At 66.4% G+C, this 89,947-nt stretch carries 82 protein-coding genes, 1 other RNA gene and 1 pseudogene; 35 read left to right on the top strand and 49 right to left on the bottom strand.

Annotation, left to right across the window (positions count from 1 at the left end):
- The first annotated feature begins 321 nt into the window (after positions 1–321).
- The 3 genes from ssrA (at position 322) to KNW02_RS10085 (ending at position 2,364) form a co-directional block, all read left to right on the top strand.
- Positions 322–675: a transfer-messenger RNA gene (gene ssrA / locus KNW02_RS10095) on the top strand.
- Between the two features lie 167 nt (positions 676–842).
- Positions 843–1,328, top strand: a complete 486-nt coding sequence (locus tag KNW02_RS10090) for an SspB family protein (protein WP_216033143.1) — start codon at positions 843–845, stop codon at positions 1,326–1,328.
- A gap of 142 nt (positions 1,329–1,470) precedes the next feature.
- The gene (locus tag KNW02_RS10085; protein ID WP_216033142.1) at positions 1,471–2,364 is read left to right on the top strand and encodes a dihydrodipicolinate synthase family protein; all 894 of its coding nucleotides are present in this window, start codon (positions 1,471–1,473) and stop codon (positions 2,362–2,364) included.
- Positions 2,365–2,421: 57 nt separating this feature from the next.
- On the opposite strand, the gene aspS is transcribed toward KNW02_RS10085, so the two are convergent.
- The 5 genes from aspS to KNW02_RS10060 form a co-directional block, all read right to left on the bottom strand.
- Positions 2,422–4,296: an aspartate--tRNA ligase gene (aspS, locus tag KNW02_RS10080; protein WP_216033150.1), complete on the bottom strand. Its 1,875-nt coding sequence runs from the start codon at positions 4,294–4,296 to the stop codon at positions 2,422–2,424.
- 149 nt (positions 4,297–4,445) lie between these two features.
- Positions 4,446–4,802, bottom strand: coding sequence for a VOC family protein (locus KNW02_RS10075; RefSeq protein ID WP_216033141.1), 357 nt, complete (start codon positions 4,800–4,802; stop codon positions 4,446–4,448).
- Positions 4,803–4,811: 9 nt separating this feature from the next.
- Complete coding sequence (locus KNW02_RS10070; protein ID WP_348524709.1) at positions 4,812–5,447, bottom strand: CPBP family intramembrane glutamic endopeptidase; 636 nt, start codon at positions 5,445–5,447, stop codon at positions 4,812–4,814.
- Positions 5,444–6,241, bottom strand: coding sequence for a glycoside hydrolase family 25 protein (locus KNW02_RS10065; RefSeq protein ID WP_216033140.1), 798 nt, complete (start codon positions 6,239–6,241; stop codon positions 5,444–5,446). The genes KNW02_RS10070 and KNW02_RS10065 overlap by 4 nt, the downstream gene beginning before the upstream one ends.
- A 164-nt stretch (positions 6,242–6,405) precedes the next feature.
- Positions 6,406–7,785, bottom strand: a complete 1,380-nt coding sequence (locus KNW02_RS10060; RefSeq protein ID WP_216033139.1) for an FAD-binding oxidoreductase — start codon at positions 7,783–7,785, stop codon at positions 6,406–6,408.
- Between the two features lie 157 nt (positions 7,786–7,942).
- On the opposite strand from KNW02_RS10060, the gene KNW02_RS10055 reads away from it, so the two are divergent.
- The 3 genes from KNW02_RS10055 to KNW02_RS10045 are packed head-to-tail and all read left to right on the top strand — an operon-like array spanning position 7,943 to position 11,441.
- Positions 7,943–8,836: a glycosyltransferase gene (locus KNW02_RS10055; protein WP_216033138.1), complete on the top strand. Its 894-nt coding sequence runs from the start codon at positions 7,943–7,945 to the stop codon at positions 8,834–8,836.
- Entirely contained in the window at positions 8,836–9,669 is an 834-nt protein-coding gene (locus tag KNW02_RS10050) for an NAD-dependent epimerase/dehydratase family protein (protein WP_216033137.1), read from the top strand. The genes KNW02_RS10055 and KNW02_RS10050 overlap by 1 nt, the downstream gene beginning before the upstream one ends.
- A 35-nt stretch (positions 9,670–9,704) precedes the next feature.
- The gene (locus KNW02_RS10045) at positions 9,705–11,441 is read left to right on the top strand and encodes a chloride channel protein (protein WP_216033136.1); all 1,737 of its coding nucleotides are present in this window, start codon (positions 9,705–9,707) and stop codon (positions 11,439–11,441) included.
- Positions 11,442–11,517: 76 nt separating this feature from the next.
- On the opposite strand, the gene KNW02_RS10040 is transcribed toward KNW02_RS10045, so the two are convergent.
- Positions 11,518–12,786 (bottom strand): MFS transporter, encoded by a 1,269-nt coding sequence (locus KNW02_RS10040; protein ID WP_216033135.1) that lies wholly within the window; start codon positions 12,784–12,786, stop codon positions 11,518–11,520.
- A gap of 198 nt (positions 12,787–12,984) precedes the next feature.
- The gene (locus KNW02_RS10035; RefSeq protein WP_216033134.1) at positions 12,985–13,875 is read right to left on the bottom strand and encodes a LysR family transcriptional regulator; all 891 of its coding nucleotides are present in this window, start codon (positions 13,873–13,875) and stop codon (positions 12,985–12,987) included.
- 105 nt (positions 13,876–13,980) lie between these two features.
- On the opposite strand from KNW02_RS10035, the gene KNW02_RS10030 reads away from it, so the two are divergent.
- The 7 genes from KNW02_RS10030 to KNW02_RS10000 all read left to right on the top strand — a co-directional run bounded on the left by KNW02_RS10030 (position 13,981) and on the right by KNW02_RS10000 (position 19,924).
- A complete protein-coding gene (locus KNW02_RS10030; protein WP_216033133.1) occupies positions 13,981–14,340 on the top strand; it encodes a cupin domain-containing protein in 360 nt (119 codons plus the stop codon).
- A gap of 32 nt (positions 14,341–14,372) precedes the next feature.
- On the top strand, positions 14,373–15,767 hold the full coding sequence (locus KNW02_RS10025; protein WP_216033132.1) for an NAD(P)/FAD-dependent oxidoreductase: 1,395 nt from the start codon (positions 14,373–14,375) through the stop codon (positions 15,765–15,767).
- Positions 15,768–16,184: 417 nt separating this feature from the next.
- A complete protein-coding gene (locus tag KNW02_RS10020; protein WP_216033131.1) occupies positions 16,185–17,330 on the top strand; it encodes an acyl-CoA dehydrogenase family protein in 1,146 nt (381 codons plus the stop codon).
- A gap of 4 nt (positions 17,331–17,334) precedes the next feature.
- Positions 17,335–18,336: an enoyl-CoA hydratase/isomerase family protein gene (locus KNW02_RS10015; protein WP_216033130.1), complete on the top strand. Its 1,002-nt coding sequence runs from the start codon at positions 17,335–17,337 to the stop codon at positions 18,334–18,336.
- A 2-nt stretch (positions 18,337–18,338) separates the two neighbouring features.
- Positions 18,339–19,223, top strand: coding sequence for a 3-hydroxyisobutyrate dehydrogenase (mmsB, locus tag KNW02_RS10010; protein WP_216033129.1), 885 nt, complete (start codon positions 18,339–18,341; stop codon positions 19,221–19,223).
- 75 nt (positions 19,224–19,298) lie between these two features.
- Positions 19,299–19,607, top strand: a complete 309-nt coding sequence (locus KNW02_RS10005; RefSeq protein WP_216033128.1) for an RcnB family protein — start codon at positions 19,299–19,301, stop codon at positions 19,605–19,607.
- Positions 19,608–19,723: 116 nt separating this feature from the next.
- Entirely contained in the window at positions 19,724–19,924 is a 201-nt protein-coding gene (locus KNW02_RS10000; RefSeq protein WP_216033127.1) for a YgaP family membrane protein, read from the top strand.
- Here the strand turns inward: KNW02_RS10000 and recN are convergent.
- From recN to KNW02_RS09955, 9 genes are all read right to left on the bottom strand, one after another.
- Complete coding sequence (recN, locus tag KNW02_RS09995; protein WP_216033126.1) at positions 19,914–21,560, bottom strand: DNA repair protein RecN; 1,647 nt, start codon at positions 21,558–21,560, stop codon at positions 19,914–19,916. The genes KNW02_RS10000 and recN overlap by 11 nt on opposite strands.
- Before the next feature lie 40 nt (positions 21,561–21,600).
- Entirely contained in the window at positions 21,601–22,452 is an 852-nt protein-coding gene (locus tag KNW02_RS09990) for an outer membrane protein assembly factor BamD (protein WP_216033148.1), read from the bottom strand.
- Between the two features lie 165 nt (positions 22,453–22,617).
- Positions 22,618–23,550, bottom strand: a complete 933-nt coding sequence (lpxC, locus tag KNW02_RS09985; protein WP_216033125.1) for a UDP-3-O-acyl-N-acetylglucosamine deacetylase — start codon at positions 23,548–23,550, stop codon at positions 22,618–22,620.
- A gap of 228 nt (positions 23,551–23,778) precedes the next feature.
- The gene (gene ftsZ / locus KNW02_RS09980) at positions 23,779–25,377 is read right to left on the bottom strand and encodes a cell division protein FtsZ (RefSeq protein WP_216033124.1); all 1,599 of its coding nucleotides are present in this window, start codon (positions 25,375–25,377) and stop codon (positions 23,779–23,781) included.
- 219 nt (positions 25,378–25,596) lie between these two features.
- A complete protein-coding gene (gene ftsA / locus KNW02_RS09975; RefSeq protein ID WP_216033123.1) occupies positions 25,597–26,931 on the bottom strand; it encodes a cell division protein FtsA in 1,335 nt (444 codons plus the stop codon).
- A 4-nt stretch (positions 26,932–26,935) separates the two neighbouring features.
- Positions 26,936–27,889, bottom strand: a complete 954-nt coding sequence (locus tag KNW02_RS09970) for a cell division protein FtsQ/DivIB (protein ID WP_348524708.1) — start codon at positions 27,887–27,889, stop codon at positions 26,936–26,938.
- Positions 27,877–28,767, bottom strand: a complete 891-nt coding sequence (locus KNW02_RS09965; protein ID WP_252733649.1) for a D-alanine--D-alanine ligase — start codon at positions 28,765–28,767, stop codon at positions 27,877–27,879. Before KNW02_RS09965 ends, KNW02_RS09970 begins: the two co-directional genes overlap by 13 nt.
- A 192-nt stretch (positions 28,768–28,959) precedes the next feature.
- Complete coding sequence (gene murB / locus KNW02_RS09960) at positions 28,960–29,904, bottom strand: UDP-N-acetylmuramate dehydrogenase (RefSeq protein ID WP_216033121.1); 945 nt, start codon at positions 29,902–29,904, stop codon at positions 28,960–28,962.
- Between the two features lie 177 nt (positions 29,905–30,081).
- A complete protein-coding gene (locus KNW02_RS09955; RefSeq protein WP_216033120.1) occupies positions 30,082–30,393 on the bottom strand; it encodes an ETC complex I subunit in 312 nt (103 codons plus the stop codon).
- Between the two features lie 144 nt (positions 30,394–30,537).
- On the opposite strand from KNW02_RS09955, the gene KNW02_RS09950 reads away from it, so the two are divergent.
- Positions 30,538–30,810: an I78 family peptidase inhibitor gene (locus tag KNW02_RS09950; protein WP_216033119.1), complete on the top strand. Its 273-nt coding sequence runs from the start codon at positions 30,538–30,540 to the stop codon at positions 30,808–30,810.
- A gap of 26 nt (positions 30,811–30,836) precedes the next feature.
- On the opposite strand, the gene KNW02_RS09945 is transcribed toward KNW02_RS09950, so the two are convergent.
- The 11 genes from KNW02_RS09945 to coaBC form a co-directional block, all read right to left on the bottom strand.
- Positions 30,837–31,670, bottom strand: coding sequence for a 2OG-Fe(II) oxygenase (locus tag KNW02_RS09945; protein WP_216033118.1), 834 nt, complete (start codon positions 31,668–31,670; stop codon positions 30,837–30,839).
- 120 nt (positions 31,671–31,790) lie between these two features.
- On the bottom strand, positions 31,791–33,977 hold the full coding sequence (uvrB, locus tag KNW02_RS09940) for an excinuclease ABC subunit UvrB (RefSeq protein ID WP_216033117.1): 2,187 nt from the start codon (positions 33,975–33,977) through the stop codon (positions 31,791–31,793).
- A gap of 68 nt (positions 33,978–34,045) precedes the next feature.
- A complete protein-coding gene (locus tag KNW02_RS09935; RefSeq protein ID WP_216033116.1) occupies positions 34,046–35,260 on the bottom strand; it encodes an NAD(P)/FAD-dependent oxidoreductase in 1,215 nt (404 codons plus the stop codon).
- Positions 35,261–35,361: 101 nt separating this feature from the next.
- On the bottom strand, positions 35,362–36,573 hold the full coding sequence (locus KNW02_RS09930; RefSeq protein WP_216033115.1) for a cysteine desulfurase: 1,212 nt from the start codon (positions 36,571–36,573) through the stop codon (positions 35,362–35,364).
- Positions 36,570–37,160, bottom strand: a complete 591-nt coding sequence (locus tag KNW02_RS09925; RefSeq protein ID WP_216033114.1) for a Yip1 family protein — start codon at positions 37,158–37,160, stop codon at positions 36,570–36,572. The genes KNW02_RS09930 and KNW02_RS09925 overlap by 4 nt, the downstream gene beginning before the upstream one ends.
- Positions 37,157–37,645 (bottom strand): hypothetical protein, encoded by a 489-nt coding sequence (locus KNW02_RS09920; RefSeq protein WP_216033113.1) that lies wholly within the window; start codon positions 37,643–37,645, stop codon positions 37,157–37,159. The genes KNW02_RS09925 and KNW02_RS09920 overlap by 4 nt, the downstream gene beginning before the upstream one ends.
- On the bottom strand, positions 37,642–38,988 hold the full coding sequence (locus KNW02_RS09915; RefSeq protein WP_216033112.1) for a SufB/SufD family protein: 1,347 nt from the start codon (positions 38,986–38,988) through the stop codon (positions 37,642–37,644). The genes KNW02_RS09920 and KNW02_RS09915 overlap by 4 nt, the downstream gene beginning before the upstream one ends.
- Entirely contained in the window at positions 38,988–39,743 is a 756-nt protein-coding gene (gene sufC / locus KNW02_RS09910) for a Fe-S cluster assembly ATPase SufC (protein WP_216033111.1), read from the bottom strand. Before sufC ends, KNW02_RS09915 begins: the two co-directional genes overlap by 1 nt.
- Positions 39,744–39,821: 78 nt before the next feature.
- A complete protein-coding gene (sufB, locus tag KNW02_RS09905; protein WP_216033110.1) occupies positions 39,822–41,342 on the bottom strand; it encodes a Fe-S cluster assembly protein SufB in 1,521 nt (506 codons plus the stop codon).
- 30 nt (positions 41,343–41,372) lie between these two features.
- Positions 41,373–42,416 carry a cysteine desulfurase family protein gene (locus KNW02_RS09900; protein ID WP_216033109.1) on the bottom strand — a complete coding sequence of 348 codons (1,044 nt, stop codon included), beginning with the start codon at positions 42,414–42,416 and terminating at the stop codon, positions 41,373–41,375.
- Positions 42,413–43,657, bottom strand: a complete 1,245-nt coding sequence (gene coaBC / locus KNW02_RS09895) for a bifunctional phosphopantothenoylcysteine decarboxylase/phosphopantothenate--cysteine ligase CoaBC (protein ID WP_216033108.1) — start codon at positions 43,655–43,657, stop codon at positions 42,413–42,415. Before coaBC ends, KNW02_RS09900 begins: the two co-directional genes overlap by 4 nt.
- Before the next feature lie 124 nt (positions 43,658–43,781).
- Here coaBC and KNW02_RS09890 point away from each other — a divergent pair, with 124 nt between their 5' ends.
- Complete coding sequence (locus KNW02_RS09890; RefSeq protein ID WP_216033146.1) at positions 43,782–45,296, top strand: YifB family Mg chelatase-like AAA ATPase; 1,515 nt, start codon at positions 43,782–43,784, stop codon at positions 45,294–45,296.
- Between the two features lie 63 nt (positions 45,297–45,359).
- On the opposite strand, the gene gshB is transcribed toward KNW02_RS09890, so the two are convergent.
- The 3 genes from gshB to rsmI form a co-directional block, all read right to left on the bottom strand.
- Entirely contained in the window at positions 45,360–46,307 is a 948-nt protein-coding gene (gshB, locus tag KNW02_RS09885) for a glutathione synthase (protein ID WP_216033107.1), read from the bottom strand.
- Between the two features lie 63 nt (positions 46,308–46,370).
- On the bottom strand, positions 46,371–46,694 hold the full coding sequence (locus tag KNW02_RS09880) for a YraN family protein (RefSeq protein ID WP_252733660.1): 324 nt from the start codon (positions 46,692–46,694) through the stop codon (positions 46,371–46,373).
- Positions 46,695–46,858: 164 nt separating this feature from the next.
- The gene (rsmI, locus tag KNW02_RS09875) at positions 46,859–47,767 is read right to left on the bottom strand and encodes a 16S rRNA (cytidine(1402)-2'-O)-methyltransferase (protein ID WP_216033106.1); all 909 of its coding nucleotides are present in this window, start codon (positions 47,765–47,767) and stop codon (positions 46,859–46,861) included.
- A 110-nt stretch (positions 47,768–47,877) separates the two neighbouring features.
- Here rsmI and KNW02_RS09870 point away from each other — a divergent pair, with 110 nt between their 5' ends.
- The 3 genes from KNW02_RS09870 (at position 47,878) to murJ (ending at position 53,411) form a co-directional block, all read left to right on the top strand.
- Positions 47,878–49,086 carry a penicillin-binding protein activator gene (locus KNW02_RS09870; protein ID WP_216033105.1) on the top strand — a complete coding sequence of 403 codons (1,209 nt, stop codon included), beginning with the start codon at positions 47,878–47,880 and terminating at the stop codon, positions 49,084–49,086.
- A gap of 65 nt (positions 49,087–49,151) precedes the next feature.
- The gene (locus KNW02_RS09865; protein ID WP_252733648.1) at positions 49,152–51,872 is read left to right on the top strand and encodes a [protein-PII] uridylyltransferase; all 2,721 of its coding nucleotides are present in this window, start codon (positions 49,152–49,154) and stop codon (positions 51,870–51,872) included.
- 6 nt (positions 51,873–51,878) lie between these two features.
- Positions 51,879–53,411, top strand: coding sequence for a murein biosynthesis integral membrane protein MurJ (murJ, locus tag KNW02_RS09860; RefSeq protein WP_216033103.1), 1,533 nt, complete (start codon positions 51,879–51,881; stop codon positions 53,409–53,411).
- Between the two features lie 67 nt (positions 53,412–53,478).
- On the opposite strand, the gene KNW02_RS09855 is transcribed toward murJ, so the two are convergent.
- On the bottom strand, positions 53,479–54,180 hold the full coding sequence (locus KNW02_RS09855) for a rhomboid family intramembrane serine protease (protein ID WP_216033102.1): 702 nt from the start codon (positions 54,178–54,180) through the stop codon (positions 53,479–53,481).
- Between the two features lie 75 nt (positions 54,181–54,255).
- Here KNW02_RS09855 and trpS point away from each other — a divergent pair, with 75 nt between their 5' ends.
- Positions 54,256–55,290: a tryptophan--tRNA ligase gene (trpS, locus tag KNW02_RS09850; protein WP_216033101.1), complete on the top strand. Its 1,035-nt coding sequence runs from the start codon at positions 54,256–54,258 to the stop codon at positions 55,288–55,290.
- A 37-nt stretch (positions 55,291–55,327) separates the two neighbouring features.
- On the opposite strand, the gene KNW02_RS09845 is transcribed toward trpS, so the two are convergent.
- On the bottom strand, positions 55,328–55,642 hold the full coding sequence (locus KNW02_RS09845; RefSeq protein WP_252733646.1) for an antibiotic ABC transporter: 315 nt from the start codon (positions 55,640–55,642) through the stop codon (positions 55,328–55,330).
- A 143-nt stretch (positions 55,643–55,785) separates the two neighbouring features.
- Between KNW02_RS09845 and pyrC the strand changes: the two genes are divergently transcribed.
- The 10 genes from pyrC to KNW02_RS09795 all read left to right on the top strand — a co-directional run bounded on the left by pyrC (position 55,786) and on the right by KNW02_RS09795 (position 66,065).
- Positions 55,786–56,829, top strand: coding sequence for a dihydroorotase (pyrC, locus tag KNW02_RS09840; RefSeq protein ID WP_216033100.1), 1,044 nt, complete (start codon positions 55,786–55,788; stop codon positions 56,827–56,829).
- Entirely contained in the window at positions 56,826–57,497 is a 672-nt protein-coding gene (locus KNW02_RS09835; RefSeq protein ID WP_216033099.1) for an orotate phosphoribosyltransferase, read from the top strand. Before pyrC ends, KNW02_RS09835 begins: the two co-directional genes overlap by 4 nt.
- Before the next feature lie 191 nt (positions 57,498–57,688).
- On the top strand, positions 57,689–59,176 hold the full coding sequence (locus tag KNW02_RS09830; protein WP_216033098.1) for a replicative DNA helicase: 1,488 nt from the start codon (positions 57,689–57,691) through the stop codon (positions 59,174–59,176).
- A complete protein-coding gene (locus KNW02_RS09825) occupies positions 59,167–59,523 on the top strand; it encodes a DMT family protein (protein ID WP_216033097.1) in 357 nt (118 codons plus the stop codon). Before KNW02_RS09830 ends, KNW02_RS09825 begins: the two co-directional genes overlap by 10 nt.
- Before the next feature lie 16 nt (positions 59,524–59,539).
- Entirely contained in the window at positions 59,540–60,706 is a 1,167-nt protein-coding gene (locus KNW02_RS09820; RefSeq protein WP_252733644.1) for a multidrug effflux MFS transporter, read from the top strand.
- Between the two features lie 188 nt (positions 60,707–60,894).
- Positions 60,895–62,292, top strand: a complete 1,398-nt coding sequence (locus tag KNW02_RS09815) for a helix-turn-helix domain-containing protein (RefSeq protein ID WP_216033095.1) — start codon at positions 60,895–60,897, stop codon at positions 62,290–62,292.
- A 196-nt stretch (positions 62,293–62,488) separates the two neighbouring features.
- On the top strand, positions 62,489–63,778 hold the full coding sequence (locus KNW02_RS09810) for a M23 family metallopeptidase (protein WP_216033094.1): 1,290 nt from the start codon (positions 62,489–62,491) through the stop codon (positions 63,776–63,778).
- Positions 63,768–64,265, top strand: coding sequence for a bactofilin family protein (locus KNW02_RS09805; protein WP_216033093.1), 498 nt, complete (start codon positions 63,768–63,770; stop codon positions 64,263–64,265). Before KNW02_RS09810 ends, KNW02_RS09805 begins: the two co-directional genes overlap by 11 nt.
- Before the next feature lie 221 nt (positions 64,266–64,486).
- Positions 64,487–65,341 (top strand): fumarylacetoacetate hydrolase family protein, encoded by an 855-nt coding sequence (locus tag KNW02_RS09800; protein ID WP_216033092.1) that lies wholly within the window; start codon positions 64,487–64,489, stop codon positions 65,339–65,341.
- Between the two features lies 1 nt (position 65,342).
- Entirely contained in the window at positions 65,343–66,065 is a 723-nt protein-coding gene (locus tag KNW02_RS09795; protein ID WP_216033091.1) for an SDR family oxidoreductase, read from the top strand.
- A gap of 4 nt (positions 66,066–66,069) precedes the next feature.
- Here KNW02_RS09795 and KNW02_RS09790 read toward each other — a convergent pair whose 3' ends face one another.
- The 4 genes from KNW02_RS09790 to KNW02_RS09775 form a co-directional block, all read right to left on the bottom strand.
- A complete protein-coding gene (locus KNW02_RS09790; protein WP_216033090.1) occupies positions 66,070–66,909 on the bottom strand; it encodes a DUF2189 domain-containing protein in 840 nt (279 codons plus the stop codon).
- A 76-nt stretch (positions 66,910–66,985) separates the two neighbouring features.
- Positions 66,986–67,477, bottom strand: a complete 492-nt coding sequence (gene coaD / locus KNW02_RS09785) for a pantetheine-phosphate adenylyltransferase (protein ID WP_216033089.1) — start codon at positions 67,475–67,477, stop codon at positions 66,986–66,988.
- Positions 67,478–67,563: 86 nt separating this feature from the next.
- The gene (locus tag KNW02_RS09780) at positions 67,564–68,025 is read right to left on the bottom strand and encodes a CBS domain-containing protein (protein WP_216033088.1); all 462 of its coding nucleotides are present in this window, start codon (positions 68,023–68,025) and stop codon (positions 67,564–67,566) included.
- Between the two features lie 58 nt (positions 68,026–68,083).
- Positions 68,084–68,995: a LysR family transcriptional regulator gene (locus KNW02_RS09775; RefSeq protein WP_216033087.1), complete on the bottom strand. Its 912-nt coding sequence runs from the start codon at positions 68,993–68,995 to the stop codon at positions 68,084–68,086.
- A gap of 102 nt (positions 68,996–69,097) precedes the next feature.
- On the opposite strand from KNW02_RS09775, the gene KNW02_RS09770 reads away from it, so the two are divergent.
- The gene (locus KNW02_RS09770; RefSeq protein WP_216033086.1) at positions 69,098–70,600 is read left to right on the top strand and encodes a CoA-acylating methylmalonate-semialdehyde dehydrogenase; all 1,503 of its coding nucleotides are present in this window, start codon (positions 69,098–69,100) and stop codon (positions 70,598–70,600) included.
- A 111-nt stretch (positions 70,601–70,711) separates the two neighbouring features.
- Here KNW02_RS09770 and KNW02_RS09765 read toward each other — a convergent pair whose 3' ends face one another.
- From KNW02_RS09765 to KNW02_RS09750, 4 genes are read right to left on the bottom strand one after another with little or no spacing between them, the layout of a single operon-like run.
- Positions 70,712–72,871, bottom strand: a complete 2,160-nt coding sequence (locus KNW02_RS09765) for a TonB-dependent receptor (RefSeq protein WP_216033085.1) — start codon at positions 72,869–72,871, stop codon at positions 70,712–70,714.
- Positions 72,868–74,106, bottom strand: a complete 1,239-nt coding sequence (locus tag KNW02_RS09760; RefSeq protein ID WP_216033084.1) for an MFS transporter — start codon at positions 74,104–74,106, stop codon at positions 72,868–72,870. Before KNW02_RS09760 ends, KNW02_RS09765 begins: the two co-directional genes overlap by 4 nt.
- Positions 74,107–74,160: 54 nt before the next feature.
- Positions 74,161–75,513 (bottom strand): lysine N(6)-hydroxylase/L-ornithine N(5)-oxygenase family protein, encoded by a 1,353-nt coding sequence (locus KNW02_RS09755; RefSeq protein ID WP_216033083.1) that lies wholly within the window; start codon positions 75,511–75,513, stop codon positions 74,161–74,163.
- Positions 75,510–76,598, bottom strand: coding sequence for a hypothetical protein (locus tag KNW02_RS09750; protein WP_216033082.1), 1,089 nt, complete (start codon positions 76,596–76,598; stop codon positions 75,510–75,512). Before KNW02_RS09750 ends, KNW02_RS09755 begins: the two co-directional genes overlap by 4 nt.
- A gap of 96 nt (positions 76,599–76,694) precedes the next feature.
- Between KNW02_RS09750 and KNW02_RS09745 the strand changes: the two genes are divergently transcribed.
- From KNW02_RS09745 to KNW02_RS09735, 3 genes are read left to right on the top strand one after another with little or no spacing between them, the layout of a single operon-like run.
- Positions 76,695–78,308: an IucA/IucC family protein gene (locus KNW02_RS09745; RefSeq protein ID WP_216033081.1), complete on the top strand. Its 1,614-nt coding sequence runs from the start codon at positions 76,695–76,697 to the stop codon at positions 78,306–78,308.
- The gene (locus KNW02_RS09740) at positions 78,305–79,138 is read left to right on the top strand and encodes a GNAT family N-acetyltransferase (protein WP_216033080.1); all 834 of its coding nucleotides are present in this window, start codon (positions 78,305–78,307) and stop codon (positions 79,136–79,138) included. The genes KNW02_RS09745 and KNW02_RS09740 overlap by 4 nt, the downstream gene beginning before the upstream one ends.
- Positions 79,135–80,874 carry an IucA/IucC family protein gene (locus KNW02_RS09735; RefSeq protein WP_216033079.1) on the top strand — a complete coding sequence of 580 codons (1,740 nt, stop codon included), beginning with the start codon at positions 79,135–79,137 and terminating at the stop codon, positions 80,872–80,874. Before KNW02_RS09740 ends, KNW02_RS09735 begins: the two co-directional genes overlap by 4 nt.
- On the opposite strand, the gene KNW02_RS09730 is transcribed toward KNW02_RS09735, so the two are convergent.
- Both KNW02_RS09730 and KNW02_RS09725 read right to left on the bottom strand, forming a co-directional pair.
- A complete protein-coding gene (locus KNW02_RS09730; RefSeq protein ID WP_216033078.1) occupies positions 80,795–81,841 on the bottom strand; it encodes a siderophore-interacting protein in 1,047 nt (348 codons plus the stop codon). The two genes, KNW02_RS09735 and KNW02_RS09730, sit on opposite strands and share 80 nt — an antisense overlap.
- A gap of 180 nt (positions 81,842–82,021) precedes the next feature.
- Positions 82,022–82,861 carry a calcium-binding protein gene (locus KNW02_RS09725; protein WP_216033077.1) on the bottom strand — a complete coding sequence of 280 codons (840 nt, stop codon included), beginning with the start codon at positions 82,859–82,861 and terminating at the stop codon, positions 82,022–82,024.
- 312 nt (positions 82,862–83,173) lie between these two features.
- Here KNW02_RS09725 and KNW02_RS09720 point away from each other — a divergent pair, with 312 nt between their 5' ends.
- Positions 83,174–84,049 (top strand): 3-hydroxybutyryl-CoA dehydrogenase, encoded by an 876-nt coding sequence (locus tag KNW02_RS09720; protein ID WP_216033076.1) that lies wholly within the window; start codon positions 83,174–83,176, stop codon positions 84,047–84,049.
- Between the two features lie 59 nt (positions 84,050–84,108).
- On the opposite strand, the gene KNW02_RS09715 is transcribed toward KNW02_RS09720, so the two are convergent.
- From KNW02_RS09715 to KNW02_RS09690, 6 genes are all read right to left on the bottom strand, one after another.
- Positions 84,109–84,513, bottom strand: a complete 405-nt coding sequence (locus KNW02_RS09715) for a DUF2852 domain-containing protein (protein ID WP_216033075.1) — start codon at positions 84,511–84,513, stop codon at positions 84,109–84,111.
- A gap of 86 nt (positions 84,514–84,599) precedes the next feature.
- Positions 84,600–85,214: a TetR/AcrR family transcriptional regulator gene (locus KNW02_RS09710; RefSeq protein WP_216033074.1), complete on the bottom strand. Its 615-nt coding sequence runs from the start codon at positions 85,212–85,214 to the stop codon at positions 84,600–84,602.
- A 10-nt stretch (positions 85,215–85,224) separates the two neighbouring features.
- Positions 85,225–85,503, bottom strand: a complete 279-nt coding sequence (locus tag KNW02_RS09705) for an HPr family phosphocarrier protein (RefSeq protein ID WP_216033073.1) — start codon at positions 85,501–85,503, stop codon at positions 85,225–85,227.
- On the bottom strand, positions 85,500–85,925 hold the full coding sequence (locus KNW02_RS09700; protein ID WP_216033072.1) for a PTS sugar transporter subunit IIA: 426 nt from the start codon (positions 85,923–85,925) through the stop codon (positions 85,500–85,502). The genes KNW02_RS09705 and KNW02_RS09700 overlap by 4 nt, the downstream gene beginning before the upstream one ends.
- Positions 85,922–86,923 (bottom strand): RNase adapter RapZ, encoded by a 1,002-nt coding sequence (gene rapZ / locus KNW02_RS09695; protein ID WP_216033071.1) that lies wholly within the window; start codon positions 86,921–86,923, stop codon positions 85,922–85,924. Before rapZ ends, KNW02_RS09700 begins: the two co-directional genes overlap by 4 nt.
- A 35-nt stretch (positions 86,924–86,958) precedes the next feature.
- Positions 86,959–87,372: an HPr kinase/phosphorylase gene (locus tag KNW02_RS09690; RefSeq protein ID WP_216033070.1), complete on the bottom strand. Its 414-nt coding sequence runs from the start codon at positions 87,370–87,372 to the stop codon at positions 86,959–86,961.
- Between the two features lie 208 nt (positions 87,373–87,580).
- Between KNW02_RS09690 and KNW02_RS09685 the strand changes: the two genes are divergently transcribed.
- Entirely contained in the window at positions 87,581–89,176 is a 1,596-nt protein-coding gene (locus KNW02_RS09685) for a phosphoenolpyruvate carboxykinase (RefSeq protein WP_216033069.1), read from the top strand.
- Positions 89,177–89,518: 342 nt separating this feature from the next.
- On the opposite strand, the pseudogene KNW02_RS09680 reads toward KNW02_RS09685, so the two are convergent.
- Positions 89,519–89,821, bottom strand: a pseudogene (locus KNW02_RS09680) (transposase); the annotation flags it as partial.
- Positions 89,822–89,947: the final 126 nt, after the last annotated feature.

The raw sequence follows: 89,947 nt of genomic DNA, 5'->3' as shown, positions 1-89,947 counted from the left end.
TGATCTCCTCTCCCGGATTTGAAGCCATACCGCCTCTGGCGGCTTCAAATCCGGGAGAGGAGATCATCGACAAAAACGCTGAAGCGGACCGGCTGAAAGCCGGTGGTTTGTATCCGATACATGGAAAGTCAAATCATGACCTATTCACGGGAAGTTCCTCCTGCTTGGCTGAGCCAAGGCGTATTCCCCGCCCGATCAGCAAAGGAATACCAGCGGCAGGCGGGCACGAAGGCGTCGACCAGGGCGCGACTGATCAGCCGCACCATGCAAGGCAGGTCTTTCTCATCGCATCGGCGCGACCCTGCACCGGCCAGCCAGCCCCATCTTGCGACCCGGCGATACGGATCCTATATTCATTCTGTTCGGCGCAAGCCGGACTATGGACATAAACGCGCTCGTAATAAGCGGATCGGACCCGGGGGCGGTACCCGGCGGCTCCACCATCACCCTTCGTTGGGGGAACATGGGGCCGAAACAGGATCGACGAACGTCTAAAGGGGTTTGCTTTGTCCCGGTGAGCTACCACCGTTATCGGTGCGCAAAGTACAGTTGCCAACGACAACCGTGCTCCGGTCGCTCTGGCTGCGTAAGCAGCTCGGGTAACCGAAACCTAAGTCCTTATGCCTAGCAGCCTAAGGCGGGGCCCGCAGGAGCCTGGCAACAGAATCCTGCACCTTCCGCGCATGACGCCCCCGGCACCGCCCCGCGTCTGGGCGCCCGGCGATGCGGTGCCGGTATCCGCCGCCGTCCACGCGCCGGAAAATCGGCCCTCGGACCGGAACAGGCCTCTTTTCATCGTCCGCCATATGCCTATGCTGGCCCCAAGAAACAGGGGTAACCGGATGGCGCGATCGGAGATCGACTACGGCGGAATGATGCATCGGGCGATGCAGGGGCTGATCGCCAACGTGCTGGAGGATGTCGCACGGAACGGCCTGCCGGGCGAGCATCACTTCTTCATCACCTTCGACACCCGCGAAGACGGCGTCGAGATGGCCGACTGGCTGCGCGACCGCTATCCCGAGGAAATGACCATCGTCATCCAGCACTGGTTCGACAATCTGACTGTCGATGACGAGGGCTTCACCATCACCCTGAACTTCGGCAACTCGCCCGAGCCGCTGCGCATCCCCTTCGACGCGCTGCGCACCTTCGTCGACCCTTCGGTCGAATTCGGCCTGCGCTTCGAAACGCAGGACAGCGAGGATGACGACGAGGACGAAGCGGACGAGGATTTCGCCGGGGAAGACGGCGACGACGATCACAGCCCTGATGACGGACCGCCCGGCGGCGGCGAGGTCGTGCAACTGGACCGCTGGCGCAAGTAGCCCCCGGCCCCCTGCCGCCGACCTGACATCAGCCGGGTTTCCCGTCGTCCCGCCCGAAGTTGCGCCGTAGGGCCGGCCGGGTACGCTTGTCTTTCCGGGCGGTTCGGGATCATCTGGCGAATAAACCAATGGGGCTGCCATCATGTCCGTCTTCCGTGGTCTTTCGGCCTTTCCGATCACACCTGCCGATCCCATGGGTCGGGCAGATGCGGCCGCTTTGCGCACCCTGCTGCAGCGGCTGCGTATTGCGGGCGTTGATTCCGTCGGCCTTCTGGGCAGCACCGGAGGCTATGCCTATCTGAACCGCACCGAGCGTCAGCGCATCCTCGAGGTCGCCCTTGACGAGATCGGCGGGGCGGTGCCGGTCATCGTCGGGGTGGGCGCATTGCGCACCGATGAGGCGCAGGCCCTGGCCACCCATGCCGGAGGGGCGGGGGCCGCTGGGCTGCTGCTGGCGCCGGTCAGCTACACGCCCCTGACCGAGGATGAGGTCTACCAGCATTTTGCCGCAGTCACCGAAGCATCTGACCTGCCGATCTGCATCTACAACAACCCCTCGACCACCCATTTCAGCTTTTCGCTGCCGCTGCTGGAACGGCTGGCGCAACTGCCCGGGATCGGCGCGGTCAAGATGCCACTGCCGGCCGATGGCGATTTCGGCGCCGAGATCGCCCGGCTGCGCGACGCCCTTCCTGCCGGTTTCGTGATCGGTCACAGCGGCGACTGGGGCGCTGCGGCCTCGCTGCTGGCCGGGGCCGACGGCTTTTTCAGCGTCGCGGCCGGCCTGCTACCCGAGCCTTTCCTGCGATTGGGACGCGCCGCCATGGCCGGCGATGCCGCACAGACCGGGCGGCTGGACGCCGCCTTCGGGCCGCTTTGGGAACTGTTCCGGCAATTCGGCAGCCTGCGTGTCGTACATATGGCCACCGGGATCCTCGGGCTGACCGAGGCGCAGCCGCCGCGCCCGATCCTGCCGCTGCCGGAAACCGAGCGGGAGCGGGTTGTGGCCGCCCTCGCCGCCCTTGAGGCGATCTGACCAAGACCGTCACCCGCGGCGCGAACCCTGGTCGCCCGAGGCCCGCAGCCTGTCAGATCATTCCTTGGGCAGGACCCGCAGGCGCAATTCGCGCAACTGCTCATTGGTGGGCTCGGACGGCGCGCCCATCATCAGATCCTCGGCCCGCTGGTTCATCGGGAACATGATGACCTCGCGGATGTTCACCTCATCGGCCAGCAGCATGACGATCCGGTCGATGCCGGCCGCGCAGCCGCCATGCGGCGGCGCGCCATAGCGGAAGGCCTTGACCATGCCGCCGAACCGCTTCTCGACCTCGGAGGCCGGGTAGCCCGCCAGTTCGAACGCCTTGAACATGATCTCGGGCTTGTGGTTGCGGATCGCGCCCGAGACCAGTTCATAGCCGTTGCAGGCCAGATCGTACTGATAGCCCCGGACCGCCAGCGGATCACCCTCCAGCGCCGCCATCCCGCCCTGCGGCATCGAGAACGGGTTGTGGGAAAAGTCGATCTTGCCCTCGTCGGTCTTCTCATACATCGGGAAATCGACGATCCAGGCGAATTTGAACTGGTTCTCGTCGGTCAGGCCCAGTTCGCGGCCGATCTCGTTGCGGGCGCGTCCGGCGACGGCCTCGAAGGCCTCGGGCTTGCCGCCGAGGAAGAAGGCCGCGTCGCCTACTCCCAGTCCAAGCTGCTGGCGGATCGCCTCAGTGCGTTCGAGACCTATATTTTTGGCGATGGGGCCGGCGGCCTCGGTCTTAAAGCGCGCGATAGTCGGCTCAGAATCACCAAAAATATTGAAATTTGGATTCTTCCGCATTTCAGCATATTCGGCTTCTTCTTCGGCGATCTCATCAGCGGACTTTTCAACCTTGCGCCAAAAAATATACCCCATCCCCGGCAGCCCTTCCTTCTGCGCGAAGGCGTTCATGCGGTCGGCGAACTTGCGGCTGCCGCCGGTCGGCGCGGGAATGGCGCGGACTTCGGTGCCTTCCTGCTCCAAGAGCTTGGCGAAGATGGCAAAGCCCGAGTCGCGGAAATGGTCGCTGACCACCTGCATCTCGATCGGGTTGCGCAGGTCGGGCTTGTCGCTGCCGTATTTCAGCATGGCTTCGGCAAAGGGGATGCGCGGCCAGTCGGTATCGACGCGGCGGCCAGCCCCGAATTCCTCGAACAGGCCCTGAATGACCGGCTGGATGGCGGCAAAGACATCCTCCTGCTCGACAAAGCTCATCTCGACATCAAGCTGATAGAAATCCGTGGGCGAGCGGTCGGCGCGCGGATCCTCGTCGCGGAAACAGGGCGCGATCTGGAAATAGCGGTCGAAGCCCGCGACCATGATCAATTGCTTGAACTGCTGCGGCGCCTGTGGCAGCGCATAGAACTTGCCCGGATGCAGCCGCGAGGGCACCAGGAAGTCGCGCGCCCCCTCGGGGCTGGAGGCGGTGATGATCGGGGTCTGGAACTCGGTAAAGCCGGTATCCCACATGCGGTTGCGCAAGCTGCGGACCACCTTGCTGCGCAGCATGATGTTGTCATGCAGCGACTCGCGCCGCAGATCGAGGAAGCGATAGGCGAGACGGGTTTCCTCGGGATAGTCCAGATCGCCGAAAACCGGCAGCGGCAGTTCGTCCGCCGGGCCGAGGATTTCCAGATCGGTCGCATAGACCTCGATCTCGCCGGTCGGCAGCTTCGGGTTGACCAGCGCGGCATCGCGCAGCTTGACCCGGCCGTCGATGCGGATCACGGTTTCCGCCCGCAGCTTTTCCATGGCGGCAAAGGCGGGCGAGTCGCTGTCGGCCAGCACCTGCGTCATGCCGTAATGGTCGCGCAGATCGACGAACAGCACGCCGCCATGATCGCGCACGCGATGGACCCAGCCCGACAGACGGACAGTCTCGCCGGCATGGGCGGCGGTCAGATCGGCGCAGGTATGGCTGCGATAGGCGTGCATCATCGGCTCCTTGATCGGGTCGGGCCGATACAAACCGCCAAGCCCGCAAAGTCAAGGCGGCGCGGGCCTGTCTTGACAAGCCCGCCGCACCGTCGTGGCATCCGGGCAGCGGAGGTATCCCATGCTCGGTCCGATCCTGAGGGCAGCGCTCAGGCCCGCGGCTGCCACAGTTCGATCGGATTTCCTTCGGGATCGTGAATGCGGGCGAAGCGGCCGACCTCGCTGTCCCATTCGCCGGGCCGGGTCTCGACATGGATGCCCGCGGTCTGCAGCCTTGCGATCAGGCCGGCCAGATCCTCGACCCGCAGGTTCAGCATCCATTGCCGGTCGGCGGGAAAGTAGTCCGTATCGCCGTCGAATGGCGCGAAGACCGTCGGCCCGGCCGCCTGATGCCACGGCGCCCCGTCCCGAAAGCCGATCCCCAGATGCAGGTCATACCATTCGGCCAGCGCCTGCGGATCGCGGGCGCGAAAGAACAGGCCGCCGATTCCCGTCACTCCTGCCATACCGGCCTCCTAGAAGGGGCGCACCACATTGCCACTGTAGAAATAATAGCCCATTCCGACCGCAAACAGAATATTCCCGGCCACGGCATGCAGCATCCATGCGGCGGGGAATCCGTGGCGCAGATAGGCGCGGGCGAAGAACCAGCCGCCGACAAAGGTCATCGCCGACACCACCCATGACCAGTACATCAGATGCGCAAAGGAGAAGATCGCGGCATTGACGGCGATCGCCGCCTTGCCCGAGGGCATCAATGCGCCATAGCGGTGAAAGAACAGCGGCCGGAAGATCAGTTCCTGCGGCAACGCCGACAGAATCGGGTAGAAACACCAGATCAGCAGCAGGAATTCAGGCCGGGCGCGCAGCATCGCAAACAGCGCCTCGGGACGGCTCAGCGACAGGATGACCACACCCGCACCCAGAGTTGCGACGGCGATGCCCAGTACCTCCCACCAGGGCATCCGGCGGCCGCGAATCAGGTTGCGCCACTGAAAGCCGCCGGTCCGCCACAGCAGCAGCAGGCCGGCGATGCTGAACAGGAACAGCGCCGTGAACATGCGATGCGGGGGCAGCAGGAAGGCAATGGCCAGCGGCGCCCCGATATAGAGCGCCGCGAATTCGACCGCCAGCCAGGGACGCGGCCTCACCGCGTCAGGCGCATCGACAACCATCTTGCCCAATCCGCAGTCGTGCCGGCAAAGGCGTTCAGATCCACGTTCCCCTTGATGCCCGGCACCGTGCCGGTGCCGGTATATTGCCAGAAGGCCCAGCGTTGGCCCGGATAGGTCATGCGCGGGTGATCGGCGACCGAGCGCAGCCAGAATTCCGCCCGCATGTCGCCCAGCTGGTTCTCGCGGTAGAAATCGACCGTGGTGTAGATGATCGGGCGCTGACCGTAATGGCGCCCGACGATGTCGAGGAAGATGTTCGCCTCGCGCTTGATTTCGGCCGGGCCGGGGCGTCCGGGGCAGGTCCGCGAATTGGTCCATTCGAGATCCAGAACCGGGGGCAGCGCGCCGCGTTCGCGCGGGACGTTGCGGATGAACCAGCGCGCCTGTTCGGCCCCCGAGCGGCAGAAATAGTAATAGTGATAGGCGCCGCGCGGGACGCGGGCGGCAGCCGCCTCGCGCCAGTAGCGCGGGAAGGCCGGATCGCTGTGATCACCGCCTTCGGTTGCCTTGATGAAGGCAAAGCTGATCCCGGCGCCACGCACCCGGCCCCAGTCGATATCGCCCTGCCAGCGCGAGATATCGATGCCGTGGACCTGATGGTTATAGGGGTGCCCGTTGCGCCACTCATGCGGCTTGCTGTCGCCAAGCTGCGGCACGGTGCCGGACACATAGACCGGACCGGTGCCGACGGTTGCGCGCGGGGGCGTGCGCGAACAGGCGACCGCCAGAACCAGCATCAGCCCCAGGAGTATCTTGGTAAGATGGCGCATCCTGCCCTCATTTGCACAGCTGCTCTCTGCCGCGGTTCACGCGGTCTTTCGCGTCTTATCGCAAGGGCGTGAAAAAATGTCATCGCCCCGCGATGGTCAATTTAGCGTCAGGACCGCCGGAAAGCTCCTCTGCCGGTGCGACGACGCCCGCCCCCGTCGCGGCGTCAGTTCCGATCCGGCACCAGCTTGCCCGGATTGAGGATATTGCCCGGATCCAGCGCCGTCTTGATGGCGCCCATCACCTGCCAGGCTTCGCCATGCTCCGCCGCCATCAGCGGCCGCTTGCCGACGCCGATCCCATGTTCACCGGTGATCGTGCCGCCGACCTCAAGCGCGCGTTCGGCCATGCGGGTCGCGAGACGCTTGGCGGCAGCGATCTCGGACTCGCTTTCGGGATCGACCAGCAGCAGGGCATGGAAATTGCCGTCGCCGACATGGCCGACGATGGGGCCGATCAGCCCGGCCGCGGCAATATCGCCCGCCGCCTCGGCCACCGCCTGCGGCAGATGCGACATCGGCACGCAGACATCGGTGACGACGCCGCTGGCACCGGGTCGCAGCGCCTTGCAGGCGTGATAGGCGCCATGCCGCATGCGCCACAGCCGGGCACGATCCTCGGGCGTGGTCGCCCAGTCGAAGCCTCGCGCACCGAATTCGCGGGCCAGTTCCCCGAACCGCGCGGCATCCTCGCGTACCGTGACGGGCGAGCCGTGGAACTCGATCATCAGATGCGGCGTCTCGGGCAGGCTGCTGCCCGAATGAAGGTTGAAGGCGCGCGCCGTCAGGGCGTCCACGAATTCGATCCGCGCCATCGGGGTCCCCGACTGGATGGTGGCGCTGACGCATTCGACCGCGTGATCGAGACTGTCGAAGGCGCAGACCGCCGACGCCACCTCTTCGGGCTGGCCGTGCAGGCGCAGGGTCAGTTCGGTGATGATGCCCAGCGTGCCTTCCGAGCCGACGAACAAGCCGGTCAGGTCATAGCCGGCGCTGGATTTCGCCGCCCGCGTACCGGTGCGGATGATCCGGCCATCGGCCAGCACCACCTGCAACCCCAGCACATTGTCGCGCATGGTGCCATAGCGCACGGCGGTCGTCCCGCTGGCCCGCGTCGCCGCCATCCCGCCGAGGCTGGCATTGGCGCCCGGATCGACCGGGAAGAACAGCCCCGTCGCCCGCAATTCGGTATTCAGCGCCTCGCGCGTGACGCCGGGCTGAACGCTGGCCTGCATGTCGGCGGCGCGGACCTCCAGCACCCGGTCCATGCGCGACAGATCGAGCGTGACACCGCCGCGATAGGCCAGCGCATGGCCCTCCAGCGAGGTTCCGGTGCCCCAGGGAATCACCGCGACGCCCGCCCCGGCGCAGATGCGGACGATCTGCGCCACCTCGTCCGGCGCCTCGGGCCAGGCCACCGCATCGGGGGGCGGCGCGCGGTGAAAGCTTTCCGAGGCGGCATGGTGGTCACGATCCACGGCGGCCAGCGACAGGCGCGGGCCAAGCAGCGCGGACAGGCGCGCGGTCGTCTCTTCGGGCAGGGCCATCGGCAATCCTCCGCTTGTGTTCAGCAGGTTAGCGCGCAAATGAAACTTGGCAAAGCCGCCTGCGTTCTGTCATCAACTGGTCATCAAATCGCCATAGCGTGGCCCCGCAATGACCGCCGAGTCGATCCGCAGAGTTGAAGGCAGGACGCAGAACGACATGGACAAAAGCTGGATCTCACCGCCACGCCACCGGGTTCTGAAACAGGGGGTCGTGCCATTGTCCGAGGGGCTTGCCGCCGAAACCGCCGCCTCAGCCGACCACGCCTATGTCACGCTGGTCACCAACCCCGACTATCTGCCCGGCGCCGAGGCGCTGCTGCGCTCGTTGAAACTGACGGGAACGCGCGCCGATCTGGTGGTGATGCATCGCGGCCTGCAGCCCGCGCATCGGGCGCGGCTGCGCGCCCATGGCGCAAGACTGGTCGCGGCCGACCTCTTGCCGACCTCGGAACGGTTCGACCGCGCCCATGCCCGCGACGCATTGCATGCCCGCGCCGCCTTCACCCGCGGCGGCAAGCCCGACTTTCACACGCCACTGGACAATTTCGTCAAGCTGCGGCTGTGGCAGCTGGATTACGAGCGCTGCGTCTTCGTCGATGCCGATGCGGTGGTGCTGCGTTCGGTGGAAAAACTTTTCGAACTGCCGGAATTCTGCGCCGCGCCGAATGTCTATGACGGGCTGGACGGGTTCCACCGGATGAATTCGGGCGTCTTCACGGCCCGGCCCGACCCGCGCCGGTTCCGCGACATGCTGGCCCGGCTGGACCAGCCGGGGGTGTTCTGGCGGCGCACCGACCAGACCTTCCTGCAGGATTATTTCCCCGACTGGCACGGCCTGTCGATCCATCACAACATGCTGCAATATGTCTGGATCAACATGCCGGAACTGTGGAGCTGGGAAGACATCCGCATCCTGCATTTCCAGTATGAAAAGCCCTGGCAGGATCACGACAAGGCGCAGCTTCTGCGCCCGCTGATCGATCTGTGGCGGGCGATCGCCGCCGGCCAGCCGGTGCCCGACCTGGCCGCGCAGGTGCGCCCGGCCGCCTGATGCGCATTGCCCTGACCGGAGCCGGCGGCATCGTCGGCAGCCTGATCGCGCCGGCGCTGATCTCCGCCGGGCACCGGATCACCAGGCTGGAGCGGAACACCGGCTTCCACTTGGGCGACACGCCCGATCTGGCGGGCCATGATGCACTGATCCATTGCGCCTTCGCCCACAGCCCCGGCCGCTATCGCGGCGGCGAGGGCGACGATCCCGCCGCCTTTCGCAAGGCCAATCTGGACGGCTCGATCCGGCTGTTCGACGCGGCGGCATCGGGCGGGGTGCCGCGCATCCTGTTCCTGTCCTCGCGCGCGGTCCATGACGGCTGGCCGCAGGGCATGCTGCTGACCGACGATCTTCCCGCGAAGCCAGCCAATCTCTATGGCGAGGTAAAGGCCGGGGCCGAGGCGCATCTGGCCGGCCTCGCCGCCGCCGGGCTGCGTGCCACGGCAATCCGCGCGACCGGGATCTATGGCCCCGGACGCGCCCATAAATGGCGCGACCTCTTTGCCGATCATCTGGCGGGCAAGATGGCGGCGCCGCGCGTCGCAACCGAACTGCATGGCCTCGATCTGGCCAATGCGGTGCTGCGCCTTCTGGACCACCCTGCCCCGCCCCTGCTGGTCAATGCCAGCGACCTGATCCTTGACCGCCACGACCTGCTGGCCGCGGTCTCGAAACTGACCGGCTGCGCCACCCCGCTGCCCGAACGCGCCGACGCCGCCGCGCTGCGCCTGCCCGGCTGCACGGCACTGGCGCGGCTGGGCTGGCGCCCCGGCGGGATGGCCCGGCTGCAGGCCACGCTGCCCAAGCTGCTGGACCCCGGCGGGCATTTGTGATCCGCTTGCCCGCGGGCGAGAGAACGGTGAACAGCATGAAACTGGGTGGCGCCGCGAACCGCGGCGATGGCGGCAGGGCCAACCTTGACGGCGGCTGGCACAGGCGCCTCTGGCGCCGCCTACTGCGGCGCGGGCTGCGCGCCCTGCAGATCATGCGCAAGCACGGCCCGAACCAGGTCGAGTTCTGGCTGCTGGCCCTGCTGATCGGGATCGCCGCCGGTTTCGCCGCGCTCACCTTTCGTCTGGGCATCGGCGCGTTGCAGCGGCTGATCTATGGTGCCGACGACCTGTCGCTGGCCACGGTGGCCAGCAGCCTGCCCTGGTACTGGGTGCTGATCGTGCCGGTCTTCGGCGGGCTGGTCGTCGGGCTGATCCTCGACCGCTTTACCGGGGACGGGCGGGTCCGGGCGGTGGCGGACGTGATCGAGGACGCCGCACTCGAAGGCGGGCGGGTCGAGATCCGCGAGGGGCTGGCCTCCGCCGCGGCCTCGCTGATCACGCTGGGCACGGGCGGCAGCTCGGGGCGCGAGGGTCCGGTAGTGCACCTGGCCGGGGTCGTCTCGACCGCCGTCGCACGCCGCATCAAGGCCAGCCCGATCACCGGGCGCAGCCTGCTGGGCTGTGCCGTCGCCGGCGCGGTCGCGGCCAGCTTCAACGCCCCCATCGCCGGCGCCCTCTTCGCGCATGAGGTGGTGCTGCGGCATTTCGCGGCCCGGACATTCGCGCCCATCGCCATCGCCGCGGTCGCCGGCACGGTCATCAACCGGCTGGAATTCGGCGGGCTGACCGAATTCACCCTGCCGCAGCAGATCGATCTGGCCTTCTATGTCGAACTTCCGGCCTTCATGCTGCTGGGCCTGGTCTCGGCGCTGGTGGCGGTGGCGATGATGTCGGCCATCTTCCGCGCCGAGCGGGTGGGCGACCGCGTTCTGGCCCGGACCGGCCTGCCGCGCTGGCTGCGCCCGGCCCTCGCCGGGCTGTTGCTGGGCGCCATCGCCATCCCGTTCCCCCATATCATCGGCGTCGGCTACGAGACGACCGCCGCCGCCCTGTCCGGGCAGATCGGGCTGGCCGAGGCGATCATCTTCGCCGTGGTCAAGGCCGTGGCGGTGGCCATCACCTTCGGCGGGCGCATGGGCGGCGGGGTCTTCTCGCCCGCTCTGGTCATGGGCTCGCTGACCGGGCTTGCCTTCGGGATCATCGCCACGGCGGTTCTGCCGCAGGTGTCAGGCACGGTGAACCTCTATGCCTTTGCCGGCATGGGCGCGGTGGGGGCTGCGGTGCTGGGTGCGCCGATCTCGACCGCATTGATCGTCTTCGAGATGACCGGCGACTGGCAGACGGGGATCGCGGTGATGACCGCCGTATCGCTCAGTTCCGCGCTCGCCTCGCGGCTGGTGCATCGGTCCTTCTTCCTGACCCAGCTCGAGCATCGCGGCGTCAGCATCGCCGAGGGGCCACAGGTCTGGCTGCCGCAGAAGATGCGCATCTCGGCGCTGATCCGGGGCATGGATGCCGAGGATGCCCCCTCGCCCGATCTGGTCCGCAACCTCGCCGCCGCCGGGCAGGCGCTGACCGAGGGGATGAGGCTGGAAACGGCGCTGCGCGAGTTCGACCGCACCGGAGCCGCGTTCCTGCCGGTGATCCGCCCGCCCCGCTCCGGGGACGCCGAGATGACCGATCTGGAAGTCGTCGGAACCGTCTATCACGTGGACGCCCTGCGCGCCCTCAATCAGGCCCTGTCCGATACCGCCGCCGAAGAACATCGCTGACAGGTCGGGGCCGGACAGGAAAAACGGCAGGCCGACAAGGGTCGGCCTGCCGTGTCCTTGAAACTGATCCGCTGGATCAGGCTTCGGCTGTGCGGGCACGCCGGGTCACGGCCGGGATCAGGATCATCGGGATCAGCGCCAGCACCGTCATGGCAATGGCGATCCAGATCGCGCCGGTGAAATCCCCCTCCTCTCCGACAAAGACCGCGGCGAGGGCGGGACCGACGGCGGTGCCGACCAGATTGGTGAACTGACCGAAGGCCACCACGGTGCCGGAATGGTCCAGATCGGACTGGATGCTGAGGAAATACGGGAAGACGATGGCCCATGAGATCGTGAAGATCATCGTGCCCCAGATGTATCCGGCAGGGGTCTGGAAGGCCAGCATGATATAGACCGACAGCAACTGCCCGAAGATACCCCCGATCAGCGGGATGAAATGCCCCACCCGGTTACCCAGCCAGATCACGCCAAGCGCACAGATGCCGGCGATCACGTTCGCATAGGCGATGATGTCCCCGATGGCGAGGATATCGAGGCCCGCCAGCCGTCCGATCCCTTCCGAATAGGCCCAGACCGAGCCGTTCGAGGCACCGTAGATCATGATGCCGACGATGGACAGCGCCGCAGGCGCCCGCAGGATCAGCGCCCACTCCATCTGTTCCGATCCCGAGGCCGGATCCAGGTCCTTCAGATCGCTACGCAGACGGAAGGCTCCGGCGACGGAGGCGATCAGCATGGCGGCGGCGATCAGAAGCAACTGACCGTATTGCATGGCGTTGAAGCCCTGGGCGGAACTGTCCATCAGCCGCGGGAAGAAATAGGCGCCAAGACCGGGATAGACGAACTGGAAGCAGGTGAAGATCGCAAAGGCGCGCTCTGCCTGGCGGGTCCGCGACAGGGCCGCCGCGATTGCCGCCTGCGTCAGTCCGCCGCCAAAGCCGGCCAGAAGCGTCAGGGTGAACATGCTGGTCGAATCGTGCAGGAACAGGGTCAGCGCAGTGAAGACCAGCATCATCGCCATGCCGAAGACCGAGACCCGCGCCAGCGACCAGTGCTTGGTCCGGAACGAGACCAGAACCGTCGCCGCCGCAAGGCCGATCAGCGCAGCCGAGGCCACCCAGCCGGCGGTGTCGGGACCAAAGCCCAGATGCACGTCATAGGCATAGACCAGCACCGGCAGCAGCATCAGCGGCGAAAGGGCGATCGAGCCCACGAAACCGGCGAGGATCTGGGCGGTCCAGCCGTCGGCGTCGAACCTCGACAGATCCAGCGCCGAAGCTCTGGCCCCGGCTTCCGCCTGCCGATGGGGATGGGCGAGCAGCCTGTCCAGCCACCCGATCATGGCTGCACCTGCCGGCGTCGGCCCGAAATCCTTGCAGTTGTCTCTCCCGCCAGATCCGCGCACCCCTGCACGCCCTGACCCCAATGACCTCCACGCATCTCCTCCTCCTCGCATTTTGTGGGTGATGCTGGAAATTACCCGGGCGGGCCGCGCCGAAATATAACGGTGCGGAAACGGTCGGATTGACGGAGGCAAATGTTATTGCGCGGTGCCGAGCAGCAGCTTGCGCATCAGCGCCACGGCCCGCGGCATCCGACCGCCGCGGGTGACCATCTCGATCTGCGCCATGTAGTCGTCCTCGACGACAGGCAGACGCCGCAGGCGCCCCTCGCTGACCAGGCTGGCCGCATGGTGGCTGGGCAGAAGGCCGAGATAGGCGCCCGAGAGGACCATCAGAAGTTGCGCCTCGATGTCGAACACGATGCGGTCGGCATCAATACGCTGGAAGCTCAGCTGACGGCGGCCGCCCCAGTATCCGCGATGCACCCAGGGCTGGGCATAGCACAATTCGCGGTCGACGCGCTCGTCAGGCAGCGCAAACAGCGGGCTGTCGCTGCCGCAGTAGAGGCCGTGTTCTTCCTCATAGAGCAATTCGTAGGTCAGAACCCCCAGGCGTGAATCGAAGCCGCCGATGCCGATATCCAGCTCGTTCCGGGCCAGGGCGGTGCTGATATCCGCGGGGCGCATGATCGACAGGACGATCTCGATCATCGGTGCGTCAGCCGCGATCCGGCCAATGGTCGCGGGCAGCGGGCAACCGAGGTCGCTGGCCACGCAATCCACCACGCCGACGCGGACCCTTCCGGTCAGCGCGCCGCGCATTTCGCTCAGCCGGCGCGACTGCACGTCAAGACCGGACAGGACTTCGAGGGCGATCTCGTGGACCACCCGGCCCTTTTCGGTCAGGGCAAAGCCGCGCCGGCCACGCTCGCACAGCTTGACGCCCAGACGCTGCTCGAGCGCCGTCAGATGGTTCGAGATGGTGGGTTGCGACAGTGACAGTTCGACCTGCGCCGCCGACAGACCGTTGTTGCGCACGACGCTGTCGAAGACGCGCAACAGATGCAGGTCGGACCCCGAAAGCTTCATCCGACATTGATGCGACCAAATGTTTCGATTGGCAATCGCTCATTTAAGAAGCCGCGGGGCTCCGGCTATCTGGCGTCATCAACTCGGAACGACTTGGAGGACCACATGTCGGACATCATCAGGATCAACAGCAAGGGCATTTCCACCGAAGAACTGGCCCCCTGCTCGGCCGTTCCGGCCGAGGCCGTGCTGATCGGCGAGGCGCGGGAAACCGGCGCCCTCCATCTGGACGCGGGCAAGGTCACGATCGGCACCTGGGAATGCACCCCCTATGCCGAGATCCTCGCCCTGCCCGATGCCACCGAATACAGCACCATCCTGTCCGGTCGCGTGGCCATCACCGAAGCCGATGGCGGCGCGCAGGAATTCGGCCCCGGCGACAGCTATGTGCTGAAAAGCGGCTTCGAGGGGCGTTTCGAAGTGCTTGAGACGCTGCGGAAGATCTATGTCCTGATCGCGGATTGATCCCCCATCACCGGAACCATGAGGCCAGCACCATGCAGACCCGTGCCGAACTTGCACTGAACGACACCACCTTCTTTCCCTTCTGGCTGGACCGGCAGGACGCGCCCGCGCCGGCTGCGGCGCTGGTCGGCGCCACGCGGGCCGACCTGCTGGTGGTCGGAGGCGGGTACACCGGGCTCTGGGCGGCGATCCAGGCCAAGGAGGCCGATCCCGCGCGGGACGTGGTCCTGATCGAGGCGGACCGGATCGCCCATGGCGCCTCGGGACGCCCGGGCGGCATCGTCTCGACCTCGGTCATGCATGGGCTCAGCAATGCGCAGCGCATCTTTCCGGGCGACCTCGAGGCACTGGAGGCGCTTGGCCATGACAATATGGCCGGGTTCCAGTCGACCATCGAACGTCACGGCATCGAGGCCGATCTGGAATGGACCGGCGAAATGACCGTCGCCGTATCGAAGGACGGCCTGCCCGCGGTGCAGGCCGAATACGACCTGCACCACGCCCATGGCCATGACGTCGAACTGCTGGATGCGCAGCAGACCCGGGAACAGTTGAATTCGCCACTGTTCGAGGGCGCGATCTGGTCGCGCAAGGCCAGCGGCATCGTCCATCCGGCCCGGTTGGCCTGGGGGCTGCGCCGCGCCGCAATTGCCCTCGGGGTGCGGCTCTACGAATTGTCCCCAATGAAGGGCATCGAGGATCAGGGCGCGACCGTGCTGGTGCGGACGCGCGATGGCGTGATCCGCACGCCACGGGTCTTGCTGTGCACCAATGCCTTTGCCTCCGGTCACCGCCGGATCCGGTCACGGGTGGCGATGGTGCGCGACCGCATCCTGACGACCGAGCCGCTGACGACCGAACAGCGCACCGCCATCGGCTGGGCCAACCGTCAGGGCGTCTATGACACGCGCACGCAGCTGAACTACATGCGGCTGACGCCGGACGGGCGCATCCTGTTCGGCGGCCGGCTGGGCTATTTCATGAACAGCCCGCGCGACCCCGAAACGGACCGCACGCCCGAACCCTATACGCGATTGGCCGAGGCCTTCTTCACCACCTTCCCGCAACTGGAAGGGATCCGCTTCTCTCACGCCTGGAGCGGACCGATCGCCCTGACCACCCGCATGGCCGTCCATTTCCAGAGCTATCATGGCGGCAAGGCCATCTATGCCGGTGGCTATTCCGGCTTCGGGGTCTCGGCCAGCCGCTTCGGCGCAAGGGTCGGGCTTGCCAAGCTGATGGGCGAGGACCTGCCCGAAACCCGGATGGAATTCGCCGCGACCGAGCCGAACTGGATCCCGCCCGAGCCCTTCCGGGCCCTCGGCGCGAAGATCACCATGGCCGCGCTGGACGGCGCCGACAGCAAGGGCGGCTGGCGCAATGCCTGGCTGTCGCTGGTCACGCGCCTGGGCTTTCCGCTGTCCTAGTTTCCCGAAGCCTGGGTTCTCATCATGCGCGCCGGTTCTGCGGACCGGCGCGCTACCTTATTGATCCAGCTTGCCGAGGTGGGCGTGAGGCGCAGATGCCAGTACGGGTGATTTCGATCAGCCTGAACACCTTAAAGCCCCTCATGATTGCCGCGCTGGACGCGGAGGGAGACGGTCGGCCGGACTGCCCCAACCGGTTGAGCGTCTGAAAGTGCAAGACACCCCCGCCACGACAGCGTATCCGTGTAACACGAGTCGTGGGATCTGTCCGCGACATCAATCCATGCACTGACGGGTCCGGAATGATACACAGACACCAGCAGCCACGGGATCCCGGCTGCCACTTGTCATGCAGCCGCGGGTTCTGATAATTAAACACTCGTTCAATTGAAGGGATCAGAGGGGGGAGGACGCCAGATGGATTTCGCGCTGAGCGAAGAACAGCAGGCCATTTTCGACATGGCACGGGATTTCGGGCAGACCCGGATCGCACCTCATGCACGCCAATGGGAGGCCGATGGCACCATCCCGCGCGAGTTGTGGTCCGAGATTGCGCAACTGGGCTTTGGCGGCCTCTATGTCAGCGAGGAACATGGCGGCTCGGGTCTCAGCCGGCTGGATGCGACGCTGGTCTTCGAGGCGCTGGCCATGGCCTGCCCCGCCGTCGGCTCGTTCCTGTCGATCCACAACATGTGCGGCGGCATGATCGACAAGTTCGGCAGCCCCGAGGACAAGGCCCGCTGGCTGCCCCAGTTGTGCAGCATGGAAAAGGTTTTCAGCTATTGCCTGACCGAACCGGGCAGCGGCTCGGATGCGGCGGCCCTGCGGACCCGCGCCGACAAGACCAATGAAGGCTACCGGCTGAACGGCAGCAAGGCCTTCATCTCGGGCGGCAGCTATTCGGACGCCTATATCTGCATGGTGCGCACCGGCGAGGAAGGACCGAAGGGCATCAGCACGGTGATCGTCGAGGACGGCACGCCCGGCCTCAGCTTCGGGGCGCTGGAAGACAAGATGGGCTGGCGCGCCCAACCGACCTCGCAGGTGCAGTTCGACGATTGCCTCGTGCCGCTGGACAACCTGCTGGGCGAGGAGGGGCGCGGCTTTGCCTATGCCATGGCCGGGCTTGATGGCGGGCGGCTGAACATCTCGGCCGGCGCGCTTGGCGGGGCGCAGGGGGCGCTGGACGCGACCCTGACCTATATGGGCGAGCGCAAGGCCTTCGGCAAATCGCTGGACCAGTTCCAGGCACTGCAGTTCCGGCTGGCCGAGATGGAAACCGCGCTGCAATCGGCCCGCATCTTCCTGCGTCAGGCGGCCTGGAAACTTGACAGCGGCGCCCCGGATGCCACCAAGTTCTGCGCGATGGCCAAACTTTACGTCACCGACCGCGCCTTCGAGGTCGCCAACCAGTGCCTGCAACTGCATGGCGGCTATGGCTATCTGGCCGATTACGGGATCGAGAAGATCGTGCGCGACCTGCGCGTCCACCAGATCCTCGAAGGCACCAACGAGATCATGCGGCTGATCGTCGGTCGCGCGCTGCTGGCCGAACGGGAGTAGGACCTTGACCGACCTGAACATCCGCAAAACGGGCCGCGCCGGCCGGATCACCTTCGCCCGCCCCAAGGCACTGAACGCGCTGAGCCACCGGATGGCGCTGGATCTGCATGCCGCGCTGGACGACTGGCGCGACGATCCCGAGGTCGCGCTGGTCATCATCGACGCCGAGGGCGACCGCGCCTTCTGCGCCGGCGGCGATATCGCCGCGGTCTATCGCGCCGGGCTGGAGGGCAACCATCAGGTCGGGCGCGACTTCTTCCGCGACGAATACCTGATGAACGCCGCCATCGCGGATTATCCCAAGCCCATCGTGGCCCTCATGCAGGGTTTCGTGATGGGCGGCGGCGTCGGCGTGGGTGGCCATGCCAGCCACCGTATCGTCGGCGATACGACCCAGATCGCCATGCCCGAATCCGGCATCGGCCTGATCCCCGATGTCGGCGGCACCTGGCTTCTGGCCCGCGCGCCGGGGCGGATCGGTGAGTTCCTGGCGATGACCGCCGGCCGGATGGGGCCGGGCGACGCGATCCATGCCGGTTTCGCCGACAGCTATCTGCCCGAGGCGGAATGGCCCGCCCTGATCGCGCGGCTGGAGGAAACCGGCGATACCGCGCTCATCTACGGTGCCACGCCGCCGCCCGCCTCGCTGGCCACGCGCGATCTGTCGGCCTTCGGCAAGGACGGGCTCGAACAGATCGTCGCGGCGCTGGAAGCTGCGGGCGATGACGAGGCGCTGAAGCCGATCCGGCGCAACTCGCCCCTGTCGATGATGGCGGGGTTGGCAATGGTGCGGGCCGCGCGTGGTGATGCCCGGATGCAGGATTCGCTCAGCCGCGAATACCGTTTCACGCGGCGCGCGACCGAGGAGACCGATTTCATGGAAGGTGTCCGCGCGCAGGTCATCGACAAGGACCGCAATCCGCAATGGTCGGCGGATGCATCGGATGCGCATGTCCGCGCCTTGCTGTCGCCCTTGGGCGCGGATGAACTGGTTTGGGAGGAATAGTCATGAAGATCGGATTCATCGGCCTTGGCAATATGGGCGCCCCGATGGCGGCCAATCTGGCGAAGGCCGGCCACGAGGTCGCGGGCTTTGACACCGCCGCGCCGACGCCTGAGGGCGTGACGGCCGTGGCCAGCGCCGCCGAGGCCGCCGCGGGTGCCGACGTCGTCATCACCATGCTGCCGAACGGTCAGATCCTGCGCGCGGTCGCGGATCAGGTCGTGCCGGCGATGAAGCAGGGCGCGGTACTCTGCGACTGCTCGACCGTCGATGTGGACAGCGCCCGCGGCGTCGCCGAACAGGCCCGCACCGCCGGGCTGGGCAGCCTCGATGCGCCGGTTTCGGGCGGGATCGGCGGCGCGCAGGGCGGCACGCTGACCTTCATGGTCGGCGGCAGCGAGGCGGATTTCGGCACCGTCGGCCCGCTGTTCGACATCATGGGCCAGAAGGCGGTGCATTGCGGCGAGGCAGGCGCCGGACAGGCCGCCAAGATCTGCAACAACATGATCCTTGGCGTCACCATGATCGCCACCTGCGAGGCCTTCGCGCTGGCCGACAAGCTGGGGCTGGACCGGCAGAAGATGTTCGACGTGGTCTCAACCAGTTCGGGCTATAGCTGGAGCATGAATGCCTATTGCCCCGCCCCGGGCGTGGGTCCGAAATCGCCGGCAGACAATGATTACAAGCCGGGTTTCGCGGCCGAACTGATGCTGAAGGACCTGCGCCTGTCGCAATCGGCCGCCGACAGCGCGGATGCCGAAACCCCCATGGGCGCCCTGGCTACGCGGCTCTATGGCAGCTTTGTCGAGGATGAGGGCGGGCGCGGCCGCGACTTTTCGGCAATGCTGCCACACCTGGCCGGCAAAAACCGCACGCGGACCGGAAACTGAGGGAACCCGGGGCTTCGCAGGGAACAAACTTCACCCACTGCCGTTCCGTCATTGAAGCAGGACGGGACGGCGTGAATGGTTGCGAGCAGGCTTTTCAGATCGGCGGCCACGGGTCTCGCGATCGCACTGGCGGCGGGACCGGTTCTGCACCTGTTGCCGGGCGCCTCGATACCGGCCGCGCTGGCCGACGACAGCAAGCCGCAGGTCGGCGACCTGTTGCCGGAGGGCAGCTTTCACCCGATCAGCAATCCTGGCCTCTACGGGCTGGGCCCCGAGCCGCGGGGAAGTCGCTATGCGGTGGCTTCGGGCCTGTTGGTAAGGATCGATGTCGAGACCGGAAAGATCCTGTCCATTCTGCGCCAGCAGGACGAAATCCTCGACTGACCCGCGATCCGGCGCCGCACCGGGACGCTTTGCCGCATCCCTCCGCTGTCGCGCCTTCTTGACCCGCAGTCGTCCAATACACATTCTATACAAGGAATGTATATGGAGTGTTCGCCATGCCTCGGAATGTCGGCCGGATTGACCGCGCGCTGCGCATCGTGATCGGCCTCGCGCTGATCGCGGGCTATCTGCTGTTTCCCGAAATCAGCTATCGCTGGCTGCTGCTGATCGGTTTCGTGCCCCTGCTGACCGGGCTTCTGGGCACCTGCCCGCTTTACCGGATCCTGGGCATCAACTCCTGCCCGCTCAACCGCTGAGCAGCGCCCGGGCCGCCTCGGCGGCGGCTTCGGTCACCCTGTCACCCGACAGCATCCGGGCGATTTCGTCCACCCGCTGCGCCTCGTTCAGGGGCGCAACGGTCGAAGTCGTCATGCCGTCAGCCACCGATTTCGCCACGCGGAAGTGATGCGCCCCCTGCGCGGCGACCTGCGGCGAATGGGTGACGACCAGCACCTGCGCCCCTTCGGCCAGGCGCCGCAACCGCCGCCCCACCGCATCGGCCGTCGCCCCGCCCACGCCCCGGTCGATCTCATCGAAGATCAGCACCAGCGCATCGTTGCCGCGCGCCAGACAGACCTTCAGAGCCAGCAGAAAACGGGAAAGTTCCCCGCCCGAGGCGATCCTGTCCAAGGGGCCGGCCGGAGCGCCCGGGTTCGTGGCCACGGTGAAGGACACCGCGTCGCCGCCTTCCGGGCCGGACTCGGCTGGCAGCAGGCGGGTCTCGAAGACCGCGCGTTCCATCTTCAGCGGCGCCAGTTCGGCCGCAACGGCAATGTCCAGTCGTGCGGCAGCCCCGCGGCGGGCCTCGGTCAGTGCCGCCGCCGCCGCGGCATAGGCCGCATCGGCAGCCGCCGCCGCGGCGCGCAGATCGGCGATCGCGGCCTCTCCGGCGTCGATGCGGCCCAACCGGCCGCGCAGATCCTCTGCCAGCCCGGCCAGATCGTCAGGCAGAACCCCATGCTTGCGGGCCAGCCCGCGCAGGGCAAAAAGCCGCTCTTCCGCGGCCTCCAGGGCGCCCGGATCGAATTCCAGCGCGGCCAGCGTGACTTCGACGCCGCGATGCGCCTCGCCCAGTTCGATCAGGGCCCGGGACAGCGCCGCGATGGGCTCGTCCAGCCCCCCCTCGGCCCGGTCCGCCGCGCCTTCCAGCCAGCGCCCGGCATCCAGCATCGCACCCTCGGCCCCTTCAGGCCCCAGCATCTGCAAGGCGCGGGCAACGTCGCCGCGAATCCGCTCGGCCGCCTGCATGGCGCGCCGGCGTGTGTCCAGCGCAGCCTCTTCGCCGGTATCGGGCGACAGATCCTCCAGTTCCTTCACCGCGTGGCGCAGGAAATCCTCTTCCCCGCGCGCGGCGGTCAGGGCAGTCTCGGCCGCCTCGAGGCGCCGGGCGGCCTCGCGCCGGGCTGCCCAGCCCTTGCGGGTTTCGCCCGGATCCAGCGCGCCGAAGGCATCCAGCAGGGCCCGGTGACCGCGCGGGTTCAAAAGGCCCCGATCGTCGTGCTGGCCATGCAGTTCGACAAGCGCCGCCGAAAGCTGCCGCAGCACCTCGCCCGAGACCCGACGGTCGTTCACGAAACCGGTCTTGCGCCCGTCGCCGCCATTCACCCGGCGCAGGATCAACTCGTCATCCTCGATCCCGATTCCGGCATCGGCCAGAACCGCCCGCGCCGGGTGGTCGGCCGGCAGATCGAACACCGCCGTCACCTCGCCCTGCCCGGCCCCCTGCCGGACCAGATCGGCGCGCCCGCGCCAGCCCAGCACGAAGCCCAGGCAATCCAGCAGGATCGACTTGCCCGCCCCGGTCTCGCCGGTCAGCACGTTCAGGCCCGGACCAAAGCTCAGCTCCAGCCGGTCGATCAGCAGCATGTCGCGGATGGTCAGCGATCTCAGCATATCGGCGCCGCGGGCCGCGCCTAGCCGATACGGACGGGCATCACAGCCACTTCCCGGCGATCATCTGGCGATAGATATCGTTCAGCCAGCTGTCGCCGGTCGCCTCGACCGACAGGCCCCGGCCCCGCAACTGGGCATAGGCATCAAGATAGAATGGCGAGGACTGGAAGTTGTAGCCAAGGATCGCGCCCGCCGTCTGGGCCTCGTCATTGAGACCAAGCGCCAGATAGGCCTCGACCAGCCGCATCAGCGCCTCGGGCGTCTGCGTGGTGGTCTGGAAGTCCTCGACGACGACGCGGAAGCGGTTGATCGCGGCGGTGTAATGGCCGCGCTTCAGGTAATAGCGGCCGATCTCCATTTCCTTCGCCGCCAGATGGTCGAAGGCGAGGTCGAACTTCAGGATGGCGCTGCGCGCATATTCGCTGTCGGGATATTCCTCGATGACCGCGCGCATCGCCTGCAGCGCCTGGAAGGTCAGCCCCTGGTCGCGGCCAACCTCGTCGATCTGGTCGTAATAGGACAGCGCCAGCAGATATTGCGCGTAGGCCGCATCCTCATCGCCCGGATAGGTATCAAGAAAACGCTGCGCGGCGCCGCGCGCCTCCTCGTAGTTCTTGGCCTGATGGCTGGCATAGGCCTGCATGATCAGCGCCCGCTTGGCCCATTCGGAATAGGGGTAAAGCCGCTCGACCTCGCTGAAATAGAAGACGGCATCTTCGGGGTTGCGGCTGTTCTCCAGCTCGTATTCGCCCCGCTTGTAGATTTCCTGGGCGGTGAAGCGGTCGAGATTGCGCCGTTCGGCCTGACTTGAGCCCTGCGACCCGCAGCCCGCAAGCGTCATGCCGGCCAGCACCGCAGCCATCAAGGAAGCCGAGATTTTCGAGCGCGCCATCTTCACCCTGCCCTGCGATTCTGCCATCCGGCGGCCCGTTTCAACCGGACTGCCGGCACGTCCTAACACAGAACATCAGGGGGCGCAAAATGGCAATCCGTTGAATTTCGCGCGGATTTATCAATGCGCCGAAGCGGGTCGACCCACGCGGGAATCGCGGCCGGTTCAGACCGCGATCACCTCTGCGGCCAGATCGTCGCCATGGGCCATCACGCCGGCCCCGGGCAGCCGGTCTTCCAGCGCCGGCGAACAGGTTTCCCAGGCCCAGGCCGTCGGATCCGCGAACAGCGCCCGCAGCAGCCGGTTGGTCATCGCATGACCGGCGCGGTGGCCGGTATAGCGGGCCAGCAACGGCGCCCCGGCCAAGGCCAGATCGCCCATCGCATCCAGCATCTTGTGGCGCACGGCCTCATCGGCATGGCGCAGCCCGCCGGGCGACAGCACCTGCGCGCCATCGACGACCACCGCGTTGCTGTAGGTGCCGCCCAAAGCCAGACCGTTCCGGCGCATCGCCTCGACATCGGACTGCCGGCAGAAGGTGCGGCTGTCGGCCAGTTCGCGCAGGAAGGCACCATTGGCCATGTCCAGGCTCATTTCCTGATGACCGATGGCCGCGTCGGCAAAGTCGATCTGGAAATCGATTTCCAGATGATCGGCCGGCGACAGCCGGGCGAAAGCCTCACCCTCGCGCACCTCGACAGTCCGCAGCACGCGGATCGCGCGCAGCGGCGCCGGTTGCAGCCGGATGCCCGCGCGCAGGATAGCGCGCACGAAAGGCGCCGAGGAGCCGTCGAGAATCGGCACTTCCGGGCCATCGACGCGGATCAGCGCATTGTGGATGCCGGTGCCGGCAAGTGCGGCCATGATATGCTCAACCGTCGACAGCGTGACGCCGCGGCCATTGTCCAGCAGCGTGCACAGCTTGGATGGCGTCACATGGTCCCAACGGGCGGGGATTTCGACGGCGGGGGTCAGATCGGTGCGACGGAACACGATCCCGTAGCCTGCCGGCGCCGGGACGATTTCCAGCCGGGCGGGGGCGCCGGAATGCAGCCCCACCCCGTTGAATACCACCTTTGTTTTCAGCGTCGCCTGCATGATATGCCTGCCTTCATGTTCTTGGGCCAGAGTCCAATCGCTCTGGTACAGTGTCAGCTAAGACGATGCGACGGGGCGTTCAATTAACGAATTGTAACGGGGTGAAACAATCCGGCCCGGATACCCTACAACCCTGGGCTGCGGTTTCTCAAAACATTGATTTAAAATTGAAAAGGGCCGCTTCGCGCGGCCCTCAAGGTCGGAAAACCGACGGAATTCGTGATTGGCTCAGTTCGCCTGACGGCGCAGGAAAGCCGGGATTTCGACATTGTCCTGACCATGATCCGGATTTGCCAGATCGTCGAAATCGGTCTCCTGCTGGCGGGCGCGGGCGGCAACGCGGTCGCTGACGCGCTCGGCGATCGAAGCCGCTGCGGGCTTCTGCGCAACTACGTTGGGTTCGCCGTGCCCGGCCATCCGCTCCAGCATGCGGCCAAGGCCGCTCATCCGGCTGTGATTGCGATTTGCCTCGGCCTGCTGCGGCTGCGCGCCGCCCTGACGGGCCTCGCCATGGTTTTCCACCGCCCGGCGCAGACGCTCCATCACCTCGGGTCCGGGCTGACCGCGACCACCGGCAGGGGCGCGCGGGGCCATGAACACATCGGCGGGATCGTCGATCCGGGCGGTCGCCGGACGGGCCACGTCCCTTGCCGGCTGGTAGGCCGGCTTCGGCATCTCGTCCTCAAGATCAACCGCGGGCGCGGCGCGGGTTTCGGCGACCGGCGCGGGGTTGCGGCGCGGCGGCACCGGAAGATCCTCGTCCGCTTTTACCTCGGGTTCCTCCTTGCGGGTCACCACCGGGCTTTGGGTCAGCGGCTCGGCCATGCTGCGGCGCGGCGCGGGCACGTCGGCGACGGCGGCCGAGGCATCGATGCCGGTGGCCACGACCGAAACCCGGATCGCGCCTTCCATCTCGGGGTCGAGGGTCGAGCCGACGATGATATTGGCGTCGCTGTCGACCTTGTCGCGGATGACATTGGCGGCCTCGTCCAACTCGAACAGGGTCATGTCATAGCCGCCGGTGATGTTGATCAGCACACCCTTGGCGCCGTTCAGACTGATCTCGTCCAGAAGCGGGTTGGCGATGGCGCGTTCGGCGGCCTCTTGCGCCCGGTTCTCGCCATTGCCCTCGCCGGTGCCCATCATCGCCTTGCCCATCTCGTCCATCACGGCACGCACATCGGCGAAATCGAGGTTGATCAGGCCCGGGCGCACCATCAGGTCGGTCACGCCCTTGACGCCCTGATACAGCACGTCATCGGCCATGGCGAAGGCTTCGGTGAAGGTGGTCTTTTCGTTGGCCAGCCGGAACAGGTTCTGGTTGGGGATGATGATCAGCGTGTCGACGACCTTCTGCAGCGCCTCGACGCCCTCTTCGGCCTGACGCATCCGCTTGGTGCCCTCAAACTGGAAGGGCTTGGTCACGACGCCGACGGTCAGGATGCCCATCTCGCGCGCGGCCTGGGCGATGATCGGGGCGGCGCCGGTGCCGGTGCCGCCGCCCATGCCGGCGGTGATGAAGCACATATGCGCACCCATCAGGTGATCGACGATATCCTCGATGGTTTCCTCGGCGGCCTTGGCGCCGATCGAGGGCTTGGCGCCGGCGCCCAGCCCTTCGGTCACCTTCGGCCCCATCTGCACGCGGCTGGTGGCGCGCGACCCGGCCAGCGCCTGCGCATCGGTATTGGCGACCACGAACTCGACCCCGTCGAGCTTCTTCTCGATCATGTTGTTGACCGCGTTGCCGCCCGCGCCGCCCACACCGAATACGGTGATGCGGGGCTTCAGCTCGTCTTCATCGTTCATCATCAGATTGAGGTTCATGGTTTCCGCCTGTTTTTTCTGTTCTCGACGGGCCGGAGCGCCCGCCCGAATCCCCCGTATTAGCATCAATCGTAGCCTCTCGTGGCTTGCGCGTCACCCGAAAAACGGCGCAAAACCGCAAAATATGGCGGTTCGCGCAGCAAGAATCGGCGGCATCTTGCTGAGGCCGCAGAATATTGTGGGCACCGGCTGATGCCCCCATAGTCCGGGTTGTCCCGATCACCAGTTATTGCGGAACCAGCGATAGGCCCGCCGCAGGCTGCGCGCGGGATAGGCTTCGGCCGGCATCTCGAAATCCCACCATTCGTCCTGCGGATGCGCCGCGAACAGGGCGAGGCCAACGGCGCTGGAAAAGCCGGGATTGGTGAACTGATGCGCGAGGCCGTCGATCCGCAGCGGCCGGCCACAGCGGATATTCGGCCCGAGGATGCGGGCGGCCAGCCCGTCAAGACCGGGGATCTGGCTGCCGCCGCCGGTCAGCACGATCTGCTGGCTGGGCATGTAGTCGAAGCCCGCCGCATCAAGCATCTGCCTGACATTCTCAAGGATTTCCTCGATCCGCGGCCGCATCACGCCGATGATGTCGGCGCGGCTGACGGTGCGGCGGTCGGCCTCCCAGTCGCCGGTCTCGCCGCCGACCTCGATCATGTCGCGGTCGTCGCGCCCGGTGGCCTCGACCCCGCCATTCAGCGTCTTCAGCCGCTCGGCCACCGGCAGGGGCACCCGCAGCCCCTGCGCGATATCCTGCGTCACGAGGTTGCCGCCGATGCGGACATTGTCGGAAAAGATCATGTGTTTCCTGATGAAGATCGAAACACTGGTACCGCCGCCGCCCAGATCGACGCAGGCCGCCCCCAGTTCCTGCTCGTCCTCGACCAGGCTTGCGCGCGCCGAGGCATAGGAGGCCGAGGCGATGCCCGCCAGTTCCAGATCGCAGCGACGGATGCACTGGACCACATTGCCCAGCACATCGCCCTCGACGGTCAGGACATGCATGTCGCAGGCCAGCCGGTTGCCGGCATGATCACGCGGATCGGCCAGGCCGCTGCGGTTGTCCACCGCGAAGTTCACCGGCTGGGCGTGCAGCACCTCGCGCCCGCGCCCGAAATCCGGCACATCGCAGGCGGCCAGAACCGAGGCCACGTCATGTTCGGCAACCTTGCCCGATTGCAGCACGATCTCGCCCGCCAGCCCATAGGAGGCCGGACGCCCGCCCGCGAGACAGGCGATGACGTGGTCGATGCGCACGCCCGCCACCTTCTGCGCGGCGGCAACCACGGTGCGGATGGCGCGTTCGGTTTCGGCCATGGTCTCGATCTCGCCATGCCGCATCCCGCGCGAGCGGGTCGAGGCCGAACCGATGACGCGGAAATTGGCCTGCCCGGCCATCGGCCCGACGCCGTCAGTTTCGCGGAAGGTACCGGTGCCGTCGAATTTCAGCACCATGCAGGCAATCTTCGAGGTGCCGATATCGAGAATGCCGATCACGCCGCGTTGCAGGGCCGCACGCCGGATATTCCGCATCGCCCGCTGCATCTGGTACAGTTCCGCCATCGCCTCAGCCCCCTTTCCTGTCGTCTTCGAGAACGGTCCCGTCAGGCCCCAGCATCGGCAGGCCCCGGGCCGAACGGATCGTGTTGCGCGCGTCCACGCCCAGCCGCAGCACCGGCCGCGACGGGTCGCGCAGATCGACCACCTTCACATCGCGGCCCAGCATGTCCTCGGCCCGGTCGAGCGCGATCGCCGCCTCAAGCGCGATCACCGCACCGCTCTCGGGCAGCATGATCCGCTGGCCGTGGTCCAGCAGCAGGTCCCACCGCCGCTCGCCCCGGCGGATCAGCCCGCGCACGCGCGGCAGGATCGGCCCGGCGGCGTCCAGCAGTTCCAGCGCCTCGGCCGTCGCCAGATCGCCCCCCTCGCCCGCGATCAGCGGCAGGTCGGGGCGCACCTCGCGCGAGGTGACGCTGGCCACGCGATGCCCGCTTCGGTCGAGGATCTCGATCCCGCGCGCATGGCGCCACAGCAGCGCCGGCTGACGTTCGGTGACCACCGCCGACAGGATGCCGCCCGGCTTGATGCGCAGATCGATGGATTCGATCGCGTCCAGCTGCATCACCTGCAGCCGTAGCGCCGGCAGATCGATATCGAAACTGGAGGCCGGCAGATCGACCGGCAGCATGGCGCGCAGCGCCTTGTCGACGACGGGCGAGGCGCCCTCGACCGTCATCAAGCGAACCTGGAATGCCTCGCGGCTCTGGACCTTGTCGACCAGCCCGGCGATGCCGCCGGTCAGCGTCGCGCGCCGATCCTCGTCCGACAGCCAGATGCCCGCCGTCATCGCGATCAGGAAGGCCGGCCCCCCGACCCGAACGAGACGACGATAAAGCGGTCGCAGCCAGATCCGTTCCAGCCGGTATTTCAGCCGCGACGGCGCCGGATCGCGGCGCAGGCGCGGCTGTTCGGGCGTCTGCTGCGGCTGGCGGCCCGGACGATGATCGATCACGACCGACACAGTGCATCCTCCACCATCCAGCGCATCAGCGCGGGGAAGTCGATTCCGGCATGGGCCGCCTGTTCCGGGGCCAGCGAGGTCGGCGTCATGCCCGGCTGGGTGTTGATCTCGAGGATGATCAGCCCGTCCAGCCCGCGCGTCTCGTCCCAGCGGAAGTCGGTCCGGGTCAGGCCACGGCAGCCAAGGGCACGATGGGCCCTGACCGCATAATCAAGGCAGGCCTCGGTGATCTGTTCGGGAATCCCGGCCGGAACGACATGTCGCGATCCGCCGGTCTTGTATTTCGCGTCGTAATCATACCAGCCATCGGTGATGATCTCGGTCACGCCCAGCCCGCGATCGCCCAGCACGGCGGTAGTCAGTTCGCGCCCCGGCGCATAGGTCTCGACCATCACCCGTCCGGGCATGGTCGCGGCCAGTTGCGGCGGCTGGTTGGCACCGTCATGCACGATATAGACGCCGACCGACGAGCCCTCGTCATTCGGCTTGACCACATAGGGCGGCGCCATGACATGGCGGCGGCGCACCTCGTCGGCATCGGCGATCAGGCTTTCCAGCACCGGCAACCCAGCCTCGCGCAGCACCTGCTTCGAGACGGTCTTGTCCATCGCCATGGCCGAGGCCAGCACGCCCGAATGTGTATAGGGCAGGTCCAGCCATTCCAGCACGCCCTGCACGCAGCCATCCTCGCCCCAGCGGCCATGCAGGGCGTTGAAGACGACATCCGGCCGCATCCCGGCAAGCCGCGCGACGGCATCGCCGTCCCGGTCCGCCCCGAGTTCGACCTCGATTACCTCATAGCCCGCCACCCGCAGCGCTGCCGCGCATTCGCGCCCCGAGGACAGGGACACCTCGCGCTCGGCCGAGGGTCCGCCCATCAGAACGGCTACGGTGTGGGCTGTCCTGCTCGACCTGCCCGCCACGATTTCGCCTTTCGCGCCCGGTTGATCCGGGCTTCATGCCTTCTGCGCGGCCGGGTTCGCCCCGGTCCTGCACAATATTTTGCAAGAATAGCCGCAAAGGCCGAATCGCAAAAGAGCAATTCTCGCCAACCGGCTGAGAATATTGACTCAGCCCGATTTCCCGCCCTCGGGCAGCGGCTCGCCGACGCGGATCACCTCCCATTGCAGCTCATGCCCGCTGTCCTCCAGCACCCGGCGCCGGACCAGCTCGCCCAGGGCCTCCAGTTCGGCGGCACTGGCACCCCCGGTGTTCAGCAGGAAGTTCGGGTGCTTTTCCGACATCTGCGCCCCGCCCCAACTATGGCCGCGCAGACCCGCCCGGTCGATCAGCGACCACGCCTTCAGGTCGTGGCTGTCATCGGCGCGGCCGGTCGAGCTGAACCCCGCCGGGTTGCGGAAGGTCGAGCCGGCACTGCGTTCCTTCGTGGGCTGCGTCTCGTCACGTTTCGCCAGCTGCTGCGCCATCTTCTCATGCAGCGCATCGGGATCGCCACGTTCGGCCCGGAAGCTGGCTTCGGTAATGATCCAGCCGTCGGGCAGTTCAGAGTGACGATACCCGAATCGCAGATCCTGCGGCATCAGGACCACCTGTCTGCCGTCGCGTGTGACGGCGCGGACCTGGGTCAGATGATCGGCGACGTAGTACCCATAGCAGCCGGCATTCATCCGCACCGCCCCGCCGATGCTGCCCGGGATGGTGCGCAGGAAGCTGAGGTCGAGCCCCGCATCGCCGGCGCGTCGGGCGACATGGGCGTCCAGCGCGGCGGCACCACAAGTGACCGTGTCGCCGTCGATTTCGATGCCGTTGAACCCGCGCCCCAGCCGGATCACCAGACCGCGGATACCGCCATCGCGGATGATCAGGTTACTGCCGACGCCGATCGTAAAGACCGGCACGGCCGGGTCGAGCGCGGCGAGAAAACCGGCCAGATCGTCCACATCGGCAGGCTGGAACAGCCAGTCGGCGGGGCCACCGACGCGCAGCCATGTCAGCGCGTCGAGCGGTCGGTTCGGGGTCAGCACGCCGCGCGGCGTGGGTGGATCGAAGGTCATCGGATGCTGGTAGCCAGAGCCGCCCGGTGCGTCAATATCGTGGATGATGCGCCGCGGTCTCGGTCACATGTCAGCGCGCCAAGGGGCAGTGACGCGCGGGACCGAAAGGCAAGGGTCCTTCAAGGATCGCGGCATGTCAACGATCTGCACGAACAACCCGTCCGATGCCTCAAAAGGTCAGTGGGTCCACGGAGCGCGACGGTCGGTGGCGAAATTCTCGCCGTAGCCGCGCGGGCGGACATTGGCCGAACGTGCGTGCGGATCCTGCACGACATAGTCCAGCCCCTGCTCGCGCGCATAGGCCTCGGCCTGCTTACGGGTCTCGAAACGCAGCCGCACCTGGCTCTGGGTATCATCGCTGCTGGTCCAGCCCATCAGCGGATCGATCGCGCGCGGGTCGGCTGCAGGAAATTCCAGCACCCAGCCCTTGCTCCGCGCGGTGCCGGACTGCATGGCGTTGCGGGCTGGCTGGAAGATACGGACACGCATGGTCGGCCCCATTTGCTGACGATTCCGGGCAGTTTATCGCCAATCCGCCGGATCTGTGCAAGCCCTGCGGGAACGCGACCGGGCGGAAGGCGTTAGGCTGGCAGAGAAACTGCCGGCCGGCAGCATTACAGGGAAAGGCACATCATGTTCAGAATCACCCGCACCGCGCTTCCCCTTGTGGCACTCGCCGCGCTGACCGCCTGCGCCCCCGCCAAGACGACCGAGCGCCCGCCGTTCTGCAGCCCCGATGACAATCAGGCACTGGTCGGGCAGAATATCGGTGATGTCACCCTGCCCGAGGATCGCCCCGTCCGGGTCATCAGCCCCGGCCAGGCGGTCACGCAGGACTTCAGCCCGTTCAGGGTGAACGTCCATGTCGATGACAAGGGCTGGATCCAGCGCGTGGCCTGCGACTGAGCCGGACGGCGGGGCGTCCTGCCCCGTCAGAACCCCAGCCGGCGCAGCGGGCCGATCACCCGGCGATACATGACCGGCGGCAGAACGTCCTGCAGAATCTCGTTCCGCCGCGTTTCCCGATCAGCCTCATCGGCGGTGCCGGGGCGCGGCTTGAACAGGGTGGTATGGGATTTCTTGGTGCCATCCCAGGTCGCGGTATAATAATACAGCGCCATCGACATCCGCGGCTGACCTTCCGGGTGGTTCACCGTCGTCGGGTTGCCATGCCAGGTGGTCGAGCCGGTATTGAAGCAGACCATCCGGTTGAACTGCGGCACGAAACTGGCCACCTGTTCGGTCATCTCGTTGTTCCAGATCTCGAACGAGCCGCCATATTCCTCTTTCCAGTCCTTGTTCAGGTAGATCAGGACATTCAGGCGGCGTTCCAGATTGAGGATGGCGTTGTGGTTGAAATCGGCATGGATATCCAGATGCCCGCCATTGGCGACCATATGGATGCCACCGCCGGCGAAATAGGGATCCGGGATAAGCCCCTTGATGCCGGTCATGTTTTCAAGGAACTGCACGAAGGGCCTTGAGTTCAGCGTGTAGAACAGGTTCCGCGTATAGGGTGGCAGGCGTTCGGGAATATAGCTGGTCTTCAGCTTTTCCTGCGGCCGGTCAAAGCTGGTCTCGCTTTCGGGCAACTGCTTCAGATCCTCGCGCACCCGGTCCAGCACCTCTTCGGGCAGGAAATCGTCAAAGCCGCCATAGGGATAGGGCTTGCGGTTGCGATATTCGTCGGACGCGGCCTTGCCCGCCGCCTTGGCGACCTCGGCATCCATTTCCAGCGTTTCGGGATCAAGGGCGAGAACCGGCATGAGAACACCTCTACTGATGAAATTTCGGGACAAGTAATAGCCGTTCACAGGCAGATTCCAACAGGTTTTGTTGTGTTCTAACCATTCCGACAGATAGCGCCCTGACCTCGACCGCCGGCCCTAGCGACGCTTGCGCGACCGCTTGTTTCCCCCGCGCTGTCCCGCCCGTCCGGCGGTCGAACGGCCCGAGGATTTCACCGCCGCCTCGGCCGCCTCCTCGATGGCGGATTGCCGGGCCAGCGGATCGTCGGCAATGGCCAGATCGACCGCTTCCAGCCGCCTGACCTCGTCGCGCAGCCGCGCGGCCTCCTCGAATTCCAGGTTCTCGGCGGCCTTGCGCATCTGTACCCGCAGCGCATCCAGATGCGCGGCCAGATTTGCGCCGACCAGCGGCTTGTCCACCTTGGCGGTGATCCGCGACTGGTCGGTATCGCCCTGCCACAGCCCGGCCAGAACATCGTCGACATTCTTGCGCACCGTCTGCGGGGTGATGCCGTGCGCCTCGTTATAGGCCATCTGCTTGACGCGGCGACGTTCGGTTTCGGCCATGGCGCGTTCCATGCTGCCGGTGATGCTGTCGGCATACATGATGACCCGGCCGTCGACATTCCGCGCGGCCCGGCCAATGGTCTGGATCAGCGAGGTCTCGGACCGCAGGAAACCTTCCTTGTCGGCATCGAGGATCGCCACCAGCCCGCATTCGGGAATGTCCAGGCCCTCGCGCAGCAGGTTGATGCCGACCAGAACGTCGAAGGTGCCCAGCCGCAGGTCGCGCAGGATCTCGATCCGCTCGATCGTGTCGATATCGCTGTGCATGTAGCGCACGCGGATGCCCTGCTCGTGCAGATATTCGGTCAGATCCTCGGCCATGCGCTTGGTCAGGGTGGTGACCAGCGTGCGATAGCCGTTGGCGGCCACGCGCCGCACCTCGTCCAGTAGGTCGTCGACCTGCATCTCGACCGGCCGGATCTCGATCTGCGGGTCCAAGAGGCCGGTCGGACGGATGATCTGCTCGGTGAAGACGCCGCCGGTCTGGTCCAGTTCCCATTCCTTCGGGGTGGCGCTGACAAAGACCGATTGCGGGCGCATCGCGTCCCATTCCTCGAATTTCAGCGGTCGGTTGTCCATGCAGGACGGCAGCCGGAAACCATGCTCGGCCAGCGTGGACTTGCGCCGGAAGTCGCCGCGATACATGCCGCCGATCTGCGGCACCGAGACATGGGATTCGTCCGCAAAGACAATCGCATTGTCGGGGATGAACTCGAACAGCGTCGGCGGCGGCTCGCCCGGGGCGCGGCCGGTCAAGTAGCGGCTGTAATTCTCGATCCCGTTGCAGACGCCAGTGGCCTCCAGCATTTCCAGATCGAAATTCGTCCGCTGCTCCAGCCGCTGCGCTTCCAGCAGCCTGCCCTCGCCGGTCAGCTGCTTCAGCCGCTCGGCCAGTTCCTTACGGATGCCCTTGATCGCCTGCTGCATGGTCGGGCGCGGGGTGACGTAATGGCTGTTGGCATAGATGCGGATCTGCCGGAAATTGTCGGTCTTCCGTCCGGTCAGCGGATCGAATTCGGTGATCGTCTCCAACTCGTTGCCGAAGAAATCGAACCGCCAGGCCCGGTCTTCAAGGTGGGCGGGCCAGACCTCGACCACATCGCCGCGCACCCGGAAACCACCGCGCTGGAAAGCCGCATCGAGGCGCCGGTACTGCTGCGCCACCAACTGGCCCAGAAATTCGCGCTGGTCATAGCTGTCGCCCACGACCATGTCCTGTGTCATCGCCGAATAGGTCTCGACCGAGCCGATGCCGTAGATGCAGGACACCGAGGCCACGATGATCACGTCATCGCGTTCCAACAGCGCGCGGGTGGCCGAATGGCGCATCCGGTCGATGGCCTCGTTGATCTGGGATTCCTTCTCGATATAGGTGTCGCTGCGCGGCACATAGGCTTCCGGCTGGTAATAGTCGTAATAGCTGACGAAATATTCCACCGCGTTGTCGGGAAAGAAGCCCTTGAACTCGCCGTATAACTGCGCCGCCAGCGTCTTGTTCGGGGCGAGGATGATCGCCGGGCGCTGCGTCTCTTCGATCACCTTGGCCATGGTGTAGGTCTTGCCGGTGCCGGTGGCGCCCAGCAGCACCTGATCGCGTTCGCCGTCGCGCACGCCCTGCGCCAGTTCGGCAATCGCCGTGGGCTGGTCGCCCGCCGGCTGGAACTCGCTCTGCATGACGAAGCGTTTCCCGCCCTCCAGCTTGGGGCGGGTCACCTCGGGAAAGCGCGCGACCGGCGCGTTGGTGTTATTGTGGCCCATGGCCGTCAAGGTGGTCGCACGATGGCGAAAGTCAAGCCGGGCTGCTGACGGATTGCGTCAGCAGGCGGTCACCGCTTCAGCCGGCCCGGCTGAAGCTCGGCCCAGCCCTCGCCGCCATTCATCTCGTCGGCGAGGATCTCGGCGGTGACCGGGCCAAGGGTAAAGCCCTGATGGCCGTGGCCGAAATGCGCCCAGAGGTTCTGCTGGTCCGGCACGCGGCCCACCACGGGCAACATGTCGGGCATGCAGGGGCGGCGGCCGGTCCAGGGCTCGGCCTCGACCGGGGCGCCGATGCCGAACAATTCCTTCGCGGCCTTCTCGCCATGGCTCAGCTGCGGCGGCAGCAGGCGCGGATGGCTGGTCAGTTCCGCGGCGGTGGCGATGCGCAGGCCCCGCCGCATCGGGGAAAGCACCACCGAATTTGCGAAATCGGCGATGGGATGATGCGGCGGTACGTCCATGTGATAGTGGCGGTGATAGCCGCGCTTGTAGACCATCGGCACCTTCAGCCCATAGCGGGCCACCAGCATCGGCGACCAGGGCCCAAGCGCGACGACGGCATGTTCGCCCTCGCCCTCATCGGCCACCCAGGCCGCGCCCTTGCGGTGCAGGTCGCCCGCGTCGCCGTTGATGACCCGCCCGCCGCGCTTTTCGAACAGCGCCGCATAGCGCGCCACCAACCCGCCGGGATCCGAGCAGTTCCAGCTGTCGGACCAATGGGTCGCACCCTCGATCTCGATCTTGATCGACGGCTCCAGCGCGCGCAGTTCCTTGCCATTCAGCAGCGTCGCCTCGACGCCGAATTCCGTGCGGAAACGCTCGACCGCGGCCCGCCCCTTCTCCATCTTCGCGGGCGTCCGATGCAGTTCGATATAGCCGTCGCGGCGAATGATGTTGTCCGCCCCCGCCGCCTCGATCAGCGGCCCGTGGCGTTCGGTGGACTGGCGGATCAGCTTGCCCCAGGTTTTCGAGGCACGCTTATGTGCCGCAGGCAGCGAGTTCCGGGCATAGGTGAAGACCGCGCCCGCCTGCGACAGCAGGCCGGGAATGTTCCATTTCACGTCATAGCCACGACCCAGGGCGATCTGGATCAGCGCGCCCGGCGCCAGCGGCATGGCATAGGGTTCGACCGCCTCGGTCTGGATCAGCCCGGCATTGCCATAGCTGGTCTCGCGGCCCGGCGCGTTGCGGTCGACAATGGTGACGTCATGCCCCCGCGCCTGCAACGCCAGCGCCGTGCTGACACCGACCATCCCCGCGCCCAGAACCAGAATTTCGGACATGACTGTCTCCCTGCCGACTGACAGAGAGAGATGCAGAATCCGCCCGCTTGCGGCAAGAAATTTCGGGCATTCTTCGGCGAGTTACCAAAACTTTGCAAGATTCAGGCGAAAAGCTCGCGACAGAAGATCAATCCTTCGATCAAAGCATCGACTTCGCCGGTGGTGTTGTACATGGCGAAGGAGGCACGCGCGCTGGCGGTGATTCCGTAGAACTCCATCAGCGGCATGGCGCAATGGGTGCCGGCACGGACGGCGATGCCCTTCTTGTCGAGGATCGTGGACAGGTCATGCGCATGCGCCCCCTCCATCGTCATCGAAAAGATCGCCCCCTTGTCCGGCGCATCGCCCTGCACGTTCAGCCAGTTCAGCGCCCGCAGCCGGTCGCGGGCATGGTCGCGCAGCGCGCGTTCATGCGCGGCGACATTTTCCATGCCCAGATCCATCAGGTATTCCAGGGCCGCGCCAAGGCCGATCTGGTTGACGATGCCGGGCGTTCCCGCCTCGAAGCGCAAGGGCGGGTCGGCATAGTCGATACCCTCGCGAGTGACGGTGCGGATCATGTCGCCGCCGCCCATGAAGGGGCGCATCTCGGCCTGACGCTCGGCCCGGATCCAGATCGCGCCCGAGCCGGAGGGGCCGTAAAGCTTGTGCCCGGTGATGCAGTAGAAATCGCAGCCGATCGCCGCAACATCGACCGGCATATGCACCGACGCCTGAGAGCCGTCGACCAGCACCGGCACATGGGTACCCTGCGCGATCGCCGCGACATCGACCACGGTGCCGGTCACGTTCGACATATGGGTGACGGCGATCAGCCGGGTCTTCGGCCCCACCGCCGCCAGCAGTTTTTCGGGCGGCAGGCTGCCGTCGGGCTCGGGCTCGACCCATTTCAGCGCCACGCCCTGCCGTTCGCGCAGGAAATGCCAGGGCACGATATTGGCATGATGTTCCAGCACCGACAGCACGATCTCGTCGCCCGGCTGCAGGCGCGGCGCGGCCCAGCCATAGCTGACAAGGTTGATCCCCTCGGTCGAGCCGCTGGTGAAGATCAGCTCGTCCTCGCGCGGGGCGTTCAGAAAGCGGGCGATGATGGCGCGGACACGCTCGTAGTTGTCGGTGGCGAGATTGGACAGGAAATGCAGCCCGCGATGGACATTGGCATATTCGCCCTCATAGGCGCGGGTGATCGCGTCGATGACCTGACGCGGCTTCTGGGCGCTGGCGCCGCTGTCCAGATAGACCAGCGGCTTGCCGTTCACCTGCCGCGACAGGATCGGGAAATCGGCGCGGACCTTGTCGATGTCGAAACTCATTGCGAAATCTCCGGAAGCAGGCCGAAGGCCGCGGCAAGGACGGACAGGACGAAACCGGCAAGAAAGGCGGTCGCGACCAGACCCAGAAAGACCTTGGGGCCGCTGCGGAACCCGTGCAGCGCCTTGGTGAACTGCACCGTCAGCCACAAGAACAGCGCGATGGCCAGCATCCCGAGGATCCCCGCCAGCGGCGGCATGACCACCGACAGCAGCACCTGCGCCAGTTGCACGATCAGCAACACTGCCTCGATCCAGACGGTCAGCAGCAGCGCGTCCTCGAACCGCCCCTGCCCGCCGAACAGCCGCCCGACACCTGCCATCAGCGCGGCCGCCAGAACCACCGCGACAAGTTGCATCCCCGCCATCGCCATGGGCTGCGCGGTCAGCGACAGGATCGGGGCCTCGCCTTCGGGCAGCGGAAACATCTGCGCCGAGATCCAGGCCAGCATGGCCGAAACCGAGACCGCCAGCAGCAGCGCCATCCAGCGCGCCGTGATCGGCCAGCCCGCAGCGATCAGCGATTTCGCCGCCGCCTCGGGGTTACGGAATGTCAGGCCAACCAGCGCCTGTAGATCGTCGGAACTCATACTTTCCTCGCCAGTGCCGCGATACCGGCGGCCCAGATCACCACGAAACCGATGCCGACCAGGCCTTGCGTCAGGATTTGTGCCGCACCCGGCCCGACCAGCCCCGCGACCATGCCCCACAACAGCATCGCCGGCGCCACCGCCAGCAGCGCCCAGAACAGGGCCAGCCGCGAATCCTCGGGGCGCAGCCGCCACGGCGTCAGCCGCGACAACAGTGCCACCAGCGAGGCCAACCCATAGGCCAGAAGCGGCATGATGAAGATCACCGCCAGCAGCGCGCCGCCCATCCGCCCCTCAAGAGGGACGCTTGGATCCAACTGAGCCTCGCGGGCGTGCAGCGGCGCCTGCGCGATCAGGAAGATCAGCATGGCCGCCATCAGCAGGACCAGCTTGCCCGCCTCGGGCATGGCCGAAAGGCCCCGCACCACTTCGCGCGGAGCCCACCAGCTTTGCAGGATACGCGGCAGGATGCCGCCGCGTCTCACTGACTGTTGGCGCGTCGGGTCAGCCAAGCTTCCAACCGATCGTTGATCTGGCCGCGCAGCACCTCGTCCTCGATCTCTTCCAGCGCGTCGGCGAGGAAGGACAGGACCAGGAACACGATGGCGCGGTCCTTCGGCACCCCGCGCGAGCGCAGGTAGAACAGCGCCGTCTCGTCCAGCGCGCCGGTGGTCGATCCATGCGAGCATTTCACGTCATCGGCATAGATTTCCAGTTCGGGCTTGGCCAGGAACTGGCTGCGTTCGTCCAGCAGCAGCGCCTGGCTGATCTGGTAGCCATCGGTCTTCTGCGCACCCTGCTTCACCAGGATCTTGCCCTGAAACACGCCCTCGGCACCGTTCTTCAGCACCTTCTTGAAAACCTGCCGGCTTTCGCAATTCTCGGCGGCATGGGTGATGAAGACGGTATCGTCGTGATGGAACGGCCCCTTGTCGCCATCGCCCAGAACGGCGGCGGCGATATGGGCCACCGCGTCATCGCCGACGATCTCGATCACGCCCTCATGGCGCATCAGCGTACCATTGACCGACAGCGCAAAGCTTTTCAGCTGCGCCTCGGCCTCGACCCGCGCGAACAGATGCGAGATGCCCAGCTTCTGGTGGCCAGCCCGCTTGGCGGTGATGTGGTGCAGTTTCGCACCCTTCGCCAGATCGACCTCGAGCACACCGTTCGAGCGCGCGCCAACCATGCCGGTTTCCAGCAGGGTCAGTTCCGCGCCCTCTTCCACGCGGATGACGTGATGCCAGATGACATCGGCACTCTCCGAGGCGCGGCGATGCAGGATATGCACGGGCTTTGCCGGCTTTCCCGTCACCCGGATCAGCACACCGTCCCGCGCGGCCGCCGTATTCAGCGCCGCGAAGGGCCGGCTGACCGGCTTCTGGCCGGCGGTCTCCAAAGTGCCGTAAAGGCCCCTGGCCCAGTGATCGGGCTGCATATCGGCCTGCGCCAGCGTCCCGATCTCCAGCCCCGCCAGCGACAGGTCATCCGAGGCTGCCGCATCGAAAACGCCATCGACGAAGATCAGCACCAGCCGGTCAAGATCCGTGAACAGCGGCGAATCGGGCGATTTCGCGGCGATGGGAATGGGCTGCGGTTGCGCCGCGTTGAAGGGACGCGGGTCGGTATAGCGCCAGTATTCGTCGCGCGGCCCCGGCAGCCCCATGCCGCGCAGCCGGACCAACGCATCGGCGCGGGCGGCGGCGGTAAAGCCGCCCTTCGGCAGGGTCAGCGCGTCAAGCCGGGCCTGAAGCGCGTCAGCCGGTTTCGGCGCGCCGACGCTCTGCTGCGGCGTCGCATCCTTGGTCTGAACGGCAACCTGCGACATCAGCCGGCCTCCGACAGGATGTCGCCATAGCCCTCTTCCTCGACCTGCAGGGCCAGTTCCGGCCCGCCGGTCTTGATGATGCGGCCATTCGACAGGATATGGACCACATCCGGCTGGATATGGTTCAGCAGGCGCTGATAATGGGTGATGACCAGAAAGCTGCGATCGGCCGAGCGCAGCGCGTTCACCCCGTCGGCCACCAGCCGCATGGCATCGACATCAAGGCCCGAATCGGTCTCGTCCATGATGCACATGCGCGGCTCCAGCATGGCCATCTGCAGGATCTCGTTGCGTTTCTTCTCGCCGCCCGAGAATCCGACATTGACCGGACGCTTCAGCATGTCGGCGTCGATCTGCAGGTCCTTGGCCTTGGCCCGGACCAGTTTCAGGAACTCGCCCGAGGACAGTTCCTCCTCGCCGCGCGCCTTGCGCTGCGCGTTCACGGCGGTGCGCAGGAAGGTCATGTTGCCGACGCCCGGGATCTCGACCGGATACTGGAAGGCCAGGAACAGGCCCGCCGCCGCACGTTCCTCGGGCTCCATCGCCAGCAGGTCGCGGCCGTCCAGCGTGGCCCCGCCCTCGGTCACCTCATAGCCGTCGCGGCCCGACAGCACATAGGACAGCGTGGACTTGCCCGAGCCGTTCGGCCCCATGATCGCATGGACCTGGCCGGCCGGCACCTCAAGGCTGAGGCCATTGAGGATCTGCTTGTCTTCTTCCTCGAGCTTGACGTGCAGATTGTTGATCTTAAGCATTTTTACCTCATCAGATGGTGGCAGCGGTGCCGCAGCCCGGCACCATCATCATGTCATCCCGCGCCCGAGCCGGGCGCCTTAACCAACCGAGCCTTCCAGCGAAATCGCCACCAGCGACTGCGCCTCCATGGCAAATTCCATCGGCAGCGCCTGCAGCACCTCGCGGCAGAAGCCGTTGACGACCAGCGCCACCGCCTCTTCCTCGTCCATCCCGCGCGAGCGGCAATAGAACAGCTGGTCATCATCGACCTTGCTGGTCGTCGCCTCGTGCTCGACCCGGCTCGAGGTATTCTTGACCTCGATATAGGGCACGGTATGCGCGCCGCATTTATCGCCGATCAGCAGGCTGTCGCATTGCGTATAGTTGCGGCTGTTGGTCGCGCGCGGATGCATCGACACAAGCCCGCGATAGGTGTTCTGCGCCTGCCCGGCAGAAATCCCCTTGGACACGATGCGCGAGCGCGTGTTCCGGCCCAGATGGATCATCTTGGTCCCGGTATCGGCCTGCTGGAAGTTGTTGGCGATGGCGATCGAATAGAACTCGCCCTGCGCCTCTTCGCCGCGCAGGATGCAGGACGGGTATTTCCAGGTGATGGCGCTGCCGGTCTCGACCTGCGTCCACATCACCTTGGCGCGGGCCTCGCGGCAATCGGCGCGCTTGGTGACGAAGTTGTAGATGCCGCCCTTGCCTTCCTCGTCGCCCGGATACCAGTTCTGGACGGTCGAATACTTGACCTCGGCATCCTCCAGGATGACGATCTCGACCACTGCGGCATGCAGCTGATGCGTGTCGCGCTTGGGCGCGGTGCAGCCTTCCAGATAGCTGACGTAAGAGCCCTTGTCGGCGATGATCAGCGTACGCTCGAACTGGCCGGTATTTTCCGCGTTGATGCGGAAATAGGTCGACAGCTCCATCGGGCAGCGCACCCCCGGCGGCACATAGACGAAGCTGCCGTCGGAAAACACGGCGCTGTTCAGCGTGGCGAAGAAATTGTCCGATTGCGGCACGACGCTGCCCAGATATTTCTTCACCAGTTCCGGATGTTCGCGAATCGCCTCGGAAATCGGGCAGAAGATCACCCCGGCCTTGGCCAGTTCATCCTTGAACGTGGTGCCAAGGCTGACGCTGTCGAATACCGCGTCCACCGCCACCTTGCGGGCTTCGGCGGGGGTTTCCTCGGCGCCCTCGACGCCGGCCAGGATCATCTGCTCCTTCAGCGGGATGCCCAGCTTTTCATAGGTCGCCAGAAGCGTCGGATCCACCTCGTCCAAGGACTTGGGCTTCACTTCCATGCTCTTGGGACGAGCATAGTAATACTGGTCCTGATAGTCGATATCGGGATAGTTCAGCATCGCCCAACGCGGCTCGGACATGGTGACCCAGCGGCGATAGGCATCCAGCCGCCATTCGGTCATCCATTCCGGTTCCTCGTTCTTCTGCGAGATCAGACGGACAATATCCTCGTTCACCCCCTTCGGGGCGAAATCCATCTCGATCTCGGTATTCCAGCCATATTTATAGCTGCCCATGTTCTGCACGGTCTCGACCGTTTCACGGTCGACTCCGTCGCGAACGTCAAGATCGGTGATCTCCGTCATGTCTCGTCCTTCCTCGGGCCGGGCAATCGCCTAGCCATTCCTGTCGCGCCAGCGTGAATACGCCTTTTCCCATGCATCCGCAAATCGGTTCATCTGATCGTCGCCCAAAGCCGGGCTTATCGAAATGCGGATCGCCGATTGCGCCTGCTGATCGTCATAACCCATTGCCTGAAGCGCGCCACTGGCCCGAACCTTGCCCGACGAACAGGCCGAGCCTGCGGAAATCGCAAACCCCGCCAGATCCATCTGCATGACCTGCGTTTCGCCCTTCCACCCCGATGTAAGAAGGCAGGTCGTGTTCGGCAAGCGCCGGGCGCCCTTTCCGGCGATCACCGCCTCGGGCGCGGCGGCCAGCAGGCGGGCCTCAAGCCTGTCGCGCCGTTCGGCGACCTCGCCCCACAGCCCTGCCTCGAGATCGCGCTGCGCGGTCATGGCGGCGGCGGCAAAACCGGCAATCCCGATCAGGTTCTCGGTCCCGCCGCGGCGGCCCTGCTCTTGCCCGCCGCCGCGGATCAGCGCCTCGCTATCGGTGCCCTTGCGCAGCACCAGCGCGCCCACGCCCTTGGGGCCGCCCAGTTTGTGCGCCGAGACGAAACCGGCGGTGATCCCCAGCCAGTTGAAGGCAAAGGGCACCTTGCCGAAGGCCTGCGTCAGGTCGCTGGAGGCCAGGTCCTCGGGCAGCACCTGAATCACGCCCGTCTCGTTATTGGCCAGTTGCAGGCTGGCCCGCGCCGGGTCGGGCACGGTCACGATGCCATCGCCATCGACCGCCAGATCCTGCTGGCACCAGGCCTTGACCGCGCTGTGCTCGACCGGCGCGCAATGGATGCCCCGCCCGGCCAGCACCATCGCCGCCGCCTCGGTCGCGCCCGAGGTGAAGACCAGATCCGCGCCCTCGGCCCCCAACGCCACCGCCACCTGCTCGCGCGCTCGTTCCAGCAGCATCTTGGCGGCGCGGCCCTCGCTGTGGACCGAGGAGGGGTTGCCCGAAACCTCCATCGCCTCGACCATCGCGGCCCTTGCCTCCGCGCGCAGCGGCGTGGTGGCGTTCCAGTCCAGATACTGCCGGTTCATCCGATCGCCCCGGCAATCGCCTCGGCCAGACGCCGTGCCACCGCCTCCTTGCCCATGCGTGGCCAGTCCTCGGCCCCGTCCTCGCGGATCACGGTAACCGCATTCTCGGCCCCGCCCATGATCCCGGTTTCGGGGCTGACATCATTCGCCACGATCCAGTCGCAGCCCTTGCGCAGACGCTTGGCGGTCGCGTTCTCGATCACGTCATTGGTTTCGGCGGCAAAGCCCACGACCAGCCCGGGCCGGCGCTTCTTCAGCCCGCTGATCCAGGCCAGAATATCGGGGTTCTCGGTCATCTCGAGGGCCGGGGGTTTGCCCGAAGCGTCCTTCTTCATCTTCTTCTGGGCGGCGTTGGTCACCCGCCAGTCGGCTACTGCTGCCGCCATCACCGCCGCATCCGCCGGCAGCGCCGCATCGACGGCATCGCGCATCTCGCGCGCGGTCTCGACCCGGATCACCTCGACTCCATCGGGCGGCGGGACCGTTGCCGGGCCGGTGACGAAACTGACCCGCGCGCCCAGATCGCGCAGCGCCGCCGCAATCGCCGCCCCCTGCGCCCCCGAGGAACGATTGGCGATATAACGCACCGGATCAATCGGCTCATGCGTCGGCCCCGAGGTCACGATCACATGCCGCTCTGCCAGCGGCCCCTGCATCACCTTCGCCTCGGGCAGCAGCTTCAGCGGCTCGCCGACCGCGACCGGCAACAGCGCCGAACGAATGGCCCGCAGGATCGCCTCGGGCTCGGCCATGCGGCCCGGCCCGTATTCACCGCAGGCCATGTCGCCCTCATCCGGCCCGACCGTCAGGATGCCGTCGGCCCGCAGCTCCGCCAGATTGCGCTGCGTGGCGGGGTGCTGCCACATCCGCACATTCATCGCCGGCGCGATCAGCACCCGCTTGTCGGTGGCCAGAAGCAGGGTCGAGGCCAGATCGTCGGCCAGCCCGTGGGCCATCTTCGCCATCAGGTCGCCCGTGGCCGGGGCCACGACCACCAGATCGGCTGCACGCGACAGCTGGATATGACCGATCTCGGCTTCGGCGGCGATATCGAACAGCCCCTCATGCGCGGCCTCGCCAGCCAGAACCGAGACGGTCATCGCCGTCGTGAACTCGGCCCCTGCACGGGTCAGCACCGGCGTCACCGCCATGCCCTCGGCCCGGATCAGCCGGATCAGCTGCGGGATCTTGTAGGCGGCGATACCCCCGCCGATGATCAGTAGGATGCGCTTGCCGTTCATCTCGTCCCCCGGAAACTGACCGACAGATAGCCCTGCCGCCCTCGTGCCGCAAGGAAGCGGTCCGGTTAACCCTTCCTTAAACAGGGTCGCGCTAGACAGCGGCAGGGATATGACAGGGGACGCAATGGCCGCGATCGCCTATTCGGTCGCCTTCGAGGGCATCGAGGCACGGCTGGTCGAGGTGCAATGCGCGGCCTCGCCCGGCCTGCCGGGATTCGCCATCGTCGGCCTGCCCGACAAGGCGGTCAGCGAGGCGCGCGAGCGGGTGAAGGCGGCCTTCGCCGCACTGTCCATCGCCCTGCCGAACAAGCGCCTGACGGTCAACCTGTCGCCGGCCGATCTGCCGAAGGAGGGGTCGCATTTCGACCTGCCCATCGCGCTGGCGGTGCTGGCGGCGCTGGAGATCATCCCGGCCGAGGAACTGTCCCGCTGTGTCTGCCTGGGCGAACTGGCGCTTGACGGCCGGCTGGTCGCAGTCGCGGGCGGCCTGCCCGCCGCCATGGCCGCGGCCGAGGATGATCGCGCGCTGATCTGTCCGAAAGCCTGCGGACCCGAGGCGGCATGGGTCGATGCCGTTCCCGTCATCGCCCCGGCCAGCCTGCGCGAGGTGGTCGATCACCTGACCGACCGCAGCCCGCTCTCCCGCGCCGCGCCCGGCATGATCGGCGACGCGCCGGCCAGCGGTTGCCTGTCCGAGGTCAGGGGGCAGGAACGCGCCAAACGCGCCCTGGAAATCGCCGCGGCGGGCCGGCACCACCTGCTGATGGTCGGCCCGCCCGGCGCCGGCAAATCCATGCTGGCGGCGCGCCTGCCCGGGCTGATGCCGCCGCTGACTCCGGTCGAGGCGCTGGAAACCTCGATGATCCATTCGCTGGCCGGGACGCTGGAGGATGGCGGCATCTCGCGCCGCGCGCCCTTCTGCGAGCCGCATCACACCGCCTCGATGGCGGCCATCGTCGGCGGCGGGCGCGGCGCCAGACCCGGGCAGATCAGCCTTGCCCATAACGGCGTGCTGTTCATGGACGAGTTTCCCGAATTTCCCCGGCAGGTGCTGGAAACCCTGCGCCAGCCGATCGAGACGGGCGAGGTCGTGGTGGCCCGCGCCAATGCCCATATCCGCTATCCCTGCCGCTTCCTGCTGATCGCGGCGGCCAATCCCTGCCGCTGCGGCCATCTGGCCGACGCCGCGCAGGCCTGTTCCCGGGCACCGAATTGCGGCGCCGACTACATGGGCAGGATCTCGGGGCCGCTGATGGACCGGTTCGACCTGCGCCTCGAAGTGCCGGCGGTCAGCTTCACGGACCTTGAACTGCCGCCTGCGGGCGAAAGTTCGGCCCGGATCGCCGCCCGCGTCGCCGCAGCCCGCGAGATCCAGCGCCGCCGGTTCAGGGACACGCCCCGGATCCGCGCCAATGCCGATGCCTCCGGCAGCCTGCTGGACGAGATCGCAGCCCCCGACAGCGAGGGTCGCGCCCTGATCGTGAAGGCCGCCGATCGCCTCGGCCTGACGGCACGCGGCTATCACCGCATCCTGCGCACGGCGCGCAGCATCGCGGATCTGGAGGGGTCCGAGACCGTCCGCGTACCGCATCTGGCGGAAGCCATCAGCTATCGCCTGGCTTTCGTCTCTGGTGGCTGAAACCGCCTCGCGCACGTCCAATCTTGCATCGGGCCGGGCCGGCCCCCTGCCCGGCCGCGACGTTCAGCGCGTGGCAAGCCGCCGCTCGATCGCCTCCCAGATCAGCGCGGCAGCATTGATGCCGTCAAACCGCTCAAGCTCCTGAATTCCGGTCGGAGAGGTCACGTTGATCTCGGTCAGCCAGCCATCAATGACGTCGATGCCGGTGAAGATCAGCCCCTTCTCGCGCAGGGTCGGTCCGATCCTGCTGCAGATCTCATGCTCCCGCTCGGTCAGGCCGATCTTCTCGGCCCGCCCGCCGACATGCATGTTCGACCGCGCCTCGCCCAGTTGCGGCACCCGGTTGATCGCGCCGACGGGTTCGCCATCGACCAGGATGATGCGCTTGTCGCCCTGCGTGACGGCATGGATGTATTTCTGGGCGATCATCGGTTCGCGACTGATTCCTGAAAACATTTCCAGCAATGCGGACAGGTTCCGGTCGTCCGGATCCAGATGGAAGACCCCGGCCCCGCCATTGCCGTAAAGCGGCTTCAGGATGATATCGCCGTGCCGTTCGCGGAACCGGCGGATCGCGGCGGGATCGCGGGCGATCATGGTCGGCGGCGTCAGATCCGGAAAGTCCAGCACCATCAGCTTTTCCGGGCAGTTCCGCACCCAGAACGGGTCATTCACGACCAGCGTTTCAGGATGCACCCGGTCCAGCAGATGGGTCGAGGTGATATAGCCCATGTCGAAGGGCGGATCCTGCCGCAGCCAGACCACATCGAATTCGCGCAGCTCAACCTCGGCCCAGTCACCGAACGTGACATGCGCGCCCTGCTTGCGCCGCAGCGTGACCGGCCGGCCGCGCGCCACCACCCGGCCTTCGTCAAAGCGCAGATGATCGACGGTATATTGAAACAGCCTGTGCCCGCGCGCCTCGGCCTCCAATCCGATCCGAAAGGTGCTGTCGGCATCGATGGCGACATCTTCGATCGGGTCCATCTGCAAGGCGACGTGAAGGCTCATGGCGCGCTCCTGAATTGCGACGCCTGCTTGTCACCCGTCACCCTGCCGGATGCAAGGGCGCGCTCAGACCTCGGCAAAGGCGTTTTTCAGGACCTCGACCCGCCCCAGGGCATCGACCAGCGCGACATCAAAGCGCATCTCGTCCTGCGGGCCAGGGGGCTGCATCGCACAATATTCGGCGGCCGCGGCGCAGATCCGGTCCATCTGACGGCGCCCGAGACGCTGCCCGGCTTCGACATGGCTTGCAGCCTGCTTCACCTCGACAAAGACCGTGCAGTTCCCGTCGCGGCATATCAGATCAATCTCACCCGATACCCCGCGCCAGCGGCGTGCCACGACGGACATGCCCATTGCCTCAAGCCCCTGCGCAACGGCGTCTTCGGCCATGGCGCCCGACAGATTGGCAAGCCGGCCGCGCGCGCGCCGGGCGGCAGGCGTCCGGTCCCGGTCGTCCCCGCGCGATCCGGGTGCGGCAGACCACGATGAATTCCCAGACCTGCCGTCCATGATCGCCATCCCTTCGCTGCCCTCGTCGCGGTTGCCCCTGCGGATCAATCCTCGTCCGTGCGCGCCGCCGCCAGGGCAAGCGCCGCCTGATAGACATCCCGACGTGCAAGCCCCAGTTCCCGCGCCACCTCCCGCGCCGCGTCCTTGACCGTCATATCGTCCATCCGTGCCAGCAGCGCCTCGCGCAGATCCTCCTCGCCGGCGCGCGCGGGCGGGGCGCGATCCAGAAGCATCACCACTTCGCCTTTCAGGGCCGCCATGCGCGGATCTGCAGCAAGTTCGGCCGCGGTTCCACGAATCACCTCTTCGAATTTCTTGGTCAGTTCCCGCGCCACCACGGTAATCCGATTCGGATCAATCTCGCACAATTCATGCAATGTCTGGTTAACGCGCCTCGGGCTTTCGAACAGGATCACGGTCGCGTCCAGCCCCGACCATTGCCGCAGCCAGGCGGCCCGCGCCGCCCGGGTGGCCGGAGGAAAGCCCGCAAAGAGAAAACGGTCGCTTGGCAGGCCCGACAGGGTCAGCGCGGCCAGCGCTGCCGAGGCGCCGGGCACGGCGTGAATGCGATGCCCTTCCTGCGCTGCATCACGCGCCAGACGATAGCCGGGATCGGCGACCAGGGGCGTGCCGGCATCCGACGCATAGGCAAGGCTCGCCCCGCCGCCAAGCGCCGTCATCAGCGCCGGCCGGACGCGATCGGCATTGTGATCATGATAGGAGAGGATCCTGCGGCCGCGCAGCGGAATGCCATGAATGTCCATCAGGTGACGCATCACGCGGGTGTCCTCGGCCGCCAGCATGTCGGCCGAATTCAGCACGTCCAGGGCCCGCAGCGTGATGTCGCGCGCCGTTCCGATCGGCGTCGCGACCAGATAAAGGCCCGGGATCAGCCGGTCGGCCTCGACATGCGCGGACAGGCGCCGGGGCGGCTCGTTCTGTTGCTCGCTCATGGGCCTCCTTTTGCCTCAGGCGGGTCGTGCCGCCAATTGCCAATCGGGGCGGTTGCACATAGGCTGCCGCCAGTTCGCCGCCACAAGATCATATCGCAGGGAAGTTTCATATGTCCGCATTTGCCACAACCCGGCCCGGCCTTGGTCTGGGTCGCGTAATTGCCCGCGCCGGCGCCGTATTGTCGGCGTTTTTCCTTGCCGCCTGCGACCCGGTCGGGCTGGGCGAACAGGCCAGCGGCCCCAGCATCGGCCCCATGATCGAGCCGGGCCAGCCGGTGCGCGTGGCCTTGCTGGTGCCCGCCGGCAGCGGTTCGGAAAATCTGGAATGGCTGGCCCGCAGCCTGAAGAACGCCGCCCGCATGGCCGCCTCGGATGCACAGGGCGCCACCATCGACCTGCGGATCTACGATACCGCCGGCAGCACCGATCAGGCGGTCGCGCAGGCCAATGCCGCCGCCGATGCCGGGGCGCAGATCATCGTCGGCCCGCTGTTCGCCGAGGCCGCGAACGCCGTCGGCAACGCCATGCTGCCCCGGCAGGTGAACGTGCTGTCCTTCTCGAACAACGCCGAGATCGCGGGCGGCAATGTCTTCATCCTCGGCAACAGCTTCGCCAATGTTGCCGACCGTCTGGTCGGCTTCGGCGTCCGCAACGGCAAGCGCAACGTCTATATCGTCGCCGAGGATGACATCGCCGGACAGATCGGCGGGCGCGCCATCGAGACGGCCATCGCCCGCAACGGGGCACGGCTGGCAGGTCGGACCAACCACCCGGTCTCGGTCAGCGGCATCGACGCCGCCACACCTCAGATCGTGGCCGCGGCCCGGTCAGGCCAGGTCGATGCGATCTTCATGACCGCCAACAATCAGGCGGTGCTGCCCTATCTGACCGAAAAGCTGGCCGCGGCGGGCGTGACCTCGCCGGTGACCCAGTTCATGGGTCTGACCCGCTGGGACCAGCCCGGTGCCCGGCTGTCGCTGCCGCAACTGCAGAACGGCTGGTTCGCGATCCCCGATCAGGGGCTGAAGGCGCAGTTCGAGGCGCGCTATCAGGCCGCCTATGGCGAACGGCCGCACGAACTGGCGTCCCTGTCCTATGACGGGGTCGCGGCAATCGCCTCGCTGGTGCGCGCCGGCAAGCGCAACGCCCTGACCACGGCCGGACTGACCCAGCGTGCGGGTTTCGCGGGCGTCGACGGGGTGTTCCGGCTGCGCCCGGACGGCACCTCCCAACGCGGGCTGGCGGTGGCGGCGATCCGCAACAACCAGGTCGTCATCCTTGATCCCGCCCCCAGCGGCTTCGGTGGCTTCGGGTTCTGATCTTGACCCGATCGCCTGTCCGACCAACGATCCAGAGCGCCCCGGCCCTACCCGGGGCGCATCAGTTGTTCGACATCGGCAGTTTCCTGACCGCCCTCGACGCGCAGCTAGAGCCGCTGAGCGAGCCACGCGAAATTCGCAGCGCCGCCGTCGCCATGCTGGCCGAGGCTCGCAGCGATGCCATGGCCGATATCGTCGCCGGCTTCAACAGCCATCCCCGCGCCGCGCGCGAGACGGTGCGCGCCATCGCCACCCTGACCGATGGTGTCGTGATCGCGATCCATCACGTCGCCACCACCAGACTGCACCCGCAGCCCAACCCGTCCGAGGGCGAAAAACTGGCGGTGCTGGCCGTCGGCGGCTATGGCCGGGCCGAGATGGCCCCCGCCTCGGATGTCGACCTGCTGTTCCTCACGCCCTACAAGGTCACCGCATGGGCCGAGAGCGTGGTCGAATCCATGCTTTATATGATGTGGGACCTGAAGCTGAAGATCGGCCATTCGATCCGCAGTACCGACGACTGCCTGCGTCTCGGCGCCGCCGACATGACCATCCGCACCGCATTGGTGGAACATCGCCTCGTGACCGGCCATGCGCCGCTGGCCGAAGAGCTGCGGGACCGGCTGTGGTCCGAGCTTTTCGCAAAGACGGTGCCCGAATTCGTCGAGGCCAAGCTGGAGGAGCGCGCGACCCGGCACCAGCGTCAGGGCGGGCAGCGCTATGTGCTGGAACCCAATGTCAAGGAAGGCAAGGGCGGCCTGCGCGATCTCCAGACGCTCTACTGGATCGCCAAGTATATCCACCGCGTCGATCGCGCCGTCGAACTGGTCGATCTGGGCGTCTTCACCCGCGACGAGCATCTGGCCTTCTGGCAGGCCGAGGATTTCCTCTGGGCGGCCCGCTGCCACCTGCATCTGATCGCCGGCCGCCCGGTCGACGTGCTGTCCTTCGACATGCAGGTCGAGGTCGCCCGGCGCATGGGCTATCACGACACATCGGCCCGGCGCGGGGTCGAATATTTCATGCAGGACTATTTCCGCCACGCCACCCGCGTCGGCGAGCTGACCCGCGTCTTCCTGACCGTGCTCGAGGCGCAGCATGTCCGCAACGCCCCGATCCTCGGGCGCATCTTCCGCCGCCGCCGCAAGATGCGCCCGGGCTTCGCCGACCGGCACGGCCGTCTGACGATCCGGGACGATGCCCAGTTCCTACAGGATCCGCTGAACATCCTGCGGCTCTTCGAGGAGGCTCTGCGCACGGGCATCCTGATCCATCCCGACGCGATGCGCCTGGTCGCTGCCCATCTGGACCTGATCGACGACCATGTCCGCTCGGACCCCGAGGCGATCCGCATCTTCATGGATCTGCTGCTGAAGCACGGCAATCCGGAACGGGCGCTCAGGCGGATGAACGAACTGGGGGTGCTGGCCGCCTTCATCCCCGAATTCGAGCCCGTCGTCGCCATGATGCAGTTCAACCTGTATCACCATTACACCGTCGACGAACACTCGATCCAGTGCATCGCCGCCCTGGCCGAGATCGAGCGTGGCGAGCATCCCGAGGATCTGCCGCTCTCCAGCGAGATCTTGGAAGCCGGCATCAATCGCAGGGTGCTGTATCTGGCCACGCTGTTGCACGATGTCGGCAAGGGGCGGCCCGAGGATCATTCGATCCTCGGCGCCCGCATCGCCCGGCGCATCGCCCTGCGGTTCGGCTTTCCCAAGGAGGATGTCGAGACGGTCGAATGGCTGGTGCGCAACCACCTGCTGATGTCGGATGTGGCGCAAAAGCGCGACATTGCGGACCCACGCACCCTGCGCGACTTCGCCAAGGCAGTGAAGACCCGCAAGCGGCTGGACCTGCTGCTGGTGCTGACCGTCTGCGACATCCGCGGCGTCGGCCCCAGCACCTGGAACAACTGGAAGGCCGCCTTGCTGCGCAAGCTGCACGAACAGACCGCCGCGGTGCTGGAAAACGGCATGGAGGAACTGAACCGCGACAAGCGCCAGAACGAGGCCAGGCGCGGGCTGCGGCATCTGCTGATCGCCAAGGGCTGGGACGCCAGAGAGATCCGTGCCGAGATCGCCCGGCACTATGACAGCTACTGGCCCGGCCTTCCGACCGAGACGCAGGCGGTCTTCGCCGATCTGCTGCGTCAGGTCGGGCCCGAGGAAATCCGCAGCGACCTGCGCGCCGACAAGGATCGCGACGCGACCCGCGCCGCCTTCGTGCTGGCCGACCATCCGGGCATCTTCTCGCGCCTTGCCGGGGCGCTGACGCTGACCGGCGCCAATGTGGTGGACGCCCGCACCTACACGACCCGCGACGGCTATGCGACGGCGGTGTTCTGGGTGCAGGATGCCGAAGGCCACCCCTTCGCCGAGGACCGCCTGCCCCGCATCCGCCAGACCATCCTGCGGACGCTGAAGGGCGAGATCGTCGCCCGCGAGGCTTTCGCCAGCCGCGACAAGCCGAAAAAGCGCAACCGCGAATTTCGCTTTCCGACCCATATCACCTTCGATAACGAGGGCAGCGAGATCTATACCATCATCGAGGTGGACACGCGCGACCGGCCGGGGCTGCTCTACGACCTGACCCGGACCATGGCCGAGAACCATATCCAGATCGTCAGCGCTGTCATCGCCACCTTCGGGGCGCAGGTCGTGGACAGCTTCTATGTGAAGGACATGTTCGGCCTGAAACTTCACAGCGAGGCCAAGCGCAATATGCTCGAGAAGAAGCTGCGCCAGGCGATCGCCGACGGGGCGAAACGGGCAGAGGCATAAGACAAGATGAAAACCGGACTGGTGCGCGGATTCCTGTCGGTAGGGATCTGGACCTTGATTTCGCGCGTCTCGGGCTTCGTGCGCGACATCCTGATGGCCGCATGGCTGGGCACCGGACCGGTGGCCGAGGCTTTCCTGATCGCGCTGTCGCTGCCCAACATGTTCCGCCGGTTCTTCGCCGAGGGCGCCTTCAACACCGCCTTCGTGCCGATCTTCTCGAAAAAACTCGAGGACCGCGAGAACGCGGGGCGTTTCGCGGCCGAAGCCTTTTCCGGCCTGTTCATGACGGTTCTGATCCTGTCGGCCGTGGCGATGATCTTCATGCCGGCACTGGTCTGGCTGATGGCCTCGGGCTTTCAGGGGGATGAGCGTTTCGCGCTGGCGGTCGAATACGGCCGCATCACCTTTCCCTATATCCTGCTGATCTCGATGGCCTCGATGATCTCGGGCGTGCTGAACGCCAATGGCCGTTTTACCGCCGCCGCCGCGGCACCGGTGCTGCTGAACCTGCTGTTCATCGTCGCGATGGGGCTGGGGCGCTGGCGGGGCTGGGATCTGGGACTGACGCTGGCCTGGGCCACCCCTGTCACCGGCATCTCGCAGCTGGCGCTGGTCTGGTGGGACGCCCACCGCACCGGCTGGACCTTTAGGCCACGTCGCCCGCGGCTGTCGCCCGACATGCGCCACCTGCTGGCCGTGGCCCTGCCCGCCGCCTTCGCCGGTGGCGTCGTGCAGTTGAACCTGCTGATCGGCCGGCAGGTCGGATCGCGTTTCGAGGGCGCCATCGCCTGGCTCAGCTATTCCGACCGCCTCTACCAGCTGCCGCTCGGCGTGGTCGGTGCGGCCGTGGCGGTGGTGCTGCTGCCCGAACTGGCCCGCCGCCTGCGGGCCGAGGATCACGCCGGCGGCCAGTCGGCCTTCAGCCGCGCGACCGAGTTCGGGCTGTTCCTGACCCTGCCCTCGGCCTTCGGCATCGCGATCATCGCGGAACCGATCGTCTCGACGCTGTTCCAGCGCGGCGAGTTCACGGCCCATGACACGATCCAGACCGCCCGCGCCCTGGTCGTCTATGCGCTCGGCCTGCCCGCCTTCGTGCTTCAGAAGATCCTGCAGCCGCTCTATTTCGCGCGCGAGGACACGAAGACCCCGTTCCGCTATGCCGCGCATTCCATGGTGGTGAACGCCGCCGTCGCCTTCGGCCTGATGCCGCTGATTGGCTTTCTGGCCGCCGCCATCGGCACGACCGCCGCCGCCTGGATCATGGTTGCCCAGCTCTGGTGGGGGACGCGCGGCATGGGACCTGCCGCCCGCGCCGACCAGCGCCTGCGCCGCACCGCACCGCGCCTCGTGCTGGCGGCGGTCCTGATGGCCGTGGCCCTGTGGTTCCTGCGGGACTGGGTCGCCATTAGCGGCATCGCCCGCGTGCCCGGCCTCGCCATCCTCGTTTTTGGCGGCGCGGCGATCTATTTTGCCCTCAGCTTCGCCACCGGAGCCTATCGGCTGTCAGACCTGAAGGCGGCCGTCAGACGCTCGCGCTGACCGGTCCTGCCTCGCACTCTTGCCAAATACCTTGGGGGCGCGGGGGCAAAGCCCCCGCCTGCTGCCGCTATCGCTGCCGGACCTGGCGCAGGACCCGCGCCACCCCACCATCGACCAGCAGGAAGCTGAGGCCGAAGCCGGTGGCAAAGCCCGCGACCTCGGCGATCCACTCATGGCCGGCATTGCCGAAGACCAGTCCGAAGACCAGTTGGAACAGCAGCAGGATCCCGATCAGGCTGAAGGCCCGCATGCGGTTGGCATTGGCCGCCGCCAGCCGCGTCCACAACAGGAAGGTGAAGGCGCCAACCAGCCCGTAGACCGCCGGATAGCCCCCCATCAACGGTACCGGCCGGCCGGGCAGGAACGACACCGCGACCGTATAGACCAGCGCCCCGCCGATCGCCGAGCCCAGGTAGAGCGCGATCACCGCCCAGGGCCGGAATTCGCGCGCCACGAGGTTTCCCAGGGCCAGCGTGAAGGCCAGGACGAACAGCGCATGGGTCAGCGACATCTGCACGAAACTATAGCTCAGCAGCCGGTAAAGCTGATCCCAGTCGATCGCCCGAACCTGCCACATGCGCTGCAGCATCTCGGGCGCGAAGGCCGCCATCTGCAGCCCCGACAGCCGCAGCCCGATGCCCTCGGCGCCACCGATCAGGCCCAGCCTGCCCAGCCCGAACACCGCCTCGCTGGCGATGACCGGCAGGGCCAGCAGCCAGACGGCAACCGGCAGGGGGTTCAGCGGCGATTCGTTCAGGCCGTCACGCATGGGCTTTCCTTCGCGGTTGCTCTCGCTGCGACCAACAGCTAAGCCAGCGCCACGAAAATTCCAAGCAGGCCAGACATGAGCGAGACGACCAATCCGGGCTTCACGCCGCGCATCTTCTCGGGGATCCAGCCCTCGGGCGGGCTGACGCTGGGCAATTATCTGGGCGCGCTGAAGCGTTTTGCGGCACTTCAGGGCGATCAGGCCGAGACGATCTATTGCATCGTCGATCTGCACGCGATCACCGTCTGGCAGGATCCCGAAGAACTGCGCAGCCGCATCCGCGAGGCCACTGCGGCCTTCATGGCCTCGGGCGTCGATCCGCGCCAGTCGATCCTCTTCAACCAGAGCCAGGTCAGCGCCCATGCCGAACTGGCCTGGCTGTTCAATACCGTCGCGCGGGTGGGCTGGATGTACCGGATGACCCAGTTCAAGGACAAGGCGGGCAAGAACAGCGAGAATGCCAGCCTTGGCCTTCTGGCCTATCCGGCGCTGATGGCGGCCGACATCCTGGCCTATCAGGCCACCGCCGTGCCGGTGGGCGAGGACCAGAAGCAGCATCTGGAACTGACCCGCGACATCGCCGCCAAGTTCAACCATGATTACGGCGTCAACCATTTCCCGATCACCGAGCCGCTGATCGAGGGCGTGGCCACCCGCGTCATGTCCCTGCGCGACGGCAGCAGGAAGATGTCGAAATCCGACCCTTCGGATGCCAGCCGCATCAACCTGACCGACGACGCCGACGCCATCGCGCAGAAGATCCGCAAGGCGCGCACCGATGCCGAGCCGCTGCCGGGCAGTGTCGAGGGGCTGAAGGACCGCCCCGAGGCGCGGAACCTGGTCAATATCTACGCCGCGCTGGCCGACGAGACGCCCGATCAGGTTCTGGCCCGGTTCGAGGGCCAGGGCTTCGGCGCGTTCAAGCCGGCGCTGGCCGAGATCGCCGTGGACGCTCTGGCTCCGATCACCCGGAAGATGAGCGAATTCATGGCCGACCCGGCCGAGATCGACCGCATTCTCGGCGACGGTGCGGGCCGCGCCGAAGAGGTCGCGACCCCGATCCTCGAGCGGACGAAGGACATCATGGGCCTGCTGCGCTCACGCCCCTGAACCGGGCTTGGGCAGGGGCGGAAAATGCCGCCCGGCCTCAGCCCCTTCGCGTCAGCCGGCGCGAATTGGCGCGGGTCCGCTTGCTGTAGGGGCGCAGCGCCGCCGACACGACCCGATCGGCGGGCACGCCGCGGCTGGTCGCCTGGGCGACGGCAAACAGGGATTCGGAGGCCGCCGCCTGCTTTTCCGCGACCATGCGGAACGGCTCACCCGGGGACTGGGCCATCATGCCCATCATCCCGGCCATGCGAAGGCCGATGATCACCTGCGAATCCACGGCAATCCGTGTCATCTGCATCCAAATCCGATAGGGGGCCCAGACGCCCGACATCATGTTGTTTTTAGTCTTCATCTCAAATTCCTTGTGTCGCCGGCCGCGCCGACCACCCGATGTTGAGATGACTGAATATGTGAATGCAAGCCTGACATATGGATAACGCGGGCATTTCCATTTGCCGGCTTGGCAAGCGGGCCGGCCCTCTGTAGAGGCAGCCCATGACCGACAGCATCGTCCTTTGCCGCCCCGACGACTGGCATTTGCATCTGCGCGACGGCGCAATGCTTGCCGCCGTAACACCTTTTTCCGCCGGCTTCGGCCGGGCGATCATCATGCCGAACCTGGTGCCGCCCGTCGTCACCGGAGCCCAGGCTGCCGCCTATCGCGACCGGATCCGCGCCGCCCTGCCGGAAACTGCGGCGCTGGTGCCACAGATGACGCTTTATCTGACCGATTCGACCGATCCGGCCGATGTCACCGCCGCCCATGAGGCGGGAATCATCCGCGCCGTGAAGCTGTATCCGGCGGGGGCGACCACCAATTCGGCCAGCGGCGTGACCGATTTCGACCGCGTCCGCCCGGTGCTGGAAGCCATGGCCGGGGCCGGGATTCCGCTCTGCGTGCATGGCGAGGTGACCGATCCGGCGGTGGATATCTTCGACCGCGAGGCGGTGTTCATCGACCGCGTTCTGGACCCGATCCGCCGCAAGACACCGGGTCTGCGCGTGGTGATGGAGCACATCACCACCTCCGAAGGCGTGGCCTATGCCCGCAGCGGTGGCGATGATCTGGGCGCGACGATCACCACCCATCACCTTGTCATCAACCGCAACGCCATCCTCGCCGGCGGCATCCGGCCGCATTACTACTGCCTGCCGGTCGCCAAGCGCGAAACCCACCGGCTGGCGCTGCGCGAGGCCGCGACCTCGGGCGAGGCGCGTTTCTTCCTCGGCACCGACAGCGCGCCCCACCCCGACAGCGCCAAGCTGCAACCCTGCGGCTGCGCCGGCTGCTTCACCGCGCCGAACACCATGTCGATCCTCGCCCATGTCTTCGAGGACGAGGATGCACTGGACCGGCTGGAGGCCTTTGCCAGCCTCAATGGCGCGGCCTTCTACGGGCTGCCGCCGAACGAGGACCGGATCCGCCTGACGCGCCGCGAGACGCCCGCGGCCTATCCCGCGACCATCGCGGCGGGTGACGAGACGGTGACCGTCTTTGACCCCGGCTTCCCGCTTTACTGGCATCTGGAGGACGCATGAGCCTGCCCTACCCCACGCGCGAGGAAATCGCCCGCCTGACCGCCCGGATGCTTCTGGAAATCAAGGCGGTGGATTTCAACGCGGCAGAGCCCTTCACCTATGCCTCGGGGCTGAAGGGGCCGACCTATGTGGATTGCCGCCGGATCATCAGCTTTCCGCGCGTGCGCCAGACACTGATGGATTTCCTTGCCGCCACGGTGATGCGCGACGCCGGCTTCGAGGCCTTCGACAATGTCGCGGGCGGCGAAACCGCCGGCATCCCCTTCGCCGCCATGATGGCCGAGCGTCTGGGCCTGCCGATGACCTATGTGCGCAAGAAACCCAAGGGTTACGGCCGCAATGCCCGGATCGAGGGCGCGATGACCGAGGGCCAGCGGGTGCTGCTGGTCGAGGATCTGACCACCGATGGCGGCAGCAAGCTGAGCTTCGTCGACGCCATCCGCGACACCGGCGCAAGCTGCGCCCATACCGCCGTGATCTTCTATTACGGCATCTTCCCCGAGACGACGCAGCGCCTGGCCGATCACGGCGTCAGCCTGCACCATCTCTGCACCTGGTGGGACGTGCTGGACGAGGCCCATGCGCAGCAGGCCTTCGACGAGGCGACCCTGAACGAGGTCCGCACCTTCCTCAGCGATCCGCGCGGCTGGCAGGCGGCGAACGGCTGATCTCGGACACCGGAACCAGCCGTTTTCCGTGTCCCAGTTCCTCCGCCCGCGGCATCCGCAGGCAGGCGTTTGCGCCCAGCCTGCGGCCATGACGCGACTTATCCACAGCTTATCCACCGGATATCCAGATGGCCCTGCCGCGCGCGATATGAGATAACCGCCCGATAACAAGAATCGGCGGGGGCAGAGAGATGAGCGGCTTGCGGGTGATCGTTCCGGGGCAAGAGGCGGATGGCGAGGACAAACCCGCCATTCCCTTCTCGCTGGAGGCCGAACAGCAGCTTCTCGGCGCGCTGCTGACCAATAACGACGTCTTCGACCGGGTCAGCCAGATTCTCAGGCCCGAGCATTTCTATCACCCGGTCCACAGCCGCATCTTCGAGATCTGTTCCGAACGCATCCGCCGGAACGCGCTGGCCAGCCCGGTCACGATCAAGGCCTTTCTGGAACATGACGAGGGGCTGAAGGAACTGGGCGGCGCGCCCTATCTGGCGCGGCTGGCGGGGGCGGCGATCTCGGCCTATGCGGCGCGCGATTATGCGCAGATGATCCGCGAATTCGCCCTGCGCCGGGATCTCATCCAGCTGGGCCACGACATTTCCGCCCGCGCGGCCACGCACGAGGTCGGCGACGACGCCGAAGAGCAGATCAAGACCGCCGAACAGACGCTTTACAAGCTGGGCGAGCAGGGCGTGGCCGAACGCGGGTTCCAGAGCTTTCTGAAGGCCGTGACCGGCGCCGTCGAGGCCGCCAATGCCGCCTATCAGCGCGATGGCAAGCTGTCGGGCATTTCGACCGGGCTGGTCGATCTGGACGGCAAGATGGGGGGCCTGAACAATTCCGACCTGATCATCCTCGCCGGCCGCCCCTCGATGGGGAAAACCTCGCTGGCGACGAACATCGCCTTCAACATCGCCAAGGCGCACAAGGCGGGCGAGCGCGCGGATGGCACCACCGGGACGGTCGAGGGCGGCGTGGTCGGCTTCTTCAGCCTCGAAATGTCGGCCGAACAGCTGGCGGCGCGGATCCTGTCCGAAGCCGCCGAAGTGCCCAGCGAACGCATCCGCAGCGGCAATATGGACGAGGGTGAATTCCGCCGCTTCGTCGAGGCTGCCCATGCGCTGCAGAACTGCCCGCTCTATATCGACGACACGCCCGCCCTGCCGATCAACCAGCTGGCCGCGCGCGCGCGCAAGCTGAAGCGGACCCACGGCCTCGACGTGCTGATGGTGGACTATCTGCAACTGCTGAAGGCGGCATCGGCCAAGGACAGCCGCGTGAACGAGGTGTCCGAGATCACGCAGGGCCTGAAGGCCGTCGCCAAGGAACTGAACATCCCCGTCATCGCGCTGTCACAGCTGTCGCGTCAGGTCGAGAACCGCGAGGACAAGCGCCCGCAGCTGAGCGATCTGCGCGAATCGGGCAGCATCGAACAGGACGCCGATATCGTCATGTTCGTCTTCCGCGAGGAATATTACCGCGAACGCGAAAAGCCCTCGGACAGCGATCTGGACGCCATGGCCAAGTGGCAACAGATCATGGAGCAGGTGCATGGCAAGGCCGAGGTGATCCTCGGCAAGCAGCGCCACGGCCCCATCGGCACGGTAGAGCTGTCCTTCGAGGGTCAGTTCACCCGCTTTGGCAATCTTGCCAAGGACCGCCAGAGCCAATGGGATTGAGCCTGCCGGTCCCGGTCGTCACGATCGGGTTGCTGATCGCCTCGAACGTCTTCATGACCATCGCCTGGTATGGCCACCTGAAGTTCAAGACCGCGCCGCTGCTGACCGTCATTCTGATCAGCTGGGGAATCGCGCTGTTCGAATACATGATGCAGGTTCCTGCCAACCGCATCGGCCACGGCTATTTCAACGCCGCGCAGCTGAAGACCATTCAGGAGGTCATCAGCCTGTCGGTCTTTGCCATCTTCTCATGGCTCTATCTGGGCGAAAAGCTGAGCTGGCAGCATGGCGCGGGGTTCGCGCTGATCTGCCTCGGCGCCTGGTTCGTGTTCCATGACTGGGGCTAGGACCCCGCCGCACCCGATGACACTGGTGGCGCTGTCGGGGCTGGCGGCGCTGTCGATGAACGTGTTCCTGCCCTCGCTGCCCGGCATGGCGCGGGATTTCGGCGTCGATTACGCGATCATGCAGCTGTCGGTATCGGCCTATATCGGAGCCTGCGCGGTGCTGCAGCTGGTGGGCGGCCCGCTCAGCGACCAGTGGGGCCGGCGTCCCGTGGCTCTTGTGGGTCTGGGTGTCTTTGCGGTTGCGACGCTGGGCACGCTACTGGCCCCCGATGCCGCCACCTTCCTGCTGTTCCGGCTGGTTCAGGCGATGGTCGCAGTCTGCATGCTGGTCTCGCGCGCCGCAGTCCGCGACATGTACGAGGGCGAACGCGCCGCCTCGATGATCGGCTATGTCACCATGGGCATGGCGGTCGTGCCGATGATCGCCCCGGTCATCGGCGGGGTTCTGGACGAGGCCTTCGGCTGGCGCGCGAATTTCGCCGCGATGGGCCTGCTTGGACTGATCGTGCTGCTGGTCGTCTGGTGGGACATGGGCGAGACGGTGCGGGGCGGCGGCGTGCCGCTGCGCCAGCAGATGCGCAACTATCCGATCCTGGCCCGCTCGCACAGGTTCTGGGGCTATTGCCTTGCCGCCACCTTCTCGTCGGGCTGTTTCTTCGCCTATCTGGGCGGCGCGCCCTTCGTCGGTGAACAGGTCTTCGGCCTCAGCCCGGCGCAGGTCGGCTATTTCTTCGCCGCCCCCTCGATCGGGTTTCTGATCGGCAACTTCATGTCAGGCCGCTATACCGCCGTGATCGGACTGAACCGGATGGTTCTGATCGGATCCCTGGTTTGCCTCGTGGCGCTGTATCTCTCACTGTTGGCGGTGCTTCTCGGGTTGATCGAGCCGCTGGTCTTCTTCGGCGCGATCGGGGTCATGGGGCTGGGCAACGGCCTGGTGATGCCGAACGCCAATACCGGCATGATGAGCGTCCGCCCCGAACTTGCAGGAACCGCCAGCGGGCTGGGCGGCGCCATGGCCGTGGCCGGCGGCGCGGCCCTGTCGGCGCTGGCCGGCGCATTGCTGCGTCCCGGCTCGGGCGCCACGCCGCTGCTGGTCGTCATGTGCGCCTCGGCGACGGCCGCGCTGGCTTCGATCCTGTGGGTGCTGCGCCGCGAAAGGCAGATGTCGCGCGTCGGCTGACCGGCGCGCGATAGCCGGAAACCCGATCTTAACCTCTCTGCGTCACCTTGCGGACATGACGCACCCCGTTGCCCCCGCCCGACCCAAACCCACGGACCGGCCGCCCGCCGCGGCCCGGACGCCCGCGCCCCCTTGCCCGCCCCCCTTTGCAAAAGCTACAGCAGGATTTGCAAAGAACGGGTGGGATCATGGCCACACAGAAAATCTATGCCGGCTCTTCGCTGCGCGAGACACGCGCACGCGCCGGGCTGACGCAGCGGCGCTTTGCCGAGATGCTGGGCGTGTCGCTGCCCTACCTGTCGCAGATGGAGAACAACCATCGTCCGATCTCGGCCGGGGTGCTTCTGCGGCTGGCGCAGGAATTCGGGGTCGACCTGACCACGCTGGCGGCGGGCGATGCCGAACGCATGGTGATCGACATGCAGGAGGCGCTGGCCGATCCGCTGTTCGACGCCACGCCCCCGCTGGCCGATCTGCGGCTGGCGGCGACCAACGTCCCGGTTCTGGCGCGGGCGTTTCTGGATCTCTACCGCGCCCACCGGCAGGGCCAGGAACGTCTGGCCGCACTGGACGAGGCGATTGGCGCCGCGGGGCAGAACGCGCTCTCGACCCCGTGGGAGGAGGTCCGCGACTTCTTCCATTACTGCGACAATTACATCGACGCGGTGGATCGCGCCGCCGAACGCTTTGCCTGTCCGGATGGACAGCGCGGCGATCCCTGGCCGCTGGCGGTGGCGGCGCTGCGCGCCCGGGGTATCCGCGTCTCGCTGACCGAACTGCCGGCGATGGGCGTCTTTCGGCGCGATGGCGACGAATTGCAGGTCAATGCCGCCGCCGAAGGTCCGACCCGCCTGTTCCAGCTGCTGCATCTGGTGGCGCAGGAACGCTATTCCGACCTGCTGGACGCGACGCTGGATCTGGGCCGCTTCCGCAGCGAAACCGCGCGGCAGGTCGCCCGGTTGGGTCTGGCGAACTATTTCGCCGGCGCCGCCCTGATGCCCTATCGGGCCTTTCTGGCCGCCGCCCAGGCCGAACGGCACGATCTGGAGCGGCTGGCGCATCTGTTCGGCGCCTCGCTGGAGCAGGTCGCCCACCGCCTGTCCACCATGCAGCGGCCCGGCGCCAAGGGGCTGCCCTTCTTCTTCGTCCGCGTCGATCAGGCCGGCACGATCACCAAGCGCCATTCCGCAACCCGGCTGCAATTCGCCCGTTTCGGCGGTGCCTGCCCGCTGTGGAACGTCCATCAGGCATTCGAGCAGCCGGGCCGTTTCCTGCGCCAGTTGGCCGAAACCCCCGACGGCGTGCGCTATCTGCTGCTGTCGCGCGATGTCTCGAAACATGCCGGTGCCTTCAACGCGCCGGTGCGCCGCTTTGCCATCGGGCTGGGTTGCGAGGTCGCCCATGCCGAGGGACTGGTCTATGCCGACGGGCTGGATCTGAGCAAACCCCGCTCGTTCGAGCCGATCGGCATCTCGTGCCGGATCTGCCCCCGGCCCGATTGCCACCAGCGGTCGGTTCCGCCGATAGACCGCCCGCTTCGCGTCCCTGCCGACAGAAACGGACCTTTGCCCTATGAAATTGCGTGACGATTTCGCGAAGCACGCGAATGTTTCGGCGGATTTTCGCCCGCCGAGGCATGTATCCGCGCATCTGCAGAAAGTGCGACAGCTCGTCTGTTGCCAAGATGGCACAGCTCCTGTTTACCCCGGTGCGTGTGGAACCACTGTGCCCCGGCCGGAACGAGGGTGCGCCATCGGGGGACATGGATTGCCGCTGAACGTGATGAACCGATTGAACAGCTCGCTGGAACGTATCCTGCCCGAGCAACGACTCTTCCTGCGCTCGGACGACGCCACGCGCTTCATTCGCCTGCGTCCCGTCACGCAGCTGGTCGGTGTCAGCGGACTCACCGTCGTGTTCGGCTGGGCCCTCGTCGCCAGCGCGCTTCTGGTCATCGACTCGGTCAGTTCCGGTGCATCGCGCGACCAGGTGCGGCGTGCGCAAAGTGCCTTCGAGCAGCGGCTGGACCAGTTGTCGTCCGAACGCGATGCCCGCGCCGCCGAGGCCGTCGCCGCCCAGAACCGCTTTACGGTCGCGCTGGACCAGGTTTCCGAGATGCAGTCCAAGCTGCTCGCCTCCGAAGAGCGGCGGCGCGAGCTAGAGACCGGGCTGAACGTCGTGAAATCCACGCTGCGCGACACGATCAGCGAACGCAACGACGCGCAGCGTCTGGTCGATGCGGCGGGCACCGACGCACCTGTCGCCCCCGATCGTGCGCAGGAAGTTTCCGTCGCGCTGGACATCCTCACGGGTGAGCTTCGCACCGCCGCGGCCGAGCGCAGCGCCGCGCTGCAGCAGGCCGAGGAGGCCGAAACCGCCATCGCCGATCTGGAATTGCAGCGCGACGAGATCATCGCCCGTAACGACGAGATCCTGACCCAGCTGGAAAATGCCGTCACCGTCTCGGTCGGCCCGCTGGACGATGTCTTCCGCTCCGTCGGCATGAACCCCGAGGACGTGCTGGACACCATCCGCAGCGGCTATTCCGGCCAGGGCGGCCCGCTGACCCCGCTGGCGCATTCGACCCGTGGCGATGCCGCGCTGAGCCAGGGCGCATCGAAGGCCCGGCAGATCATCGTGACGCTGGACCAGATGAACACCTATCGCATCGCCATGGAAAAGCTGCCGCTGGCGATGCCCGTGGAAAAGTCGTTCCGCTATACCTCGGGCTATGGTCGCCGCTGGGGCAGGATGCATGAAGGCGTCGACATGGCCGGCCCGATCGGCACACCGATCCTCGCCCCCGGCGACGGCGTCGTGACCTTTGCCGGCCGCCAGAGCGGCTATGGCTATCTGATCAAGATCGAACATGAACTGGGTGTCGAGACCCGCTATGCACACCTGTCGAAAATCCGCGTGAAGCAGGGGCAAAGGGTGTCGCAAGGCGAGCAGATCGGTGATATGGGAAATACCGGACGCTCGACCGGGCCGCATCTGCATTACGAGGTACGGATGAATGGTCGGGCTGTAGACCCGATGACCTTCATCAAGGCAGCAAGCAATGTTTTCTAAGACCCGCGTGACCGAGAACCGCCCTCAGCAACCCGCATCTTCCGACAGCGAACCGGCACCCGCACCGGCGGCTCCGGCCGAACGCAGCAGCAGCGAGACCCTTCCGACCGCCCCGGCCCGCGCGCCCAGTGCGCCCTCGGTCCTGTCCTCGGATCTGAAGGTGACCGGCAATATCCGCACCGAAGGCGACATCCAGATCGAGGGAACGGTCGAAGGCGACATCCGTGCGCATCAGCTGGTGATCGGCAACAGCGCCACGATCAAGGGCGAGATCGTCGGAGACGAAGTCGTGGTGCATGGCCGCGTCGTCGGCCGGGTGCGCGGGCTGAAGGTCCGCCTGACCGCGACCGCCCGGGTCGAGGGCGACATCATCCACAAGACCATCGCGATCGAATCGGGCGCCCATTTCGAGGGTTCGGTCCAGCGTCAGGAAGACCCGCTGGCCTCGGCCGGCACCAAGAAACTGGCGCCTCCTTCCGCCGGCTGAACTGTCGTCGTCTTTCGGCCCGCATCGCCTCGACGGCCCGCCTGCGCGGGCCGTTTGCCGTTCTGGCCCCTAACCGCGCCCGCCCGGGCGAATTTCGGGTTGCGGAAGATACGCGTTCATGGATTTCTGAGGGGAAACCGGCCGGGCTGCGCCTGACGCAAGCCGCGCGGAAAACATCGACGTGGAACCCGTCTCGGGCATCAATATAAGCGGGGGAAGGCATGAAACTTGTTCGCCATGGCGCCGCCGGCGCGGAACGGCCCGGCCTGCTGGACAGCGCGGGGCGAGTTCGCGATCTGGGCGCGCATGTCGCGGATATCGCCAGAGAGGTTCTGAGACCCGAAGCCATGGCCGCCCTGGCGGCGCTGGATCCGGAAAGCCTGCCGCTGGTGGAGGGACACCCGCAACGGGATCTGCGCCTCGGCCCCTGTGTCGGCCATGTCGGCAAGTTCATCGGCGTGGGGCTGAACTATGCCGATCACGCGGCCGAAGCCGGAATGGACCTGCCCCAGGAACCCATCCTGTTCACCAAATGGACCAGTTCCATCGCCGGACCGGATGACCCGCTGAGCCTTCCTCCGGGCTCCACCGCCACCGATTGGGAGGTCGAACTGGGTATCGTGATCGGGGCCGGGGGCCGCGATATCGACATGGCCGACGCCCTGCGCCATGTCGCCGGCTATTGTGTCGTGAACGATATCAGCGAGCGGGACTGGCAGCTGCGCGGCGGCGGCACCTGGGACAAGGGCAAGGGCTATGACGGCTTTGGCCGGATCGGGCCCTGGCTGGTCAGCGCCGACGAGATCCCTGCCCCGCACGAGCTGCGCCTCTGGCTCGAGGTGGACGGGCACCGCTATCAGCAGGGCTCGACCGCGACGATGGTCTTTGGCCCGGCCGAACTGGTCGCCTATTGCTCGCGCTTCGCGACGCTTCACCCCGGCGACATCATCGCCACCGGCACGCCGCCCGGCGTCGGCATGGGCCAGAAGCCACCGGTCTATCTGCGTCCGGGCCAGATCATGCGGCTTGGCATCGACGGCCTTGGCGTGCAGACGCAACATGTGACGGGCGGCTAGCATGTCGGGTCCGCAGAGCATCCTGATCACCGGGGCCGGCAGCGGGATCGGCCGTGCCACCGCGCGGCGTTTTCTGGCCGAGGGCTGGCGCGTCGGCCTGATCGGACGGCGCGAGGCCCCATTGCACGAGACGGCGCAGGGATCGCCGGCGCTGATCCTGCCCTGCGACGTGACCGATGCGGCGGCCGTCGGCGACAGCTTCGATCGGGCAGTCGGCACCTGGGGCCGGATCGACGTCCTGTTCAACAATGCCGGCCTCGGCAGCGCCCCCGCCACCCCCGACGAGACCGACCCCGAAATCTTCAGACGGGTGATCGACGTCAATGTGACCGGCATGTTCCTCTGCGCCCGCGCGGCCTTCCGGCTGATGCGCCAACAGGCGCCGCAGGGCGGGCGAATCATCAACAACGGCTCGATCTCGGCCCATGCGCCACGACCGGGATCGATCGCCTACACCACCTCGAAACACGCAGTCACCGGCCTGACCCGCAGCCTGTCGCTGGACGGGCGCCCCTTCGGGATCGCCTGCGGCCAGATCGATATCGGCAATGCCGCAACCGAATTGCTGCTGCAGGTCAGCCAGTCCGCGCCCGCCCCCGAGCCGATGATGGATGTCTCGGTGGTGGCCGACGCGGTCCTGCACATGGCCAGTCTGCCCAAGGGCGCCAACATGCAGTTCCTGACCGTCATGGCCACCAACATGGCCTTCATCGGACGCGGCTGACCCGTCAGTCGTCGGGCATCAGCCGCCGGTAGACATGCCAGCTGGCATGGCCCAGCACCGGCAGCACGATGAACAGGCCCAGAAAGGCGGTCAGGATGCCCGAGAACAGCAGCACGGCGATCATCGCCGCCCAAACCGCCATGACCACCGGGTTCGCGGCCACCGCCCGCACCGAGGCGATGATCGCGCTGATGAAATCCACCTCGCGATCCAGCAGCACCGGCAGGCCGACGACGGTGAATGAAAACAGTACCGCGGCGAATCCAGCCCCAATCAGCGTCCCGACAAACACCATCGCCAGCCCTTTTCCATTCAGCAGCATCTCGAAGGAACTGGTGATGTTGGTCAGCGCCGAGGCCCCCATGAACAGCGCGAAGATGGTATGCGCGACAAAGACCCAGAACATGAACAACAGCAGGATCACCATCGCCATCGACGGCACCTGCCGGTCCTTCTGGGCAAAGACCACGCGCAGCACGCTGGGCCAGTCCAGCGGCTCCTCGGCCTCGATCCGGCGGCTGACCTCATAGAGCCCGACCGCGGCGAAAGGCGCGATCAGCGGAAAGCCGAGGACGAAGGGAATCAGCCACCATTCGCGCCCCGAGGCCGCCGCGACCATCACCATCACCCAGCCGCCGGCGACATAGAAGGCGGCAAACAGCAGCCCGAAGGCCGGCGCGCGGCGAAAGTCGTGCCAGCCCGCCGTCAGCGCCTCGGCAAGGTCGGGCAAACCGATTCGCGCCGGCTCGGGCAATTCGTCGGGCAGGTCCGGCGCCGGATCGGGCAGCGGCTCGGCGGGCGGTTCAGGTAAGGGGCGCGGATCTGTCGCGTCTGATCGGGTCAAGTCTTCCTCCAATCTTTCGCGCGTTCCGTCGAAAGACTAAGGGCGATTCTGCATCGGTGCAACGAAATCGGACGGATCAGCCCAGACGCTGCTTCAGGGCCTCGTTGACCGGCGGCGTGACGAATTTCGACACGTCCCCGCCCAGCCTGGCGATTTCCTTGACCAGCTTCGAGGCAATCGCCTGCCGCCGGGCGTCGGCCATCAGGAAAACCGTCTCGATGCTGGAATCCAGCGCACGGTTCATGCCGACCATCTGGAACTCATACTCGAAATCCGCCACCGCCCGCAGGCCGCGCACGATCACGCCGGCGCCGACATCGCGGGCGCAGTCGATCAGCAGGTTCTCGAAGGGGTGAACCAGGATCTCGCCGCCGGTCCGGGCGGCGACCTGGTCGCATTCCGCACGGACCATGGCGACGCGTTCTTCCAGGTTGAACAGAGGGCCCTTGTCGCGGTTGATGGCAACCCCGATCACCAGCCGATCGACCAGCACCATCGCCCGCTGGATAATATCGACATGCCCCAGGGTGATGGGATCAAAGGTGCCGGGATAGAGGCCAATTCGCATGGTCTGGCATCCTCGTGCTGGGTCGCGCCTTCAGGCAAACCCGATTTCTACACGAGATGCAAGCGCTTGAACGAACGGGCCACGCCTCAGCTGCCCATGATCATGCCGGTCAGCGCCTCTTTTTCGGCCGCCAGTTCCTTCAGCCGGCCGCTGACCGCATCACCGATCGAGACCACGCCCAGCATGTGGCCGTTCTCGTCCACCACCGGCAGGTGGCGGAAGCGGCCGGCCGTCATCCGCTCCAGAATGACCATCGCGTCATCGCCGGTCACGCAGGTCTGCACCTCCTTGGTCATCACATCCGAGACCGGCTGCGACAGGGCTTCGGCACCGCCATGCCCCAGTTTCCAAACCACATCGCGTTCGGACAGGATGCCGACCGGGGTCTTGCCGTCCTCGGAAACGACCACCGCGCCGATCCGCAATTCGGACAGCAGCTTTGCCGCTTCGGCCAGCGTCGCCTCGGGCTTGATGGTGATGATCGTGGCAGCCGCCATGCCCGGCTTGCCGGATGTTCCCTTCATCGACAGCAACTGATTGACCAGCATCGGCATATCCTCCTTCGCGGCGTGGTTGCGCTTATCTTTTTCCCGGAATCGCCCCGCGTCAAGTGCGACCGGTCGCAGCAGGGAGGACCATCGCCTCCAGCCGGCTGACTTCGGCCCTCAAGCCCTGAATAAGGGCATCTGCCAGCCGACTGAGCCGGCGCGAGCCGCGATCATCGGCATGCCGCAGCAGCCAGAAGCTGCGGCGCAGGGCGATATGCCCGGGCAGCACGATCCGCAAGCCCGGCACGAAGGGGATGGCGAAGTCATGCACGATGCCCAGCCCCGCCCCCGACCGCATGGCCTGCATCTGCACCGAGATCGAATTCGAGCTGATCGTGGCGGTCTCGACGCCGGTTTCCGACAGGTAGTCCAGTTCCCGGTCGAAGATCATGTCCGGGATATAGCCGATCATCCTGTGTTGCCGCAGGTCTTCGGGGGCACGAATCGGCGGATGGCGGTCCAGGTAATCGGCATGTGCGGCAAGATGCAGATGATAGTCGCTCAGCCGCTGCACGGTCAGCCGTCCCGTGTCCGGCGGCGAGACGGTGATCGCCATATCCGCCTCGCGCTTGGACAGGTTGACCACGCGCGGCAGGGCGACGATCTGGATTTCCAGCCCCGGATGCGCCTCGCACATGGATCGCGCGACCTGTGGCAGCAGATAGTTCGCACAGCCGTCCGGGGCGCCGATCCGCAGCAGGCCGCTGATGCCGGCTTCGCCGCGGGTCGCCTCGGCGGCGGCGGCGGCGGCCTGTTCAGCCGCCTCGGCCGGCCCCACCAGCCGCGCGCCCTCGGCCGTCAGGGAATAGCCCTGGGGGGTCTTGGCGAACAGCACCGCCTCCACGGCCTGTTCCAGCCGCGCGATGCGCCGCCCCACGGTCGAGGCATCCATCGCCAGCCGCCGGCCCGCGCCGGACAGGCTTTCGGCCCGCGCCACCGCCAGAAATATCCGCAGATCGTCCCAGTCCATCGCCGCCGCCTTTGCATTTACGCAAAACCTTTTTGGCAACCTGCCCCTTTCCGCAGCATTTCCGCAAGACTATGGTCGTCACAACCACGCTAGGAGGGTGCGATGAAAGAGATTCCACACTGGATCGACGGCAAGGAAGTCAACGGCACGTCCGGGCGCTTCAGCGATATCTACAATCCGGCCACGGGCGAGATTCAGGCCCGCGTCGCGCTGGCCAGCCCGGCCGAGCTGAACGCCGCCATCGCCAGCGCCGCGAAGGCGCAGGTCGGATGGGCCGCAACCAACCCGCAGCGCCGCGCCCGGGTGATGATGCGCTTTGGCCAGCTGATCCTCGACAACATGGACCAGCTGGCGGAACTGGTCAGCCTCGAACATGGCAAGACCCTGCCCGATGCCCGCGGCGACGTGCAGCGCGGCCTCGAGGTGATCGAGATCTGCATGGGCGCACCGGCGCTGCTGAAGGGCGAATACACCGACAATGCCGGCCCCGCCATCGACATCTACTCGATGCGCCAGCCGCTTGGCGTCGTCGCCGGCATCACGCCCTTCAACTTCCCGGCGATGATCCCGCTGTGGAAGATGGGCCCGGCGCTGGCCGCCGGCAACGCCATGATCCTGAAGCCGTCCGAGCGCGTTCCCTCGACCTCGATCGCGCTGGCGAAGCTGGCGCAGGAGGCCGGCCTGCCCGATGGCGTGCTGCAGGTGGTCAATGGCGACAAGGAGGCCGTGGACGGCATCCTCGATCACCCCGAGATTCAGGCGGTGGGCTTTGTCGGCTCGACCCCGATCGCGCAATACATCTATGGCCGCGCGGCGGCGAACGGCAAGCGCGCCCAGTGCTTCGGCGGCGCCAAGAACCACATGCTGATCATGCCCGACGCCGATCTGGACAAGGCGGCGGACGCGCTGGTCGGCGCCGGTTTCGGGGCGGCGGGCGAACGCTGCATGGCGATCTCGGTCGCGGTGCCGGTGGGCGACAAGACCGCCGACGCGCTGATCGAACGGCTGGTGCCGCGGATCGAGAAACTGAAGGTCGGCCCCTACACGGCCGGCGACGACGTGGATTTCGGCCCGGTCATCACCAAGGCGGCACAGGACCGCATCAACCGGCTGATCGCCTCGGGCGTCGATGCGGGCGCGAATCTGGTGGTCGATGGCCGCGACCTGAAGATCCAGGGCTACGAGAACGGCTTTTTCTGCGGCCCGTCGCTGTTCGACAATGTCACCCGCGACATGGACATCTACAAGGAAGAGATCTTCGGCCCGGTGCTGTCGACCGTCCGCGCCAAGACCTATGACGAGGCGTTGAGCCTGGTCATGGACAACGATTACGGCAACGGCACCTCGATCTACACCGCCGACGGCGACACCGCCCGCGACTTCGCCAGCCGGGTGAATGTCGGCATGGTCGGCGTCAACTTCCCGATCCCGGTGCCGCTCAGCTACTACACCTTCGGCGGCTGGAAGAAATCGGCCTTCGGCGACCTGAACCAGTATGGCCCCGATGCCTTCCGCTTCTACACCAAGACCAAGACCGTGACCGCGCGCTGGTTCTCGGGCCTGAAGGACGAGGGTGTCAGCCTGAACTTCAAGGCGCTGGACTGATCTGACCCTGTCCGGTGAAAACGATACGGCGGGCCGCAAACCGGCCCGCCGTTGACGTTTCGGATGCGCCCGCCCGCAGTTATGCGGTGGCAGGCGCCCGCCGGGTTCGCCTCAGAAGCTCACGCCATAGCCCAGATAGAGGCGCCGTCCCTCGTCAGCCACGCGGATGGCGTCGCCGGTCAGCGGGTTCTCGCGAACCGAGCTTGCGGTGCTGTTCTCCTGCTGGCGATCAAACAGGTTGCTGACGCCATAATAGAACTGGCCGCGGCCCAGCGGATACGAGCCGTAGAGGTTCACGGTGAACATCTCTTCCAGCACCGGCTGGCCGGTCTTGTCGCGGCCGGCGGCATAGACCAGTTCGCCGTTCAGGCGGGCCGCGTTCTGGAACTGATATCCGGCGGTCAGGGTCGCGGTGAAGGGCGTCGGGATGCGGTTGTTCGGCAGCCATGCCTCGCGCGAACCATCGCCATCCTCGTCATAATTGCCCTCCTGCCAGCCCAGCAGCGCCCCCAGTTGCAGCGCATCGGTGGCGGCATAGCTGAGTTCGGCCTCGCCGCCCCAGACACGTTCCTTCTGCTGGGTCACGGTATTGGTGGCGCTGTCGAAAACCGTGCCCTCATCCGAGGTCGACAGGAAGATCGAGGCCGCGGCCTGCAACCGGTCGCCGTAATAGCGCAGGCCCGTCTCGGCCGTGTTCACGATCTGCGATTCCGGCTGCATCGAAGCGAAGGACACGGTCTGCCCGGGCAGGAACGGGTTTGCCGGCATGGCGCGGCGGGTGAAGCTGCCGACATCGGGGATGGAAAAGCCCTGGCTGACCCCGGCGAACAGGTCCAGTTTCGGGCTCACATGCCAGACGGCGCCAAGGTTTCCGACCACGGCCGAATAGTCGTAATCGCCGCCGGTGACATTGACCGCGGGCAGCAGGTAGGGGCCGGCAGCGGTCAGTTGCACGGCATCGGGGCGGGTGAAGTCGTCGACATTCAGCCAGAACTTCTCGGCCCGCAGGCCCGCGCTGATATCGACATTACCGACCGGCACGTCCAGCTGGGCAAAACCGGCAAGACCGGTCTGTTCCATCGGCGCGATCAGATCGCGCCCGGCAAGATCCCGTTGCGTGACATCATCGTAGCCGACATCAACACCCCAGGTCAGCTGCGCGTTGCTGCGCCAGGCATCCAGCGGGGTCCGCAGGGTCAGCCTTGCCCCAAGGGTCCGGGTCGAAAGCTCGCTCTGGGCATTCGGGTCCTGCCTCGGATCGGTCGGGCTGATCGGGTAATAGAGCGGGTTGGCGATCCCGGCCGGCACGAAGGCCGCGCGCCGGTCGACATCGCTGCCATAGAAGTTCAGCTCGGCCTCGCCGATGGCAAGGGCGTTATTGGTCCATGTCACATCGAAATAGGTGCCCTCGTCGGTGACATCCTCGCCGGTATAGTCATCGGGACCGACACTGACGACATCGGTGGTGTAGTCGGTGAACTTGTCGATTTCCTGCCGCGAGGAATAGGCCCCGAACCGGGCGACGACCTCATTGTTCCCCCTGCTCCAGTCCAGAACGACGGCGCCCGCGAGGTTGCTGAAATTGTCGGAGCTTCCCTGACCCACCAGCGGGTCCGAGGGGATCCGGTTGCCGTCGCCGTCATAGAGATCGCCCATGGTGCGCCCGTAGAGTTCAAGCCGCACACCCAGTTCGCCCACGCGACGCTCGTGGCTGAAGGACAGCTCACCGCCGAGGCTGTCATCTTCCGTGCCGACCGAGAAACCATAGGACAAGTCTGTCCGCTCCTCGTCGCCCGGCTTCTTGGTCACGATATTGATGATGCCACCGGTGGCACCGTTGCCGAACCGCGCGGTCGAGCCCTTGATGATCTCGATACGCTCGATGCTGTCGGGATTGACCATCGCCAGTTCCCGGGTGAAGCCGCGCAACTCGGATGTCCGCGGCCCGCCATCGATCAGGATCTGCGGCGACCGCCCGCGCAGGGTCTGGCTGGCCGTGCCGATGGTGCCGTTCGAGGGCGCGAAGCCGGGCACGAGGTCGCTCAGCACCCGTTCCAACGATTCGCCTGCCAGCAGACGCTCGGACAGGTCCTCGCCCTCGATCACCTGCACCGCGCCGGGGATCGAACTGCCCACCGCCCCGGTGCGGCTGGCATCAAGGACGATCTCGCCCAGCGGAACCGGATCGGAAAAACCGTCCTGCGCCGCGGCCGGACCGGCCATCAGCGCCACCATGGCAACGCCACTCATCAACAGGGCATGTCGTTTCATGCGGGATACTCCTTCGGGATATCGGGGGAAAGCGCGGGGCGCCGGACGGCTTCGGGCAGGCGGGTCATCGCGATCCAGCCGGTCAGCGCCGACAGGACAACGGCAAGGGCGAAGACCGGGCCATAGCCGAAGGCCGAGGCCATCGCCCCGGCGATCATGCCGCCCAGCATGTACATCAGCAGGTTGACCGAGGTCAGAAGGGTGAAGTCTGTTCCCGCCTGTGCCAGAGAGGAAAAACGCATGAAGGCGGTATAGAGCCCGACCATCTCGACATAGCGCAGGAAGGTATCAACGCCCGACAACGCCAGCAGCGGCCAGGTTCCGATGCCCAGCGTTGCGGCGGCGAAGAAGGCGGCGAAGGCCAGCGTGCGCCCGACGATCAGCGCCACGAAAAAGGGCCGCAGACCGATCCGGTCGATGATCCCGGCGGCGATGGCGGCACCGAACAGACCGACCAGTGCGGCCGAGCCGCCGGTGATCAGGCCCACCTGCGACAGGCTGAACCCCTGATCGACCAGGAAGGGCTGCTCCAGCGCCTTCACCAGCCCCTCGGGCATGCGGAAGAAAAAGGCGAAGGCCAGCATCGACCCCGCCATCGGCAGCGACAGGAAATGTCCGAAGCTGGCGCGGCCGTAATCGGCCGGCAGGTCGCGGCGGTCATGTGCCTCGGGCAGCAGCAGGAAGGGCAGCGCGGCAACACCGGCAATTGCTGCGATGCTCAGAAGCGTCGCCTGCCAGCCCAGAAGATCGACCAGCAGCAGCGTGCCCGAGCCACCGATCAGCACGCCAAAGGCCACGGCGCCGGCCTGAATGCCATTGCCGAAAGCCTGCTGCTCGGGTGGCAGATGCTCGACCGCCCAGCCATCCGAGGCGATATCCTGCGTGGCCGAAGACAGCGACATGGCCATCAGGATGGGGAAAAAGCGGATCGCGTCAGTGACCGGATCAAGCGTGGACAGCAGGGCCACGCAGGCCAGGGTCAGCACGAGGCAGATCGCCACCACACCCTTGCGCCCGATCCCGGGCAGCCGCGCCAGCCGGTCCACCAGCGGCGCCCATGCCGCCTTCAGCACCCAGGGCGCCAGCAGCACGCCAAAGGCACCGATCACCGCCAGATCGACGCCGCGCGCACGCAGGATCGGAGGCAGGGCGGCCGCCACCAGATAGAGCGGCACCGACTGAGCCAGATAAAGCCCCGCAAGAGCGACGGAAATGGACGACGGCGGCCGCGTCATGTGCTCAACCTCCCGTGGAAGGCTGGCAGATGGGCTGGCCGAATTCAGAGATTTTTAATCAGATATTGCCGTGCTGACAATCCGTCTTGACGGCGGCGGCCCGGCCGATGTTGCGTTTTTGTCGTCCCTCGCAAGGGGATCGGGCGCGGCGCCCGGCCAGTCGACCAGCGCAGGATCCGTCCCGTCCGTACCGATGTCGAACAGCGGCCGGCCGGTCAGGTCGTTCAGGATCACCGCACTGCGCCAGGCCGCGAGGCTGATCTGGGCATCCGCGATACCGTGGCTGTGGCGCCCGTGGTTCATCGCATAAAGCGGCGTCTCGCGCGGGCCGTCCCAGATCGCGCGATAATTGCCCTCCAGCGCCAGCGACCCGTCGAACTGCTGCCTGAACCGCGCGGCCAGCGGGTGCAGGCAGTCGGGAAAGGCGGACCGGAAGCCGGTCGCCAGCACGACCAGATCGGCCTCGCAGCATTCCACCGTCCCATCGGCCGATCGCGCTTCGATCACCTGCCCCCGCCTGCCGGCCCGGATCGCCCGCACCTCGCGGCCGGGCCGCAGAACGACGTCGCGCCGACCCTCGCGGCGGCGATCATAGACCGCCCGATAGATGGCGTCGGCGGTCGCTTGGGTGATGCCGTCGCTGGCATATTTCTGTTCGTTCAAAGCCTCTTGTCTCACCGGGCCGGGCTGGCGGCGCCAGGCCGCGATATAGCCGGGGGTGAAGAACTGGTCGATGAAGGCGCCGTCCTGCAGCGTCCAGAACCCGGACCGGCGACTGATCCAGGTGACATGCGCCGGCGGATCGCGGCGCCCCAGCAGGTCCAGCACGATCTCGGCCCCTGACTGGCCGCCGCCGATCACCACCACCCGGCGCGCGGCCACCGAAGGCGCCCGATCCAGCCATTGCGCGGCATGCAGGCAGCCGGTCCCGGGGCAGGCGAATGCGGGGATCCGAGGCACAAGCCCGACCCCCAGCGACAGGGCGCGGCTGCGCCAGCGTCCTCCCGACGCGCCGGCGATGGTGAAGGCGTCGCCGTCGTGATCGACCTCGGCAATCGCCTCGCCGAAACTGGCGCTTTCCAGGCCATGCGCGACCCAGGCCATGTAATCAGTGAACTCGGCCCGGCTGGCGCAATCGAACCGGGCGGCCATGAAATCGTGAAAGCGGCCATGGGCCACGAGATAGCTGAGAAAGCCCCAGCGGCTGGTGGGCTGCACAGGCGTCACCATGTCCTTCAGGAACGAGGTCTGCATGGTCGCGCCCGGGATCATCAGGCCGGGATGCCAGGCAAAGCGCGCCCGACGCTCGGCAAAGCGGCAGGTCAGGCCGGGCACGCCATCAGCCAGCGCGGCAAGAGACAGGTTGAAAGGGCCAAGCCCCACTCCGAACAGATCGAACGTCGTCACAGCGGCCTCCGGCAGATCAGCAGGGTCGTCAGGGCGAAGCCGGCGGCCAGCAGGAACGGCGCGACGGGATGCAGCGGCAGGACCAGCGCGGCCAGGCTGGCCCCCACCCCCAACCCGGCCAGCAGCGACGAGCCCTGCCAGGCGGCATTGCGTCGCGCCGCCTCGGGACGCAGCGCGATCACCCGTGCCAGGTGCCGCGCGATGGTCAGCCCGGCCGCACCGGTGGCCAGAGAGGTGGCGGCAATCAGCACAGAGGGTTGCGGCGAGATAACCGGCAGCAGCAGAGCGACGGCCAGCAGCGCAAGGGCCGGGCCGATCGCGGTGGCGGCCGGGGTCACGAAAAGATGCACGAGCATCAGCACCAGATAGCCGGCGCCAAGGCAGATGCCGGTGATCGCTGCGGCCTGCGCGGCAGGATAGCTTTGCGCCAGCAGCGGCCCGAGGCCCAGTTGCCCGGCCCCGATCGCGCATTGCACCAGAAAGGGCACGGCCAGCGCCAGCAGCCAGGGCGCCCGCAGCCCCCGTTCCTCTGGCAGCGGCATCCGCTTGGCCGCAGCGCCCAGCCGATAGAGGCTGAGCGCCGCGCCGATCAGCGCCGGCAGGATCGGCAGCACGATGGACAGCCGGATCAACGGCCCGATCAGTGCCGCCCCTAGGGCCCGGCCAAGCCCCGGGCCGACCTGCAGCCGCGCCAGCGCGGCGACCGGCCGCCCCATGCCCGCGCTTGCGGCCTGCGCGACCGCCAGGGTGATCGCCGCCGCTGTTCCCTGCAAAACCCGGATCGCCAGCAGGATCGCAAAGGTCGCACCGACCGGCCCGAGCGCCAGCAGCAGCGCGATCAGCCCCAGCGACGCCAGCATCTGAACCAGCAGCGCGGCGCGCAGCCTTTGTGCGGTCATGCCGCCGGCCAGCAGCGGTCCCATCACCGCCGACACCAGCAGCCCGGCGCCGATGGCCAGCCCGACCTGCCCCGGCGGCAGGTCCAGACGCAGCGCCAGCACCGGCAGCATCCCGATCAAAGCGGTCTGCTGGAAGGCATAGCCGGCCAGCACCGGCGCAAGGGCGCGTTGAATCTGATGCCTCATGGACTAGGGCGGTTCCGCAATTGACCTCGCAATTTAAAGTTGACTAATATAGTAAAGAATAATGGTCCGAAAGACCAAACTGGGACGGGGTCAGCCTTGGGCGATGAATTGCGCGATGTTCCGGCACTCGATGCCTTTCTGAACGCGGCGCTGCGGGAAGACGCCTTGCCGGGCGCGCAGTTCGGGCAGAACCTTCTGCATGTGCCGACCGAAGACGGCCCGCTTTTGATACCTGTCGCAGAACGCACAAGGTTTCGCACCCGATTTCGGGCCGGCCTGCGCCTGTCAGGGCAACCGGTCTCGGTCGCCGAGGCACTTGCCCTGCTGGCCCGGCCTTTCGGTGCCACCTTCGCGACCCGGGTTTCGGACAGCCTCGATGCCATCCGCCGTGCCCCGCCGCCCGAAGGAGGCGACCCCCGCGAATGGACCTTCCAGCAGGCCGAATCGGCCCTGCGCGCGGGCCATCCCTGCCACCCCAACCCGCGCAGCCGCGACGAGATGACCGCCGACGAGGCAGCCCGATTCGGCCCGGAATTCGGCGCAGGCTTTGCGCTGACATGGCTGGCCGCACCGCCCGATTGCGTGACGATGTCGCCCGGCGCGGCACGGCGACTGCAGGATCTGGCGCGGGCCGACCGGGCCCCCGAGGCGGGCGCGGCGGGTCTGCTGCGGCTGCCGGTCCATCCATGGCAAGCCCTGCGCGAGGCCGATCTGATCGGGGCGGCAGACGCCCGGGTGCTGGGCTCGGGAAAGGGCGAATGGCGCGCAACCTCATCGATGCGGACGCTGCATGGCTGGCACGCGCCGGTGATGCTGAAGTGCTCGCTGTCGCTTCGGCTGACCAACTCGACCCGCATCCTGCAACCGCGCGAGATGCGGCGCGGCGCCGATCTTGCGGTGCTGCTGGCCGGCCCAGTCGGTCAGGTGCTGCACCGACGCTTTCCGCAGATGCATGTCCTGCGCGAAGCCGACCATGCCGCGCTGATCCGAGACGGCCGGATCGCCGCCGAAACGCTGGTTTCCCTGCGCGACAACCCGTTTCGCGACCCCGGACGCCCCGGCCCGGTGATGCTGGCCAGCCTGTGCGAACCCGAACCCGGCGGCATCAGCCCGCTGGCCCGCCTGATCCCGCCCGGCGCGGCGCGGGCGTGGTTCGCCCGCTTCCTGACGACGGCCATTCACCCGCTGCTCGAAATCCGCGCCAGCCACGGCCTGCTGTTCGGGGCGCATCAGCAGAACATGATGATCGGGCTGGACAGCCGGGGGTTTCCCGCCTCGGTCTGGCTGCGCGATTGCCAGGGCACCGGCTATATCGACAGCTTTCACGAGGCGCTTGAGGCGCATTGCCCCGGCCTCGGCGCCGGCGCCGAGAACAGCGTTCCCGCCGATCTGGGCGACCGGTTGCTGACCTATTACGTCGTCGTCAACGCCGTCATGCACCTGCTGTCCACGCTGGCGCTGGACGGGCTGGCTTCCGAGGACGGGTTGCTGCGGGACTGGCGCGATTTTCTTGTCGCCGCCCGTGCGGACTGCACCGGCGACCGGACCCTCTACGAGGCGCTGCTGGACGGCGAGGGGCTGGCCTGCAAGGGCAATTTCGACACGTCCCGCCGCGGCATCAACGAGGCCGATGGCGGCGGCGACGGCCAGTTGGCCAGTTTCCTGAGCCTTCCCAACCCGATTGCGCATCTCGAAAGGACGTCCGCATGACATCTGCCGCTGCCGCCGGATCCACCGCCGATATCTGGACCGAGATGGAGCGGGCCTTCGCGGATCCCGAATGCCAGACCTATCGCCTGCCGGCGGGGATGCCGCTGCGGGCGATGCGCTGCGCCCGCCCCGACGGCACCGTCAGCCGCGCAGGCTTTTTCCAGTCAGCCCCCCTCTGGCTGGCGCATGAGCCGCAGGGCTGGCTTGGGGCGCAGGACGTGCCCGGTCCCGAAGGGCGCGACCACCCGCTGCGCGCGCCCAAGCCCGAGGGCCTCGTCTATGAACGGCACGACCCGGTGGCGAGGCTTACCGTGTCGTTCCGCAGCGTCGATATCGGCCGGGATCTCGACCGCTTTTTCCACTGGCAGAACGATCCCCGCGTCGCCTTCTTCTGGGAGGAAAACAAGCCCCGCGACGAGTTGCGCGCCTATCTCGAGGGCCGGGCGGCCGACCCGCATTGCCTGCCCCTGATCGGCTGTTTCGACGGCGACGAGGCCGGCTATTTCGAGGCTTACTGGGCGCGCGAGGATCGGCTTGGCCCCTATTACGACAGTCAGCCCTGGGATCGCGGCTGGCACGGCCTGATCGGCGAATATCGGCATCTGGGCCGCCGCAAGACCGCCGCCTGGCTGCGCGGGCTGAGCCATTACCTGTTTCTCGACTGCCCGATGACGACGCAACTGGTCGGTGAGCCGCGCTTCGACAACGCCAAGCTGCTGGCCTATGCCGACGCGCTGGCCTACGAGAAGCTGAAGGAATTCGACTTTCCGCACAAACGCTCGGCCCTGATGCGCTGCCGGCGGTCGGAATTCTTCGGCCGGGTGCTGTGAACGCGCTTTACGGCGCGGCTGCGCGCCGGCTTCTGGCCAAGATGATCTCGGAACTGGCCTGGGAAGATGTGCTGGCGCCGCAGGACGGCGTGCTGCGTCTGGCCTCGGGCGCGATCTGGCGCTTTCACGGCACGCGGCGCATCTGGGACAATCTGGAGATCGACCCCGACAGCATCGCCCGCGACGGCGGCGACACCTGCCCGTTCCGGCTGATCACCGATGCCCGCGCCGAACTGGCCATGTCGCCCGCGACCGAGGCGATGTTCATCCGCGAGATTGCCAACACGCTGACCCAGGACATGGCCACGGCGGAACGATGGGGGGCGCTGGACGGGACGGCACTGACCGCCCTGCCCGGCGAGGATCTGCACGCCGCGCTGGAGGGCCATCCGAAGGCGCTGGCCAATCGCGGGCGGCTGGGCTGGGGCCTGGCCGAGAACGCGGCCTTCGCGCCCGAGGCAGCGCAGCCGATCCGCCTGTTCTGGCTGGCCGTGGCGCGGCAGGATCTGGCGGTCAGCGGCGAGGCGGAACCTGCCCTGCGCGATGCGCTTGGCCCGGATTTCGCGCGCCTTTGCCGGGCAGCCGGCGAGGACATGCTGATGCCGGTGCATCCCTGGCAATGGACCGGACATCTGGCGCAGTTGACCCTGCCGCAGCAGGCGGCGGGCCGCATCCGCCCGCTGGGACCGGCGGGGCACGCCTTTCGCGCGACCCCCTCGATCCGCACGCTGACCCGCGCGGGCGGGCGTTATGATGTCAAGCTGGCGCTCGGCATTCTCAACACCTCGGCCTGGCGCGGCGTGCCGGGGAAATTCATCGCCCATGGCCCGGCGATTTCGGACTGGCTTGCCGGAATCTGCGCCAGCGATCCCGCACTTTCGCGGGTCACCGTCCTGCACGAGGCCGCCGGGCAGTGGTGGCGCGATCCGGTCATGGCGCGCTGCCCCGATGCACCTTACCGCCATCACGAGGCGCTTGGCGCCATCTGGCGCGACCGTGCCGAAGCCCGCGCCGGGGGCGCGACGCCGGTTCTGCACGCCGCCCTGTTCCACCGGGGCGCGGATGGCGCGCCGCTGGCATGGCATTACGCGCGACAGGCGGGGATGACGCTGGATGCCTGGCTTGCGGCGCTGTTCCGGGTGACCGTGGTCCCGCTCTGGCTGCTGCTGGCGCGCTATGGCGTGGGCTTCATCGCCCATGGCCAGAACATCACCGTCACGCTGGAAGACGGTCGCCCGGTCGGCATGATGCTGAAGGATTTCCAGGGCGACATGGATCTGGTGGATCAGGACTTTCCCCAGATGCAGGGGCTGGATCCGGACATCCGGGCCATCCTGCCGCGCAAGCCGCCCGCCGTCATCATCCATGACATCCAGACCGCGCATTTCGTCACCTCGCTGCGCTTCCTGTCGGCCCGCCTTGCCCAATGGCTGCCCGAGGCGCAGTTCTACGCAATCCTGCGCGACGTGTTGCAGGCCGCCCGCGCCCGGCATCCCGATCGGGCCCAGCGTTTCGCGCTGTTCGATCTCTTTGCGCCAACGATGCCACGCGTCTGCATCAACAAGGTCCGGTTCGAGATCGGCTATGAGGACAGTGCCCGCCGCCCGCTGCCGGCGCGCGGCACCGATCTCGGGAACCCGCTGTTCGACCCGATGTCTATGCCGGCACCTTCGCCGCAGTCCAGTAGGCGGCCAGATGGGTTGCCTGTTTCGGGATCGCCAGCTCATCAAGAATGACGCGGCGCAGCGGCGCGAGGCGGCTTTTCTCGGTTGCGATCCAGATGCTGTCGGCCGTCGTGCCGTCACGGGCCAGACGATTCGCCAGCCGCGCCTCGTCGCCCGGAGCAAGGATCAGGCTGATGCCGGGATGTTCGGGCAGCGGGTAATCCCCGGCGGTCCCGAACAGCCAGCATTCGCCCCGGCTGTCCCGCGGTTGTGCCTCGATGATGCGGGCCAGCGCCGGATAGGCGGTCTCATCGCCGCCGATCAGCAGGCGCGGCGCAACCGGCACCCCGCCCCCGCCCGGCCCCGTCAGCCCGATCAGCGAGCCGGGCGCGGCCGAGGCCAGCCAGCCACAGATGCGCCCGCCGTCATGGATGAAAACATCGGTCTCCATCCAGCCCGCAGCCGGATCGATGGCACGAACCGTATAGGCCGGCCGGTGCAGTTCCTTGTCGCCCTTGGGCCAGACAGTCTGGCCATTCGGGCCGATCACCGGCCATTGCGGATCGGCATCGCCCGGTTGCGGCAGGATCAGGCGGAAATGGATCATCGCCCGGGCCAGCCGCTCGAGCCCCTCGCCCCGCAGCCTGAGGCGCAGGAAATGGTCGCCGACCGGGCGGATGCTTTCGACGCGCGCCAGGCTAAAATTCGGCGGCGCCTCACCCGCGCGATCAAGCCCGGACCAGCGCAGCAACCCTGCTTGCCCGGGGAAGGCTTCGGCAACATGGCTGGATACTGTTTCCTGCAGGGTGAACAGCCAGTCACGATCAGAGGCGCGGACATAGAGGATGCTGCCTTCGGGGCCCATGCGCGCGCCGAACTCGCCCCGGTCCACCTCGCACCAGGTCGACCGGCCATGTCCGGATCTCAGCACCAACCCATGGGCCTCGGCCTCGGCCCGCAACAGCGCATCGATCTGCGCGAAGGGCAGCCCCGGCAGGGCGGCCTCGGATTGCAGCGGTGGCGGTGTGTCATGTCTCATGGCGTGATGGCCCCGTGGCAGGCGGGGCGACGACGGCCGCCCGACCGGATGCGTCTCGCACCCGCGAAAGCGAATGGCAAGAAAGGCGGGGCGCCCCGGCACCCTTCGGGCCGGGGCGCCGCACCCGTGAACAGGAAAGCCCGGCGAAGGCTGCCGCCATCGCCGGGCCAGGCATCAAGATCAGGCGAAGTCGAAGTAACCGTCCAGATTCGCGAGGATATCGTTGGCTGCGACGCCCTGCAGCAGGATATGGCTGTCGCCGCCCAGATCGACCACCGCACCCTCGGCGCTGTTCGAGATGCGCCCGACCAGAGAGGCGAAATCGACGATCCCGCTGTCGTTCAGATTGCTGAGCAGAATGATCTCGTCGGTTTCCGCATCAAAGCCGCTGATCCGATCGTTGCCGTCATCGCCGCCATAGAAGAACTCGTTCGAGCCGCCGCTGCCGGACAGGATATCGTCGCCGCCCTGACCATAGATCTGGTTGACGCCCTGGGTCTGGGTGACGGTGCCGTCCGCGTTCACGGTGGTGATGGTCGAGTTGCCGCCCGAGATCCAGTCATTGCCGCCGCCGCCGGTGATGATGTCGGCACCCGAACCGCCGAAGATGACATCGATCCCGGAACCGCCGGAAACCATGTCGTTGCCGTCCCCGGCGAACAGCGCGTTGTTGCCTTCGGTATCGTAGATGAGATCGTCACCCGCACCGCCGAACAACTGATCGTTGCCGCCCGCGCCATACAGGAAGTCGTTCCCGTCGCCGCCTTCGGCCCAGTCGTTGCCGCTGCCCGTATAGATGAAGTCATTGCCCGCATCGCCGAAAACGACATCGTCGCCGCCCTCGGTATAGGCCACGTCATCGCCCTCACCCAGATAGGCGATGTCGTTGCCGTAGCCGAGGCGCACACCGTCATTGCCGGCACCGGCCCAGACGATCGAGGGGCCACGCCCGCCCGCGATCAGGTCATCGCCACTGGTTCCGAAGGTGATACCGCCGCCACCGAGCAAGCTGGGAAACATTGCCATAAGTCCTCCTCTGCGCCGTCAGCAACGGCGCATTTGGTTTGATGAATTCGCTTTTCAGGAAGAGCTGGCGAACGCTGAGAATCCTCGGCGTCGCTGGCATTTGCACATTAACCATTTCTCCGACTGTTTCAATCGGAAATCTTGACCTAGCGTAAGCTCATGCAGCGCGCCCACACCGGAAACCGCTGCGGAACCTTGGTGGCGCGAAGGGTTCCCATGGCGGCCCGTTACCTGCGGGGCGGTTTTGCGTTGCAGCAGCGCGCCGCGCGCCCTATCGTCCCGCCGACCATAGATCGAGAGGCGGACATGGCGATTCAATCGGTTGGTGTGATCGGTGCAGGTCAGATGGGCAACGGCATCGCCCATGTCTTTGTGCTTGCAGGCTATGATGTGCTGATGACCGATATCACCCAGGAGGCGCTGGACAAGGCCATTGCGCTGATCGACAAGAACATGGAGCGTCAGGTCAGCCGCGACAAGATCAGCGCGGCGGATAAGAAGGCCGCGATGGGCCGGGTGAAGACAACGCTGAGGCTGGCCGATCTGGGCCAGACCGATCTGGTCATCGAGGCCGCGACCGAGCGCGAGACCGTCAAGCAGGCGATCTTCGAGGACCTGCAGCCGCATCTGAAACATGACACGATCCTGACATCGAATACCTCGTCGATCTCGATCACCCGGCTGGCCAGCCGCACCGACCGGCCCGAACGGTTCATGGGCTTCCATTTCATGAACCCGGTGCCGGTGATGCAGCTGGTCGAGTTGATCCGCGGCATCGCCACCGACGACGCAACCTACCGGGCGCTGGTCGAGGTGGTGGAGCGGCTGGGCAAGACCGCGGCCAGCGCCGAGGATTTTCCCGCCTTCATCGTCAACCGCATCCTGATGCCGATGATCAACGAGGCGGTCTATACGCTTTATGAAGGCGTCGGAAATGTCCGGTCCATCGACCAGGCGCTGAAACTGGGCGCCAATCACCCAATGGGGCCGCTGGAACTGGCCGATTTCATCGGTCTCGATACCTGTCTGGCGATCATGAACGTCCTGCATGAGGGGCTGGCCGATACCAAGTACCGCCCCTGCCCACTGCTGACGAAATATGTCGAGGCCGGCTGGCTGGGCCGCAAGACCGGGCGCGGCTTCTATGACTATCGCGGCGAAATCCCGGTGCCGACACGGTAGTTGACGCCGCACCACACAGGCGAGGGGCCGGTCACCCGGCCCCGTCGATGATTGCGCGATCAGTTCTCGGGCTTGATGTCGCGCTGTTCCATGAACTGATCGAATTCCGCCTTGTCCTTGGCCTCGCGCAGCTTTTGCAGGAAGTCCATGAACTCGCGGTGTTCGTCCTCCAGCCGCTTCAGCGTTTCTTCGCGATAGGCGTCGAAGGCCGAGTTTCCGGTGGATGCCGCATAGTGGCGCGGCATGTGGGCGCGTTTGCTGCAACTGAACATGCGTTTGCTCCAGATCATGTAGGCGAGGATGGCAAGGCCGACGGGCCAGAAGAGGACAAAGCCCAGGATCATCGCCACGATCCAGGCGGGCTTGCCGCGTTCGTCCAGCCAGTCGCGGGCGCGACTGAGCGGGCCGGTGCCGCGCGTCGGGGCCATCGGATAGGCCGGAATGGTCTGCGATGCGCTGTGCATCTCTGTGATCCCTCCATGTTAATGTTAATCACATTTACATAGATGGGGGATAGGGACGCGGCGTCAAGGCGGGTCACGAAAAAAGTTCAGTCGGGGATCAGGCCCAGCCCGCGCAGATAGATGATGACGCCGCTTTCCAGCATCTCGGAGGGCTCGACCGGGGTACGCCCGCCGGGCTTGCCACGCGAGAACAGTTCCACCACGCCATGGCTCATCGCCCAGATATGGTTGGCCACCATGCGCGCGGGCGGGCGCTGATCGGCGGGCAGGCGGTCGGCCAGCGCGCCGGCGGCGCGCAGCAGAACCCCCTGCGCGCGCTCGGAGGCCAGTGCCAGATCGGCGTTGCCGGCAATGGATATCCCCGATTCGAACATCGCCATGTAATAGCCGGGCCGGTCGCGCGCGAAATCCAGATAGGCCTGTCCCATGCGCAGAAAGGCGGTCAGCGCGCGTGGACGGCCCCTGTCGAAAGCCGCCTCCAGACGCGCCGCGAAATCGACAAAGCCAAGCCGCGCGACCTCTTCGATCAGATCGTCGCGGCCCTTGAAATGCCGATAGGGTGCGGCCGGCGACACGCCTGCGCGGCGCGCGGCCTCGGCCAGCGTGAAGGCCTGCGGGCCCATCTCCTCGATCAGGGCGGCGGTCGCCTCGACCAGCGCCTGGCGCAGATTGCCATGATGATAGCTTTTGCGTTCGGCCACGATCGCGGCCCTACATGCCTTCGCCGAAATAGTCCGACACCAGCGCCGCAAGGGCTTCGCCGAGGGCGGCGGCCTCGGGTCCGGTAAGGGTGACGGTGATCTTGGAGCCGCGCGGCGCGGCCAGCATCAGCAGCCCCATGATCGAATCGCCCGAAACGCTCATCCCGTCCTTTTCGACCTTGGCCTGCGCATCAAAGCGCTCGACCACATCGACGAACTTGGCACTTGCCCGTGCATGAAGTCCCTTGACGTTGATGATGGGCAGTTCGCGCGTGATCGAGGCAGTCATCTGGCGGATGTTCCGGTGTCCATCACCGCCTCGAGCGGAACATTGTACGAGTTGATGTACTTTCGCCCCGCCTCTTTCGCGAAGGCAACCGCGTCGGCAACCGGCAAGTGCCGCGACTTGGCCAACTTGACCAGCATCGGCAGGTTGGCGCCGTAAAGGATGGTCCGGTCAGGGCCGGCGGCACAGGCGGGCAGCGACAGGTTCGAGGGCGATCCGCCGAAGAGATCGGTCACCACCACGACACCGTCGCCAAGATCCACCGAATCGGCCGCGCGCCGAATCTCGGCCGTCTTGGCGGCGCGGTCGTGGTCATCCTCGATCGCGACTGCGGCGAAACCGGCCTGCGGACCCACGACATGCTCGACCGCGGAAAGATATTCCCGCGCCAGGCCGCCATGCGCTACGATGACAATTCCGATCAACGCATTTCACCAAGTCCAGACGCCTTCACCCCGCCGTCGCCCTGCCGATCATCCAGGGCGCGCCGCGTGTCGTCCGCCCTGAGACCACCGAAAGACAACGGCGCTGGCATGCGACGTTCGAGTTCCCTATGCCTTATTGACACCGGCCAGCCGGCATCCGCAAGCGCCAGTGCCATCTTCTCGACCAAAGTGACAGAACGGTGTTGCCCTCCGGTACACCCGAAGCCCACCGAGACGTGGGTTTTCCCCTCTGCGATATGGGCTGGCAGCAGAAACAGGATCAGATCGCGGGTCCGGGCGAAGAATTCGGCGAATCGGGGATCGCGGGCCACATAGTCCTGCACCGGGGCATCGCGCCCGTCCATCTGACGCAGGGCGGGCTCCCAATGCGGGTTGGCAAGCCAGCGGCAGTCAAACATCATGTCCACCCCGCGCGGCACCCCGCGCCGATAGCTGAACGAATGCAGCGAGACGCTGAGCCTGCTGTCGGGCCGGATCTGGAACCAGCGGGTCAGCTCCGCCTTCAGATCATGCGGCGTCAGTTCCGTGGTATCCACAAGCACGTCGGCGCGGTCGCGGATCGGGGTCAGCAGGTCCATCTCGGTCATCACGCCCGACAGCGGCGAGGCGTCGGGCGCCAGCGGATGGCGGCGCCGGGTCTCGCTGTATCGCCGCACCAGCACATCCTCGGCACAATCGAGAAACAGGACCTCGGGAACATAGTCCGGGCTGCGGGTCAGCTTGTCGATCAGTTCGATGACATTCGACGACGAAAAGTCACGGTTGCGGACATCCAGCCCCAGAGCCAGCGGCACCGGCCGCGGCGGCCCGTCGAGCAGACGCGGAATCAGCGACAATGGCAGGTTGTCAATCGCCTCGAAACCCAGGTCCTCAAGCACGTTGATGGCGGTCGAGCGGCCGGCTCCGGACGGCCCGGTCACTAGGACCAGCCGCTGCGCACCGATCACCTCGGCCCTGCTGTCAAGATCTTCCGCCATGGCGGCCGGAACCTCCGTCTGGGCTTACCCGTCGTTCATGCCATGCGCCCGGTCAGCAGGTACTGCCGCAACGCAGCATAAAGATGCGGGCGATAGGGACCGAAGACAAGAGGCAGGCCTATGCCCAAAAGGTCATGTTCACGCTGCGGCGGCAGCCTGTGATCCTCGATCCGGCCCAGATCGACCACAAGGGCCAATGGCACCGGGTCTTCCGCCGCCGCCGCGAGGATGCCGATTCCACGCGCTTCGATACGCCCGCGAAGCGGCGCCGGGCAACTGGCGATCACGGTGTCTTCCACGCGCGAAAGATCGGTGCGGTCATCCGCGACCAGCCCCGCCCCGGCCGCCATCAGTTGCAGCGCCAGGCTTGACTTGCCCGAACCCGAGGGGCCGAGGATCAGCACCCCCCGGCCAGCCAGCGTCACTGTCGTGCCATGCACCTGCCTCATGCGAATCACCTCGTCGCGGGATCATGGCGGGATATGGTTAATTTTCCCCCCGGAAACAGCCGGCATCGCATCCGATGGCGATAACATCTATTGATTGCGCTAACCGTTGGCGCTCGCGTCTTTTTTCATCTCCCGTCCATGCTATAGGCCCCGCATACTGCGTCACGGAAATGTCGCAAGTATCCAGTCAGTCAGGAGCGTTACAACGATGAGCACGCGCGTAAACCCGAATTGCCGGTTGGAAGATCAGGGTATCGAGGGCCTCGGCCGGGTTTATTACAACCTGCTTGAACCCGCACTGATGACCGAGGCCGTGGCCCGCGGCGAAGGTCGTCTGGGTCTTGGCGGCACCTTCCTGGTTTCGACCGGCGCCCATACCGGCCGTTCGCCCAAGGACAAGTTCGTGGTGCGCACCCCCGAGGTCGAGGACACGATCTGGTGGGAGAACAACAAGCCGATGGAACCCGAGGCCTTCGACCGCCTGCATGCCGACATGCTGGAACACATGAAGGGTCGCGACTATTTCGTGCAGGACCTGTTCGGCGGCGCCGACGCCGAGCACCGCCTTGACGTGCGCGTGGTCACCGAGATGGCCTGGCACGGCCTCTTCATCCGCCACCTGCTGCGCCGCCCCGAGGCGCAGGAACTGGCCGGCTTCACCCCCGATTTCACCATCATCAACTGCCCCGGCTTCAAGGCCGACCCGGCCCGCCACGGCTGCCGCAGCGAGACGGTGATCGCCCTGAACTTCCAGAAGAAACTGATCCTGATCGGCAATACCGCCTATGCCGGCGAGAACAAGAAATCGGTCTTCACGCTGCTGAACTACCTGCTGCCCGAAAAGGGCATCATGCCAATGCATTGCAGCGCCAACCACGCCATCGGCAATCCCGATGACAGCGCCATCTTCTTCGGCCTGTCGGGCACCGGCAAGACGACGCTGTCGGCCGATCCGTCGCGCGTGCTGATCGGCGATGACGAGCATGGCTGGTCCGGAAACGGCATCTTCAACTTCGAGGGCGGCTGCTACGCCAAGACCATCAACCTCTCGGCCGAGGCCGAGCCCGAGATCCATGCCACCTGCTCGCGCTTTGGCACGGTGATCGAGAATATGGTCGCCGATCCCGACACGCTTGAGCTGGATTTCGAGGACAACTCGATCACCGACAACATGCGCTGCGCCTATCCGCTGGAGGCGATCTCGAATGCCTCGCCGACCAGCCTTGGCGGCAGCCCCCGCAACGTCATCATGCTGACCTGCGACGCCTATGGCGTGCTGCCGCCGATCGCGCGGCTGACGCCCGCGCAGGCCATGTATCACTTCCTGTCGGGCTTTACCTCGAAGACACCGGGCACCGAGGTCGGCGTGACCGAGCCGATTCCGACCTTCTCGACCTGCTTCGGCGCCCCCTTCATGCCGCGCCGCCCCGAGGTCTATGGCAAGCTGCTGGCCGAAAAGATCGCCCAGCATGGCGCCTCCTGCTGGCTGGTCAATACCGGCTGGACCGGCGGCGCCTTCGGCACCGGCAAGCGGATGCCGATCAAGGCCACCCGGGCGCTGCTGGCCGCGGCACTGGACGGCAGCCTGAACGGGGTCGAGTTCCGCAAGGATGCGAATTTCGGCTTCGAGGTTCCGGTCGCGGTGCCGGGCGTCGGGGACAAGCTGCTGGATCCGCGCCAGACCTGGGCCGATCCGGCCGCCTATGACGCGCAGGCCGCCAAGCTGGTGCAGATGTTCAGCGATAATTTCGCGCAATATCTGGAAGCCATCGACGACGACGTGCGCGCCGCCGCCATCGGCTGACGGGCATCGCCCGATCCGATCCCTTGAAGGCCGCGCCCCCGCGCGGCCTTTTCGATTCCCGGCCCCATGATCGGGGCGCGCAACGGCTGCGCGCGTTGCAGGGCGCAACACCTTGCGGGGCAATCGCGGAAAGCCCGGCAAATGCCGGGTTTTTTGCGTCACAGCCCGTACACCGGGGCGACACCGGGCAGACACAGCCTGTACTCAGGTTGCGACCGTTGCGCGGGGTTCGGGCACCGGCACAGGGCCGGGCGGCGCCGTCGACCCCTTGCTCCGGGCGGGCGCAGAACTGCGGCTTGTCAGGGTAATCCCCCCGTTTTTAACGGGGCGCATCGGTAGAATTCACGCGGCCATTTTCAGTTTCATGGCGGGTGTCATGCCGCCGATGCCCATGTTGGGGCGGTCGTTGTTGTAAGTCCAGAGCCATTGCGTGGCGTAGTCCTGAGCTTCTTCGATGCTTTCGATGATGTATTGGTCCAGCCACTCATGCCTTACCGTCCGGTTGTAGCGCTCGACATAGGCGTTCTGTTGCGGCTTTCCGGGTTGGATGTAGGTCAGGGCAATACCCCGCTTTTCGGCCCAGTTTGTCAGCGTGGAACTGACGTATTCCGGGCCATTGTCGACTCGTATGCTTCCCGGCCTGCCGGGGAGTGTCAGGAACTCTGTGTATCTGATCCGGCCCATGCAGTTTCAGATACTCAAGCGGCGAAGCGCTCGCCGAACATTATGGCGAACTGGTTGCGGGCCGCAAACCCTTCCCGGACGTTTCGG

The sequence above is a fragment of the Paracoccus marinaquae genome (assembly GCF_018860165.1).
Lineage (GTDB): Bacteria > Pseudomonadota > Alphaproteobacteria > Rhodobacterales > Rhodobacteraceae > Paracoccus > Paracoccus marinaquae.
The sequence above is the reverse complement of the archived record's forward strand: the minus strand, read 5'-3'. Positions and strand labels throughout refer to the sequence as shown.

What these genes read in the sequence shown, in the direction of transcription:
- KNW02_RS10090 (WP_216033143.1), top strand. Translation starts at nt 843, where the DNA reads ATGGCGCGATCGGAGATCGACTACGGCGGAATGATGCATCGGGCGATG.
- KNW02_RS10085 (WP_216033142.1), top strand. Translation starts at nt 1,471, where the DNA reads ATGTCCGTCTTCCGTGGTCTTTCGGCCTTTCCGATCACACCTGCCGAT.
- aspS (WP_216033150.1), bottom strand. Translation starts at nt 4,296, where the DNA reads ATGCACGCCTATCGCAGCCATACCTGCGCCGATCTGACCGCCGCCCAT.
- KNW02_RS10075 (WP_216033141.1), bottom strand. Translation starts at nt 4,802, where the DNA reads ATGGCAGGAGTGACGGGAATCGGCGGCCTGTTCTTTCGCGCCCGCGAT.
- KNW02_RS10065 (WP_216033140.1), bottom strand. Translation starts at nt 6,241, where the DNA reads ATGCGCCATCTTACCAAGATACTCCTGGGGCTGATGCTGGTTCTGGCG.
- KNW02_RS10060 (WP_216033139.1), bottom strand. Translation starts at nt 7,785, where the DNA reads ATGGCCCTGCCCGAAGAGACGACCGCGCGCCTGTCCGCGCTGCTTGGC.
- KNW02_RS10055 (WP_216033138.1), top strand. Translation starts at nt 7,943, where the DNA reads ATGGACAAAAGCTGGATCTCACCGCCACGCCACCGGGTTCTGAAACAG.
- KNW02_RS10050 (WP_216033137.1), top strand. Translation starts at nt 8,836, where the DNA reads ATGCGCATTGCCCTGACCGGAGCCGGCGGCATCGTCGGCAGCCTGATC.
- KNW02_RS10045 (WP_216033136.1), top strand. Translation starts at nt 9,705, where the DNA reads ATGAAACTGGGTGGCGCCGCGAACCGCGGCGATGGCGGCAGGGCCAAC.
- KNW02_RS10040 (WP_216033135.1), bottom strand. Translation starts at nt 12,786, where the DNA reads ATGATCGGGTGGCTGGACAGGCTGCTCGCCCATCCCCATCGGCAGGCG.
- KNW02_RS10035 (WP_216033134.1), bottom strand. Translation starts at nt 13,875, where the DNA reads ATGAAGCTTTCGGGGTCCGACCTGCATCTGTTGCGCGTCTTCGACAGC.
- KNW02_RS10030 (WP_216033133.1), top strand. Translation starts at nt 13,981, where the DNA reads ATGTCGGACATCATCAGGATCAACAGCAAGGGCATTTCCACCGAAGAA.
- KNW02_RS10025 (WP_216033132.1), top strand. Translation starts at nt 14,373, where the DNA reads ATGCAGACCCGTGCCGAACTTGCACTGAACGACACCACCTTCTTTCCC.
- KNW02_RS10020 (WP_216033131.1), top strand. Translation starts at nt 16,185, where the DNA reads ATGGATTTCGCGCTGAGCGAAGAACAGCAGGCCATTTTCGACATGGCA.
- mmsB (WP_216033129.1), top strand. Translation starts at nt 18,339, where the DNA reads ATGAAGATCGGATTCATCGGCCTTGGCAATATGGGCGCCCCGATGGCG.
- KNW02_RS10005 (WP_216033128.1), top strand. Translation starts at nt 19,299, where the DNA reads ATGGTTGCGAGCAGGCTTTTCAGATCGGCGGCCACGGGTCTCGCGATC.
- KNW02_RS10000 (WP_216033127.1), top strand. Translation starts at nt 19,724, where the DNA reads ATGCCTCGGAATGTCGGCCGGATTGACCGCGCGCTGCGCATCGTGATC.
- recN (WP_216033126.1), bottom strand. Translation starts at nt 21,560, where the DNA reads ATGCTGAGATCGCTGACCATCCGCGACATGCTGCTGATCGACCGGCTG.
- KNW02_RS09990 (WP_216033148.1), bottom strand. Translation starts at nt 22,452, where the DNA reads ATGGCGCGCTCGAAAATCTCGGCTTCCTTGATGGCTGCGGTGCTGGCC.
- lpxC (WP_216033125.1), bottom strand. Translation starts at nt 23,550, where the DNA reads ATGCAGGCGACGCTGAAAACAAAGGTGGTATTCAACGGGGTGGGGCTG.
- ftsZ (WP_216033124.1), bottom strand. Translation starts at nt 25,377, where the DNA reads ATGAACCTCAATCTGATGATGAACGATGAAGACGAGCTGAAGCCCCGC.
- ftsA (WP_216033123.1), bottom strand. Translation starts at nt 26,931, where the DNA reads ATGGCGGAACTGTACCAGATGCAGCGGGCGATGCGGAATATCCGGCGT.
- KNW02_RS09965 (WP_252733649.1), bottom strand. Translation starts at nt 28,767, where the DNA reads ATGGGCGGACCCTCGGCCGAGCGCGAGGTGTCCCTGTCCTCGGGGCGC.
- murB (WP_216033121.1), bottom strand. Translation starts at nt 29,904, where the DNA reads ATGACCTTCGATCCACCCACGCCGCGCGGCGTGCTGACCCCGAACCGA.
- KNW02_RS09955 (WP_216033120.1), bottom strand. Translation starts at nt 30,393, where the DNA reads ATGCGTGTCCGTATCTTCCAGCCAGCCCGCAACGCCATGCAGTCCGGC.
- KNW02_RS09950 (WP_216033119.1), top strand. Translation starts at nt 30,538, where the DNA reads ATGTTCAGAATCACCCGCACCGCGCTTCCCCTTGTGGCACTCGCCGCG.
- KNW02_RS09945 (WP_216033118.1), bottom strand. Translation starts at nt 31,670, where the DNA reads ATGCCGGTTCTCGCCCTTGATCCCGAAACGCTGGAAATGGATGCCGAG.
- uvrB (WP_216033117.1), bottom strand. Translation starts at nt 33,977, where the DNA reads ATGGGCCACAATAACACCAACGCGCCGGTCGCGCGCTTTCCCGAGGTG.
- KNW02_RS09935 (WP_216033116.1), bottom strand. Translation starts at nt 35,260, where the DNA reads ATGTCCGAAATTCTGGTTCTGGGCGCGGGGATGGTCGGTGTCAGCACG.
- KNW02_RS09930 (WP_216033115.1), bottom strand. Translation starts at nt 36,573, where the DNA reads ATGAGTTTCGACATCGACAAGGTCCGCGCCGATTTCCCGATCCTGTCG.
- KNW02_RS09925 (WP_216033114.1), bottom strand. Translation starts at nt 37,160, where the DNA reads ATGAGTTCCGACGATCTACAGGCGCTGGTTGGCCTGACATTCCGTAAC.
- KNW02_RS09915 (WP_216033112.1), bottom strand. Translation starts at nt 38,988, where the DNA reads ATGTCGCAGGTTGCCGTTCAGACCAAGGATGCGACGCCGCAGCAGAGC.
- sufC (WP_216033111.1), bottom strand. Translation starts at nt 39,743, where the DNA reads ATGCTTAAGATCAACAATCTGCACGTCAAGCTCGAGGAAGAAGACAAG.
- sufB (WP_216033110.1), bottom strand. Translation starts at nt 41,342, where the DNA reads ATGACGGAGATCACCGATCTTGACGTTCGCGACGGAGTCGACCGTGAA.
- KNW02_RS09900 (WP_216033109.1), bottom strand. Translation starts at nt 42,416, where the DNA reads ATGAACCGGCAGTATCTGGACTGGAACGCCACCACGCCGCTGCGCGCG.
- coaBC (WP_216033108.1), bottom strand. Translation starts at nt 43,657, where the DNA reads ATGAACGGCAAGCGCATCCTACTGATCATCGGCGGGGGTATCGCCGCC.
- KNW02_RS09890 (WP_216033146.1), top strand. Translation starts at nt 43,782, where the DNA reads ATGGCCGCGATCGCCTATTCGGTCGCCTTCGAGGGCATCGAGGCACGG.
- gshB (WP_216033107.1), bottom strand. Translation starts at nt 46,307, where the DNA reads ATGAGCCTTCACGTCGCCTTGCAGATGGACCCGATCGAAGATGTCGCC.
- KNW02_RS09880 (WP_252733660.1), bottom strand. Translation starts at nt 46,694, where the DNA reads ATGGCCGAAGACGCCGTTGCGCAGGGGCTTGAGGCAATGGGCATGTCC.
- rsmI (WP_216033106.1), bottom strand. Translation starts at nt 47,767, where the DNA reads ATGAGCGAGCAACAGAACGAGCCGCCCCGGCGCCTGTCCGCGCATGTC.
- KNW02_RS09870 (WP_216033105.1), top strand. Translation starts at nt 47,878, where the DNA reads ATGTCCGCATTTGCCACAACCCGGCCCGGCCTTGGTCTGGGTCGCGTA.
- murJ (WP_216033103.1), top strand. Translation starts at nt 51,879, where the DNA reads ATGAAAACCGGACTGGTGCGCGGATTCCTGTCGGTAGGGATCTGGACC.
- KNW02_RS09855 (WP_216033102.1), bottom strand. Translation starts at nt 54,180, where the DNA reads ATGCGTGACGGCCTGAACGAATCGCCGCTGAACCCCCTGCCGGTTGCC.
- trpS (WP_216033101.1), top strand. Translation starts at nt 54,256, where the DNA reads ATGAGCGAGACGACCAATCCGGGCTTCACGCCGCGCATCTTCTCGGGG.
- KNW02_RS09845 (WP_252733646.1), bottom strand. Translation starts at nt 55,642, where the DNA reads ATGAAGACTAAAAACAACATGATGTCGGGCGTCTGGGCCCCCTATCGG.
- pyrC (WP_216033100.1), top strand. Translation starts at nt 55,786, where the DNA reads ATGACCGACAGCATCGTCCTTTGCCGCCCCGACGACTGGCATTTGCAT.
- KNW02_RS09835 (WP_216033099.1), top strand. Translation starts at nt 56,826, where the DNA reads ATGAGCCTGCCCTACCCCACGCGCGAGGAAATCGCCCGCCTGACCGCC.
- KNW02_RS09830 (WP_216033098.1), top strand. Translation starts at nt 57,689, where the DNA reads ATGAGCGGCTTGCGGGTGATCGTTCCGGGGCAAGAGGCGGATGGCGAG.
- KNW02_RS09825 (WP_216033097.1), top strand. Translation starts at nt 59,167, where the DNA reads ATGGGATTGAGCCTGCCGGTCCCGGTCGTCACGATCGGGTTGCTGATC.
- KNW02_RS09820 (WP_252733644.1), top strand. Translation starts at nt 59,540, where the DNA reads ATGACACTGGTGGCGCTGTCGGGGCTGGCGGCGCTGTCGATGAACGTG.
- KNW02_RS09815 (WP_216033095.1), top strand. Translation starts at nt 60,895, where the DNA reads ATGGCCACACAGAAAATCTATGCCGGCTCTTCGCTGCGCGAGACACGC.
- KNW02_RS09810 (WP_216033094.1), top strand. Translation starts at nt 62,489, where the DNA reads ATGAACCGATTGAACAGCTCGCTGGAACGTATCCTGCCCGAGCAACGA.
- KNW02_RS09805 (WP_216033093.1), top strand. Translation starts at nt 63,768, where the DNA reads ATGTTTTCTAAGACCCGCGTGACCGAGAACCGCCCTCAGCAACCCGCA.
- KNW02_RS09800 (WP_216033092.1), top strand. Translation starts at nt 64,487, where the DNA reads ATGAAACTTGTTCGCCATGGCGCCGCCGGCGCGGAACGGCCCGGCCTG.
- KNW02_RS09795 (WP_216033091.1), top strand. Translation starts at nt 65,343, where the DNA reads ATGTCGGGTCCGCAGAGCATCCTGATCACCGGGGCCGGCAGCGGGATC.
- coaD (WP_216033089.1), bottom strand. Translation starts at nt 67,477, where the DNA reads ATGCGAATTGGCCTCTATCCCGGCACCTTTGATCCCATCACCCTGGGG.
- KNW02_RS09780 (WP_216033088.1), bottom strand. Translation starts at nt 68,025, where the DNA reads ATGCTGGTCAATCAGTTGCTGTCGATGAAGGGAACATCCGGCAAGCCG.
- KNW02_RS09775 (WP_216033087.1), bottom strand. Translation starts at nt 68,995, where the DNA reads ATGGACTGGGACGATCTGCGGATATTTCTGGCGGTGGCGCGGGCCGAA.
- KNW02_RS09770 (WP_216033086.1), top strand. Translation starts at nt 69,098, where the DNA reads ATGAAAGAGATTCCACACTGGATCGACGGCAAGGAAGTCAACGGCACG.
- KNW02_RS09765 (WP_216033085.1), bottom strand. Translation starts at nt 72,871, where the DNA reads ATGAAACGACATGCCCTGTTGATGAGTGGCGTTGCCATGGTGGCGCTG.
- KNW02_RS09760 (WP_216033084.1), bottom strand. Translation starts at nt 74,106, where the DNA reads ATGACGCGGCCGCCGTCGTCCATTTCCGTCGCTCTTGCGGGGCTTTAT.
- KNW02_RS09750 (WP_216033082.1), bottom strand. Translation starts at nt 76,598, where the DNA reads ATGAGGCATCAGATTCAACGCGCCCTTGCGCCGGTGCTGGCCGGCTAT.
- KNW02_RS09740 (WP_216033080.1), top strand. Translation starts at nt 78,305, where the DNA reads ATGACATCTGCCGCTGCCGCCGGATCCACCGCCGATATCTGGACCGAG.
- KNW02_RS09730 (WP_216033078.1), bottom strand. Translation starts at nt 81,841, where the DNA reads ATGAGACATGACACACCGCCACCGCTGCAATCCGAGGCCGCCCTGCCG.
- KNW02_RS09725 (WP_216033077.1), bottom strand. Translation starts at nt 82,861, where the DNA reads ATGTTTCCCAGCTTGCTCGGTGGCGGCGGTATCACCTTCGGAACCAGT.
- KNW02_RS09720 (WP_216033076.1), top strand. Translation starts at nt 83,174, where the DNA reads ATGGCGATTCAATCGGTTGGTGTGATCGGTGCAGGTCAGATGGGCAAC.
- KNW02_RS09715 (WP_216033075.1), bottom strand. Translation starts at nt 84,513, where the DNA reads ATGCACAGCGCATCGCAGACCATTCCGGCCTATCCGATGGCCCCGACG.
- KNW02_RS09705 (WP_216033073.1), bottom strand. Translation starts at nt 85,503, where the DNA reads ATGACTGCCTCGATCACGCGCGAACTGCCCATCATCAACGTCAAGGGA.
- rapZ (WP_216033071.1), bottom strand. Translation starts at nt 86,923, where the DNA reads ATGGCGGAAGATCTTGACAGCAGGGCCGAGGTGATCGGTGCGCAGCGG.
- KNW02_RS09690 (WP_216033070.1), bottom strand. Translation starts at nt 87,372, where the DNA reads ATGAGGCAGGTGCATGGCACGACAGTGACGCTGGCTGGCCGGGGGGTG.
- KNW02_RS09685 (WP_216033069.1), top strand. Translation starts at nt 87,581, where the DNA reads ATGAGCACGCGCGTAAACCCGAATTGCCGGTTGGAAGATCAGGGTATC.